We start from the raw sequence: 115,343 nt of genomic DNA, 5'->3' as shown, positions 1-115,343 counted from the left end.
TGGATCCGATCAGCCCGGAGGAGCCACATCAGCAGGTGCTGGCGCGGGCATGGCAGGCGGTACTCGGGTCGCCGCCCTCAGGCCCGGACGCGAACTTCTTCGGCGAGGGCGCCGACTCAGTCACGGCAGTGCTGCTGGCAACCGAGGTTAGCCGATCGGGCCTCCTGCTGACCGTGCACGACGTCTTGGAACAGCGGACCCTGCGCCGCATGGCACACCGTGCCCGGCTCGCGGCGGAACCGACCGCCGCGCCTATCGACGGCCCTGTTCCGTTGACGGTCCACCAAGCCGGCTTCTTCGCTACGATGCCTAGGCACCCAAATCGGTGGGTCCTCTGTTACTCGGCCAGGGCTCCCGGCGACGTCGACTCCGATCGTCTCGATATCGCGTTGACCGCCACCGTGCACGCGCACCCGGCGCTCTGGTCCACGTTCACCTCCGATGGCGGCGGAGAGTGGAACACGGCACTGAGACGGCCAGGACAACAATCTGTGTCCGTCCTCGACCTCGACACACTCCCCCTGCCCGAACAGGATGCCCAGACGCGGGAATTCTTGCGGCAACAGGAAGAGACCATCGATCTCGCCACGGGCACCATGGTGCGGCTGTGTCTGTTGCGCGGTGGCCGCACCGGACACCGCGTGGCATGGATCGCGCACCACCTGGTCACCGATGTGGTGTCGCTGCGGCTCTTGGACGACGATCTCTGGCGCGCCTACCGCGATGCCGCCTCCGGCCGTATTCCGCGCCTGATCCCGGACGGCTACGGGGAATGGCTGGCACGGCACGGCGACCGGAACACGGTGCAGACTCGGTTCCCCGCCCCCGGAGGCCGGGAGGGCACGGGCATGCCTCGCACGATCAGTACCACGTTGCCGGATGAGCTCCGGCAACACCTTGAGGACTCCTGCGGCGTGCCGAGCGGTGGTGTGGTCGAGCTCGCCGCTGTGCTGTTGGCTGGATTGGTCGAGGTCCGCCCGGACCTGGCCCCGGCGGTGTCCGTGGAGTTGCACGGACGAGATCGAGGTGAACACGACCTGACCGGGGTCGTGGGGTGGCTCACCGAGTTCCGTGTGTTGCGGGCACCGCTGCCGCTACCAACCAACCCTGCAGACCTCGTAGCTTGTTTGCGGACACAAGTAGGGCGTCGCGACGGCAACGACGGGATACTGCCGCCGGTCGCCCTGAACTACCTGGGCGCGTCACCTCGGGAAGCCAGCCTGAAGTTTCTGTGGGAACCGGCCGACGGACCGGAACCGCTGTTCCCGCTCGAGCTTGTGGTGGTCCGCGATCAGGGCGGGCTGCGGGCGCACTGGCGCTACTCGCCCGGTTGGATGCCCCGATCCGTCGTGCTGCGGCTCGCCAACGCCGTGGACCGGCATGCCACCAGAATCGCCACGGCAGTCTCCCGACAGCTCGGCGAGGCTGGTGGCACGCCCAAGACGGCCGGTCTGGCACCGGCCGACCTACAGCGGCTCTTCACTGCATTCGAGAGACCATGACGCCACATAGGATCGTCCAAGTCCACCCGACGACTCCGGTCCAGCAGGGATTCCTGCTGGGCACGCTCACTGGTGACCCCGCCGACGCTTTGTTCGTCGAGCAGGCGGTCCTCCCGTTCCGGGGTGAGCTCGATCCAGCACGGCTGCGGCGCTGCTGCGAGGACATGATCGCCGACCACGAGATCTTGCGCACCGCCTTCGCCTGGGACATGGCGACCGATCCCCACCAGGTCGTACTGGATCACGTTGACCTCGCCTTTGACACAGTGCAAGGCGACAGCGCGGACATACCGGAACTCCTGCTGTCGCATAGGCTGGAGCCGTTCGACCTCACCGCTCCACCGCTGCTGCGGCTGGCCCTGCACCACAGCGGGGACCAGGATTGGCGGCTGATCTGGACCCATCATCACGCCGTGCTGGACGGCTGGGCGCACCTGCTGCTTGCGCATGAACTCGTACAGCGCTACACCGATGGCCTCCGGCCGGAGCCGCCAGTGCCGTTCGGCCAGTACGCCCAGTGGAGCACGGAGCAGTCAACACAGCGGGAACGGGCCTACTGGACCCGTGTGCTGCGCGGCTACGACCCGCCGCCATCTGCGACGTCCAGACTCGCTCCAGCCGGCGAATCACGGTTCGGACAACACAGCCTCACCATGCCCTCCGCTCCGCTCAGTACCTTCACCCGCGCGCACGGCACCACGCTCGCAGCTGCGGTGGTTGCCTGCTGGGGTCTGGTCGCCGGACGGCGGCATGACCGGGAAGACATCGCCGTCGGAGTGACAGTTTCCGGACGCACCAGGCCTTTCCCAGGTGTGGAACACGTGATCGGTCCGATGGTGAACACCGTCCCTGTGCGCCTCGTGCCCCCGCCCGAGTCCTGGGCGTCGGACTGGATCAGCACAGTTCAGGACCTGCTGTCCCACGCCGACCGGCACAGCGCCTGTTCAAGCGCGGACGTACACGAATGGACCGACATCTCGGCCGACCAGCCGCTCTACGACAGCATCGTGTCCCTTACTAACTACCCGCACACCTTGGACGGGGCACGCCCCAGGACAGAGCTCACACTGCGGCTGCCGGACGTCCAGGCCGACGGCGGCCGCACACGATACGCCCTTGCATTGGTGGTGGAAACCTTCGACGGCCTGCGGCTGCGGCTGGTCAACGACCGGTACCGTGCCGGTGACGAGGAGGCGAAGACCGCGCTTTCCGGGCTGCGGGATCTGCTGACCGCACTGACGGCACACGCGGAACCGACCGTACGTGACCTCCGTGCTCTCTTACCCGATATGGACGCACCAGTCGTGGCGCCGTACGCCGCCACGCGGAAGGCCGCCACTCAGGGGAGCCCGGACTCCTTGCGGGGCATCGTCGTGTCCACCTTCAGCGGGGTGCTGGGCCAGCAGGCTCATGCTGACACCGACTTCTTGACCGCCGGGGGACACTCTTTGCTTGCGGTGCGCCTGGTCGCCAGGCTGCGCACGATGTTCGACATTGACCTTACGCTCGGTGACCTGCTCCAGCACCGCACACCCAGGGCTCTGTGCGCTCGCATCCGGGCTCTCCTGCTCTCCGACACGACCGCGCTGGAGGCACTGCCACCCCTGATCCCGCGCGGCGCCGAATCGGACGACCCGTTCCCGTTGACGCCGATCCAGCAGGCGTACTGGGCGGGCCGCCGCTCCGACTTCGAACTCGGCGGCGTCGACTCCCACCTTTACACCGAGGTGGAGTTGCCCGACCTCGACATCGACCGACTATCCGAGGTCTGGCGCGGACTGGTCGAGCGGCACGCGATGCTGCGCGCAGTCCTCACACCGGACGGACAACAGCGCGTACTCCGGCGCGTTCCGCAATACCGGATCACGACCCACGACCTGCGCATTGCACCCGATGCTCCAGCGCGACTGGAGGGAATCCGGGAGCGGCTCGCACATCCTCAGCGCGACGTGGAGACATGGCCGCTGTTCACCATCGAGGCTGCGGTGCTGCCCAGCGGAACGACACGGTTGTTCCTGAGCTTCGATCTACTCATCGGTGACGCTCTGAGCTGGCGCATCCTCTACCACGAAGCCCGCCGCCGCTACGAGGACCCGAACACTGCACTGTCCCCGTTGTACCTGACCTTCGCCGACTACGTGGCCCATCTGCGCACCGTGGCGGCCAGCAGCCGGTACCGACGCGACCGCGATTACTGGGGCGCCCGGCTGGCAGACCTTCCGGCACCGCCTGGACTGCCCGTCGTGACAACGAAGTCACCGAGCACACCCCGGTTCTCCCGCCTGCAGTGCGCTCTTCCCAGCACGGATGCGGCCGCGCTGCGGCGCGTCGCCGGCCGACATGGAACCACGCTGTCGGTACTGCTGCTGGCCGCCTTCGCGGAGACATTGGGTCGCTTTACCAACAGCCGCGCGTTCGTGATCAACGTCACGGTGTACAACCGGCTCGAGGTCCACCCGCAGGTCAACTCCATCGTCGGCGACTTCACCTCCACAGCGCTGGTAGGCGTCGAGCTGTCCCGTCCGCTGTTCGCCGACCGCCTCCGCGCTCTGCAGCGGCGGGTCTGGTCCGACATGGACCACATGCTCTACGGCGGCGTGGAGGTGCTGCGGGATCTCCGGGAGCGTACCGGCAGTCCGGTGACAGCATCGGTCGTGTTTACCAGCACCCTCGATCTCGACGTCGAGGACGCAACGGACGCACCGCCGTTCCCCGGCACCGTCGGCCACGGCATCGGACAGACACCACAGGTGCTGTTCGACTACCAGACCTACGAAGCCGCGGGGAACCTGGTCATCAACTTCGACACCGTCGATGGCTTGCTCCCAGACGGGCTCGTGCAGGCAATGTTCGACGAGCACATCGCCGTGCTACACGCACTTGCAGACGACCCCGACGCGCCACGGCGTCCTCGGCTGCTCACTCCGGCGCTTCCCCCGCCGGTGCCGGAGGCGCTGGGCGGAGCACGGCTACTACACGAACCTTTCCTGACGCGGGTACGTGAACAGCCGCAACATACCGCTGTCGTGTGTGCGGGCCAACGCATCAGCTATGCCGAGCTGCACGCGCACGCCCAACGGACAGCCGACCAGATAGCGGCGGCACACCCGGAAGGCGACTTGGTCGCGTTGGTGTTCCACCATGAGTGGCAGCAGGTTGCCGCAGCACTGGGCACCCTGATGGCAGGGTACGCCTTCGTCCCTCTGGACCCCTCATGGCCACAACAGCGCATTTCGGACCTGCTCGAGACGACCGAACCCGCACTGGTACTCGCCCAGGATGCCGCAGCTGCGCACGCCTTACCCGGCCACGTCGAGAGGCTTCTGGCCGACGACCCTGCGCCGCCGCTTCCCGCATCTGCACGCGCCCGCGAAGCCGACGATCCTGCCTATGTCATCTTCACCTCGGGGTCCACCGGAACACCCAAAGGGGTCACGATCTCACACAAGGGTGCGCTCAACACGGTCCTCGACGTCAACGAGCGGTTCGGCGTATGCCCGGATGACGCGGTCCTTGCGGTATCGCCGTTCACCTTCGATCTGGCGATCTACGACGTGTTCGGACTGCTGGCAGCGGGCGGCACGCTCGTCGTCCCCGCCCGTGAGCAGCGCACCGACCCGACGGCATGGATCGAACTGCTCCGCGGTGAGCACATTACTGTGTGGAACTCGGTACCAGTGTTGCTGGAACTCCTGCTCGACACGCTGCCGCAAGGCGAGCTCGCGTTGACACGGATGCGGCTGTGTTTGCTCAGCGGGGACTGGATCTCGGTCCAGCTACCGGAACGGCTACGTGGAGTTGCCCCAGACTGCCGAATTGTCGGCTTCGGTGGTGCCACCGAGGGGTCCATCTGGTCCATCCTGTACGAAGTCGGGCAAGTCGATCCGTCGTGGACAAGCATCCCCTATGGCACGGCTATGACCGGCCAGCAGGTGGACGTCCTCGACGATGCCCTCCAACCGTGTCCGGTGTGGACGCCTGGCCAGATCTATATCAGCGGTCACGGTACGGCGCTGGGCTACTGGAAGGCACCCGAGTTGACCGAGGCGGCATTCGTCCTCGACGGCCGCACCGGGCGTCGGCTGTACCGGACGGGCGATTGGGGACGCCTCAAGCCGGATGGCACCATGGAATTCCTCGGCCGTCGGGACAGCCAGGTCAAGATCCGCGGATATCGAGTGGATCTGTCGGAGGTGGAGACCACACTCGCAGCCGTGGACGGCGTGCAGAAGGCAGTGGTGGTCGCGATTGGTGAACGCGCGAACCAGCGGCTCGCGGGTTTCGTCGTCGGTTCCCGAGGGGCGCACGAGATCCGTATGGAACTTGCCCGCCGCCTGCCCGCTCACATGATTCCGGCCACACTGACCTGTCTGCCGTCCCTGCCTGTGAACCCGACCGGCAAGACCGACCGCATCGCACTCACTCGCATCGCCGAGACCTCCCTTTGGCCCGAGCCGTCGGCCGAAGCGGAGGGAGAATTCCTTCACCAGAAGCTGTGGCTTGCCTTGAGAGCGCTGGTACCGGGCGATCCCCGCCCAGACGACGATCTGCTGACGTTGGGAATGACCTCAGTTGACCTCATCCGCCTCGCCAACGTGGTGGAGAAGCACTGCGGGACTCGGCCCGACCTCGGGCGGTTCTACCGCAACCCCACCCTGCGTACGCTGGCCGCGTACCACATTCCTATCAGCAGACCTTCCCACGAGGCGGTCGCGAACTCGGCGTGGGCGACCACGGTGATCACCGATCCGGATGAGCGGGCCGCCTTCTGCGCCCGCCGCCCCGTGTTTCCCCTAGCGCCGAGGTGGCGCACGTTGCCGGACCGCCCGGTGAGATTGACCACCGCGCGGCTCCGCCCGCCCACCGCCCGCTCGTTCGGGGACAGGGCCGTGTCGGCGGCTGCACTGTCGGACCTGCTGGACAGCCTGCGCCGCAGCACAGCCGGCGGACGGCTGGGCTTCGCCTATCCCTCGGCCGGAGGCATCTACGGTGTGCAGGTCCACCTGCACGTTCGACCGGAGCGCGTGGATGGCATCAGGGGCGGCGTCTACTTCTACCACCCGGAAGCGCATGACCTGATCCCCCAAGTACTCGGCATCGATCTCGACACCGGGCTGCACCTAGGGTCAGTGAACCGGCCGCTGATCGAGTCTGCCGCGTTCACGGTGTTCCTCGTCGCCGACCCGGCTGACTCCGCACCGTTGTACGGAACTGATGCCGAACCACTCGCCATGCTCGATGCCGGCTATGTCGGTCACCTGCTCTACCAGACAGCGGCCGAAATGGGACTGGCGCTGTGCCCGGTGCACGGTATCGACTTCGACGCAATGCGTTGGCTGCTCGCAGGCGGGGAGCGCCTCGTGCTTCTGCACACGTTGCTCGGCGGCCCACCCCCGGCCTCCGAACCAGGCGGTGCGTCGTGAGCGCACCGCCCCGCTTGTCGCCACCTATGATCGTAGAGGCCGCACCGCTGTCCCCGGGCCAGGAGCGGATGGTCGAATCCGAGATCACCTTGCCGGACGGCTCGTGGCCGCTGCCCAGCGAAACTACCCGGCTGCGGCCGATCGACACAGGGGCGGTCCTCGTCTGCGGAGACCTCAATGTCGCCGACCTTCAGCGAGCGGTGGACGCGTTGGTCGTACGGCAGTCAGCATTGCGAACCAACATCCGACTGCTCCCGGACAGCACACCAATCCAGCTCGTCGCCCACCCCCGCTCCCATCGGGTGCTGTGTTCCACGCGCACAATCGCCCACGAGGTACCGCACCGGTTGCCGGACATCGCGCGCCGGGCCAGTGAAGGCGTCGTGGATCCCCGGCGGGATCAGTTGTTCCGTGTGCACGTTCTCCGCCTGAGCGAGCGCGAACACCTGCTGCTGCTCCAGATCCACCACATGATCAGCGACGGCTGGTCGATCAGCGTGCTCTACCGCGAATTGTCCGCGCTCTACACCGCGGCCACGACCGGCGCGGACGCAGGTCTGCCCGCACTGCCGTTCAGTTTCGCCGCAGTCTGCCGCCAGATGCGCACCGAGCGGGGGAGCCAGATGGCGCAACAGCAATTGCGGTTCTGGCATGCTTGCCTTGCGCCACCGCTGTCTCCGATTCGCTTCACTGACGGCCCCACGACCACCTACACAGGCATGTCCGTGGTCGACACGGAACCCGTCAATATCTCGAGGGCAGTGGTCCGGGCGTTGCGCACCACGGCGCAGGCTTCCAATACCCGAGGTGGCGTCGCTGGGCCATTTCTCGCCGCGCTAGCGGTCGTCCTGCACGCCCGCACCGAAGCACACGACATCCGCATCGGCATGATGATCGCGAACCGGGCCAGGCCGGACACGGAGCACCTGATCGGCTATTTCGTCAATACCGTAGTGATCAGGCTGCACATACACCCGGACCTGACGGCAGCGGAACTCGTATCGGCGGCGAACGCGGCAGTCACCGAGGCGATCGAGCACCAGACGCTACCCATCCAGGACCTGCGCCGGGAACTACCCGATCCGAATGCTCCATACCAGGTCACGGTCGCGCTAAACACCATGCGCACCAGTTCTCTGGAACTCAGCGGTCTCGATTGCCAAGACGTCCAACCACATACGATGGAACGTAGACAAGCACCGACCACCGTCGAGCAGCGGTGGGTGCTGGAGGAGCGGGCTGGCGCGCTGTCCGGGACGTTGACCTACCAGGTCCCATCATTTACCCGTACCCGCATCCTCGGCTATCTGGCCGACCTCGACCGCGCGATGAGCGCGGTCACGGAGCCCACAGTCTTGGTACGGGACATGCTCTACCGGGATGTGCGGTGAGCCTCGGCCCGGAGTCACAGCGGTACGGCCTCCCACCGCGCCACCAGCGACTCGGCGAATCCCTGCACAGCAGCGGCGGTCCGCGACGGGTCCACAGAGTTGCGGCCTTCCTGCTGCCACCGATGGCGGCGCAGCGCCACGAGCACTGCGGCGTACAACGCCGCGTCACGCACGAGTGCGGGATCCGGGACCGACCCACTGCCCTGCTGGTAGCCACCCAGCAGACAACGCGCTGCCCGCACCGAGAACTCCTCCGGTCCGCAAAGACCCAGTACGGCCATGCCCAAATCCATGAACGGCGCGTCCATGGAGCAGTCCTCCCAGTCAATGAAACACAGTCGGCCGTCGTCCCGGATGATGATGTTGTCCGGGAACAAGTCGGCGTGCACGGGCACCAAAGGCGCGCGCAGGTAGGCGATGTCGCGCACCGCATCGTGGGTGGCAGTCGCCCAGCGGCGCAGTGGGCCGTCCGGGAGCGAAGCGAGCGCTGCAGCATCGGCGTCGGTCATCCGCAGAACAGGCGGGAGCGGACTGTCGAGCCCCACCCCGATGCGGTGAACGGAGCCCAGAACCATGCCTGCCTCCCTCACCAAATCCGGTGGCAACCGCGTCAGGATGCGACCTGGCACGAAATCGCAAGCGATCACAGGCCGGCCCCTGTAGGAATCGACCCAGCCCCCGGAGCGCAGCGCTCTTGGCCGCGGCACGGGCATCCCGGATCGCACCAGGTGGCGCAGGAACTCGATGTAGTGCTCAGCGGACTCGATGCTCTTTTTCCGCAGGACGGTCAGCACGACCGACCCGGACGGCGTGTCGACGCGCAAGTGTGTATTCTCCATGCCGCCCGGCAGCGGCCTGACGTGTCGTGCATCGAGCCCGAAAGCATGCGCCAGTGGGAGCGCATCGGCATCACGCCACTCCCATGGTGTGTTTCCGGCCATACCGGCTCTCCTAGACAGTGCAGTGGCGCAAGCGTGGAAGACCACAGCACCTGTGCCCGTCCAAGCGTTCCATGGTCTCACTCGTGTCAACCGAGGCTCAGTCGATCATGCGACTCGACAAGGTGTTCGTCATCGTGGCTCCGCTCGTATCCGTGGCTGCCCATGATCCTGCGGCGAAACCGTTGTACATCTACGCCACCGCCATGCCATCGCTGCACAACGACTCTGCTGAGCCGCCTTTTTCTATTCCCGTGAAGTGAGGAAAGGACGCCCTGATGTCTGCTGACACACCAGCCGCCAAGATTCTCGCAAATGGAAGCGCCACGATCGCACTGACCGGAAATGCGGCCACGGCGCTCGCCGCGCTCCGCACGGAGGCGGCGCATTTCTTCACGCAGGACCAAGCTGTCAAATGCCGACATGGCAGCAGCGACTTCAACTTCGGTTTCCGACCATTCGGTCGCCAGTACTCGGTCACACCCGATCGACTCGACCTGAATGAATCGTTCACCTACTGGGCTGATGATCCGTCGACAGTGCCTGACAGCAGCCAGATCGCCCCACTGATGCACGCCTTGGGCGCGTACTGGACGGTCGTCGCGGGAATCACCGAGAACATCCTGCACGCCTTGGCCACGCATTACGACTACCCGCACCCACCACTAGCGTTCCACGGCTCCTCTTACATAGAGGTCAACTGGTACCGACAGGACGGCACGCGAGACCTGATGCAGGATCGGCACGAGGACGGCCATCTGCTGACGATCGCCGCCCCAGACAGTCCGGGATTGGAGATCGAGACGGCGGAAGGGATGGGGCCCGCGTCAACCTCATCCAATGAGGTGTTGGTGATGCCGGGCAGCCTGCTGACCGCGATGACAGCCGGCGACGTGCCGCCCCTGTACCACCAAGTGCGCAATCACCAACTCTCCCGGCGCACCACGGTGCTGTTCCTGGTGAACCCACCGCTGGATCAACTGGTTCGCCCCGTATGTCCGGGGTGCACGGGAGATCGACATAGCAGGTATGGCTTGCGTCAGCGGAGCCATGTTCGGGCTGCCACCCGCGCCGGTGATACGTGCGGCGCGGCAAATGTGAGGACGGGCGGGATCATGCCAACACGCGCTCAAACTCCTCGCGGTGCTCATGGGTGAAAGCGTGTTCGCGCTGGCTCCACGCGATACGGCCAGCGATCACGCTGGCACTCGCTGGCGCGCTGCCCGGGGAAGCGAGGATCTCTGCCCAGAAGCGCGCGTTGCGCGCCTGCCGCTCTAGAGCACAATCCACTACCACGCCGCGCTCGGAGACGTCGAGCCCATAGGCATCGGCGAGGATACGCACCTGCTCGGCCTGCCGGCGCACCGGCGTGGTCCGCTTAGATGCGATGCACCAGGTCCAGGCCATGTACCCGAAGTCCTCCAACGGACTTCCAGGGGCGGCTGTGTCGAAATCGATGAACGCCGTGGGCACGTCGTCGACGAACACGACGTTGTTCGGTCCGGCGTCATGGTGGCATACCACTGGGAAACGTCCAGCCAGTTCGCTTCCCCTGCTCGCCTCGTGCATCTCCCGCAGCAGTGCGCCAGCGGCAGCGACCTGTTCATCCGACCACACACCGAACCGGGCGGGCACGTCACCAGGTACGTAGCTGAAGATGTCCATGCCGTCGTCACTGCCGAGATAGCGCGGCGCGCCCTGGAACCCTCTCTTCTCGAAGAGGTCCAGCAGTGCCGCGACAAACGCGGAAGATGGGCTCGCGGGACGCAGCACGACGTTGTCCCGCAGGGTTACCCCTTCGGTCATCCGCCCCCCAGTCAGCGTGATCACGCCATCGATGGACGCATCAGGCATGAGTACCGCTTTCGCTGCTCGAGGATCACCGGCCGGGCTTTCGCGGTCTCGCGTTAGAGGCCGAACCGTCATGACGGCGCAGATGCTATCGGTTCGGTTCCCGCTGGCTCAGGAGGTGTGCCAGTGAGCGTGTCGCGCCTGGTCACACGTTCCAGAATGATCAGCTCACACGTCGTAGCAGCCACGAGCGTGGTCGACTTCCCGGGTGGAGAGCCATCCTTGACGACGTGCCATACTGACTATCACGCGAATGCGCGTAGTTCGGCCGGAGATGCGATGGATATCGCTACCACACAGCATTTTCGACCAGTAACGTGCAGGCACGGCAGGAACTTCCGCCGGATCATCGAGCTTCTCCGACGGAGGATAAGGCGGGCCGACGTGATCGATCCGGAGTGGCTTCCGCGGTTTGTCGCGGTCGATGTCGATGGAACGATAGTGTCGACTAGTGGATCCGTGTCGACCCGGGTCCGTGATGCGCTTGTGTCGGCGGCCGTGGGCGGCGCCGTGGTGGTGCTTGCCACGGGGAGGTCCGTGGCTGAACTGTCCCCGGTGACGGCTCAGCTGCGGTTGCGGGACGGTTTCGCGGTGTGCAGCAACGGCGCAGTTACTGTGGAACTACCCGGCGGACAAGAGCTGGATCGCGTCACTTTCGATCCGCGCCTGCTCGTGGCGCAGATCCTCACGCTGGCGCCTCGGGCGCGGATCGCAGTCGAGCAGGTCAGGGGCGGCTATGGAGTCACAGCCCCTTTTCCCGCAGGTGAACTGCTCGCTCGGCAACAAGTGTGCGCGTTGGAGGACATGCTTGTCGAGCCGGTTACCCGGATCGTGGTGCGTGATCCCGGGATGCCTCCGTCGGACTTCCGGCGCATGGCCGTCACCCTCGGCTTGGCCGAGGTGTGCTACTGCGTCGGTTCACGAGTATGGCTGGACCTGGTCGCACCCGGTGTGGACAAGGCTTGGGCATTGATCGGGCTTGCGGCGAGGCTGGGCATCGCACGCGAGGACTGCCTCGCTCTTGGTGACGGGCGTAACGACCTGAGCATGATCACGTGGGCAGGACGGGGTGTGGCCATGGGGCAGGCAACGAAGGACGTCCGCGAGGCCGCGGACGCGGTGACCGGACCGGTCACCGTGGACGGCGTCGCCACGGAGTTGGAGCGATGGTTCAACAGGAGAAGCACCGCCGCTGGAACGTCCGTCGACACGACCGCCATCCTGAGCCCTCCGTCCATGTCGGACTGACAGCCCGACCGCGCCGATGCCGACGAGGTCGATAGTAACGACGGCCTATAGGTGGACCACGGCGCCATTCCGGCACGGCCGTCGTTGTCGTGCTGTGGTGTTGCTGTTATGTGACGCAGGTGGGCAGTTCGTCGCCGGTGATCAGCAACTCCGGTCGGGCAGGGGCGACGCCGGCGAGCGGGGGTCTCCGCGTTCGAAGGGAGCAGTTATGTCTGCTTGCCCAGGCGGTACTTCGCGATCTCGCTGCCTGGTTCACTTGGCTCGACCCTATGGGCGACTGTGCGTCCGCCCTTGACATTCGCAGTGAGACGGACGGTTCGTCACGATCGGCTGCGAGGTCAGGCCGTCGCCTTATCTGACACGACATCGCACGGTCAGGCATCTTGTTCGATGCGTTCGAAGATGTCGATGTCCGTCGCCTTCTGCCAGTCGGGCAAGCCGTCCCAGTCCGCGACGTACGACGGCTTCGGCTCAGGGAAGTGCTTGAAGATCTGGCCGATCCAGCACAACGCCACAAAGCGGCCTTTCTGGTCTGGGGTCAGTTTGGTGGTGGCGCCGTTGGTGGCCTTGATGAAGGCGAGGACCTGGTCGTACACGGCGGTCGCGGCGTCGCGTTCCCAGTCGGGGGTCTGGTCCCACGGGGTGACATAGCCAGGCTTCGGCTCACCGGGGTAGTGCTTGGTGACTCCGGCGATCCACGCCTCGCGGAACACGCGGCCACGGTCGTTGTGCATTCGGTCGTCCTCCATCACGCGGCGCGGTTGCCGACGAGTTCGGTGATCTCGGCATCGAGTCGCTGGATTTGTTGGTCGTTGAGCAAGGAAGCAAGGTGTGGTTGAAGGACCCGTAGCTTCTGTGCGATGACCCCCGAGCGGGTCTGGCGGGCGGCAGCCAGGACGGTGTCGGCGTAGGTGACGACCTGGTCCGGGTCTCGGCGGTGCACACCGATCATCGCCAGGTCGGTCAGGACGCCTGCTTTCCGGCGGGCGGTCAAGGTGCCCTGCAGGGCGTCGACCAGAGCCGCTTCAGCGAGGTCGTGGCGGCCCAGCGTGACGTAGCAGGTACCGCGTTCTTCAGCCAAGCGGGAGCCGTCGAACCGGAGCCAGCCGCCATTGTGCACCTGGCCCCGAAGGCGCTGGACCTCAGCAGCGGTGTCGAGGGCACGTTGGCAGGAGTCAAAGTCGCCGAGGCCGGCGAAGGTCTCGGCCTGCACCACGGCGACCCAGTGTCGGGTCGACAGGCTGGGGTCGCCTCGACGTGCGAGGGTGGCGGCCACGTCGAGCATCGGCGCTGCATCCGCGAATCGGCGCTCGTACACGGCGACGAAAGCATGCCTGGTCAACGCGCAGGCCCACAGGTCGGAAGCGGCGGCCTCCTTGCTCGCTGTTGCCGCGAGTGTGTAGCAGTGAGCGGCGTCGGTGTATCGGTTGCCGTCGAAGAAGATTTCGCCCGCCAACTGGAAGAGGTCGGCGGTCAGTTCGCAGAGCCGTTGTCGGATGATCGGTGTCTGCGGTCGTCGCAAGGAGTCGCTGAGTACACCGAGTTGGGCTCGGACCAGCGGTAGCACCTGGGCCTTGGTCGGCGACAGTGCGTACACGCGCCACAGGTGGGAGTTGAGTTGGGCGAACTCCGCTGCTCCCGCCATGTCCACCGTGCCGGTGTGAGCTGTGGCGGCGAGCCGGTCGACGTTGCCGAATACTGTCTCGCCAGCAGGCAGCGCGAGCAACGCGCCGGTCATGCTGAACAAGCGCAGCAGGTCGCGACGGTTCATGTCGTCGGCCTCCGCAGGGTCGGCTGGTTTAGTGGCAACGGTAGAAGCTTGCCGGTTCGGCGTGAGCAACGCATCCAACTGGTCGAGGCTCACATCGAGGGTCTTAGCCAAACACGGTCGACGGTACGGCTGCGGGGTCAGGGTGCCGCGTTCCCAGCGTCCGACCGTGGAGAACTCCACGCCCACCGCCGCGCCGAAGCTCTCTTGGGTGTAGCCCATCTGCTCACGCCGCGCGGCGAAGGCATCTCGTCGGTCACCCATGAACACCACCTCACCCCGTCGGTCACCTGCCACGATAGCCAGCTACAGGTCAAGGCTGATCACCTGCTCGGCGAGCTGTACCCGTTCGGACTACCGCCTCTGAAAAGGCGTTTATGCAGGTCAGAGGTGGTGACGCCTCATTGCCGCCTCATCGACGCCGCGTCGGCGCTCTGGCTGTCGTTGATCATCAGGGGTTGACTGATGTCGCTGCGGTCCGGGCGAGCTTCCGCTTCGGCGCAGCCCGAGTATCCGGAAGCGTCTTTCACCGGGACGTGCCGCCGAGGGGTGTGTGGTGGTGGGGCTGCCCTCCACTTCGATGGAATTCCGCTCGCGGATGTGCTGGCGGGAGCGCTCGGTACATCGAGTCGAGCTCCGGGCTGGTCCGCCGCTGGCGGGCGAGTCATGGCCGACTCGCCGGGACTCGGAGCGTAAAACCCACGAAGGAGGATCTGTGACGGTTCAGATGGAGTGGTCGCCGACCGTAGTGGCCACGCCCGCCGCGGAGGTCGAGATGGGCTCGGAGTTCGACCTCGACATCACCCTGGTCGAGGTGGTGGACCCGGCGCATCTGATCAACATGACGGATGACGGCTGCGGGACGACGTGCGAGAAGTCGACCTGCATCAGCGCCGCCTGATTGTTACGAGCGACCGGACGCCCGCCTGGGCTTCCTGGGCGGGCGTCCGGTTTCCACCCGTCGCATTAGAAAGGTGTCCCGTGTCCACGGCCTTGCCCGACCGCGTCGGCTTCCGAGCCGCGGGTGGCCTGTTGGTCCGAGCTGTTGCAGAGGGCGAGCTGAAACTTCCGCCGTGGCCGGCGCTGACTGCGGCCGGGTCCGACGCCGTCACCGAGTGGGTGGACTGGCTGCGCGAAGTGTGGGAGGTCGAAGCCGTCCGTGATGCCATCGGCCTGGCCAGCCCTGTCCTTGCTGACCGCGTCCACAACCTGTGCTGCGCTCAGGTTGCCAGCGAGCGAGAATCCCGGCGCGCGGCGCTGTCCGTTGTGCGTTACCTGGCCAGGCTGACCGGTCGTCCGACTCCTAACGGCTTGTTCGCCGGGGTCACTGCGGCGCGGTTCGGCTCGCTTCCCTCGCAGCGCTGGGGCCGCGATCATCGAGCAGTTGCCGGGGCTGAGGCCGGGTGGCTGGCCGAGGTCATTCGTCAGTTGGAAGGTCGGGCCGAGATCCTGGAGCGCTTGGTCCTCGTCGCGAACTCCACGTTGATAGTGCGCGGTGAGCGGCTAGTGGTTCCGTACCAGCCGACCATCAACCATCGAGGCACCGGTGCGGTCGAAATCGAGCTTCGCCACACCGGCCCGGTGCGCGCGGCCGTCCGCGCGGCGCAAGCACCGATTCCTTTCGATGACGTGCGCGAGCAGATTCTGGCCGAGTTCCCGAGCGCTGCCGGGAGCACGGTGACCGGCTTGCTCGCCACGTTGGTGGCTCATCGCGTGCTCGTCACCAACCTCCACGCGCCAAGCACCGAGCCTGACGCACTGGGCCACCTGGCGCGCGAGCTGGAAATGGCCGGCGAGGCTGCCATCGAGCAGTGCACGACGCTGAACGACATCCACGACTTGTTGCGGCAACATCGGAACAGCCCGGCAGCAACGCGGCGCACGCTACGGACCGAGGCCGCCGCGTCCATGAGCCGCCTGGCTCCGTCACGGCGAAATCCCGTCACGGTCGACCTGCGGCTGGACCTGGACGTCGTGCTCCCCGAAGCAGTCGCCCGCGAAGCGGAACGTGCCGCGTTGCTGCTGGCGCGCCTGACCTCCCGTCCCGGCGGCACAGCGGCCTGGGCTGACTTTCACCGGCGCTTTTATCAGCGGTTCGGCACCGGCGCGCAGGTGCCGCTGCTCGAGGTCATCGCCGACAGTGGGATCGGCTGGCCTGACGGCTACCCCGGTACCAGTGGCGTGGTCGCACGCCCTCAACGGACGCCTCGGGACGAACGGCTGCTGGACTTGGCCCAGGCCGCCGCGTTGGACGGCCATCAGGAGGTCGTTCTCGACGAGAGGTTGATTGCCGAGCTGGAGCAGGCGCCGGTGCACTCGATGCAGCTGCCCTCCCACCTCGAACTGTGCGCCCGCATTGACTCCCCGAGCCTGCAATCCCTGAAGCAGGGCAACTTCCAGCTCACAGTCACCTCAGTCTCGCGATCGGCTGGCGTCGTCAGCGGCCGATTCCTGCACCTGTTTGACGAGCACGACCGCCGAACGCTGACCAGTCCGCTCGCCTCGCCCGAGTCTGGCGGGGTCATCCCCGCCCAGCTGTCGTTCCCGCCGCTGGACCCCGCCACCGCACACGTCACCCGCAGCGTCCAGGTTCTGCCAACCATCGTCAGCCTCGCCGAACACCGCGACACCGCCGCGTCAACGGCGGTCCTCACGGCGGCGGACTTGGCGGTCAATTGCGACAGTGACCGCCTGTATCTGACCGCACCCGCCCTCGGCGCGAGGGTCGAAGCGTGGGGCTTGCACGCACTTAACCTGCGCAAACACACTCCGCCGCTGGCCCGCCTCCTGGTCGGACTGACCCGCGCTCACTGCGCGGAGGTCACCGATTTCGACTGGGGCACAGCGGCCACGTTGCCGTTTCTTCCCCGGCTGCGCTTCGGCCGCATCGTGCTGTCCCCAGCCCGGTGGCGGTTGGCCGCATCCGACCTTCCCGACCGGACCTCCAGTTGGGCGACCTGGGACGCCGCCCTGGCCGAGTGGCGCACCCGCCGCCGCCTCCCGCAGGCTGTGTTCCTGGTCGACGGGGACTGGCGGTTGCCGCTCGATCTAGTCGAGGACGCGCACCGGGTGCTGCTGCGCGAGCACCTCGGTACCCACCCCCACGCGGTGCTGGAGGAAGGACCCGCTGAGGACGCGGCCGGGTGGCTCGATGGCCGTGCTCACGACGTCGTCGTGCCCATGGCCAGTTGTCAGCCGCAGACCACGACGCGACCACCGCGCCCGACGCCCCTGCGGATCGTCCGGCCAGGTGAGCATGGGCTGTCGCCGGGTGCTTCCCCCATGCTGTTCGCCAAGCTCTACGGCGACCCGCAACGTCACAACACCGTGCTCGCCAAGCACCTGCCCGCGCTGCTGGCGGAGTGGGGCGAGGCCCAACCGCGGTGGTGGTTTCTGCGATTCCGCGAGGGCAACGAGCACTACCTGCGCTTGCGGATCAGCCTTCCCAGCTCAGAGCCGGTGGTGTTCGGCGAGGCGGCTGGCAGGGTCAGCGCATGGGCCGACCGACTCCGCCGCCTCGGCTTGCTGCGCGACATCGCTTTCGCGACCTCCTACCCGGAGACCGGCCGTTGGGGCTCGGGTGCGGCGCTATCAGCCGTCGAGGCGTTCTTCACGGCTGACTCCCGCGCCGTGCTCGCCCAGCTCGCCTGGCTCGCGCGACCGCACGACCATGCTCTGGCCGCGGCGAACTTCGCCGCCATTGCCGTCGCCTTCATGGGAGGGACCGAGGCCGGGATGCGGTGGCTGATCGACCACGTTCCGGCCAAACCTCCTACTGTCGTACCTCGGCCGGTGTTCGCTGAGGCGCGACGCCTGGCCGACCCCTTCGAGAACTTCCGAGCCCTGCGCAGCGCACCGGGTGCAGCTTCGGTCGTCGCGACATGGGCCGAGCGCGCCCAGACCGTGGCCGCCTACCGAGCGCACCTGTCCAGGGTCGAGGCCGAGGGCGTCGACCCAGACGCCGCATTGGGGTCGTTGCTGCACACCCACTTCCTGCGGGCCTACAGCATCGAGCCGGACGACAAGGCAGTGTGCCTCTACCTGGTCCGGACCGCGGCCCTGACCTTCGTCGCCCGCACGGGAGGACCGCGATGAACGCCGACCTCGCCTCGGACACCGCGGTCGAGTACGCGACGGGGATCGCCGATCGCCTCGCACGGCCGGACGCCGCCCACCTGCCCATCGACGAGCCGTGGTGGCACCAATCCCTCGCCCACGGCGCTCCCGGCGTGGCACTGCTGCACATCGAGCTGGCAGCCGCCGGGATACGGCCGTTCGACCGCGCCCACGACTGGCTGACCGCCGTCACCAGCAAGCCGGTCACCACCGGAGCGAGCACCGGCTTGTTCTACGGCGCGCCGGCGGTCGCGCGCGCCCTCGCGGGCGCCGCCGCAGTCCGTCCCGGCACGTACCAGTCCGCCCTCACGCCCTTGACCCGGCAGATCGCTGCCGACGCCCACAACCGCGTCGATAAGGCTCACGAGCGCATGGACGCCGTCGGGATGTTGCCGCAGATGGCCGAGTTCGACACGATTCGGGGCCTCGCTGGTCTCGGTGCCCACCTGCTGCACCACGACCCCGACGGCACCGCCCTGCCGGCCATTCTGGGCACCCTCGTGCGGCTCACCCAACCGGTGATGGTCGAAGGAGAGGCCCTGCCGGGGTGGTGGACCCTCACCGGTCCCACCGGTCACACGGACGACGAATTTCCCGGCGGCCACGGCAACTTCGGCGTCGCACACGGCATCAGCGGCCCGCTGGCACTGCTGGCCCAGGCCCTGCGCCGGGGCATAGCCGTGGACGGGCAACGCCAGGCCGTCGCGACGATCTGCGCCTGGCTGGATTCCTGGCGCATGAACACCCCGAGCGGACACCGGTGGCCCTACATGGTCACCCGAGACGAGGTGCGGTCGAAGCCCATGCACGTGCGGCACAGCGGCACCAGCCGCCGCCCGAGCTGGTGCTACGGAACAGCAGGCATCGCCCGCACCCTGCACCTCGCCGCCCTGGCCCTCGACGACGCCGATCGCCGCCAGAACGCAGAAGAAGCCCTGATCAGTGCGGTGACCGACCCGGAACAGGATGCGTTGATCAGCGACGGTTCGCTGTGCCACGGCTACGCCGGACTCGCCCGAATCACCGCTCGCACCGCCATCGACACACCGGGGCTGGCCGCTTCCCGACTCCGCGCGCTGGCCACCGAGATGCTGCACCGCGCCTGCGCACAGACCGTTCCCGAAGGCCCCGGCTTCCTGGAAGGCGCCGCCGGGGTCGGCCTAGCCGCTCTCGCCACAGAGACCGAGCCCGCGACAGGCTGGGACACCGGCCTGCTCATCACCTGACCCGTCCGACCGAGAGGAGATCCCGCGCTGATGCCGCCGGACAGCCGCTGGCACCATTACTTGGTCGAGTTCGCCGACCCGACCATGGCCGAGCACACCGCCGCGACCCTGCTTGCACCCGCCCTCGAACAGGCCCAGCAGGACGGCGAACTCGACACGTGGTGGCACCTGCGCAAGACGCCCGCCTGGCGGCTGCGTTGCCAACCGGTCAACCCCGACACGAAAGCGGTCGACACGCTGCTGTCCGAGCTGGAGGCCGATGGGCATCTCGCGCGCTGGACTCGCGGTATCTACGAACCTGAGACCCTCGCCTTCGGTGGACCCGCCGCGGTGGACATCGCGCACACGCTGTTTCACCATGACAGCCGCCACTGCCTCGCCCGTATCACGAAACCCGTTGCCTTGGGCCAGCGAGAGACCACTGTCCTGCTGTTCAGCGCGATGCTGCGCGCGGCCGGGCTGGACTGGTTCGAGCAGGGCGACGTTTGGGGCAAGGTAGCCGCGCTCCGACCCACCGCCGACGCCAACTCGACCGACTCTCCGCACACCGAGCGGTTGGGCCAAGCTGTGCGTCGGCTTATGACCACCAACACGCACAAGGTCGCCGACGTGGCACCCGACGCGATCCCCGAGACCTGGTGGACAGCGTTCGACACCGCTGGCCGCCAACTCGCCGAACTCGCCCGTGACGGTCACCTCGAGCGGGGCCTGCGCGCGGTTCTGGCACACCATTTCATCTTCCACGCCAACCGCGCCGGTCTCTCCGGAGCCGACCAGGCCACCCTCGCCGCGCTGGCCGTCAACACCGTTTTCCACAGCACGCCTACCCGGCAGGCACCAGCCGGGACCACCTCCAACACCGTTAGGGTTCCCGCAATGACAACCACCGTCAGTGACGCTTCCACCGGCTCCGCCGACGAGCTGCGTGCCAAGCTCGCCGACCGCCTCGTCAAGGACGGCACCGTCCGCACCGACGCTGTGGACGCCGCGTTCCGGCAGGTGCCCCGTCACCTATTCCTGCCCGACGTACCGCTGGTCGAGGCGTACGCCGACGAGCCCGTCTACACCAAGCACGAGGGCGACGGCACCCGCATCAGCGCCGCGTCCCAGCCCAAGATCGTCGCCATGATGCTCGAACAGCTCGCCATCGAGCCCGGCGAACGGCTGCTCGAACTCGGCGCTGCCACCGGCTACAACGCCGCCCTGATGGCCACTCTCACCGGCGCAGACGGGCACGTCACCACGATCGACATCGACGAGGACCTCGTCGCGGGAGCCCGCGAACACCTGGCCGCGGCCAGCATCGACAACGTCCAAGCGGTCGTCGCCGACGGCGCACTCGGCCACGCGGAAACCGCGCCTTTCGACCGCGTCATCGCCACCGTCGGCGCCCACGAAGTCCCGGCTGCCTGGCTCGACCAGCTCGCGCCCGGCGGACGTCTGGTAGCTCCGGTGCGCCTGCGTGGGTGCGCCTCCCGCAGCATCGTCTTCGAACGCGACCAGGACGGCTGGCGCAGCCTGGGCAGCGAGATGGCGATCTTCATGCCCCTGCGTGGCCTCGGCGACGACGCCCGGAGGGTCCTTGACCTCACCGGCACCGGGGAGGTGACGCTGCAAACCCACAAGGACAACAACCACGCCACCGACCCGGACACCATGGCCGGGGTCTTCGACACCCCCGCCTGCGAAGTGTGGACCGGCGTGCACTTCGTCCCGATGGAGTCCTTCGAGTGGCTAGACTTGTGGCTGGCCTGCCACCTGCCCAACCCGCTCATGCGCATGGAGGTCGCTCCCACCGCGAAGGAAAGCGGCCTCGTGCGGCCGATGTTCCCCTCAGTGGCGATGGCCACCACCGCCGCCGACGGCAGCCTCGCCTACCTCACCATCCGCGCCGCCGAACCCGATCCGAACGGCGGCCGACGCTACGAGGTCGGCGTCATCGGCCACGGCCCCACCGCGCAAGAACTCGCCGAGCAGGTCTCAGCCGAGATCTCGACCTGGGACAAGGGCTTCCGCTCCAGCACCGTCCGCTTCGCCATTCCCAACATCGCGCCCCAGCCAGACACCAACCCCGGCTTCGTGGTCCTGGACCGACCCACCAAGCCCATGACCGTCACCTGGGAGTGACGCTCGTGGACCCCGCTGGCCAGTTCGCCCGCCGCTTCCCGCTCGTCGCCCGCGCCCGCCCGGCCTGTCTCCCGCTGGTCCGGCGGGTTGCCGGGTTGTGCGACCGAGCACGCCAAGTCGAGTGCACCGGCGACCTCACCGAAGCCGCCGCCGTGCACAACAACGCGGCGCTCATCGCCTCCGATTGCGGCCGGCCCGACCTGGCCCGGCAGTGGTGCCACCAGCAGGCGAACATCTACCTGCGCGCCCGCCCCTTGGGTGCGCAGGTAGCCCGTCTCGCGCTCGAACCGATCATCAACCTCGCCCGCCTCTACATCCGCGAGGGCCGAGGCGAGCGCGCCTTCGCACTGATGGACACCCTGTTCACCTCAGTCTCCGCCCGAGCTGACGCCGTCGTCGACGGCATCGAGATCCCGGCCGACCTCACGGACTCCGCCGAGACGCACCAGCACATCCGCCGCTGGCTGTGGGCAGTCCTGCTGGCCACCGGTGGCCGCGCTCTGGCCGCAGCCGGTCGCTGGGCGGAGGCACGCGCCCGGCTCGACGAATACAGGGGCGTCGGGAACCGGATGCTTGACGGTCGCCAGATCGCAGTCATAGCCCACGCCGTATCCGGAGACACCGACAACGCCCTCGCCCTCCTGGCCGACACAACACCAGGAGACCTCTGGGAGAACGCCGTGACCGCCTGCCTCACCATCCAGTGCCGCGGTGCCTCGGGCGTCGCCGATCTGGCCACGCTCCTGAACCGGTACCACGGACTCGACGCCTCGGCGCCCGGCTTGGCCGTCTTCCACACACGGCTCGGGTTGTCCTTCGTTGACGCCATCGGCACCGTTGACGATCCACCCGTGCGCCAGATCGCCGTTGATCTGATCGACTACGCTGCCGCGACACGGGACGGATATGTCGCTCGCGATGTACTCGCCCACAATGGTTGCCGCGAGCTGCTCACCGACTCTCAGGCACGCGAGCTGTCCGGCTCGGTCGAAGCGTGCGCGCTCGGCAGTGGCGCGCTCCCTGCCACGCTGTTGGCAAACCTCACGACAGCACTAGCCTGCGCCGAAGAGGTCATGGCACGCAGCGTGAAGACGATGTCCTACAACGTCAACGCTCCAGCGAACCCGTAGCACGGGACCTATGAAGGTCAGCGACGTATTGGCCCGCGATGGGAGACTCGACCACCCTCACCCACGAAGAGTCACTTCAGGAGCCGACGATGGATAGCGAGATTCAGTTGATCAGCGACGGCGACGGCCTGGTGGCCACCGGCGATCCGACGGCTGTCAAAGAATTCCTCGTCTCGATGGGCCTATGGTCGTCATCGAAGGACCTCGGACAGCGACTTAAGCCCGTCCTCGGTGTAGGGGCCGTGGTAGCGCAGGAAGGTTCCGAGATTGCTGCCAACTCAAGCCGCTGGCTGAAGATGACCAAGGAATCAGCGCACCTGGTCAACAAGTCCGGGCTGAGGAAATCCTCGAAGACGGGGCTTCTCACAGGTGTGGTGCGGGGGAGTAAGGGCGGCCAGATCGGGACATTCGTCGAATTCGTGAAGGGGCCCAGTTCGCTTCTGAACCCGGTGATGCTTTCTGGTGTCGCGGGGGTCATGGCGCAGGCTGCGATGCAGCAGTCCATGGCCGAGGTCACCGCCTATCTCGCCAGGATCGACGAGAAGGTCGACGACGTGCTGGGCAAGGTTGATGACACTGTGCGGAAGGATCTGCCCGGAGCACGCGCCGTGATCGGGCGTGCCATGACCATGCGGGAGCACATGGGCCGGGTCACCGACGACTCGTGGTCGACCGTGCAGGGCGTACCGGAGATGATCGCGGGCGTCCAGGGGTATGCGTTGCTTCAACTGGAAGTGATCGCAAAGAAAATGGAGGGCAAGACCAAGATCGGCGGCCTTGCCAAGGCTGCTAAGGAGTCAAAGCGCGGGGTTGAGGGGTGGCTCGCGGTCTTGGCTGAATGCTTCCAACTGCAGGACGCTTTCGACGTGCTCGAACTCGGCCGGGCGCTGGACAAGTCTCCGGAGGAACGGGACGCGTGTCGGTTGGGCCTGAAAGCTGATCGCCAGAACCGGCTGGAAGTAATCTCGCGGAGCACTGAGTCTCTCTTGGCCCGTATGGGTGTGGCCGTCGGCACGGCCAACGCGAAGGTGCTGCTGCACCCGGCTCCGTCCCGGGCTGTGGTGGATTCAAGCAACCAAGTCGCGACCGGCGTCCTTGACTTCCGCAGGCTGTTCGGGATCGAATCCGGCCACCAGCCCTGGAAGCCGAGACGATGGAAAGACGCGGCCGTGGAGGCGTTGGACAAGGCAAGGCCCGCAGCGGCCGGCATCGCCGTCGTGAGCGTCGCGATCACCCTTAAGGTCTTACAAGATCGGGGGGAGGAAAGCTGAGTGGGCGCCGGCCCACGGATCAGTCAGGAGAGCAGACGGATCGTGGTCGAGCCATACGCCCGACACAGCCACGTGAGTGCCTTCGCCGGTACCGGCTCGGCCCGGTCCGGTCCGGTCCGGTCCGGTCCGGTCCGGCAGGCTCGCGCTCGCGCCGAGCACCAGGTTCTCGAAGTCGATCAGGAGCGCGACCTGCTCACCTCGGGAGCCGACCTCGCGGCCCCACGGATTCCGGCGGGCTTCGGTCGCACGCACCATCCGCACCGCCTCGCTCTCGGCGGGCTCGGCGGTCGTCACGATGGCCGCTCGGCGCCGAGCATGGTCCGCGAGATCAGTCTTGGTGCCGCGCTGAGCGGAAGTTCGGCGGTGTCGTCCACGGCCGCCATCCTGCAGGGTCTTGCTCTGCCGGATCGTTGATCATCCGCTGGATGAACAGGTTGTCCCCGATGGTGTGAGGCATCCGAACGACGAGCCAGACCGTTCTGATCTCATGGGGGCATGGTCAGCGCGGTTGTGTTCGACGTAGGTGAGACTCTGCTGGACGATTCACGCGAATGGCGTGCGTGGGCTGACTGGGTGGGAGTGTCGCCGCATACGTTCTCGACCGTGCTCGGCGCTGTCACGGCGGCGGGCCGGGACAACGCCGAGACGTTCGAGTACTTCCGCCCCGGCTTTGACCTGGCTCGTGAGCGGCAGTTGCGGGAGGAGGCCGGGTGCGGGGAGCAGATCGACGACAGCGATCTGTACCCGGACGTGCGGCCCAGCCTGGCGGCCCTCCGCGCTGGAGGCTTGTGGGTGGGCGTCGCCGGCAACCAGACTCCGCGGGCTGCCCAGCTGTTGCGGGCATTGGCCCTGCCCGTCGACTACGTCGGCACGTCCGGCGAGTGGGGCGTGGCGAAGCCGGATCCCAGCTTCTTCGAGCGGGTGGTCGACGTCGCGCCCGGTCGGGCTGACCAGATCGTGTATGTCGGTGATCACCGTGACAACGACGTTGTGCCCGCGAAGGCGGCCGGTCTTCGTGTCGCGTTGATCCGGCGTGGCCCGTGGGGATATCTCTGGGCCGACGACCCGGTGGCCAGGGAGAACGCTGATTGGGTGATCGACTCGCTCGCCGAGCTCCCCGCCCTACTTCTTGATCGGTAGCCCGGCAGTCGTCAACGCGCGCGAGCCCAGGTAGCCAGCTCCAACAGGCGGTCGTCGGGTGACCCGTGGGTGCGCAGCAGCGCCGACAGCGTCTGCCGAACCTGAGGGTGTTCGCGGACGTGTTGCGGGGCGACCCGGCGGGCGGCTTCCAGACCGAGGTAGGCGTCCTGGTGGTGGCCGAGGCGAAGCTGGGCGCGGGCGAGGTCGATGTAGTAGTGCGAGCGCCGTTCGGCGGGGAGATGGTGGGGTGGATGCCAGGCCGCCGCCCGCTCCACCGCCGCCGGGCTGTCGCCCAGTTCGACGGCGACGGCGAGTTCGTGGATGCGGACCGACGCCGGTCCGAAGGCCGTGCCGAAGTAGACGCCTTCAGGCACCTGGCGGGCGGCTCGGTGAGCCTCGCCGAGGTGCTCCCAGGCGGTATCGGGCTTGCTGGCACGGCCGGCGACGACGGCGGCTCGCATGTGCAAGGCGCCGTAGGCCGCGGCGGAGGACGCCGACGCGCCGAGGTCAGCCGAGAGAACGTCCGCGGCTGCCATCAGTAGCCGCAAGGCCGACGTCAGGTCGCCTGTGGCGAAGAAGGTCTCGGTGCGCACGTAGGCGACGGCGGCCACCAGCAGCGGGTCCTCGGCCGTCAAGGCGGATACACGCATCAGGTCGATGATGCGGGCGGACAGGTCGAGGTAGCCGAACTTGTAAGCCACGCCGTCGGCCGCTCGGAATGCGAGGGTCAGCAGCGTGGCGGCGTCGCGCGCACCGTGACGGGCATCGGCGTGTGCCCGCGCAAGCTCGGAGATCAGGTTGGGCAGACGCCACGCCATCTCGACATAGCGTGCCTGCAGGCGGTGCTCGATCATTCCTGCGACCTCGGCCGCGAGTTCGGTGAAGGACCGGGCCGGTCCGTCCTCGGGCAGATCGATGCTGTCGAGCGCCCGCCGCAGCCGTGGGATCGCGGCGTGCACCGCGTCATCACCAGAGGACGCGTCGACCAATCTTGGCCGGCCGCGCTCACGGTCAGTGAGAGGCAGGAAGGAAGGACCGGGTGTAAGGAATGGCTCGTGGTTGGGGCTCTCTAGCGTGACCGATGTGTTCGAGTGCCGTTTCGTTCGCCGAAGTAGGTCGTCGAGATGATCTAGGCTGATATCCAGTGCTGTGGCAAGGTCGGGACGTTGCCACGGTTGGGGAGACTGCACACCGCGTTCCCAGCGTCCGACGGTTGTTCGGTCGACACCCAGCTTGTCGGCGAAGGTCTCCTGCGTGTGGCCAGCGGCGTGGCGGCAGTCGGCCAACGGGCTGGACGATTGGGTTGCCATCTCCTCACCCCCTGGTGTGCGGCTGTCACGCTACCCGCCGCGGTTAGCGCAGCTCACGAGGGTCAACGCCGCATCAGCGCCTCATCGCCGCCCCACGTGCGCTCTGGTGGCCGACGGTAGCGGGCGATCTACTGGCGTTCGACAACACCGACACGGCAGCGGAACTGGGGAGCCACAATTCCTGTCCGTTCATTCGGCAACTGTTCTCCCGGAAATGACTCACTCCTTGGCAATGTCGCGCAACAAGAACGTCGTGGTGAAAGCGGGATCGCCATGAGCACCACCCGGACGCACCGCAAAGCTCAATCCCGCAGGGCGGCCCCTGCGCGCCTCTCTGTCGATGTGGCCGGAGCACATCGGTGACCGATCCTGGGCACCGCAACGACATCGGCGGGGAGGTGAATGGGTCCGTTCTCCAAGCGCGCACCGTGATCGCGCACACGATCGTCATGGGGCAATCGGCTGGGGCGCCGGTGCCGACGCCGCGCCAGTTCCCGCCCCCGCATCCGGTCTGGACGAACCGCGCTCGCGAGCTGGCCGCACTCGATGAACTCGCCGCTCGCGCGGCCCCGACAAGGGCGCTTCTGACCGGGTTGGCAGGCATCGGCAAGACCGAACTGGCGGTCCGCTGGCTCATCGGTCAGCGTGCTGGCCACCCGGACGGCGAGCTGTACGCGGATCTGAGCGCCTGGCGCGATCAACCGCCCACCCGTCCCCACCAGGTGCTCGCAGGGTGGCTTCGAGCCCTTGGCCTCCCGCCTGGCGACCTGCCTGACGACATGGCCGAACTGACAGCGCTCTACCGCAGCGTCACCGCCAAGAAGTCGCTACTGGTCCTGGTAGACAACGTCTTCTCGACCGAGCAGGTCCGCCTTCTGATCCCGGCATCGCCGAGCAGCACCATCCTCGTCACCAGCCGCCGCCAGCGGCGCGGGCTTCTCCTCGCTGGGTTTCACCCGGTGGATCTGACCTTCTTCACCCCAGACGCGGGCGGCACCATGCTGGCCACCCTGCTCGGCCAGCCGCCGCCCGGCGACCTGTGCGTGCTTCGAGCCTTGGCCTCGCGGTGCCACGGCCACCCCTTCGCCTTGGCCATCGCCGGCGCACATCTGGCCGCGAACCCGCACTGCAGCCCGGCTGACCTGATCACACGTCTCAACACCGACCACGGCGCCACCCTGGCCTTGCACGTGGACGAGGCATCCTTGGGAGGAATCCTCGACATGAGCTACGACGACCTCGACGCCGACACCGCGCGGCTGTACCGGCTGCTGGCCGCGCACCCCGGCGCCGAGTTCACCGCCGACCCGCTCGCCACAGCCCTCGACCTGCCGGTCGCCGAGGTCGAACACGGGCTGGCCATGCTGGCGGATGCCCACCTCGTCACCGCGGTGGCCGTCGCCCGCTACCGACAGCACGACTTGCCGCGCGAGCACGCCCAGGCGCTAGCCGAGCAACATGACGACGCGAGCCAGCGTCGGGCCGCACTGCGCAGCATGATCGAGTGGTACCTACGACGCACCGCCGCCGCCGACATGGCGATCAACCCTCGCTCGCGGCGGTTCAGCCCGGTGTACGAACAGCTGGACACCGAGCCGTTCTCCAGCATCGAACATGCTCTGAACTGGTTCACCCTCGAACGGGCGAACGTGCTTGCCTCCCAATACCTTGCCGCACAGCAGGGCTGGGACGGGCTGGTGTTCCAGCTCGCTGAGGTCGTCTGGAACCCGTTGCGCCCCAGCTACTTCGCCGAAGACCTGGTCCAGACGCAACAACTTGGCATCGTCTCCGCCCAGCACTGCAAGCACATCCTCGAAGCGGTCTTCCTCGCCAGGCTGGGGTTCGGCGAGACCAACCGCTCCCACCACGACGCGGCGATCACGGCCTGCACCACGGCGATCGAGCGAGCGACCGCATTCGGCGACGGCTGGATCCAGTCGGCGGCCCTATCCACCCGAGCGCGCGCTGACAGCTGCCGGGCAACCGCGTACCGCGCTGGAGGATCTCGGCAGCGCCCTGCACCTCGACGAGCAACGGGGTGACCGCCGCAGCATTGCCCTGCGGCATCGGCGAATCGGCCAGGCATACGCCCACCCTGAGATCGCCGATTTCCCCCAAGCCACGTGGCACCTGCGCGAAGCCGCCGATCTGATGGAAGCCTTGGGTGACCAGTCCGGCCATGCCCGAGTGATCACCTACCTTGCCGAGGTCCACGTCGCGGCTCGGCAGCCGGACGCTGCGCTGTTCACCCTCCGCCGAATCGACGACACCTTGGCGTCCTGTGGTTCGTCGCGCTACCGAGGTCACGCCTACACCGTCATGGGTCGGGCGCACGCCCAACTCGGCAACAACGCGGATGCGGATCGTTGCTACGGCAACGCGCTGGCACTCTTTGCCGACGCAGGGCCGGGCGCGGCAGCCGATCGTGAGGCTGTGCTGAAGCTCCGTGACGAACTTGGCGACACGGCTACACACGGCTCGCATGTGGACACCACTAGTGCGGAACACGAGAACACGGAAGGAAATACGAGCGAATGATCATCCAGATTCTGGCAATCCTGTATGTCGGCGTCGCTGTTGGCGTTGGCGCGGTTGTCTGGAGCCGCACTCGCGGCACCTGGGCCGCCGGAAAACTCAGCTCGCATGTCGCCCGATGCGTGGTCCTCACGATCCTCGCCGGGGCGTCGTGGCCGGCGGCCGTGCTCTTCGCCGCGGCCTATGAACTCCCGGCGGCCCGCGAGGTCATTGACCACCTCGTCTTCGGCCCCTCCATGAACGGCAATACCTGACTTGGGAAGCGGTCGGTCATGCCACTAGTGAAGAAGGTCGAGAAGGGGAAGCGGGTTACCGGTTCCGCGCGGACTCGTATGGGCGCGGACCTGAAGAAAAAGTACGAGAAGGGTGCCAGCATCCGCACCTTGGCCAGGCTGACTGGGCGCTCGTACGGCTTCGTACACCGGATCCTGTCCGAGTCCGGAGTCCAGCTGCGCGCACGCGGCGGCGGTCCCCACCGTCGGCGCAGCCAAACCACACGGACCGCGCACTCAAGTCGGCAGATCGGAGCCGGTTAGATGCCGAGAGGAACGCTGCGCGGCTACCGCTGGGGCCACACGACGGTGGAACCCGATCGCTACACCGGACCTGTCCCGCGAGTGACCGCCCGGTTCACGTGCACGCGTGGGCACGAGTTCGCGGTGCACTTCGCAGTGGAGGCAGAGCTACCCGCAAGCTGGAGCTGTCGACAGCACGGCGTCGAGGGCTGCGCCCGAATCGACGCCACTGCTTCGGCGGCAGCCAAGAGCAACGGCAAACCCCCTCGCACCCACCTGACGATGCTGTACGAGCGACGCAGCGTGGCCGAGCTGGAGGTTCTGCTCGCCGAAACGCTCGCGGCAATCCGCCGACAAGGAGGCGCCCAGCCGGGCTGTGTGCAGTTTGGGGACAAGACGTATTCGTTCCGCTACGACGGCTGACCGTCGTCAATCAGCCGGGTTACATTTCGGTCCTGACCGGGTGAACACGTGCGGCGCGCCAACGCTGATGGCGTCCAGCTTCGCTGGTCAGGACGGTCGACGCCCCATTCGCGCCTCATCGACGCCGCACGCACGCTCTGGATAACGATGATCACCCGTCGTTGACTGGACCGGACTGCGGCGGAAGGCGTCCTCCTTCCCTCTCGGTCTTCCGCCGCAGCCCACAACCAGTCCTCGTCGATGCGTACGCACGTGCGGGAACGCACTTGAGGTGAAAGGATCTGGCGCTCACGATGCTCGGCACGGAGACAACCGATCACGCCACCGCTCGCCCAGCGGCCCTCGTGACGGACGATCCCGCGCCGACAGCCCACCAGATCACCATCGAGCACACCTTCGAAACCGCGCATCGCCTGCCGCACCTGGGCGGCAAGTGCACCAGCCTGCATGGACATTCCTGGCGGGTCGCGGTGTCGGTGATCGCCCCGACCCTCAGTAACGATGTCACCGTCGTGGAGTTCGGTGCCCTCAAAGCCGGAGTCCGGGAGTGGATCGACACCTACCTCGATCACGGCACCATGCTCGGCGTGCACGACCCGCTCGCCGTGCACCTCTACAAAGCGAAGTGCAAGGTCTTTCGCTTCGGCGCCGATGATCATCAGACGGTCGACGATGCGGAGCTTCTGGCTGCCGATCTGGCGTGGCCCACCGTCGAAGCTGTCGCGGTTTTGCTACGACGTGTGAGTCAGGGCGTTCTCGCCGCGCTGCCCTGCGCTCCCGATGCCCGCGTCGGCCGGGTGTTCGTGCGCGAAACCCACCTCAACACCGCGACCTACGGGCCGGTCGACGCAACGTGAAGCTACCCGTGGTGTCCGATGTGGACCGAGACCTTGTGGTCAACGAGATCTTCGGTCCGACCTTCCAAGGAGAGGGACCGAGCACCGGCCGCTACGCCCACTTCATCCGGCTGTTCGGCTGCCACCTGTCGTGCGCGTGGTGCGATAGCCCGCAAACCCACGACCCGACCCGCTACAACCTTGACGCCGAACAGCAGATCCTCTCGATCGAGGACATCCTGTCCTGGCTCGCCGCTGACCCGGCCGACCTGCTGGTGATCACGGGCGGCGAGCCGCTGCTCCAGCCGCACGTCGTGGGGCGGCGGCTGTCCGAGATCCGCGAGCGTGCGCTGGCCACCGACATCGAGATCGAGACGTCCGGCACCATCGCGCCCACGGACACGATCACCACGGCCGTGTCACGGTTCAACGTCTCGCCGAAGCTCGCGCATTCGGGGCTGCGCCGCCGTCAACGCATCCGCCCCGCAGTGCTGCGCGACCTCGCCAACAGCGGGAAGGCTATCTGGAAGTTTGTCGTCCAAGAGCCCGACGACCTGGACGAGATCCAGGAATTAGTTGGCACCTACGGCCTTCACCCAGTCTGGGTCATGCCGGAAGGCACGGACAGCTCCACCGTCCTGGCGCGGATGCGGATGCTGGCCGATCCGGTGCTAGCACGCCGCTGGAACCTGTCGACCCGGCTCCACACGCTGCTGTGGGAGAACGACCGTGGCCGCTGACATCACCACAAACGAGTTCGCCGGTCGGAATTTCGCGCCCGGCGTCGCTCGCACTTCAGAACATCTCCCAACGACAGGCGGTCCACGATGAGCGAACCCGACACCCCGGCCGTCGGCCCCCGCGTCCGGGTCTACGCACTCGTCGGGCAGAACGACCGCCTGCTCCTCGTCGAGTACCCAGGCCACGACGGGCTGCCCGGCGGCGCGGTTCGTGCCGGTGAACCCGTCGAGCAGGCGCTCCGCAGAACCCTGCTCGATCAGCTCGGCGTGACCATCGCCGAGCTGGACTTCTGCGCCGTTGTCGAACACGGCACCAACGAGCCCAGCGAAACACCCGCCTCCGAGATGGTCGTCCTGTTCGACGTGACGCTCACCGACGCCAACCGCCTCATCGACTCGGCGCAACCGCATCGGTGGGCCAACGAACACGAACTCTCCGCTCTGCGCCCCCAAGCGGTCCGGGACGGGCTGGTCGCAGGCACGCTGTCGGCCGAACACCCGTGGCGGGCGTGGACGCCATGAGCAGCCTCGGCCCTGCGTTCCTGACCAACCTCGCAGCGCACGTAGTCGCGGTGGGTGCCTCATGACCCCAGAACAAGCTGCCGCCCTGACCGAGTATCCCGAGCTGCAGCGGCTCATCGACCTTCGCGGCGCGGGCTGGATGTTTCTGCCCACCGTCGTTGACGGCGAACTCGTTGAGGTGCATGGCGTGCGGACCTGGCCGGAAGGGTGGGCGGACGCCTTGCGTGTCCGCTACACCACCGACGCCGCCGGCCTCCGCAACGACTACACCGGCGGCGTGACCTGGCAACGAGAGGGCACCCTCACCGAGGTCATTGATGGCCTCCTCGCCCTGCCTGCTCCCAGCGACCGCCTCGCGCCCCGGCTCGTCATCGCACGCCGTCCACTGCCATGGACCGCATGAGCCACAACTTCGCCGCGCGCACCGACCAGTTGGCGCTCTGGCCCAAAGCCCGTGTCACGCAGAATCCGAGGAACGCCGCTCAATGCCCTCCCCAAATCTTGATCACGCTCTCACGGCCGCGCAGCGCGCGATCGATCTCGCCGTCCAACACGCTCTGAGCCACCAGCCGACGCACATCACCACCAAAGGCGACCGCGATGTCGTGACCAACATCGACGTGGCCGTCGAAGACCTCATCAGGGACCGGCTGAGCAACTGGGATCCCGCTGTCGGCTTCGTGGGCGAGGAAACCGGATCCTCCGGCGACGAGAACACCTACTGGGTCCTCGACCCGATCGACGGCACCATCAACTTCTCCCACGGCAGCCCGCTGTGCGCCATCGCCCTCGGCCTCGTCCACGACGACCAACCGCTGCTCGGCGTCACGGCTGTCCCGTTCCTCGGACACCGCTACTGGGCCGTCACGGGCGAAGGCGCCTACCGAGACGGCGACCCCATCACCGTCTCCACGACCGCCAGCCTCGACAACGCGCTCATCGGAATGTGCGACTACGGAAGCGGACCCGACGCCAGCACCCGCGACCGGCTCTGCAGCGACCTCGACCAGCGTCTGACCGGCCAAGCCCAAGGAGTCCGTCGCCTGGGCACCACCGCGCTCGAACTGGTCTGGGTCGCCGACGGCACCCTCGACGCCAGCATCCTGTTCGGCAACCGCGCCTGGGACACCGCCTCCGGAGCGATCATCGCGCGCGAAGCTGGCGCCCTCGTCCTCGACGCCGACGGCAGCCCACACTCCACCCGTTCACGCTGCACACTGGCGACCACGCCCGCGCTCGCAGAGGCGCTCGTGCCGATGATGGAGGTCGCCCGCAACACGACCTACTGGCCGCAGCCGGCGGGCACCCCGTGAACATAGCTCGAGCGCTACTGCCCGAGCACACTGAACCGGAGCACGCGACGTTGGACCGTGACACCATCCCGCACGACCTGCTGACCGAGCTGCGCGTCCTGCACCGAGAGCGACCGGAGGCCCTGGACACGGACCTGCCGGAGTACGGATTGATCCCGATCACCGGCGGCCGGAACAACCGCATCTACCGCTGGAGCGGCCCGCGCGGCCCGGTGTGCCTCAAGCTCTACCGCACCGACAAGCGCGACCGCGCCCGCTGCGAATGGACAGCCCTGCGGCACCTCGCCGACCACGGCGTTACCGCCACCTCCACGGCGTTGTGGCACGACCCGCATCCCGAACTGCCCGCCGTCGGCTTGAGGTTCGTACCCGGACGGCCCATGACCGCGCTGGACAGGCCGAGCACCGCCCTCCCCGCGATGGTCACCGCCCTCGACCAGATCCGCCAGGTTCCCCTCGGACCGTTCGCCAGCCTGGGCCGGCTGGACTCGGCGAGCGACTTCATCCGGCGCATCACCATGTGGCCCGAGCAACTCCGCCAGTATCCCGACGAACCACTCAGCCGCGACATGGCCGCGATGATTGGGACCTGGCACGACCGCGGCGACGCCGCCGTGCTCGCCGAACCGGCCCCACGTGTGCTCTCCCACGGCGACGGCAACCTCGACAACTGGCACTGGCACGACTTCATCAGCACCATCTACGTCCTGGACTGGGAATTCGCAGGACACTCCGACGCCGCCTACGACGCGGCGGAACTCATCGAGCATCCCAGCGCACGTGCGATCGACGACGACCTGTGGCTCGCGCTCCTTCCCGAGCTCGGGGTCAACGACGGCCAGGCGCGCCGGCGTTTCGCCGCCGCCCGCCGCACCGCCGCCCTGCGCTGGTTGGCCGTCCGCTGAAAACGACGCGACACCAACGCGTCCGCCTTCGAGCAGCAGCTACACCGCACCCGAAGCCTGATTACAGACGACCACGGATAACCGCCATTCCAGCCCACGCAGAGGTGCCCCGATGACGAAGAAAACTCGAGTCGTCTTGAGCGCTCTCCTTGCCGAGCCGGACAAAGAACTATACGGCCTGGAGATCTACGAACGAACCGGGCTAATGCCCGGAACGACCTACCCGATCCTCCTTCGATTGCAGACCGCAGGGTTGGTGTGCTCCCGCTGGGAAGACGCCGACCCCCGTCGACCACGTCGCCGCTACTACCAGCTCACCGACCAAGGGTTCGTTGCTGCACCAGCGAAACTGGCCGAGGTGACCGGCCTGATTGGACTCCTACGCCGCTGGCTCAGGTGGATGCCACAGCCGCAGCGCAGGTCGCCATCTCGGTCACGTCCGCGAGGAACTAGACGTCGGGATGGCGGTCGCGTGGATTGCGGGTGGCTGCGCATTCGGTTCACTACTCGTTGCGCTGCTGACGTTCCTGGCAGTCGCACAAGCACGAGCATGGCGCGCCAACCGGCAAGTCTACTTTCGACCACCGACCCTTTCGCCCGCACAAGTCCAATGGGCGAACGAAAAACGGCTCAGCGACGATCCCGAAGCGACTCTGATCATCCCCGCCGATCATCCGGACTACATCAGACCCGTTGACTGGCAAGCGTTACGTGCACCACGCAGGACCTGACCGTTTCGCATCGGGCCAGGCCGTCTCGTTCATTGAGACTCGGACATGTCCATCGTCGCCGCCAACCCGCGCGTAGGCCCACCTACAGCTGGGAAAATCCGCAGGTCACTGCGCTCGCCGCCGCATCTGCGCCTCATGCCCGCCGCATCAGCGCTCTGGAAGCTCACACGCATGAACGATTCACTGCGTTGACAGCACCGTTTGATCTGACACGACGAACAGTAAGGGCGACGACGCCCGGAGAGCGTTGCCGCAACCATGATTGCTCCCAACTACGACACACGTCTTCACCCGCTTAGATGGGTGAGGCGTCGGCGATGACCGCGTGGCCGCCGATGCCACGCATGGCGCGCGTGTTCGCCGCTACGCCGACACCGGAGAACCGCTCATCCGCGACCCTTCGGACAAGTATGTCGGGCTGCATCGGTTCGTTCCTGGCGATGACAACCCAACCATGCCAACAGAATTCTTGTTCCCGCCGAAGGATGACTTACACGACGCGGTCACCGCGTACCTGCCGCGTGTCGGGAGGCTCGACGACGAGCCACCGGCCGATACCAGTGACGCCGATTTCGCGAACGAGAGAGCCGCAGCGACGCGGGCGATACGGCAGAGCACCGAGCCGAATCTCGGCTTCCTCCAGCGAGTTTTGGATGGTTTGCGACGGCTGTGAGTCCGCGGCCGGCCGTCCTCACCGGGTCGTTCAGCGATCTCAAGACAAGGTCATTCGCCAGAAGGCGTGCCGGACGGCGAACAGGGGGACAGCTATCGGCGGAAGCCACGATGACGGTCGCGCGGCGGGGCATTGCCGAACTCCTCGAACCAACGCTCGGCCTCGTCCCGTTCGAGCGGGATGCGGTAGCTGAGCAGCCCTTCGTAGTCCTTGTCCTGGAACAGAACGTCTTGCAGGGTGTCCCAGTTGTAGTCAGATCGCGAGGCAGGTAGCTCGGTCTTCAAATCCGCGACGAGTTCGTCTTCGTCGCGGTAGAGCCGCTCGGCATCTTGGATCGCCAGGTCGAGCGCGATCTCCTCGGCGGTGCAAGTCGGTGTGGGGTGCCGGCCGACCTGAAGGTCCGAGCTCAGATCGTCGAAGGCGCGAGCGTAGCGGCGCAGGAACCACTCGTCCTGGTCGGCAACGCAGGCGAGCACCGCGCCGAGCGGGCCGGGCGCTCCGTCGCGGCACATTCCGGTGCGGTAGACGTAGTCGTACGCCTCGTCGGCGAGCACGGCCAGCGCGTGGCCGAGCATCGCGGCCGTGCGGGGCGTCAGCGTCGCCGGGAGACAGATTTCACACCCGCCGTCGGCGCACTCCGGACAGTCGATGCAATCGTTGCGGCACGTCCCGCAGAACTCGCACTGGCCGGGGCAGTTGGTCGTCGGGAACAGCAAAAAGCCGCCGTCTCCGACCGTCGGGAGTTGCCGGGCCACCCGCGAGGCCGCTGGATCATCGGCGGTGGCTGCGGCCAGGACAGGCAACAACACGGAGATCGCCTTCCGCACCGCAACGGGCGCGCCGTCCAGCACCGCATCCATGCGCCTCTCCGCGGTGGCCTGGTGCAGCAGGACGCCGTTGAGCGCGGCGGCCAGCATGGTGGCCGACGGGGCATCGGGAAGGCTGACCAGCGCCTCGGCCTCGGGACCATCACCACGATCGATCATGGCCAGCACGCTGTGCGTGGTGGACGCGTGCTGGGGCACGAACGCCAGGTACAACGTGCTGCTGGCGGACATCGAACTCCTCCGTGCGGTCTCAGAGGGAGACCGTATGACCAGGCGTTTTGTCGCGGGCGCATTCGCGGCGCGCGTGTCACGGTAACGAGTGACGTGCGCGCTGGTCAGCGGGGTGGCTCATCGGAGCGAACCACCCGGCCGTGGATGATCCACCGGGGCAGTGGTGTAGGGCGCGCGCCTCGCCCTCGCAGGGGGCCAACGACTACGAGGAGGTGCCTGATCCATGGCCGGCGAGAACGCAGCCAGGCTCGCGGTGCTGATCGACCCGGACAGCGCGCGGCCGTCGATCACCGAAGGGTTGCTGGCCGAGGTCGCCAAGTACGGCATCGCGCATGTCAAACGCGCGTACGGCGACTGGGCCAGCATGAGTCTCAAGGGCTGAAAGGACCAATTGCTGGCCCAGTCGATCCAGCCCATCCAGCAGTTCGCCTACACGACCGGGAAGAACGCCACTGACGCGGCGATGGTCATCGACGCGGGGCACCCGCGCATCGGCGTGGCCCGTGCGCGGCTGGCCGACCGCCCTACCGTCCTTAGCGACGAGCCGACCGCCCACCTCGACACGGCGACGGCGACCTGCCTGGCCACCGATCTCCGTGCCGTCACCGTCGGCCGGACCGCGCTGATCGTCACCCACCGTCCCACGGAGTTCCCCGACCTCCCTACACACGCTCAGCGTTGGAGGACCTAGCGTGCCGTGATGAGCCCCGCCCACCGGCTCGGTGGATACCCGAGGTCGAACATCCGCTGCTGGGTCCAACGGACCGCCTCAGCGATCGACATGCCCGTTGTCCACTGCTCGACGATGGTTTCGAGGCCGCTCGCGGTAGCCATATCGGGAAGCTCCCAAAGGCCGCTGACGACGGTCCGCGCGCCGAGGCTGCGCAGGATTCCGACCAGGCCGAGAGGGAACGGTTCGGACGATCGCCGCCCGGACAGACAAGCCAGGGCAATCACGTCCTTCGGCACCCTGCCCCAGCGAGCGATGTCGGCGAGCGTGACAGCACTGTCGGGGAAACGAAGGCTGTATCGTGGCCCGGTGCCCTCGCCATGGGCGGCTATCACCAGCAGATCGCTGTCGCGGACCGCTTCCCGCGCCATCCTCGCGGTCTCCTCTTGCAACAGGGTGATGCGGCCCGCACTGGCGAAACTTTCCAGGACGTGCTGTTCGGTTGTCGCGCCGGCAAGGTTCGGGTCGCGGAGGTGGCCGACAACGGGTGCGTCGGCTAGCGGGTGATCGTCGTCGTGGGGACCGATGGCTGTGCGCAACGACGTGGTGAGTATCGGGCACCAGCAGGTGATCAGCGGGACGTCGCCGATGGGCAGTGCCGCGAACGGCACGTGCCAGAGCTGATCATGTAGGAGGATGAACAGTTGGCGTGGCTCGCCGTTGGGTACTTCCCGTAGCTCCACGGGGAGCAAAAGGTCGGCAAGTTCGGCGAGTGCCCGCGGCGACTCCATGGTGAGCCGGTCGATCTCGTCCGGGTCGTTGAGCCGGTGCCAGGGCGGTTCCCCCAGGGTCGTCAGCAGTGCGTCCGGCACGCGGATCTCGTCGGACCGTGCCGAGCCGTCCGGTCGTACTAGTAGGCGGAAACCGCTGCGTGCGTCAGGTGCCAGGCGGTAAGCCAGGACGTGGTGGCCCGAGGCCACGGAGAGTAGCTGATCAGGGTCCGGGTATGGCACCGCGTCCAGCCAGCCGATTCGATCTGCCAACTGGCTGGTTGTTGCCCAGGCGGTCGGTTGGTGGTTTGTCGCCACCAACCGGGCGGTGTAGTCGTGGTTCAATGCCTCCATCATGGCGAGCAGTCGGCCTGCCGCGTCGGGCAGTGTGGCGTCCTTGCTTGCGTGATGCCCGATGGTTAGCCCGTACGTCAGGGCGTTCACGCTGCCCAGGAACTGCTCGCGGGCATCCGGCCGACGCAGTTTCTCGGCGCCGAGAACCAAACGCCGGATGCCGCTGTCGGCCAGGTCCATCGCCCTGCGGCGGTCGCCGGTGTTCCACACCGCCATAGCCTCTACGAGATCGTGCGCGCCGACCGTGATGTCGTCCGGGTCGGGATGCAGGGTCCGCGCGCCTGCGGCGAGCCGCGCGCCCTCTTCGTGCATGCCCTGCGCGTTGGCCAGCCGCAGCAGCGGCACCAGGAGCCGGTACATCCGCGCGGCACGCAACTTGTCTTCGGCGTTGTGAGTAGAGGTGAAACTGCACTCGTCGATCGCCGTGAGTACGGCGGCGAGAGTGCCCGCTAGGTCGTCGGCCTCGCTGACGACGAGCGCACGCGCCGCGATGAGCGGGTCCTGCACATCCTCTTGCAGGACTTCGTGGAAAGCGCCGAACCCGTTACCCAACTCGCCAAGGCGGGAGCTCGTGGGAGCGATCGCGGCTGAGATCTGCCCGTCCTTGCCCGCCAGGAGGTCGATCAGCTGTAGCGTCCGCCAACGCTGTGCGTGGTCGGTGCTGGTCGAGGCTAGAAAGGAAAACGCCTCGGGCAGCGTCCAGTTGGCGTCGCCGAGGAACCTACTCAGGTGCCTAGTCAAGAGGTCGCGAGCTGCGGTGATCTCCTGCTCTCGGCGGTAGTTCTCTCGGGCGGCGAGCATAGCCGTGTCGGCGGCGTACCCGCACACGAGATGGTCCAGAGTCTCCTGGAGTTCGGCAAGCGGCTCCAGGCCGGGCGTCTGGGGATCGATGTCGGCAAGCTCGGCGATCGCGTCGCGCATCGAGGCCATGATCCGCAACGCGCGCAGCGGTTTGCCATCGCGGTCCAGCTCGGTGGCCACGGCGCGCTTCTCATAAGCGATCTGGCAGAGCGCACCGGCCAGCCGCACCAAGGTTGCGGCGAGCTCGTCGCGGTTCGGTCGGCCCTCCTGTCCGATGGCCTCCCGCAACGTGGCCACAGCCCCGTGCAGGCCGTCGATGGTGGCCTGCCGCCCGGACATGATCTCCTCGAGCGGGACCGGCTCGTCGGGGTCGAAGGTTTCGTGCGCGAACCGCAGAGCGGCTCGGACCTCTTGCCGGTCCGGGACTTCGTCGTCGCCGGTGATCAACTTTCGCAACACCGGGCGATCGGCGGCACAGACACGATGCTCGAGCCGGAGCCAGACCAGCTGTGCTTCCAGCAACAGTTGCGGCGTGGTACCGAGCCGGTGTGACTCCGCAGCGAGAACTCTCCGGCATGAGCGCACAGCGGGGATGATGTTCAACCCGGCCTTGCGCGCGAGCCATACCGCTTCGACGGCGGCGTGGTGACACCACAGTGCCACGTCATTCCACGTCATCGCGTCGAGGTCGCCACCGTCCACTGTCGCCGTCGGCTGCTCGAGCCACGTCCACGCCAGGTCACGAACCTCCGCGGTCAACCAGTATGCGTCCCCGAACTCGCCACGGTCGTCGGCCCGGTCGGCCCGGTCCCACTGCGACCGCAGCAGCTCCAGCTCCGGCGTGACGAACGTCCGCAGACGCTTGTGGATGGTCTCGTCGGCCGAGCTGCCCGATGCCCCCTCGGCCAGTGCCTGTACCACCGCCGCGAAGGTCTCCATCGTGGTGTGCGGTGCCTCACGGGCGTTGTGGCCCAGCTCGACCAGGCGTCCCGCGGCGTGCGTGACCGCATCGGGCTCGACGGTGGCGTCTTCGGTGAGTAGCCGCCTGATCAGCTCCGGCCGTCCTGACGCGACGCAGTTGGCGCAGTAGTCGAGTGTCCCCAGGTAGGCGACGATGTACGCGTTGGGTTCGAGTCCGAGATCCAAGGCCGCATCTGCCAGGACTCGGCGGGCTGCTGCCGCGATCCCGATGATCAGGTTGGCGTCGGTCGTCGTGAGATCCAGCGCCTTCTCCAGGCTCGCCACCGCCAACGTGGTGGCCGACTGCCGCGCGCTGTCCCGCTTCGCCGGCCGGACCACCCCGCCCCATCGGTGTCGACCAGGCGGCAGGGCGAGCAGATGTCCGAAGAACTCGGCGAAGTACGCGCGCACCGCGATCTGGTGGTCGGCGCTCCGCTTCTCCTCGTCATCCCGCGAAGCCAGCGCGGCTGCCCCATCCTGCACCCAGCCGGCGAAGTACCGGGCGGCAGGCAGAAGCCGGTCCGTGCTGGTGGCCGCAGGATCGCCGGTGATGATCCATGCCTCGTCGATGACGCCAGGCATGGCGTCCACTAGGGCGTCGAGTGACAGGGGCATGCCCCAGACGAGGTCGCGGCCGTCCTCGGTCTCGTGGGTCGACGCAGGCGCGACGGATGCGAGCCGGCGTGTGCGGCCGAGCGCGGCCAGCACGTCGACAGGCAGTACTTCGCCCAACATGCTGCCGTGGGTGTGCAGGATCGCGTGCAGTCGTACGGAGAACCTGTTGATCCGCTCGCAGACGTTCAGGGCCTCGACCACCGCCCTCAGCGCCATCTCGGCACCACGTCGCCGCTTGTCCGATCCGGTCGGCAGAGTCCGGGCCACCACCGCGACGATGTGCGCGGCGTCGAGGAGAACCGCGACCAGCCCCCAGTCGTCGCTATGCCCTCTGAACACGGCCTCGGCGTCGCTGAGGATCTGCGGGACCAACCCGGTGAAGCCGAGAACGTCCGACAGGTGGTAGGCCAGTGCCCGGTCGGCGTGGGCCACCTCGATCGCCGAGAACGACCCGGTGGCCTCGCGCGCCGCCGCCACGTAGGCCTCGTCGCGGTCCTGCCCACCGCGTTCGACGAACAGCCGCCGCGCCTGCCGGTGGTGCACCAGGGCCCTGCTGACCCAGTTGTCGTTGGCGGCGGCCAGTGCAAGACGCCACAGCAGCGGCAGCGGGTTCTCGTCCGACGCGTCGCTTTCGACACGCCGTATTCGCTCGGTCAGCTCGATCCGCAGCTGTTCCCAACGGTTGGCCGGTGTCTGGTCGGGCGGCTCGGCCGCGGTCGCGGACATGGCGCCTTACTCGTGTCGGCCGAGGCGCAGCGATGTCGGGGGCTCGGGGTGGGGCCAGGTGACGGCACCACGCATCCAGGCGCCGCGCTTGGTCAGCTCGACGCTGACGTCAGTCCCGGTGCTGCCCGACAGACCGGCACTTATCCTGCCCATCGTGTGAGCCTCGATCGCGGCTCGCCTGCGGACCAGGATCTCCACCTCGTTCCCATCAAGGACCACGGTGACCACACGTGCTGTGCCGACCTCCGCGGCAACCGCCGCGGGCATGATGACCTCGCTACTCAGCCGTGTGGCACCAGTTGCCCGCACGCCGGAAAACACGGGCAATTGGAAGGAAGCCAGCCATCGCACGCGCGGTGTCCACGCAGGAGGCTCTGGCACGCCGTCGCTCAGCGCGGGACTGGTGCGGAACAGCGCCACGAGCAGCTGACGACCGAACCCGCGAATCGTCCTGTGTATACCTTCGGCCCGAAACGCCGGGCTTGTGCGCAGCAGGGCCGCTCGCAGTTGCTTGTGGAACAGCTCAGCCATCGATGTCTCCCGCCCGGAGTGGAGCGTCCACCGGCTCGTCGGCGCCACCGGGTGGGTTCATCGTCGGCGCGGGTCTACCGCCGACCTGCGCGGGCCCGCCGCCCTGCCCAAGCTGGTCGATGAGCAAAGGTGCGGCGATCCCGGTCGCGAGCGCCCCCAGGCCGCCGCCGATCTGCCCGCCGGAGGCCATTGCGGCGGCCAGCACACCACCAATGCCCATTCGAATGAAGGCGGCAAGCAGCAGGGCCGGCGGATGCGGCTCATGGTCAGGGTCGACACGCCATGGCAGACCCCCCGCACGACGCACGGCCCGATAGAGCTCGAGCATCTCGACGACCAGCCCGCCACCCATACCCCACACGCACGCCGCCCATACGTTCATCACTCGTCTCCCAGACCGCGTCCATCCGTCGGCGATCTTGCTCCAACGCGTCGCCCCACACCAGGTCGTGTCGCTACAGAGTCGTCACGACGGCATCTCCCGTTAACAACGACGGCAGGCCTGCCGATTGTTCACTTGATCGTGTCTGTTTCGTCAGCAACTCCTGGATTCGAGAAGTCACTGGCCTAATGTGAGCGATCGTGGTGGACTTTCGGATTCAGCAGGTCAATCGTGTACCGCCTACCGCACGGAGTCTGCTGCGGACGCGCCGCTGGCGGATGCGCTGAATGTTCCTTGAGCGCCTCAACCTGACCAACTTCCAGTGCTTTCGGCCCGGAAGCGACCATGATCCGCTTCGACCAGCAGCTCACCGCGATGCTCGGCGCGAACGCTGCGGGGAAGACCGGCTGCCAGGCTGTGCTGCGGCTATACAGCATCATCGGCGACCAGCGGCGAATCTGTCCCGAGGATTTCATGTCCCAGACGACGAGGGCGAGGTCTCGCGCTGGTCACTCTGGACCGCAGGGACCCACGCTGTGCTTCCAGTACCTGGGTGCGCACCTGCTCGACGACCGGCTCATTACTCCCTCGTCGGCCTACGACGACACACCGATCTGGTACCACACGGCGGCCGTTTCAGCTCGGCCGCCTACCTCAGGCCGGGGTGTGCGCGGCACGGACGCAGGCTCGCCGTACGCCGCGTTAGCCCGCGCGGAGGGTCCTGGCCGGGCTACCGCCCGATTACCTTCACACCGCGTTACGAGGGCGTTCGTTCGGTCTGATCGGCACGTACGGTTCGGAGGGCGGCCACGGGAAACGGACTCGGAGCAACCCGGGCACTGCGCTCGTGGTCGACCCTACAACCTCACATACGCCCACGGTCCCACCGCGCCGCCGGAAGCCGTACCCAAGCCGAAAGCCGCCACGCCCGCCGCACAGCTCAAAGCAGACACCGCGCTGGTGAATCAGCTGCGCAACGCCGTCGAGGCAGCCTCTGACGATGACGGCTGGGCTCCGCTCGCATCCGTGGGCAACATCATCACCAAGCAACGCCCGGATTTCGACTCCCGCAACTACGGCAATGCCAAGCTCAGCGACCTGATCACCGCGACCACGCTCTTCGAGCTGGATCCCCGCAGCCCCGGCGACGGCAAGTCAGCAGTCATCTACGCCCGCGACAAGCGACGCCGGCCGGACGAGTAGACCACGCTCCCTCTGGCTATGCCCATACTTTCCACTCGTCACTGAACGATTGCCAGGGATGCCGTCCGGAGTCGTGGCGGTCTATCAGCTGCGCGACGCCTTCAGCCCACATCGGGAGGTCCGCCATCTCGAGCAGCAGCCGCCGCTGCATCTCAGCCCAGCGCAGCTCGATGGTTCGAGTGCCGCGGTGCGCGCGGAGCACTACCTCGTCCGGCTGGACGGTTTCCCGATCGCGAGGGAGTACCCACTCCGCGACGAGATCGACATCGTTCAGCGCGGCCAGCAGCGGCTCGCTGGACATCGTGACGACGTACATGGCGTAGTCGGTAATCAGCCGAGTGCACAACGCGGGTGACAGCGGATAGATCGACCACGGCGGCATCGTTGGCGAACGCGCTACGAGGTCATCGCTGCGCGCGTAAACCAGGTGCCCGACATCGAGGATGCGAGCCCGTTTCACGGCCTGAAGGTGTTCGGCGGCCGTCCGGTCGATGAGTTCCCGTTCCGACCACAGGTCGTAACCGCGCACGATGTCAGTCGCCACCAGCGCCCGGCCGCCAGGAACCCTCATCCCCTGGACGCCACGCTCGTGGGCGAGGTCGAAGGCCGTGCCCAGCAGGTTGAGGTGCGTCTTGTACGGGATGTCGAGCGGCACCAACCGGCCGGGCAGATCGCCGGGCAACGGCCCACCGGAGCGGATCGCTTCCTCGGCCATCCGCTGGCGGCGCGCTTGCCGCGACACGGTGCGGTTGGGATCGGATTTGATCTCGTGCAGGTACGCCTCGTAGTCGTTGCCGATCTCCTTGAACGAGGTGGCGTCGCCGATGGTCAGGCACGAGGTGAGGTCGTGCAGCAGGACGAACCGACCCTCGTCGCGCCACCACTTGGTCACGAACGCGCGTTCGTGACCAAGCCCTTCTTGCCGGCCATCGGGCCAGGATGCTGATTCCGGGAGAGCGCGATGATGACGCGCCGGTCGTAGCTGAACACCCGCCAGGCCAGACCATCAGCGACCGACCGCAGCTGACGGTCCACCCGTTCACAGACATCCGCTTCCAGATCCCAGGTCTCGGGGCTGGTCGCCGGGCCGGTCGATCTCAACTCGGGGGCATCGGCCGGCACGGCCTTGCCCTGCCGGAGCAGCGTCGCAACGCGCCGACACCCTGCCCGATGTTCCTGGACCTCCAGCACTCGCGCGAGCAGGTCCTGCTGGAAGTCGTAGAAGTCCTCGGCACTCCGACATTGCCGCAACGCGGTGATCAGCCGCACCAGGGTGCCGACCCCGTCCTGGTGAATCGGGTGGCGGAAGATCTGGTCCGTTCGCTCGAGCGGCATGTCGTTGAGCAGCGGCATCAACGCAGCCTCCCACGACATCGCCGACCGCCAGATCAATCAGCCGGGCCAGCCGCTCGCCAGGTCGACCGGGACGCCCCTGAACAGGGAGAATGGGTGCGCCACACGCGCTGTCATCCCCGGTCGGCGATCCCGCGGCTCGGTAATGCCGCACCGGTCGGCAGCGATGGAGTTGACGGGCGGGCCAGCCTTCCCCCTCGATGCTGGCCCGCCCGTGGTCTGGCTCGTCTGCCTACCCTGACCAGCGAGTTTGAGGCGATAAGTCGATCTTCGTCAGGGGGCGAGGTGAACGGGACCTCGTCGAGTTCCGCCACGGAGCAACAACTAAGGCGAGCAAGGCGTAGCGCCGCTGGAGGTAGCGCGACGCTCCCGCGACGAGTGGATGACCACACCGTCGGCGTGAGCTGCGCATGGTGAGGGCCGAGGCTCTCCGGACAGTCGAGCTACGCCGAACAGGCGCTGGGCCAGGAGCAGCACGGTCAATCCGCCCCTTCGAGGCGCTCGGCGCCCGAGATCGCCAACAAACTCGCGGGACAGGCCGGGGTTGCGGCGACCGAAACCGCCCGATTCATCCGCCCGGCCGCCCTTTGGGGAGCTGTCCCATGGATCTCCCATTTGGCGTCGAATTCCATCACGGAAAAACGTCAGGCGGCAAGGCTGCGCAGTGACGTAAGTATGTCGGAGGGCGCCTCTATTATGGACCGTATGGCGCAATGCACAGCACCGTCCCGAGGCCACCGCACCGCGAGCGGGGCTGCGAACTGCCCAGCGTGCAGCAGCCGGGGAAGGTCGTCCTACCGCTCGGCCTACTCCTACACGTCGCCCCGGCCGTCCTACGGCGGTGGCGGCGGCGGGTCGAGCTACAGCAGCTCGTCGGGCGGTAGCGGAGGCTCCCGTCGGACCAGGACCGGCAGGTCGGTGTCGTACACGCCGACGGAGTGGCGCACCGTCGAGCCTTTCACCGAGAAGGCCAGTGAGCAGGCTCAGGCGCACCCGGAACGCCGCGACCTCTTCTTGTGCCACGCTTGGCCCGACCGAGAAGGCAGCGCGAAGGAGCTGCACGCCCACCTGAAGTCGAATGGTGCGTCGGTGTGGTTCAGCGAGGAGGACCTGCCCCTCGGCTCGCTCATGATCCGCGAGATCGACAAGGGACTACGGAACTCCCGCGTTGGCATCGTGCTGGTCACGCCTGCACTGCTCAAGAGCATCAACGACGAGGGCGTAGCGGAGAAGGAACTCGCCGTGTTGCTCTCCACTCGGCGCGTCATTCCCGTCTTACACGGGGTGGGCTTCAACGACCTCAACGACGTCAGTCCGATGTTGGCCTCGCACGCTGGGCTGAGCACCACGGAGTCGTCGCTCGACGTTGTCGCAGCCAAAGTCGCTGCCGCTGCCGCCGCGCTCGCGGACTGAGGTCAGCCGAGCCTGCACGAGCAGGCGAGCCTGTTGCCGCGAGAAGCGCTGATCCTCGCCGACCTGTAGACGGTGGATAGGGCGGTGCTGCGGTTGGAGAAGGAGGCGCGGGTCCGCAAGGAGGCGCGTGCGGTGCTGAACACCGCGCTGCGGGCGCGGGCGATCCTGGACGGTGGGCAGACGCTGTTCAGTGTCCATCGGACAATCACTCGCGGGTGTGGTCCGAGGTCGGTCGTTCGACGACCTGGTGGAACTCGGCCGGCAAGCCGACGGCGACGTCGTCCGTTCGCAAACCGCGTGCTCCGGGATCCTCCGTAGCGACGCGCCGTTGGCTGGGCAGCTCCAGCCGACGCCCGCCATGGCCGCGAAGCTGCTCGTCGTTCTCACCGACGACCGCGTAACCCCTTCTGACCAGGGCGTTTCACACTCCGGCCCCGAGAACGGTTTGAGACAGAAGTGCCGCTCGGCAAGCTCGCGCCCCGGTGCTGCGAGAAGACGCGCCATCGAAGTGGCGACCTCGTCCACGGCGGCTGGCGAAGGCATCCTGTACCTCGCTGAACAGGGCTTTCATGGCAGGAAGTCGCGCTCTGCCGAGCCGCGGGAGACGGTAAGGCGATGTCGGCGGCACGGCAAGGCGACTACCAGGTCATTCACAGGGCTCTGGCGTACACGCAGTGTCGTGAGCTGGCACAACAGCTAGGATGTCCATCGCTTTGTGGACAAGCGAGGCGCGTCGACCAGGGATTATGGACAGCGGACGTCCCGTGTGGATGCGCCCTGAACAGCAGTTCCGGACAGTTTTGACCTCCGAGAAAGCGGCTGCACTGCATCTGGCGTCTGCCCCGGCCTCTCAACGAGCCGACGATGCCCGATTTATCCGGAATTCTTGGTCAAGCCTGTTTGTGCTGGTCAGGGCCTATCGTCGGCGCGGCCGATGTCGACGGCTCGGCCTCTGACCTGGATTGATGCGCTCCGGCGATGCGTTCCCGAGGCGTCGCGATGGCCACGTCCTTGACCAGCGGAAACAGCCGCGATCGGTGCCAGAACGAGTGTTTCCGCAGGTAAACAGGGGTTTTGGCAACTCTGGTCCCGATGGGCGCGATCCGCTCAAAATCAGTGACGCAACTCACATTCGAGAGGTGGCCTCGCCGGACAGCGTGCGTTGCCGATCTTCCGCCGCGGTCCTCCATGATGGAAAGGCCCCGGCGAGAGCGGTGGCAGGCCACCACCAGCGTTGCTCTCGCCCGGCACGTCGACAGCCCTCAATCGCTGACACCCAACTGGAGTGACCGCCCGATGTCCGCATTCTCGTTTTCGGTGCCGATGCCGCCTCGCACAACGTGTGGCGCCGCACCCCGCGCTCAGATCATCACCCTCGGCGTCCTGGCCGTCTTCGTCGTCGTGATGGTGGTACTGGGCCAACCGCTCACCGTCGCTGCCGGTGTCGCGGGATGGCTGGTCACGGTGACGGCCCCGACCCCGGCCACGAGGCGGAACAAGCGACGGAACGAGGTCTGATGTGACGACGATGAGCATCCTTCCCACACAGGACAAGCCGACCAACGGACGCGGCGAGGAGTGGCGCCTCGACGCGGAGCTGCTGCGATCGACCTTGGCGCGGCTATGCGAGCGGCCCGTCTCCGGTGCGATCTGGCCGCCGACGCTCCTGGCCTTCGAAACGGGCCTGCCGATCACCGAGGTGGAACTCGCCCTCGATCCTGGCCGCCAACGCGACCGCACCTCAAAGCCGGAACTCGCCACCTGGTCGGTCTACGAGCAACTGCTGTACCGGCTGCAGGCTGGTGACCACGACCGCGAGGTCTGCCAGGCAGCACATGAACGGCTCGCTCGGCAGCTGTGGCAGCGCGTCTCTCCGCCGCGCGACATCGCCGCCATCGTCAGGGAGGCGGACTTCATGGCCGCCATGGCGGCGCTGACCGCCAAGTCAGGTATGAGCCTGCGGGCGATCGCAGAAGCGATGCGGGATCTCGACAGCGAGCACGCCTGGACCAAATCCGGGCTGCAGCCGTACGTCGCCGGGAAGACCCTGCCGCCACTGGACAAGAAGAAACACCTGCGCACCTTGCTGTCGGTGTTGTGTGAGCGAGCCGGGCGGCCCGCCGAAGACGTCGAGCACTACCTCTGGGCGTGGGACTCGTTCCGACCTCGTCCGCAGTTCGCCCGCCCGCAGCTCGTGACCCTGCCGGCTGCTTCGCGGCACCAGGAGCAGAACCCGCCTCCCATTTCGGCTCGACGAGTACCCCGCACGATCCAGCTGACCATGTCGGTCGCGACGGTCGGAGTCATTGCTCTGATCGTGCTCGTCGTCATCGTCGGGGTGGCGCTCTTGATCTAGGGGCGGAGCGGTGACCAGGCACAATAGCGTGCGGAGGAAGGGCCGTGCAGTCCCTGCCCGGCACCAATGACGGCACACCCGGTCACCGCAGCCGGTGAACCCCTACCGGCGATTCGGAGGCGGAGACGCTTCGCTGAACCCGCCCCAAGTCTTGATCTTGAGCTCACAGCTCCAGGAAGGCGAAAATGCCCAGCCGCGAACCATTGGACGCCGACACGCTGCTCAATGGCGACGAGGCCGAAGTGCTCCTCGCCCTTCTCTCCGACATTTCTCAGGGCTACGGTGGCGACCCCGGAGTTCGCGACGCGGCGAGCGCAGCGTGGTCGCTGCTGGGCAACCGCTCGGCAGCAACCCGGCCTGGTGCAGGGCGAGATACGGATCGTGTGACATGACCCGCAAGACCATGTCCCCGGTAGTCGAGGACGATAATCAACTCACCCTGACACGCAGGGCTGGGCTCGATCGCGTGCGCTGAGGATGTCGACCAGCGAGAACCAGTCGATGCATGTCCGTCGACGAGTCGCGGTTGGCGCCTCGGGTGGCGTCGAGTCAGGTATCCCGGCAGAAAGTTCGAGTAACGATGCCCCGCCTGGTGCCGATGTGTACTCTGATGCGGGAGTGCTCCAGCGGGAGATACCTGTTGCACGTACCAGGGTGGGGTCTCCATGTCACCCGAGCACGGGAGAGGTATCTGGGTTGCAGCCAGGCAGTTTCATCATGCAACTGGGCAGATGGGACATCGGTCGTGTAAGTGCGGTCCAGACGAGTCGGGTCCGCATCGAATACTTCGAGTCGATTGCGGAACCAATCGTCGAAGCTGTCGATGCCCTCGTGCAGGACTGTCAACTCGTCACGCTCCCCGTGGGGGCGCGAGTTTTCTGGTGCGACCCCGACACGCACGACTGGACTGCGGGAAGAGTCACCGCCCGGCAGGGTGAATCGTATTTCGTCCGGTTCCCGAACAGCGGCGAAGACCGGCGAGTGAGCGGCTCGGATCTGAGGGTGCGCTGGAACCGCCCTGTTCGGGATCCGCTGCACGTGCTCACGGCTGGCGGGAGTGAGCCCTGGTTCTTTCGACAGGCTCGTATGCCGATGTTGAACGCGCTGGTCCGGCAGCGCGCCGCTTGTGCGAACGTTCCCGCGTTCTTGTCCTCTGCGGTCGAACTTTTCCCTCACCAGGTCCAAGCGAGTCTCACGGTCCTGTCGGACCCGGTTCAGCGTTACCTTTTGGCCGACGAAGTCGGACTGGGAAAGACTATTGAGGCCGGGTTCGTTATCCGTCAGACTCTCATCGACGACCCTTTGGCCAAGATCACGATCGTGGCGCCCGACGTGCTGCGCAGGCAGTGGATCCGCGAGTTGACGGGCAAATTCTTCACCGACGATTTCCCGCGAGCCGAAATCAGGGTCCTCGCCCACGAGAACCCGGCCGGCTGGACCAAGCACAAGAACAGCGACCTGCTCGTCGTGGACGAAGCGCACGCGCTGGTCCAAGGAGGCGACCCGAACTCGTCGCCATACCGCGAGCTGGCGCCGTTGGCCCACACTGCGGAACGACTTCTGCTCCTCTCAGCCACTCCCATCACGTCGAACCTCGTCACCCACCTCGGCCTGCTTCACCTCCTGGACCCCAACGTCTACCGATGGGAGGACCAGGCGGCGTTTGAGGTGCGCTACGTCCTGCGTGCCGAACTGGCGGATGTCGTCTACGCCATCGATGCCGACTGGCCACCTCTGCTCCCGATGAACATTGATCGGGTACGTGCGGTCCTTCCCGAGGACCAGCGGGTGGAGGAGTTGGGCGCTGCGGTGCTCGCCCTGCTTACGCCCGACGGCGACCTCGCCGATGTGGCCGACGAGGACGAATTGAGGTTGCGCGTCGACGAGTTGCGAGGACACATCAGCGAGACCTACCGGTTGCACCGCCGGACGATCCGCCATCGGCGTTCCCAAGTCTTAGCGGACCGGGCCGACTCCGACTTTGTGCCGTACGAGGTGCGAGGGCGGGAGTTCCCGAGGCGTTTGACGATCGAGTGCTCGGCCGACGAACGAATCCAGGAGATCCTCGAAGAATGGCGGACCGGCACACGCGGCACTCTGCTGGACATGGGGACCGAGGACAAGGAATCCGGCTACGCACAGGTCTACGGCATCCTCGTGTCGCGTTTGGGCGTCGGCGGGCGTGACCTCCTCGAGATTCTGCGCTTGCGGATCGAGCACGTCGAACCGTCGACCGACCTGGACCCGATGGATCGCGGACTCCTGACCGCCCCTGCGGTCCTGGCCCACGAGCACGATATCCTGCGCGCGGTCGAGGAGGTTGTGGCCGAGAGCGGCGCCGCCTCATTCGAGCCGGTGACCAAGGCCCTGCTGTCGGTGCTTCCACAGCACCGCAAGGTGATCGCGTTCTGCGGTTATGGCGCCCTCGCTGACGAGTTGGCCGCCCACCTGCGGGTGCGGTTCCCGAAGGCTCCACTGTTCCGGCACACGAGATCGATGGCGGCGGAGGACGCGGAGAAGTCAGTCACCGACTGGCGGGATGCGGCGAGCGGCGGCTTGCTGGTGTGCGACGACTCCGCTGAAGACGGTCTCAACCTCCAGGTCGCAGACGCGGCGATCCACCTGAGGCTGCCGCGGTCGCCCAACCGGCTTGAACAACGACTCGGGCGGGTGGACAGGTTCGTGGGGAGCGGCAGGAACACGCCACACGGCCCTGCCGTGCACTATGTTGTGCTGCCTTCGGATAGCGAATTGGCCGCAACGACCTCGTGGCTGGAATTGCTGTGCAGTGGCTACCGCATCTTCGACGCCTCGGTGTCGACGCTTCAGGACGCGATCTCCCAAGGGCTGGACTCCGTGTGGCGTCGAGCCCTCGACATCGGGCCGGACGGGCTGGTCGACTGCGCCGAAGAGGTCGAGCGGGCGTTGAAGGAAGCGTCGATCGAAATCGACAAGATGGACATGCTTGAGTCGATCCATCACAGCGTCACCTACTCAGACGACGTGGCAAACGCCATGAGCGAGTTAGAGACCGACTGGGACAAGATCCGAGAGGCGGTTCTCGGCTATACGTCGGACAAGAACGGTGGCATCAGCATCCGCAGACTGGAGCGATCCGTCGACGGCAGGCGTGTGGAGGTGTTCGACGTAGCCGGGTCGAAGCCCAGGATCGACCCGAGCATCCTGCGCGTCGCCCGATCCCGCTTCGGCGAGGACTCGGGAAAGGGCGTGTTCAACCGGTCTGTTGCCGTTCAGCCTCCCGGCAGGCGGATCTTCCGCATCGGCAACCCGGTCGTCGACCTCTTGGCGCATGTGATCGACAACGACGACCGGGGGCAGGCAACCTGCGTGGTCGGCATCGACCCACGGCATCAGGAAGAGGAACCGGGAATCTTTTTCGGGTTTGACTTCTTGGTCGAGGCGGACCTGCGGGCCGCGATCGCTTGCATACCCGATGCGCCCAGCGCGGTTCTTGCGCTGCGTCGACGCGCTGATCGGCTGTTCGCCCCTTTCACGATGCGGGTGTGGGTCGAGGCCGAGGAGGACTGCGCAGTGGCAGCCCCGGAGGTCACGAGGTGGCTTGAGCGACCGCTCGACCCTCGGCGTGATCACGACATCACCGGACGGAAGCTTGACGAGTTGATCGGCCGATTCGGCGGGTGGGCAGGCTTCCGTAAGACCGGCGTCGAGGCGGAGCATCTGGCACGTGTTCACCTGGCCGAGACAACGAAGCTCGCCGAACTGTCCACGGCGGCATTGGGGCGAGCGAAGGCAGGCTTGCGGGTGATGCAGGCGCAGGCCAAGGCTCGGGCCCTGGCGGGGCGACTGGTGAACGACGAGGAGACGATGGTTTTGGACAACGCCCTGACATCCGCTCTCGCGGATGGGATCAGTAACCCCAGCGCACGCGTGGTCGCGGCGATGTGCGTGGTCCGGACGGGGATCCCGGGGCAGGCTCGTGGGTTCTGATTCGTGGACGGGCGCTCAGCGGTTGTTCAACCAGTGGCCCACCATCCCGTCCGCAGACGGTGTGAGCGGACTCGAGCGGAGACTGGCCGACGCCGTACGTGAGTTGGGCACGCAACGCGCGTCCAAAGTGGACGTCGCGGTGCTTACCAGACAGGTCCTGTTGGAGTCGGCGGCCCGAGGTAACAACGCGGGTATGGTCGTCCCGCTCGATCCAGCGCTCCCAGGTGTGTCCGATTGGTTGAACGCCGAGTGCACCACGGTCGAGACACCCAGCGGATTGCGCGTGTGGGCGAACCCGTGGACTCCAGAGGCGGCAGGGTCGTCCTCGGCGTCGGCCGCAGCCGAAGAAGACCTGCTCAACGTCCACCTCGGCAGCGAGGCCCGCCAGCGGTTCACTCCAGCGGCTTTGCCGGCCGACCCGTTTATGACCAGTGCCTTCGGCCATCGGACCTACAAGTCCACCGGGCAACGGCAACTGGCTCGTGCGGTGGCGCTTGCCGAGCCGGGCAGCACGCTCGTCCTCAGCCTGCCCACGGGGCAGGGCAAGACCGCCGTCGCCTTGGCCGCAGGGTTGGTGTCCCCTGGGCAGTCGGGGTTGACGGTGGTCGTCGTACCAACTGTCGTGCTCGCGCTGGACATGGAGCGGCGGACCAGGGAGGTGATGCGGTACCACGACATCGGCGCGCCGGACGACCGTTTCGCGTACGTGGGCGGGCTTGATAAGAGCGGCAAGCGACGGATCCGGGAAGCGATCAAGTCTGGTCGGCAGCGTGTGCTGTTCACCTCGCCGGAGGCCCTGGTCACCGGTCTCGCGAAGGCGTTGAGGGACGCCGCAGTTGCTGGGCACTTCCGCCACTTCGTGATCGACGAGGCCCACTTGGTGGAGCAGTGGGGTATCCGGTTCCGCCAGTCGTTCCAGACGATGGCCAGGCACCGTGATCAGTGGATCGCCTCGGCCCCGGAGGGCAGGGCTCCGGTGACGGTCGCGATGAGCGCGACCTTCACACGTGACCAGATCTCCAGCCTAAAGTTCATGTTCGGCGATCCCGAGCGCACGCGGGTCGTCTCTGCGGCGCAGTTGCGACACGAACCGAGCTACTACGTGGCACACCACGCGACTGCGGCGGACCGCGTTTGCGCGGTTCTGCGCGCAGTACACCTCCTGCCCAGGCCGATGGTGCTTTACGTGAGCACTCGCCACGATGCGGGGTGGTGGCGGGAACGGCTACACCAGGCAGGTCTGCGCCGAGTCGCTGCGGTCACGGGCGAGTCCACGGACATCGAGCGAAAGAACGCGATGGCGGGGTGGAGCGGTCGGGACGCGGATGGAGAGGTTCCGACCGCCTACGACGTCGTGGTCGGGACTTCGGCCTTCGGTCTCGGAGTGGACGTGGGAGACGTCCGGACGATCGTGCACGCTTGTGTGCCGGAGTCCGTGGACCGCTTCTACCAGGAGGTGGGGCGTGGTGGCCGCGACGGGTTCCCGTCCCTGTCGGTCTTGTCGAGCATCGACGAAGACTTCGAAGTTGCCGTGAGCCTCGCCGACGAGCGCCTCATCAGCGCCGCCCTGGCGTTCGAGCGATGGCACGCGATGTTCGTCAAGGCCGAGCGACTGGACAGGGAGGTGTACCGCGTCGACCTCGACCGCTACCGGACGGACCTGTCTAGGACCTCGAAGTCGAACCGGGGGTGGAACCTGCACATCCTCGGTCTGATGCACCGTGCCCGACTGATCGACCTGTCGTTGTCGGTGCCACCCAAGGTCGCCGGAGCCGATGTCTGGGACGCCGAACTCGGCACTCCCGACCAGCCCACGGAGCGGTTTGTCCAAGTCACCCTGCTGGACGGCGCGGCGAATCGGGAGGTCGAGTTCTTAGAGCGGATCAGACGCGTTCGCGGGGAGATCAAGCGCGCCCGCCGCCTGGCGGTCGACAGCATGCGGGACCTGCTCAGCGGACGGCACTGTGTGGGACGGGTGCTGGCCGGCTACTACAGCACCGATGACGTCGCGATCGGTGTGACCTGTCGGGGGTGCCCCCGGTGCCGTCGGGAGGAGAAACGGCCAGAGGAAGCCTTCTACCGACTGGCGGCCGAACCATCCCCTTTCCTCCCGGCGCCGACTCGCCAAATCGACTTCGACCCGCTCGTCCGCTTCCGGGGCCGGATGAACTGCCTCAGCATCACCTGGGACGGTTATGCGGACTTCCGGCGTTCGATGCCCAGTCTGCTCAATGCGCTGGTACGACGAGGGATGCCCGTCGTGGGCGGGCCCGGTGCGACTCCCGAGTTAATGGCAGCGCTGCAGCAGGACGTGGGCCAGGTCCCCTTGATCCACGACCAGGACGACGACCTTTTGAGGTCCTATGCGGGACCAATGGTGTGGGTCGGCACGCCCGACACTTGTTGTCTGCCAACGGATTTGGCGGAGAGGATCCGGTCTGCGGACGTCGTCTACGTACTCCATCCGGCCGCTACTGCGCACCCGGAGAAGGTGTCGGAAGCGTTTGCCACCATCCATCGACCGACCATGTCCGTGCGCGCAGCGTTGGAGTTCCTCTGATGGCCTTTCTGAACGTCGACCGTGCACTGCCCCCTCAACTCTGGGCACTGGTCCGGCTGTTGAGTGCGCGGCAGCCCTTGACCGACAGTCAGGCGAAGGCGCTCATGAGCCCGGACTCGTTGAGTGTGGGGATGAAGTCAGACCCCCCGTTCCAGATCACGGTTCGCACTTTGCTGGAATTGGACTTGGTAGCCCGGAACGCGAGCGGAAAACTGTCGTTGCGGTACCCGATGCCAAGCCTGGCGAGCTTCCAACATGGTCTCCGCGAGGCCCTCTTCTCGCCGGCGCGAAACACCGACCTGGAGTCCGACCCCATCACCGGCAACAGGGACATCACCATTGTCCTCTCCTACTTCCTGTCCTTCGACCCGCTGAACTCCCCGGTCACCGAGGCGCAGGTGGACGAGAAGAGCATGGAGAACTTCTCGGTGGAGGCGAAGAACCCGAAACCTAGCAACGTTCGTTGGCCCAGGTTCGCCCACTGGGTGCCGATGCTTGGCCTCGGCGCTGCACCACTGATGCCACCAGCCGACTCAAACGTGCTCACCCCAGACTGCACAAAGGCAGTCCGACAAGTGCTGGCCTCGTTCCAATTGGCAGGGAAGACGATTCCCGCTGTGGACCTGGTGCGGAAGATCCGGGAGGCCATCCCTGTGCTGCCGGGGGCCGCCTACTCTATCCGACTGGGTATCCCCTCTCCCGGCGAGCAGGTTGTCGACCCCGCTCTCTCCTTCGCGCTCCTTCGTGGCAACTATGAAGGATGGTTGCGGCTTGAGCGGTTCGCGGACAGCGCGAGTTCAATGATCATCGCTGATCGAGACCAACCCAACCGCCGGGTGTCGGACATCGTTGTCTCGGAGGGGATCCATGGCTGAGCAGTTCATCCTGCACACCTGCTGGCACGCCGAGGAGGCGGGCCAGACGATCAATACAGAGGCAGTCAGCCCCTCCCGCGCCATCTTCCTGGCTACGCATGCTCCGTTCAGGCTCCGACGCAGCCGATTGACGGGGGGAACGCGCGAAGACGCGAAGAACCTGGAGCGCGCGGCGGACCTCGTGGATGAGGAGGCGGTGTTGTCCGACTTCCTGACGCGGAAGTCGGACACCGGTGCTCTGCTGATGCCCATCGTGGGCGAGTCTGGGACGGGCAAGTCCCACCTCGTCCGGTGGGTTCGTGAGCGGGTCGCAGACACGCCCAGGCGTAAGGTCATCTACCTGGAGAAGGGGAAGACCAGCCTTAAGGCCGTCATCGCGGAACTCCTCGCCGACCTCGAATCAGACAACGCGGCCGAACTCCGCCGCACCATCGACCAACTGTCGTCGAGCGTCGAGCCGGAAGCCCTGGCGCGACGCCTGATCAACAGCATTGAGGAAGAGTTGTCGAACACCACTCAGGACGGTGTGTCCGGGCCGGCACGCGTCCTGCGTGGTCCCCGCGGGGTTGCGGTAATGCTGCAAGACCCGCATGTCCGTGAGCACATGCTGGAATCGACGCGGTTCATCCCGCAACTGGCGCACCAACTCCTCCACGACCGTCGCGACGGCGAGCAGCAACGCCCTGAGCGGTTCACCACCGAGGACCTTCCGCTGGAGTTCGGCGACATCCGCAAGGTCGCGCAGATGACGGCAGGTCTCCTGAAGATGCTCGGCACCAACCCGACGATGAAGATCGCGGCTGTCGACCTTCTGAACGAGTGTCTGGAGGCTGCGGTTAAGCGGGCCTTCAACATGGGGTCGGGCAGCATGATGTCAGCGATGGAGGAGGTGCGCCGGGAGTATGTCCGGCAAGGCCGCGAGATCATCCTCCTGGTAGAGGACTTCGCGCTCATCCAAGGCATGCAACGGGAACTGCTGGACGTCATGATCGAACCCGCGCGGCGGGAGGGCGTCGAGGTGCTGGCCCGTATCCGGACCATGCTCGCGGTGACGACCGGCTACTTCCAATCGCTGCCGGAGACAGTGCTGACCCGTTTGCACGCCACGGTGGGGTACGTCTACGACCTCGACGCTCCGTTGAACGCCGCCGGGCGAGGGGAGGACTACATGGCCTCCTTCGTAGCCCGGTATCTCAACGCCGCCAGAATCGGGGGCGAAGCGCTCGACGCGGTGTCGGACGGAGCCGAGGTACCCAACCACTGCGCGTCCTGCCACTTCCAGACCGAGTGCCACGCAGCATTCGGTGCGTCCAACGAGGGCTACGGCCTCTACCCCTTCAACCGATCCGCCCTGAGCAGAGCCGTGCACTCCACCGCCCCCGCGGAGGCGCCGCACCAGTTCGTGCCCCGCGCGGTTCTGGGTTCTGTGGTGCACAAGGTCCTCGTCGAGGACGCCAAACCTATTCGGGACGGGGCCTTCCCGCACCAGGGCTTCATCGAGAGGTTCCGTCGGGCGAAGATCGACGACCCGCTCGACAGCGCCACGCTAGACATGGTGGAGTCCGCATATCCGACCGAAGTCGACCGGTATCGTGCGTTCCTGGAGTTCTGGGGCAACGCCGAGTCGCCGTTCGAAGGGGAAGCGGCGGTGCGACTCGCGTTCGGGTTGGCGCCGCCGAAGACTTCAGGTGGCCCTCGCCCTCGGACTCCGCACAGGCCGAAGCCCCCGGTGGAGCGGGATAAGGCTCCCGAGGCAGTCGGTTCTCCGCTGTCGCAGTCCCTCCGGAGTTGGCTCCGAGAGATCGAGGACTGGGCGACGAAGGACACAGATGCGATGCCCAACGTTGCCCGCGAACTCAGGGGAATCGCCGCCGACGCGGTCACCCAGCGGTACGGCTGGGCCGATCCGTTGATGAACAGCATGACCAAGGATGCGCTCAAGTCGATCTGGAGCAGCACCTCTGGGGTAGTGCACATCCGCGGGGCGCGAGGCGGGCTGAAGGTCGACCCCGAGTCGGTTCCGATTCAGTTCGCGAAGACCGGGCAGAACGCACAGTTCTTCAAGTCGGTGCTGCTGCTGAGCCAGGGACACCCGCCCATGGCGATGGACAGCGTGTACCGGTTGGCTGAGTTGGCCGAGTTGAAGACCGCAGACTTCACCGCAGCCGTCCTGGCGAATCAAGAGATCACCGACCCGGAGTTGGTACTCGGCCTGAGGGTGTCGTTGATCGGTGCCGCCTTGGCTGGCCGGGCGTGGCCGGGTATGCCTGAGGCGGAAATGGTCGACGCGGTCCTGCACGACGGCAAAGGTTGGGCGCGTGAGGACTTCAGTACCCGGGTACCGCTGTGGAGCGCGACACTGACGGAGCACCTAACCAAGCGCGAGGAACTCGTCAACCGGATCAGGAACGCCGTTGGCATCTCGCAGGGTGAGCGCGGCAAGGTGCGCCTGATCGACGCCGCGCACCTGCTCCCACTGCTCCAACAGGCGGCTCAGGACTGGACGTGGCAGGTCGGTGACCGTTCGGTGCCGGCCTGGGTCACTACCGCGGCCAAGGGGTTCACCTTGCTGCCCAGCATGGTCAACGAGCAGTTGGACGCACTGCGGGACCTGCTGGCCGCGCTGCGGCGCAGAGTCGCCCGAGGGACATTGGCCAAGGTCGTGCCGGCCGTCCTGGACGCCATGGAGGACGCCAAGCAGCACGGATTGCGCCTGACCTCTGCTCAGATCGAGAACTTGAGAACGCTCGCGACCGATGCCCAGGACGCGGACTGGCGCGTCATCACCGAACTCGAGGACGACCTCGCTCGGTTCGCGGACACCACTGGTGGAGATAGTGACCGGACCAGGTCGGAGATAACCGTCGCAGTCAAAGGGCGTGGTCCGGCGTTGCCCGCCATTCGCGCCTTCCTGGAAGTGAGCAACGCTTGGTTGGACGAGGCGTTGGAGTCAGCCAAGAGCCGAACTGGTGGGCACGAGGCGGAAACCTCGGACAACCTCAGTTCGCTGGTTCGTGAGTGGGCCGAGATAGTGTGCAGCGAGGAGCCGACCGATGGTTGAGACGACCGTCTTCGAGAAGGTCGAGCAGTTGCGGAGCGAGGCGCGTCGTCTGGAGACCGCCGAGCAGGGCGCCGACGAGGCACGGCGGATCGGTAACCGGGTGACGAAGCTGAAAGTCTCGCTCGGGGAGTTGCGCACCCAGGTCGAACTCGCCCGCAAGGTCAACGAGACCATCGGGTCCACTAGGATAGACCTGTCCACTGTGGACGACGGTTATCGAGACTTCGAGGCCAAGGTGCGAAGTGTGACCAACCCCGGCGACGCGGTATTCGACCGGGCCAACCGGCGTATCGCCGTGGTGTGCAAGCGACTGGATGAGGAGACCCGTTCGGCGTGGTCCACCTGGGCCTCGGCCCGCATCTCGGAGCTGCCTCTGACTCGCATCCCCATGCTTCCGCTAGGAGACCAGCGTGAGGCTCGTCGGAAACAAGGCGAGTTGGAGCGGTGGTCCCGCGCGAACGAGATATCCAGATCCACCATCAGCCTTTTCCTGACTTCGATCGGTGGGTTGGGGGACATGCTCGTGGGCGTCCCCGACGCGCCCCTCGAGGTTGCGGACTTGATGGTGAGGCTGTCCGGTGATCGGCCGCCCACGTTGGCGGAGATCACCGACGAGGAGATCTCGTTGCTGCGGTCACTGCACCTCGACGACCAGATTGCGCTGAAGAGGATCAGTACGTGAGTGAACTAGAGCCAAGGTTCGTCAACGACCTCCTCTCAGCCTTGGAAGACCAAGAACTACCCCTCTTGTCCTGGGGGGTGACCACCGGGGTGCTTTCCTGGGACGAGGTCACCACGACGATCGAGCGCGTACTCGCCGAACACCAGGACGCGCCTCGCGGCGTGACCATCGAAGCACTTGTCGACTACCTGGTCAGCAAGGCGTTGCTGGTCCCCGTGTCGAGCACGGCACCGAGCTACGACACTGCGGAAACGCATGCGTACCGAACGCGGATGGCTGAGGCGCTGCGGTTGACCGTGAACCTGCGGCAACTCTTTGCGCCACGTTGGGGTGTTACGCAGCAGACGGGTTGGTGGCTGAGCGGGCCGCGACTGGTGGCCGACTACCGGCTGCACGTCCAACCGCGCCGCTATCCGAAGCGCGACATCACGCTGGACCTGGCGTGCGCCGAGTTGGCGACGCTGTCGGGGTGGGGCGCTTCCCAGGAGCGGGTCATGAGGACCCTCGTGGGAAGGAACGACCTGGCCGCGTTCCAGGTCGATGCGACGCAGCGCATCTTCTCAGCGATAGGTGCAGACCGGAGTCGAGGGATCATCGTGGGAGCGGGCACCGGTAGCGGGAAAACCATGGCCTTCTACCTTCCGGCTTTCGCTTCGATGGTGGGAGTCGCCCGGAGGGGCGTCCACACGTTGGCGATCTACCCGCGCGTGGAGTTGCTGCGCGACCAACTGGTTGAGACAGTCCGCACCGCGAAACGGCTTCACGACGCGGCGGCCACCTCACAGCGCATCCGGATCGGTGTCCTATATGGGGACACGCCCAAACACAACAAGGAGTCTCGGTCCTTCGAGAATCCACGATCCGCTTGGAAGCGGCGCAACAGCGGGTTCGTGTGCCCGTATTTCAGTTGCCCGGCGTGCGACACCGGCGAGTTGATCTGGCCGGAGACCGACCGTATCGGCGGTGTCGAGCGGTTGAAATGCGGAAACTGCCCGTACGTGATCGATCCGCCGAGCCTGGCGCTGACCAGGGAGAGTATCAGGGCGAAACCTCCGGAAATCCTGTTCAGCACCACGGAGATGCTGAACAGGGGCGCGACGAACAACCTCTCGGGCCTGTTGGGTTGGCAGGGCGGAGCGCCACCCTCCGTCGTCCTGCTGGACGAGGTACACACCTACGTCGGGATGCACGGTGCACAGGTCGCACTCCTCTTGCGACGTTGGCGTAACGCAACGAGGAAACCCGTCACATTCGTCGGCCTGTCCGCGACACTGCGAGACAGCGAGCGGTTCTTCGCCGCGCTGACCGGTCTTCCATCGAGCGCTGTCGACCGAGTCGAGCCGAGGCAAGACGATATGCTCGACGAGGGCCGTGAGTACTGCATCGCGCTCCGCGGCGACCCCGTGTCCCAGGCAAGCCTGCTGTCGACCTCGATCCAGACCGCGATGCTGTTCGGCAGGATCCTGGACAAGAAGCAACACATGTTCGGCACGACCGGGTTCGCCTTCACCGACGATTTGGACGTGACCAACCGCTTCTACGACGCCTTCCGTGACGCGGAGGCCGGGCAAAACCGGGCGATGCGGAGTGGAGGCCAGCCGGTTCTGGCTGCCTTGCGAGCATCGTCGGGAAACTTTGAAGCAGATCGCGAGCGCGATGGCCAGGTGTGGCGCGTGGCAGAGAAGATCGGGCACACGCTTTCCTCCGACTTGAGGCAGGAGTACCTGCGGATCGGCAGGACCTCGTCACAGGATGCGGGGATGGACCGAGACGCGGACTTCACGGTCGCCTCTCCGTCGCTGGAAGTGGGGGTCAACGATTCGAGGGTCGGGCTCGTGCTACAACACAAGGCGCCGCGCAACCCTGCAGCCTTCATCCAGCGGCGAGGACGGGCGGGTCGCCTTCGGGACACTCGACCGATCACAGTGGTGACGCTCTCGGAGTACGGACGCGACCGCCTGGCGTATCAGGCTTACGAATCGCTGTTCACACCAGTCCTGACGGCCCCCACCCTGCCGGTGGGCAACAGGTTCATCCAGAAGATCCAAGCGACGCAGGCCATGCTCGACTGGCTGGGTGCTCGAATGCGGGAGCGAAACTGCTACCTCGATCCTCGCATTGTGCTGGCACGCCCGTGGGGTGGGCAGCAGCCGGACGATTCTGCCTGCGAGACCGCTGCCCAGATCCTGCGTGAGGTATCGGAAAACTCGGCGATCCAGGACCGCCTCGCGAAGCACATCCAGCGTGCGTTGCAGATCGACTCGGATGATGTCCAAGCGATCTTGTGGGACCCGCCGAGGTCGTTGCTGCTGTCCGTGGTCCCGACAGCACTGAGGCGGTTGAGCACGCGGTGGGTCTCGGCCCGAGAAGACCCCGGCGCCGGACAGGGAAAACTGCTACCGGAGTTCCTGACCACGTCGCTGTTCGCACCGCTGAACCTCCCCGAGGTCGAGTTGGAGTTGCCGTTCGGCAATCAGGACGGCTCGGAGGCGCTCGGTGTCGCACAGGCACTTCGCGAGGCCGTACCGGGCAGGGTGAGTAAACGGTACGCGTACCGCCGCGACGACGATCGAACCTGGATCGCACCTCCCACCGGTTCCGACGAACTCGACCTGCGGACGATCGTCAGGGCAGGGGCGACTGTGGAAGGTGCGTGGGAGGGACCTGACGGCCTGCAGTACCAGGTGGTCCGTCCGACCAGGATCCGCTTGACGGAGCCGGACCCCGACGTCCACACGAGGTCTCAAGGCGTTCCTCGGTGGGTCAGCCAGGTGGTGGTCTACGACAGCACACCACCCAACGCGGCTGATGTCCCGGACCCGTCACTGTGGAGCACCCGGCTGGTCGAGGTCGGGTTCTGCTCCCACCGGAGCGGAAATCCGGTCGAGGTCCGGCGAATGACGATCGGGGCGGATAGCGTCATCGGACGCGTTAACCAACGCGTCGATCAGCGGCGGACGATCACCTACCGCCTCGACGGCGAACCGGCGGCCCTGGGCTTCCACCTGGATGTGGACGGGATCAAGTTCGTCCTCAAACGCCCAGAACTCGACAACCCTAGGTTCAGGGCCTACCTCACATCACCTCAATGGCGATCGTTGGCCTTCCTCGACGCGGTACGCACCGATCCTGCTCTCGGCGACGCGGCGAATAAGTTCCAGCGCGAGTGGCTGGCCCAGATCTACCTCACAGCCTTCGCCCTCGCGGGGGCGAACGGGAGTCCGGGCTCGGAGGTACACGCGAAGCTCGCTGGCGGGGCTTGGCGTGATCATCTCCAGGAAATCCTCACCGTCATGTACCGGAGCACTGAGGCACCGGGTTCCGGCGTGCCGACGACCGAACGACTCGTCCATGACCTCTCGGCACTGGCCGCGCGGGGCGATGTCATCGACTCCCTCAACCGCGCAGGCCGGCTCTTGGTGGATCCGGACGTCGTGGACCGGACAGCACCGTTGGCGGCGCGGGTGTACACGCACACGGTCGCCGCAGCGATCCTCGCGGCCTCAATCCGTGTCTGCCCACACGCGCAGGACAAGGACCTCACGGTCGATGTCTTCGAAGGACGGCAGGAAGACCACGACGTGGTGTGGCTGACCGAGACGTCGATCGGCGGCGTCGGTGTGGTCGAGTACCTGATCCAGAACTACGCGCAGGACCCCAGGGCGTTCTGGACGCTCGTCGACTCCATCCTGGCGCCGGGAGAACACGAGCACGTGGATGCCGCGATGCTCGGTCTGTTGAAGGAGTTGACGACGAATCCTTCCGGGGCGGCAGCGACCGCGATGGCGGAGTTGCGGCGCGCCCGGTCCACACACGCTGCCGGGGCCGGGCTTCAGGAGTTGCGTGAGGCGTGGACGGCCTTGAGTGGGTCACCTCGGCACGCTGCGGTCGCCGCTCTGTCGACCCGCCTGCTGCGCCCAGGTTCGGACACGACCTCGGACCGCACGGCGTTGCGCCTGGTGGAAGATTGGATCAAGTTGGAGCAGCGACTCGGGGTGGAAGTCGACGCGCGGGTGGTCGCCTACGTGGCCAGTCGCGGATCCTTCGCCACCGACGAACGCGAACTGACTGCCGACCAGGCCTTCAGCATGTTGTGGCCACGCGGCCACCAGGCTCGGAACCAGCACTTGCAGTACTACCAGGGGTACGGCCAGGTAGCTGCCGTCGACCGTGCACTGGTCACCGCTGCACACGCGGAGCAGGTGTTCGAGATCGACCTTGAGGACTCGGATTGGATCGCGCGGTACCAAGGGGCACTCGCCGAGCAAGGGCAACTCGACCTGGTGAGTCGCAGTCGCGGAAACCAGGCAGTGGCCGCTGCATTGGCGCTGCTCCCGGTTCTGCCCGCCGACCGGGGCGCGCTTCGCGTCTACGGCCAGGTCCGGAACATCATCAGGCATTCCGACCGCACCACCGTGCGCGTGGAGATCAGGGAAGCGGTGCAATGACCACAGCCGCGCGTACGATCCGCATCAGCGAGCAGACGCGCATCAGGGTTGCGCCTGTCCTGCGTGCTGTGCTGTTGTCCGAGATGCTCGCCCCCAGCCCGCTGATTTGGTTGGTTTCGCCATGGATCACCGATGTCGACGTGATCGACAACTCCGCAGGCGAGTTCGATGCTGTCTTCGGAGACGACTCGGTGACCGTGTGCCGGTTGTCCGACGCACTGGCCAGGATCAACGCGGCAGGAGCCCGCATCCACGTCGTGACCCGCCCCGATGCCCACAACGAACCCTTCCTGTACCGGTTGAAGGCCGTGGCACCTCGTGGGCGACTAAAGGTCATACAGGCACCCGAGGTCCACGAGAAGACTCTCTGCGGGCAGGAGTGGCTGCTCACGGGATCCATGAACTTCACGATCCGCGGTATGACGGTGAACGACGAGGCGGTCACCTACAGCCAGGGCGGGCCTGAGCCCGGTCAGGCACGTATCGACCTGGAACGGCGTTGGGAAAGTACGACGTGACCGAGATCGAGGCTGCTGCACCACGAACGCCGGAATCCACCCGGCTGCTGCTGGAAGCATTCTTCGCTGCACCTGTCAACGATGCATGGCCGGACATGGCGGATGACTACGAATGGGCGGACCGTACCAGGCCGTTCGTCGACATCGCTTTGGATCGGCCGGACATCCCGCTGGTGTTGCCCTCGTTGAAGAAGTCGGTGGACCGCTTCGTCATCTACGTGGTATTGGACAAGCGCGAGGATGTCGTCCCCACCGCAGAACTCATCAAGGCGTTCGCAGGGCCCAGCCACCTCGTCGACGCGTTGATGGAACGCCCCGTTCGGCTTGACCCAAGGGCGGAAGTCGAGCGGATTCTGCTCGAGTCCGCGGGTTTCGTAGCCGTGTTCCGCCTCGATGCGGGGGCGGTGCCGAAGCGACGTGGGAGGTTGACCGACGCGATGCGTCTGATGCAGCAGGTGCTTGCGAGGCGGCCGACTCGGTCGTGGCATGTCGTGAAACCCACGGGCAGGCTCTTGGCGGAGTTCGACGCGGCGCTGGCCGCTGGCGGTGAGGCGAGTTCAGCGGCGATCCTCGACCAACTGCGGGACACCGGCGGCTTGGATGCGAGCAACCTGGCCTACTTGACGATCAAACGGCTCAACCGGCTCGGCAAGGACACCGAGATCCAGGCGCTGCCTCGCCTGGCCGACGTCATCCGGCAGGAGCCTCCCGCACCGGTGCGGGAGGCCCTCCTGGAATCCCTGTACTTCAGCGCGGTCGAGGACCACCTCGCGGCCGGTGACCTGGACGCCGCGATCCAGGTCTTGCGTGACACTGGAACTCACCTGGAAGAATTGTTGAACGGGCCGCTTAGGATCCGTTCGACCAGCGCGTTGACCATCGCGGTGATCGCGGGAATCATCCGCGATGATCACAATCTGCTCAAGCACGCAAAGGACGTGTTGCGAAGCCTGGAGCTGTTCGAGGAGCTTCCCGAGGCGGTGCGCACAGAACTACTGAGCAGGCTCGGCGACGACTCTCTTGACGCGGTGATCGCTCCTGAAGCACAACCCGTGATTTCGTCCTGGGGCGTGTTGGTGGCAGCGATGTCTGACAACTCCCCGGCCGTGCGCAACGTGCTCAGGGAGTCTGGTTGGCAGGATTGGCCGTCGCCCGCACAGGACGACGAAGAGATTGCCGGCCTGTTGGACGGACTAGGGGACGAAGCCGCTGAGCAGGCTTGGAGCATAGTGGGTGCCTTCCTGGAAGCCATCGGGTACGACGATCCGGCAGGCCGCAGTGCGGAGGCGTTCATCCTCAACGCCCTCACCCACAGCCGATTCAAGCCCGGCGACCTGTTGGTGATTCAGGCGCTGCTCGGTGTCACACTGCGCGGTGCACCGAACGCCGACCATTACGGGCGCTTGCTCCGGGAACTCGGCTCGGAGTCCGACCGCTGGGTTGCGCCGGAGCGGGCGTCAGCCGTACTGGACGTCGTCGACTCACTGTTGTTATCGGCATGCCCGGATGAAGCCGCGCGGCAACAACTGGGCTACCGACTGCTGACGCCACTCTCCCGGCATGCGGAGCGACTGGACTCGGCGGACCTTGCATTCGCCCGTGTGCTCGATGGGGAACTCGGGCTGGGGTTGCCTTGGAAGACCGAACAAGGCGACGAACTGGCGGAGTCGGAGGCGTGGCAGTCCGAGAACGTAGGTGTCCTCCTCTACTCCCTCGACGAGAAGGTCCTAAGGCGGGTGACCGAGCAACTCCGCTCCATCGCACCGAATGTCCGTGTCACGATCTCGTCTGACCACGCTGGCAACCCTCGTCTGCGCCAGTGGGTGCAGAGCGCTGATCTGGTCGTGCTGATCACTCGATGCGCGAAGCACGCTGCGACCGGATTCATCGCCGCCCACATCAGCGGCGAGAAGATCGCCTACGTGGACGGAAGCGGGTCCGCCTCTCTGCTCCGCACAACGGTGGCAGAACTGAGGAGGCGGTACGGATAGTCGGAGGCGTCACCACCACTGGGCTCTCACCAGACGGTGGAAGATCCACGACGGGTGGCCGCAACGCCAGGCCGGGGCAAGTGTCAGCCCCTGGTGGGTCGGCTTCGACAGCGAAGACGGTGAACCGGCCGACCCACCAGGGGCCGCAGACCGCGGCTCGAAAGGGCCTGCGGGAGCAGCGGCTCTACGCGAGGCGTAGTTGACGGGCACCACGCCGTTTGCCGGAAGCGCGAGCCCGGTACTCATCCAGCAGATGGTTGGTGAGCAACTGGATATCCTTGGGGGTGTTCTGTAGATCATTCCATTTGCGCTGGGTGCCATCGGCCATCTCCCACACGCCTGCGGTCCAGTGGCACACCTCGTCCAGTCGGGAGAGTTCGGCCACGAAACCTTCCAGGTCGAGTTCACCTTGTTCGACGAGGACGTCTGCGATTGCATCCATGACGAAACTCGTGCTGATCATTCCGACGCCGTGCGTAAGCCGTGATTTACGTGGCGGTAGAGCCCAAGCGTCCGCGAACACCGTGCTCACTGCAGTCCAGAAGGTCTTGACGAGTACGAGCATGTTCTCGGTCTGGCCGCCACCAGTGTTGGCGTCGCGGTAGCGGTGCAGTGCGCCGTCGGTCAGGCTGTTCTCCAGCATCCGCAGCACCGAGTTGTCCTTGATGACCCCCTCGGGCAGCGTCGGCGTTTGAATCCGATGGCGCATCGGTGAATCCGCGTCGTGGTTAAGACGCTCCAGCAGCATTGCCGGGTAGCGGCGCACTTGCAGCTGCGGAGGGAGCTGCCCTGTCGCGGTTGGCAACAGTTCGTGGATCAAGCCCTTGGGCAGCGGCTTGGTGTTGTTGACAAGAATGAACTGTGAGCGCTGCTGGGACTGATCGTCTGTGATGAATGCCGTCACGCACACCGGGAAATGCTGCACCTGGGCGTCACGAATTGCCGACGAGCGCTGTTGGCCGTCCACGATCCAGCCAGGCTTGTCGGCGTCCTCCCATGAGTCGTCGACGGGGATCACCAACGTGCCGGGCCGGGAGTATGCCTTGGGCGAGCGCCGTTCGGCGGACTCGAACGTGACCCGTTTGTCGAAGGCGACGACGAGAGCGTTGGGCAGCATCGCGTCTGGAGACTCGATGTACCGACGGATGGCATTGATGTGAGCCAGTGCCGCCGGGCGCTGGTAACCCTGCAACTGGGCATCGTCATCGCGGCGGAGCCTGGAGACGGTGGCCACGCGCGGGAGTTGCTTGCCGTCGATGGCGAACGTGTACAGAATGCGATTGGGGCCCTGCCGGACCTCCAGCGCGGGGATCCGGATCTCGGCGGTGGCGCCGTTGGATTTGCGCTGCCGGCTGGTCGTGCGGGTCACGCTGTGCTCCCTGTTAGTTCGCGGTCGAGTTGGTGTGCGAGGACGGACAGATTATGGAAGCCGCGGCCCTTGTTGCGCTCGGAGCCTCGGAAGATCACGACTTCGATGCCGATTCGGTCGCAGATCCCGCAGATGCACCGCTCCCAGGGCCGTGCTTCCAGGGTCTGACGGTAGGCATCGCTGCGGTCTTTGCCAGGGTCGTGCAGATCCTCGTATGCGCGTAGTCCCGCGATGACGGCGTCTACCGTAGCTTCTCGCCCGGCGTAGGCGCGTAGCAGACGCATGCAGTCCCGTTCACAGACGATCGCCGCATCCTGCGAGATACGTCCCGCCCGGATAGCCCTTCGTAGTTTCGGGTTACCGTCTACTTGAGGAACCCGGATAGCCATATAGGTTCGTTCAAGCGTGTGATAGTTGTTCCGCTCATCCTTGTACGCCTGCTGAAACGCTGACGTACTATCGAAGCTCGTAACCCCGTGCGCGGCGAACCCGGCGGCATTCTCACATCGGCTGATGCCCAACAGGTGCAGTTGCGTCGCGCTGTCCCGCACGTCAGCGATGGCCGCCAGACAGGTCATGATGTCCTGCGTCTTCAACGGCACCATCCCGCCCAAGGCGATACGGCTGTAGCCCATCTTCTGCAAGCTGGCCACCGAGTGGGCGTAGGAGCCAGGACTCCATCCCTGGGCCACGCCGATTGGCTCGAAGGACGCTTCTCGCTGGGCTTTCGCCAGGAACTCGGCGGCGAGTTCCAGAGTGATCTCCTGACGTCGACGCCAATCCTCCAGACCGTCGGCGTCGGCGCCGTCGTCGGTGGCAGGGTTGTATCCGAAGATCACGTGGTCGACCGAGATCCCTTGGTCGAAACCGCACCCCTCGTAGAAGTCGATGACCTCGTCCGGGCTGTACGGCGGGACGTCCTCTTTGATGTAGTTGAACGCGCCGCAATCGCCCATGATGTCCAGTGCCTGGCCAGCGTGATCGAGCCGGAAGAACTTGCGGGCGCCCTGCCGGTAGAGCCGGTGGCGTTGGGCGACGGTGTACTTCCCTGTGCCGCTGGCGGTGCCGTCCACAATGGCCTTCGACACCAGCAGCCCGTGAAACGCGGGCTCGCTTAGCGCTTCGTGGGCGTACAGGTCGTCGCGCTGGCGGATGCGGAAGATTCCTTTCTCCTCGGCGACGAAGTCGAACTCACGGTCGATCTGATCCTGGGAGTCCGGAAAAAAGAACTTCATGGCCGCGGCGTCCTGCTCTGCGCGTAGGTTCGGATGAGAAAACTGGACAGCTGCTGGGTGTGGCGCGACAGATTCTGGATGTCGTTCCACTTCATGCCGAGTTCAGGCCAGACGCCTGACGTCCAGTGGCAGTGCGGGGCGACGCGTGCCAGTTCCGCCCGCACCGCAGCGGGTGCGGCAGCGGCACTGGGATCGATGGTGGTGAGAATGCGGTCCATCAAGCGCCCCATCGCCTGGATACCAGCACCGTGCATGAGGCGGCTCTTGGCCGCTGGCTTCCCCCAAGCATCGGGGAAGGTGTCGCGCACCGCCGACCAGTAGACGATCAGCGCCGTCCAGAGTCCGTCAGTGTCGATCTCACCACTGGTCAGATTCCTATACACGAAGAGGCATCCCGTGGACAGGCTCTCCTCCAGCATCTTGATGATGCTGGTGTCGGTGACCACCGCACTACGAGAGGCATTGGTGTCCGAGGAGGCGCGGCGGATCTGCCCGTGAAACGGGGATTCCTTGTCCTGGTTGAGCAGGTTGCACAGCTCCGACGGGAGTTTCTTGATCGACAGTCGGGGAGGCAGCCGGGTGTCGACCTCAGGCAGGAGTTCGGTGACCAGGCCACGGGGCAGCGGCTTGGTGTTGTTGATGCGGAAGAACTGGTCGCGTTGAAGGCTCACGGAGTCTGCGATGAACGCGGTGATGGGAACCGGGAAGTCCTTGTTGGTGGTCTGTGTCAGAGCGAGAGCACGCTGCTGGCCGTCGACGATCCACGCAGGCTTGGGCCGATCGCCTGTTGGCAACGGGATCTCGATATCGCCGCCGCGAGCAAGTCCGTCAGTGGTGTTGGGTCCTCGACTAGACGTGAATCGTGCGGCCGAGGACAGGGCGAGGATGATCGGGTTCGGGAACAGCGCGTTCGGTCCGTTGAGGTAGTCCACGATTTCGTTGACGTGGCTGCGTACCTCCGGGCGCTGATAGCCGATGAGCTTGCCGGCCTCGTCTCGGCTCACCCTGGAGATGTCTGCGATTTGCAGGATCTCGCTGGCCTTAAGCGTGAACATGTACAGCGTGAGGTCTGGGACCTGGTCGATTCGCAGCGCCCGTCGCTTGAGGACGACAGATGTCGGCGGCATTACCGGCTCCTCACGGTGGCTGCGAACAGTTGGGCGAACCGCCTCTGCTCGCAGGCCAGTCCGGAGCTGCGCAGTTGCCGGAGCATCGCGGTATGGGTGCTGTGTTCGGTGACACGCTCCAGAATGAAGGCGCGGATCTGCTCGTCAGTCATTGGCGTTCGCTGGAACACCGGGCGTTGCCCGGCTTGCAGGCGCAGCTGTGAGAGACCATCCGCGAACGCCTGCCTGTTCGGTGGTGTGTTCGGCGCCGTCTGTAGCAATCGGGCCGCTAGGCGCACGTTGAGCGCGCCCAGGGTGCCTCCGACAACGGTCTGCAGGTGACCGTCCGCGGGCAGCACAAACTCCCGCAACTCCCGTGGCGCAGAGCCGCCAACGGAGATGATCGTCAGCTGCTCGGACTGCCCTAGGTGTTCCGCCAGGGCGGCGAGATCACGGGCACATGCGCGCAGGTACATCGCCGACAACACGACAAGCAGGTGTGCGCCGGGTGCTTGAGCCGCGAGGCTCGCCAACGAGCGCGGAGAGCCAGCGACTGGGCCCTGCCAATTGCTCTGGTGGTCCCACCACCGCTGGACGCTCTCGGCCGTGCCCCCAACTGAGTCGGGGTGGCCGAACGTGAAGGTGGCCGCGTAGGGGCGCAGCGGTGCCGTGATAGGCACGAGGCCGTACCCAGCGGAACACACCCACGTGGCGGCCGTGCGGCCGCCTGCGGCGGCATGTTGGCCAAGAGTGCGCGCGACTTGCCAGTGCTCACCACCGTAAAGCTGGTCAGCCGACACTTCCTCTGCCTGGCTTGTGCTGAGTTGGCGGATCCAGGTATCGAATCTGGCGCCTAGTTGCTTGTGTCGGATGCCTTGCAGGCGCAGGTTCTGGGGCACGGGATGACGCTTGCGGTTAGCGCAGGTAACAACAACGTGCAGTTCATGCTCCATTGCCGTTGCCTGGCTCACCGCTTCTCCCATCCAGCGTGGCCGAGGGTGCTCGCTCGAGGCCACGTGATTGACGCGAACGCGGCGTGGTCGTGGATGCTCTCATCGTTGGACGCGTGAACATGGAACGCCGCGACACGCGGGTCGTCGCGCAACTGAGTGGCCACATTGCGGGCCATGTCCTCGACAAACACCGGGTTGTCGTACGCCTGCATGGTGACGTGCCGCTCATCGGGCCGCTTCAGCAGTGGGTAAACCGGTGCCGATGCCGAGTTCTCGGCGATGTCGACGAGGTCCTCGATCCACAAAGGACTGACGTCGTCAGCCTGTTGGACACGGATCGTGATATGACCGCGCTGGTTGTGCGCGCCGTAGTCACTGATGGCTTTGCTGCAGGGGCATACACTCGTCACAGGTACCTGGACCTCAAGAGCCAGCAGCGTCGACGTACCGTCCGCAGCGGCCGACCACACAGCGTCATACCCCATCAGCGATCGAGCTTGGCTGACTGGGGCAAACCGCTCCCGGAAGTAGGTCGCGCGGATCTGCAGGCGCGCCTGCTCGGCGCCGAGACGCTGACAAACGGCGTCGAGGACCATCGGCATGGTAGCGATGCTGATGTCAGTGGCGTGCTCGTGCAAGATCTCCACGAACCGGCTCATGTGAGTGCCCTTGACCTCCGCTGGCACGGCCACCGACATCGTGACCTGCCCGACGGACTCTTGCTTGGCTCCATCGCGATCCGCGAGCGTGACGGGATAGCGCAAGCCGGCTACCCCCGCCTCGTCGAGCGCGATACCACGGGTGTCCGGTCGCCCCTGCACGTCTTCCAGGGTCACTGGTCCTCCCCGCGGTAGATACAGCCGGAGGTACACGTCTCACGTACCTGCACGGCCGACAGCGGCAACTGCCCCGCCAGGCGATCCCAGATCCACCGCGCCAGCACCTCGCTGGTCGGGTTCTCCAAGCCCGGTACCTCGTTGAGGTACCGGTGGTCGAGTTGCTCGTGCAGCGGCTGGAACGCCGCACGCAGGTCACCAAAGTCCATCACCCAGCCGGTGTCCGGCCCCACCTCGCCCTGTACGTGCACCTCGACACGATAGGAGTGCCCGTGCAGTCGAGCGCACTTGTGGCCCTCAGAGACATGCGGCAGCCGGTGCGCGGCCTCGAAGGTGAACTCGCGGAAGATTTCCATCATTGGATCCCGAGGTACTTGTGGGTTTGCAGGCTCAGGCTCCACTGCGGGTTCGCCAGGCAGTACTCAACGGCCAGTTTCGTGTTGAGAGCGCGATCCGGGCCATCCATCGGTTGCAGCAGCAATTGTCGAAAGTTCAGATGCTCGAACAGTTCCGGCTCCCCACCTTCTTGCGGGAACACCAGTTTAAGTTCATCGCCTGCGGTGAGGACCAGGTCGGCGCCGGCCTTCGGGCTGACGCAGATCCAGTCCAACCCTGCGGGAGCCGACTGTGTGCCGTTGGTCTCCACAGCGATCTCGAACCCCGCCGCATGGAGTGCGTCGACAAGAGGCTCGTCCAACTGCAGTAGCGGTTCGCCGCCGGTGCACACCACAAACGGCTGTGCACGCTCATGCGCGTTCCCCTGCCACATCGCGGACACGTGGGTCGCGAGGTCGGTTGGCGTGGCGAAGGTGCCACCGCCGGGGCCGTCGGTGCCAACGAAGTCGGTGTCGCAGAACTTGCAGATGGCCCGAGCCCGCCCGGACTCACGACCGTTCCACAGGTTGCACGCTGCGAATCGGCAGAACACCGCTGGCCGGCCAGCGTGGGTGCCCTCGCCTTGGAGGGTGTAGAAGGTCTCTTTGACCTGGTAGGCCATCAGGCGACCACAGACGGCGCGGATAGGGCGGGGTCGGTGAGGCCCAACTCGGCAAACCCCCGTCCCCTGAGGAGGCAAGAGTCGCACGTACCGCACGCCTGGCCCTGCGGGCTCGGGTCGTAGCAGCTGTGCGTCAGGGAGTAGTCGACACCCAACTCCAGGCCACGGGCGATGGTCTGCGCCTTGCTCAGTTCGATCAACGGGGTGTGGATGCGCAGGTTCTGACGGCCTTCCACGCCAGCCTTGGTGGCGAGATTGGCCATCCGTTCGTACGCCTCAATGTACTCCGGGCGGCAGTCCGGGTAGCCGCTGTAGTCCACCGCGCTGACACCGATGAACACATCGCTGGCATCCAGGGTTTCCGCCCAGGCGAGGGCGAACGACAGGAAGACAGTGTTCCTGGCTGGCACGTAGGTGATGGGGATCTCGCTGGTCTCCAGGTCATCCGCGCTGTCGTGATGAGGAACATCAATGTCGGCGGTCAGCGCCGAGCCACCGAACACCCGCAGGTCGATCTCCGCGACCACGTGCCCGGCCGCTCCGAGCGCGGTAGCGACCTTCTTCGCGGCGTCGAGCTCCACATCGTGACGCTGGCCGTATCGGAAACTCAGTGCATACGGCTCGTATCCCTCAGCTCGGGCCATCGCCAGAACCGTCGCGGAGTCCAACCCGCCGCTGAGGAGGACTACCGCCTTGCGGCCGTTGCTCTCCATGCCACCTCCAAAGTCTATCTGTCAGCTGGCGAGTCGGCCAGCCTGACGGAAACTTCAAGATCATTTTTGCTAGATCAACCGCAGTTTAGCTGTACGGTCGGGCGTCAAAACTACACCAGTGTCATTCCATCAGATCCGACCAACACGCAACAAGCCGGGGTGATCTTGGGGTACGCGTCTGTCGGCCGCGTCGAGCCGCATCGGATCCGTCCGAGTTCTGGGACCGCGACGACTCTGACCGACCTCGACGTACTCATACTCCATATCCTGCGGCGGCGTGGTCTGTTTCTGCGGCGCAAGTGGCAGAGCCAGTGGGCGTTCTCTGGAAGTCGACACGCGCCAGCCGTCGTTGGTCGTCACGGCTCTCACGACATACCGGGTGCAACCTCAAGGACCTATGCTGACTGTCGGCACGCTCACCGCTGGCCGAGTGTACGGAATCGACGTGCGTGGACGGATGACGACCGATGCTCACGATCGTGGTCGTCCGTGGGTGTCACGGGTGGGGACGCCGCGTTCGCGGAGTTTGGTCAGCACGGTGGTGTGGTCGACGCCCAGGTGCTCGCCGACTCGCGCGAGAGACCAACCGAGGTTGTAGAGGTGGATAGCGTCGTCGACCTGCTCGGGGGAGAGCCCACGGCGGCGCATCGGCACGTCGTGACGTTTGAGGATGTTGCTGACCGTCCGTCGCTCGATGCCGAACCGGTCGCCCAGTTCGTACACCGTCGCTCCGGCCTGATAGCCGGCGACGAGCTTCTGGACCTGGTCGGCGTCGAGTTGGCGTGCTCGCCGTGCTTTAGGGCGGTCTACGGGTGGCGGAGTCGGTTCGGTGGGGTCTGGCAGCTTCCGGAGCAGGGTCTCCAGGGCTTCTACCTTGGGTTTTGTGTTGTAGTAAGCTCCCCCAAGGTCCACAGCAGCTCAAAGGCCCTTTCCGGGAATTCGGGAAGGGCCTTTTTGCTACCCGTACAGCAGCGAAGTACAGCAGCAGATCATTGCAAGCTGTCGTCGAGCTTCTTGAGCGCCGCTCGTGATCTCCAACGTGACGCGTTCTGAAGGGGCAGGTCGAAATCTGCCAACCTCGACCGTGTCGGCCGTGCTGGTGCCAGGATGGTCGAGGTGGGTCAACACATCGGCACTCCTCGACATGGTCGAGGGCCGCTCAAAGCAGGTGTTCAAGGCCTGGCTCGCTGCTCGCCCAGAGGCGAGCATGTGAGCGATCGAGGAGCACGAGCGGGACGGCGACCAGGGCCAGGACGGCGCCGATCCACGGGATGACGGTCAGTGAAGCGCCCAGGTTCAGCGCCCCGGCGGCGAAGGCCGGAGTCAGGCTGATGCCCAGCTGGAAGGCCGACACCGTGGTGGCACCGGCGAGGGTCGGGGCGGAACCGGCGATGGCGAACACCCGCCCGTAGAGCGCCGGGTTGACCACGAAAGCCGCGATACCCAGCAGGAAGACCAGCGGCACGACAACCCAGGCCGAAGTGGCGAAGAGAGCGAGCAGTGCCGAGAACACCGCGATGCCGAGGACGCCGACGAGCAGCGCGTGGTGCGGGCGCCGGTCGGAGATCCGGCCGCCGACGGCCAGACCGGCGAAGGCGCCGATTCCGAACAGCGCGAGGACGGCGGGGATCCAGACGGCGGGAAGGACGTCCGCCAACATCGCCGACAAGTAGTTGAACGACACCATGTACGCGGCGGTGCTCAGGATCGTGATCGCGTAGACGCCCCACAGGCGCCAAGAACGCATCGCGCGCAGTTCGCCGGAGAGGCTCGGGACCGACGACGAAGTGGCGGGCAGGCCGACGGCGCAGGCGACCATGCCCACGACCGTGAGCACCACGACGCCCCAGAAGCCGCCGGTCCAGTCCGTGAGGTTACTGAGCAGGGTGCCCACCGGTCCCCCGGCCACCATGGCGACGCTGAGTCCGGCGACGACGACGCCCGAGGCCCGGGCGTTACGGTCGGGGGTCACCAGGCTGATCGCGGTCACGGCGGCGACGGCGAAAAAGCCGGCGTAGGCGAGGCCGGCTATGAACCTGGTGACCAACAGGAACCAGTAGTCGTCGGCGAGCAGGCCCGCCGCGATCGCGGCGGCGAACACCAGTTGCGTGGTCATCAGCGCGGTGCGCCGTGGCCACTTCAGGCTGAGCACGGCGAACGGCGGTCCGCCGAGGACGACGCCGAGCGCGAACGCGGTGATGAGCGCGCCCGCGGACGACAGGGAGACGCCGAGGTCCGTGGCGGCCGAGGGCAGGACCCCGGCCATCAGGAACTCGGCGCTTCCCATCGCGAACAGGCTGAAAGCGAGGAGGTAGACGCCGGCGGGGAGCCGTGGGGTTTCGGTCATGGCGCCAGCATCCGAAGCTTCTGGCGGTTTCGGCAAAGAACTTTGCCGGAATCGGGACGGACTGCTGTGCTGGCGGAATGGAGAGCCAACCCGCCGTCGCCGCGGCGATCGAGCTGATCGCACCCCGGCTGCGCCACGCCCGCGAGAAGAAGGGGGTGACGCTGGTGGAGCTCAGCCGCGCCACCGGCATCTCCACCAGCACCCTGTCCCGGCTCGAATCCAGGCAGCGCAAGCCGAGCCTCGAGCTGCTCTTGCCGGTCATCGCCGCGCTGGGCCTGCGCGTCGATGAGATCGTGTCCTCACCGAGAGTGCTCGAACCGCCCGCGGACGGCCGGATCCTCATCCCGCTCACCCGGCACGAGGACGGGCCCCACGCCTACAAGATGACGATCCCGGCCGGCGACGACGAACCCCGGACGCGGACGCATACCGGCCGCGAGTGGCTCTACGTGCTGCGCGGCAGGCTCCGGCTGGTGCTCGGCGACCAGGACGTCGTGCTCGGTCCCGGCGAGGCGGCCGAGTTCGACTGCCGGACGCCGCACTGGTTCGGCGCCACCGGCCGCGGGCGGGTCGAGGTGCTCAGCCTCTTCGGCAGGCAGGGCGAGCGGATCCGCGTCCGCGTCCGCACCCGGTGACGTCAGTGTCTTCCGGTGAACCCGCGACCGCGATCGACGTCAGCAGGACGCTACCTGGTCATCCACCTCACGATGGCGGAGTGTCACCTTTCGAGTAAGCCCCTCAGCTCCGCCCTTCAGCTTTCAGACGCGCTGTTGGATACGGATCAGGTTCCCGGACGGGTCGCGGACGGCGCCGTCGCGCAGGCCGTACGGCTGGTCGGTCGGCTCCTGGATGATCTCGGCGCCCGCCTCGGCGAGGTGCTTGAAGAGGCCGTCGAGATCGTCCGAGGAGAACAGGATGCCCGCGTAGGTGCCCTTGGCCATCATCTCGCCGATGACACGGCGCTCGTCGTCGGTGATGCCGGGGTCGACGGCAGGCGGGTGCAGCACGATCGACACGGGCTGCCCCGGCGGGCCGACGGTGAGCCAGCGCATCCCGTCGTAGCCGACGTCGTTGCGCACCTCGAAGCCCAGGAGATCGCGGTAGAACGCCAGTGCGGCTTCGGGGTCGGTCTGCGGGAGGAAGCTCCCGTGAATGCTGATGTCCATGCCGGTCACGCTAGGTGAGGCCGCGGTCCGGCGCTTCTCGATTCCTGATCGCCTCGGGTCACTCGATCGAAGTCATGATCGTCATGGTCAGGGACTCGAGGGTGCCCTGGACGCCCTCGGACGACGTCCGCACGGCCTCCAGGAACCGTTCGAGCTGTTCGGGGCTGAAGCCGGACAGCGGGGCAAGGGTGGGGTCGATGGTCACAGCGCACCTCGGTCGTCGACGGATTTGATCTGCGGTTTGGCCGCCGGGTCGAGGAAGTCCCGCATCGCCGCGAGGAGCGCCAAGGCGTCCTCACGTTTCGTGTCGGGGGCCCCGCCGGCGAAGAAGGCGGCGATCCTGTCGTACTCGTCCTCCGGGAGTTCCCGGCGCAGCAGCATGAGCACGGTGCGGTTGACGCGCTGCGGGAAGTACAGCTCCTTGGCGATCTCGAGGTACCGCTCCCCCGTCTCGGGGGCGAACGCGCCCTCTTCGATGCCGGCGGCGATGGCGAACCGCATGTTGACCATCGGTTCCGACAACGCCGAGAGGTTCTCCTCGTCGTAGGTGACGGCGACCTCGTCGTCGGCGTCGATCCGGCCGGAGAAGTACTCCTCGTAGATCTTGCCGACGCCGACCATGCCGAACGGCGAGCATTCCGCCGCCCGCAGGGCGCCCATGCTCGACGAACCGAACATCGTGACACCGCGATCCATCGCCTCGAGCACCTCCTTCGGTGAGATACAGAGGCTCTGCAGGAAGCGCCCGTCCACGATGCCGATGGCCTCCGGCGGTTCCGGCCGGGCCAGCAGTTCGGCGAGGTCGCCTCGTTTGACCGGCGGCAGGAACTCGACGTCGAGTTCGGCCGAAGCCGACTCGAGATCGATGCTCGGGCCGATGAAAACCACTGCGCGCATGACGATCTCCTAAGCGGGCTTGGAAAGTTCGGCTTCCCGGATGCGGGCGGACAGTTCCAGCAGCGTGTCGTTCCAGACCGCCGCGCCGCGCGGGCCGATCTTGCAGTGGTCGACGGCCCACGATTCGAGCCGCGGCACGATCACCCGCACGACGCTGACCGGGATCCCCGGCGGCGAGAGGTCGACGGTGAGCGCGCGGTCGATACCCACGGCGCGGAGGCGGTCGAGGATCAGCTTGATGTCGGTCATCACGTCGTCGGTCGTCCACGACGGGATCTCGTCGAACGCGACCTGTTTGCGCATCGGCTGCCAGGCCCACGCGCCCTTGTCGATGGTCGCCGACCGCTGGACGTGGTTCTGGTACTTGGACACGTTCTCGGTCGGGAGCCGGATGTCCTCGCGCATCGCCTGGATGTCGACGGCGCGCCCCTGCGCGCATTCGGTGATGGCACGGATGAGCGCGACGTTCGCGTCGGGATGCGTGCCGAAACCGCCGTGCCCCTGTGACGTCGTCGGGCCGAGGTCCTCCGAGGTGGCGGCCAGGAAGCTCGGGATCTCCAGATCCGAGGTGATGTGCACGATCCGCATCTTCAAACCGGCGTCGTGGAACTTGTCCACGAGGGACTTCGCGAGCGGCGGCAGTGTTTCCAGGTCGACGTGCGGATGCAGCTCACGCAGGTACGACGTGATGTGCTCGGGCTGCGGCTCGACGAAGATGCCCTTTTCCAGCACCTGCGCGAGCTGGCTGCTCACGAGTTCGGCGTTGGTCATCGAATCGCGTTCGATGAGTTCGGTGAGCGCGTGGCAGATCGACTCTTCGAGACTGTTGCCGGACGCGAGGCCGTTGGTGGAAAGCACCTTGTAGCAGGGAGGTTCGTGGAACTTCAGCCCGTAGACGGCGGATGCCTGCGGGATGAGGATCGACTCCTCGTTCATCAGGTCGTACGCCTCGACCCACGAGATCGGGAGAGCGTCACGGTAGTGCGCGGAAAGCTCCGCGTTGTTCTCGCGCGGGTCCAGCACCGTACGGCCTTCGGCGACCAGTTCCTCGTAGGACGCGATGACCTGCGGCCGCACCGGCAGGGCGGCGGAGAACCGCTCGATCGCCTCCATCGCCGCGGACGTCCTGGCGTCGGTGTTGGTCAGGCCCTTGCCGTTGTAGACCGAGATGATGTCGTTGGAGCGTGGCGCGATGGCGTTGTAGACCGGGATGCCGACCCGGTCGAGCCAGGTGATCTCCGCGACCCGGGTCACCCCGGCGCGCCGCAGATGCGGCTCGATCCGCGCGTAGGTCTGTTCGGCGGTGAACTCGCGGTGCACCCCACCGCCCCCGACCTTCGGAACGCTCTTCCTGAGTTTCATCGCACTCCCTCGTATCCGGCGTTCGCTGGGACCGCTTCGGCGAGCAGTCGTTCCCATGACTCGGTTTCGCGCTCCGGATCGACCGAAGCGCGGCAGGCGGCGCACTGCCACCGCAATTGCGTGTAAAGCCCGTCGCGGTCGTGCTCGACCGCGTCGAGCACGGCGGCGAGCGCGTCGGTGTCGCCGACGGGGAAGTAACCGGCGTAGTCCTCACCGAGCAGCCCGACCGAACCGGGGATGCGGGTGGAGACGATCGGCACCCCGGCGGCGAGTGCTTCGGTGACGACGTTCGCCCCGCCCTCGTGCAGCGACGTGAGTACCAGCAGACGACTGCGGGCGAGCACGGCGAGTGCTTCCGGCCGCGGCAACGGGCCGAGCCACGAATAGCGCGGGTTCTCCATGGACTCGGCACGCAGCCGCCCGCCGATGTCGTCCTCGCGCACGCCGCCGACGTGGGTCACGGTGATCCGCGACGACGACGGCAGTTTCCGCACCGCCTCGCTCAGCCGTAGCGGATCCTTGACCGGCCTGGCGTGCGCCAAGAACGCGATCTCGAAGCGGTCCTCCGACGGTGCCTCGCCCGAAATCGGCGGCATCGACTGGGTGATCACCTTGGTGCGGCCGCGTAAGGCGAGCGGCACCTGCAGAAGTCCTTGTGGCTGCAGGACGACGATCCGCACGGCGCGTTCGAGCAGCTTCAGGTCGACGCCTCCGGTGACCAGATCCGGGTAGAGGTCCGTGCCGGTCAACGCGATGACGATCGGCGCGTCCGGGTGTTCGGCGGCGAAGGCGCGGATCGCGGCCTCGCTTTTGCGTGCGTGCAACGCGACGAGCAGGTCGTACTGCCCACCTTCGTAGTCCTGGACGACCCGGACGTCGTGCCCGAGGTCCCGCAGCAGATGTGCCCAGCGGCGCGCCGTGACACCGTTGCCGTAATCGCTGGCTTCGGGGACGGGGCCCGCGACGAGGATCCTCATCGGACACAGTCCGTGTCGTAGGCGAGCCATTTGCCGAAGGCGCGGACGGCTTCGTCGGGCGGGATGGTGGCCGTCCAGCCGAGTTCCGCCGCGGCCAGGCCCAGTTTCATCACGGGTGTCCCGGACGCCGACGTGACGTGCTCGGCCGGGACGGCGCGGACCGCTGCGCAGATGACTTTCGCCAGTTCGTTCCCGGTGAGCGTCGCCGTCGCGATGTCGTACACCGGCGCGACGGGTCCCCCGGTCAGCACCGCGTCGATCGCGCTCGCCATGTCACGGACATCGGTGAACTGGTGGACGCGGTCGGGATCGACCGGAAGGGCCTGCCGGGTCCAGGCCAGCTGGATCCAGTGCGCCACCAGGGTTTCCGTCGACGCGTGCGGGCCGATCGGCGTCGCGAACCGCAGGACGTGCTCGCGAGGTCCGGTGTCGACGATCGCGCAGAAGACGTCGCCGGGATCCGCCATATCACCGAGGTGAACGAGCCTCGTCTCGTCGGAAGCCCTCGCGCTGTCGACGATTTCGTGGCCGAGCTCGGCCAGCAACCCGCACAGGTGCTCGGTGAGTGTGCCGCCCGAGCCGGTGATCGCGACCTGGATCCCGGTCCCCCCGCGCGGACGGCGAGGACGGGCCGCTCGGTGGCGTCCCGCGGCGAACCCCCACACGGCGACGTCGTGGTGCGAAGGCGTGATCGCCTCGATTTCGGACGCGAGGAGCTGATCGCACAAGCCACCCGGGCCGATGGTCGCGAGCGCCTGATCAAGGGCGGCACCGCTGTGTTCCACAGTGGACAGACCCATGGTGAAAGCGGTCAGCCAGGTCTGCCAGGCGGCTTCGGACAGGTCCACCCCGCGCTCGAATTCGGTTCTGCACTCCTGCGGCGAAATCCCCGATCGCCGCAGGAACCGTTCTGTTCCGAGGTACTCCCAGTACCTGTCGCCGCGCACGGCGCATTCGGAGGTCAGGTGTTTGTGAAAAGGGATCACTTCGTGCTCGGCGACCACGTCACCGGCCGCCGAAGGGGCGGTGCCCGAAAAGCACGCGGAACGCCTCAGGCCGTGAGCATCGTTTCCGGCGACGCTGGGCAGGCCGGAATGCTCGACGGTGTTCGGCACCGCGATGCGGATGGGCACTTCCAGCGCTTTGAGATAACGGAACATCAGTACGTCGCAGGGCCAGCCGTCCCGGTTTCGGACCGCGTAACCCGCATAGCCGCGGGCGACTTCCGCGGGAAGCATCAGCGCGAGACAGGGCGCGTATTCGTTGACCGCCGTCGCCCAGTCCGCCCCCGCCGCCGCCGCCATCCGCACGGCCGCGCCGTTGCGGGAATTCCAGTTGGCGTAGAAAGCGATCGCGTCATCCGGCAACCGCTCGGCCGCTTTCCGCGCGTGCTCGAAGAAGCCGTCGGCGAGCTGGACATCGTCCTGCAGGACGAGAAAGTGCGTCGCGTCGTCGGGAACACTGCTCCAGGCCAGTTTCGTGGTGCGCGCGGCCATCGGTGGACCATCCGGTTCGGGGTCCAACACGACCCGCGTCGCGCCGGCGGGATCGAGCCGCGCGAGCGCTTCCGCTTCTTCCCTGCGCCGGGGATGTGCCATGACGGCACCCCTCACCCGTATCTCGGTCATCGACAACCCCCACCGTCTTTTTCACGCACCGGAAAAGTGTGGCAGTGCTCATACGACATCCTCTTCTCCCATGCTGCGAATGGGACGCCTCCGATGAAGTTCTCCTCGATTGCCACTCTTTTCCCCAGGTGCCGATGATGAGTATTCCACGGGTAATCTCGGTACGAGGCCACAGAACCGACAGAATGGGCGGGCGATGACGGACATCCTCTTCGTATGCGTGCACAACGCGAGCCGATCGCAGATGGCCGCCGCACTGCTGAAGCACCACGGATTCGGCCGAGTGACCGTGCGTTCCGCGGGCTGCGATCCGGCGGAACGGATCAATCCGCTGGTGGCGGGCGCGCTGGCGGAATGGGACGTCGACATAACGGGCGAGGTGCCGAGTCAGGTCACTTACGAGGACGTGGCGGCGGCCGACGTCGTGATCACCATGGGCTGCACGACCTATCCGGTCGCCGAGGGGACACGGTACGTCGAATGGGTCGTCCCCAACCCGGAACACGAAGGGGTCACCGGGATCCGGCCGTTGCGGGACGACATGGACCGCCGGGTCCGCGAACTCTTGGCGTCCCTTGTGGACACTCCGGCGCCCGTGTGACGGAACGCGAAAGGCCCCTTTCCGCCCGGACGGGAAGGGGCCTTTCACTGGCGTCGATCAGGCGCGAACACTCTGTACGATCAGCCGCTTGGCGCGCTTGTCGTAAGGCGCGCCGTCGAAACCACCGTAGGCCTCGATGTCGGTGAAGCCGGCGTCCTCGAACAGGCGGCGCAGTTCGGCGGCGCTGTAGATGTAGGACTGGATGTGCGCCGAGCGGGCGGTGTCGCCGTCGACCAGCGTCCAGTCGGTACGCAGCTTCGTCCAGTCGTCGAGGACACTGTGCCGCATGTACGCGATTCCGTCGGGCTGCGGGAAAGCGTGCGTGCGGCCGATGTTCTTCGCGACGATCTCCTTGCCGTACACCTCCAGCAGCAGTTTGCCGCCCGGCGCCAGGCTGGTGTGCGCGTTACGCAGCACCTGAAGGTTCTTCTCGGCGTCGTCGAAGTAGCCGAACGACGTGTACATGTTCAACACGACGTCGAAACCGCCGGGACGGACGAATTCGAGCATGTCGCCCTGGACCAGCTCGGCCGAGACACCCGCGTCGGCGGCGGCCTGCTTGGCGCGGTCCAGGACGGGGGCGTTGAGATCGACCCCGGTCACCTGGTAACCCTTGCGGGCGAGCGGAACGACGAACCGGCCCGGCCCGCAGCACAGGTCGAGCACCCGCGAGCCCGACGGGAAGGCCAGCAACGGCGATTCCCGCACGAGTTCGTCCGCCTCCACCGTCAGCCGCTGCGGCCACATCAGCTCGGAGAAGCCCGACCACAGGCCATCGTCGGAGTACCAGCTCATTTTCGTCCTCCCTAAAGCGCCAGCAGGCAATGCTGAAGATTCTCGGCCGTCCCGCACCCAAGACATCTCCTCGACTGCGCGCGGGAAAGGAGACAGCACGACAAGAGAGGGTTCCGCGCCCTTGATCGACGACCATGAACTCTTCACATCGCGGTCGTGGCCTGATCACTGTTCGTGGTGATCCGCCGTCGACACAATAAAAGGTAAACAGAACCAGAAGGGTTCAATCATGGCAAAGGTCCGCGACGGGGATCCCGCGATCGAAGCGTCCGGGTTGACGAAGATCTACGGTGAGAAACGAGCGCTCGACGGTCTCGACCTCACCGTTCCCGCGGGAACGGTGTACGGCGTCCTCGGCCCCAACGGGGCGGGGAAGACTACGGCGGTCAAGGTGCTGGCGACGTTGCTGCGTCCCGACGGAGGACAGGCCAAGGTCTTCGGTCACGACGTGGTGCGCGAGTCGGACGCCGTCCGAGCGCGGGTGAGCCTGACAGGCCAGTACGCCTCGGTGGACGACGACCTGACCGGCACGGAGAACCTGATCCTGCTGTGCCGTCTGCTCGGCCACGGCAAGGCCGCCTCGAAGGCGCGCACCGAGCAGCTTCTCGACGCCTTCGGGCTGACCGAGGCCGCCGGTCGTCAGGTGAAGAACTATTCCGGCGGTATGCGGCGGCGGCTCGACATCGCGGCCAGCATCGTGAACACCCCGGATCTGCTCTTCCTTGACGAGCCGACCACCGGTCTCGACCCGCGTAGCCGCAACCAGGTCTGGGACATCGTGCGCGCGGTCGTCAAACGCGGCACCACGGTGCTGCTGACCACCCAGTACCTCGACGAGGCCGACCAGCTCGCGAGCCGCATCGCGGTCGTCGACAACGGCAAGGTCATCGCCGAGGGCACGCCGGGCCAGCTGAAGGCGTCGATCGGCGTCGGCGCGATCCACCTGCGACTGCGGAACGCCAACCAGCGGGCCGACGCGCAGGGTGTGCTCGCGCGGTTCCTGGAGCAGCCCACGCTGTCGGAGCACGACGAGGTCCTCGTCAGCGCCCGTATCCCCGGTGTGGACGGTGACGCCGGCATGGCCGAGTGGGCTTCCAAGGCCCTGCACGAGCTTTCGCTGCGCGACATCGTCGTCGACGAGTTCTCCCTCGGGCAGCCGAGCCTCGACGAAGTGTTCCTGGCGCTGACCGACCGGCCCACGACGCCGGACAACGCCGCCAAGGAAGGGGCGAACCGATGACTTCCACCATCAAGCCGACCGAAACGACCGAGGCCCCCGAAGAGACGCGGGCCACCGACCCCACCGCGCTCGACGCGGTACTGGCGTCGGTCGAACGACCCAAGCGCCCGAGCGCGCTGTCCGCCTCGCTCACCTTCGGGTGGCGGGCCGCGCTGAAGATCAAGCATCTGCCCGAGCAGCTGTTCGACGTCACGGGCTTCCCGATCATCATGACCGTGATGTTCACGTACCTCTTCGGTGGCGCCATCGGCGGTTCGACCGAAGCGTACCTGGACTACCTGCTCCCCGGCATCCTCGCGATCACCGTCGTGATGATCACGATGTACACCGGTGTCGCGGTGAACAGCGATATCGCCAAGGGTGTCTTCGACCGTTTCCGGACGCTGCCGATCTGGCGACCCGCCACGATCGTCGGCTACCTGCTCGGTGACTTCCTGCGCTACCTCATCGGCTGCGTCGTCATCATCGGCGTCGGCCTGATCATGGGTTACAACCTGGGAAGCGTCGCCGGCACGGTCGGCGCCGTGGCGCTGCTGCTGGTGTTCTCGTTCTCGCTCTCCTGGATCTGGACGTTCCTCGGGCTTTCCATGCGGTCGGAGAAGACCGTGATGAGCGTGAGCATGGTGGCGCTGTTCCCGCTGACGTTCCTGTCCAACGTGTTCGTGCAGCCGTCCACCATGCCCGGCTGGCTCGAAGCCGCGGTCAGCTGGAACCCGATCACCCATCTGGTCACCGCGATGCGGGGCCTGATGAGCGGCAGCCCGAACGTCGGCGAGATCATCTGGGTGCTCGTCGCCAGCGCGCTGTTGATCGCCGGGTTCGGTTCCGCCACCATGTGGGCCTACAAGCGTAAGTAAAAAGGAGAAATACGATGAAGTACATGGTCCTGCTCTACTCGCACCCCGAGCCTTGGGGACATCCGGTGGAGGAATTCACCCCGGAGTTCGCTGGTCTTTCCGCGGACGAGCGCAAGAAGCACTTCGAGGATTTCGAGGCCTTGCTCGGCCGTTTGCACGAAAACGGTGAGCTGGTCGGCGGAGAAGCGCTCGGTGACCCCGCCAAAGCGAGCCTTTACGAGTACGAATCCGGCTCGGCGAAGAAGAGCGAAGGCCCGTACTCGGCGACGAAGGACCACCTCGCCGGCTTCTTCCTGATCGAGGCCAAGGACCAGGCGCGTGCCGACGAGATCGCCGCGGAGTTCGCCGCGCCCGGTCAGAACGTCGAGCTGCGGCCGATCTGGACCGGCGGCGAATAGGCCGACACGAAAGGGCCGGACCGAGTCACTCGGTCCGGCCCTTTCGCTTGTGCCAACTAGGAAATCCGCTTGGTCAGGTGCACGGTGACCTTGTCGCCGATCTCTTTCTGGATGACCTTCCGGAACGGCTTGCGCAGCGGCATCATGTGGACGCCGCCGCCGATCGGCAGCATGCTCGCCTCGTAGTCGTGGCCGTCCACGGTGCCGCTGACCTTCACGGCCTTGCCGGTGCCGAAGAACTCGGCGGAGTCCGGCATGTTCACACACGGCCAGCCACTGTTGCTGTCGGGAATCACTTCGGCCGTGAAGGTCACATCGATCGCCTGCGGTGTGTTGTCAGCCATAATCTCGAATCTTCCTCGTCGTAGTTCAGGAGCCGTCGTAGTTCAGATGCCCGGGTGGAGAATCAACTCCGCAGCCTTTTCGGCGATGGCGATGACCGGGGCGTTGGTATTGCCCCGCACGATCGTCGGCATGACGGAAGCGTCCACGACACGAAGTGATTCTATTCCAAGAACCCGCAATCGCGCATCCACGACGCGGCCCATTCCACAGGTACCCACCGGATGGTGGCCGGTGAGCACGTTACGTCGGGTGAAATCCTCCAGATCCGCTTCCGTGTCGGAGGCGGGCGCCGCTATGGCGTCGAGCGTGTACGGCTTGAGCGCCACCTGCCGGGAGAGTTGCAGGCTGGTCCGCACGCCTTCGATCGCCATCGCCAGGTCGGCCGGATCGGCGAGGTAGTTCTGCACGATCTTCGGTTTGGCGGTGGGTTCGGGGCTGAACAGGGTCACGTTCCCGCGGGTGCGCGGTTTCGCCACGGAGGCGCCGAACGAAAGCGCGTGGCGGGACGGCGGCGAGAGGAAGCCGTCGGAGACCATCAAGGGCATACAGATGAGCTGGAGATCCGGGGCGTCACCGGAGACCGTCACGAAGCCGCCGGTCTCCGGGCCACCCGAAGTGAGGAAACCCGCCGCCTCGCGTTCGTACCGCTCGGCGTGCTCGGGCTCGCCGGCGGCGAGCAGGCTCACCGGCTGGTCGTGGCCGAAACTCAGCCAGACATGCGGATGGTCCTGGAGATGCTGCCCGACGTCGGGCAGGTCTACGGCGACGTCGAGACCGAACGCGCGGAGGTGATCGGCCGGGCCGATCCCCGAGTGCATCAGGATCTTCGGCGAGTTGTAGGTACCGGCACTGATGATGACCTCGCGCTCGGCGCGGATCTCGATGATCTCGTCGAGCCGGTTGCCGACGATCCCGACCGCCCGGCCGTTTTCGACGAGCACGCGGTGCACTTCGAGGTCGGTCTCGACGGTGAGATTCGGACGGCCCAGTACCGGACGCAGGAACTCCGACGAGGTACTCGCCCGGCGGCCATCCCGCTGTGTCACCTGAAACGCGCCGAACCCGTCCTGGGTGACGCCGTTGAAGTCGGAGTTGTGGTGGTAGCCCGCCTCGATCGCGGCCTCGATGAACGCGGCGGAACTGGGGTTCCCCATCCGCCCGTCGCTGACCCGCAGGGGTCCGCCGACACCGTGGAATTCGTCCTCGCCGCGTTCGTTGTCCTCCGAACGCCGGAAGAACGGGAGTATCCCGACGAAATCCCAGCCAGGCTGTGCCCACTCGTCGAAGTCGGCGCGGTTACCCCGGACATAGGCGCCGCCGTTCACCGAACTTCCGCCGCCGACGACTCGGGCCTGCGGCAGGTAGACCCGCCGCCCCCCGAGGTGCGGCTCCTGATGGGTGTCGAAATCCCAGTCGTACCGGGTCTTGAAGAACTTCCCACCGGCGACGGGGACCTGGAAGTTCGGATGATCGTCGGACGACCCGGCTTCGATCAGCACGACGGAGACGGACGGATCCGCGCTCAACCGGTTAGCGAGGACGCAACCGGACGCACCGGCCCCAACCACGACGAAATCGACCATAACGGGAATTTAACAAGATCGACGGAGGCCGGATTCTTTTCGGTTGCGGGAAGAACTCCTGAATCCTGCGGCAATCGTTGAGAAGACCACCGAGGCCGTCTCCCCTAGCGTGGGTGGTGTCTGATGCCGGATTCCGCGGAGGGAACGCCGAAATGACCATCGCTAGCCAGGCGCAGGGGCACGCGGAGTACGCGGCCACGCTTCAGGCTCTGGACCGGAAGCACCTCATCCATCCACACCAGAACCCGACGCGGACCGAACGCAACATCTTCGTCCGGGGCAAGGGATCCGTGGTGTGGGACGCCGCGGACGTCCCGTTCATCGACGGGATGGCGGGTGGCAACTGGGTGGTCGCCGTCGGCCACGGGCGCGCCGAACTCGCGGAAGCCGCGGCGGCACAGGCGGAAAAGCTGGAGTATTTTTCGCTGTGGCGCGAATATTCGAACGAGCCCGCGATCCGGCTCGGCGCCCGCCTCGCCGAACTCGCCCCGGCGGGGATGAACAAGATCCACTTCACCAGCGGTGGTTCGGACGGGACCGAGGCGGCACTCAAGATCGCGCGCCGGTACCACTTCGAACGTGGTGACACCGAGCGGACCTGGATCATCGGACGGCAGTTCGGTTACCACGGAACGACTCTCGCCGGCGGTTCCGTCAGCGGCATGGACGACATGCACTTCGGCGCCGGGCCGACGATGCCGCACGCCACCTTGGTGAGCCCGCCCATGCTGTCGCACCCGGAGATGTTCGGTGGACAGGACCCCACGGACTTTCTGGTGCAAGAACTGGAAACCGAGATCCTCCGGATCGGACCGGAGAAGATCGCCGCGATGATCGGCGAACCGGTGATGGGTGGTGGCGGTGTCATCGTGGCCCCGGAGGACTACTGGCCGCGGATCCGCACCCTGCTGACGAAGTACGGCATCCTGCTGATCGCCGACGAGGTCATCACCGGCTTCGGCCGCACGGGCGACTGGTTCGCTTCGGCGCATTACAGCCCGGACATCATCGTCACCGCCAAGGGGATCTCCAGCGGGTACGCGCCACTCGGCGCCGTCCTCATGCGCGACGACATCGGCGAGGTCATGGTCGGCAACCCCGAGAAGTTCTTCTTCCACGGGCTGACCTACTCGGGGCATCCGGTCGCGTGCGCGCTGGCGCTGGTGAACCTCGACATCATCGAACGGGAGAACATCCTCGGCCAGGCCAAGAAGATCGAGAGCTGGTTCACCGAGGGCCTCGACGGCATCCGTGACCTCCCGAACGTCCACGACGTCCGTGTGCACGGCGCCATGGTCGGCATCGAACTGACCGCCGACCCGAACACCGGCGAGCCGATGCCGTTCGACCGCATGGTCGCGATCATCGACGACCTGCGCGGCAAGCACCGCGTCCTGGCCCGCGACTACGGTCCCACCCTCGTCGTCGGCCCGCCGCTCGTGCTCGAAGAAGAACAGGCGGCGGAGATCTCCGCCGCCATCACCGACGTACTGAGGACCCGGTCATGACTCCGTTCAAAGTGGACATTCCGCAGGAAGCCATCGACGACCTGCGCAGACGGCTCGACGACACCCGTTGGCCCGCCGAGACCCCCGACGTCGGCTGGACCCGCGGCGTGCCGCAGTCCTACCTGAAGGAGCTCGTCGAGTACTGGCGCACCGAGTACGACTGGCGTGCCACCGAAGCGAAGATCAACCAGTTCCCGCAGTCGATCACGAACATCGACGGCGCGAACATCCACTACCTGCACGTCCGTTCGCCGGAACCGGACGCGACGCCGATGGTGATGACGACCGGCTGGCCGAGTTCGATCATCGAGTACCTGGACCTCATCGGGCCGCTGACCGACCCGCGGTCCCACGGCGGCGACCCGAAGGACGCCTACCACCTCGTCATCCCGACGTTGCCGGGCTTCGGTTTCTCCACTCCGCTGACCCAGCACGGCTGGACCGTCCCCAAGATGTCGGAGATCTGGGGCAAGCTGATGGCCGAGATCGGCTATGACCGCTACATCGTCCAGGGCGCGGACTGGGGTTCGTTCATCTCGATCATCCTGGCCGCGATGAAGCCGGAGAACGTGCTCGCCGCGCACGTCAACTTCCTGGTGACCCCGCCGGCCGACGCGAGCGATCTCGAAGGCCTGGACGAAGAGGAACTCGAACTGCTAGACCCGTACATGTTCCCCGCGCCGGGGTACATGGTCGAGCACGCGACCCGGCCGCAGACGCTGAGCTACAGTCTCGCCGATTCGCCGGTCGGGCAACTCGCTTGGTACATCGAGAAGTTCCACGGCTGGTCGGGTGCCGTCGATTCGCCGGAGGAGGTCTTCAATCGCGATGACCTGCTCGCCAACGTGACGCTGTACTGGCTCACGGGTTCGGCGGGCAACGCGGCGCACTTCTATTGCGACAACGCCCAGTTCACCCGGACTTCGGCGACACCGCACCCCGAACTGGCCGTCGCGCACCCGCGGTTCGAGGAATACAAGACGTTCGTGGCTCCCCTGCCGCCGATCTCGACGCCGATCGGTGTGGCGGCGTACAAGTACGACATCATGGAGCCGATCCGCACCTACGCGGACCGGGCCTTCTCCGACATCGTGCAGTGGCGGCGGCTCGACCGGGGCGGTCACTTCCCCGGACTGGAGGCACCCGACCTCTTCCTCGACGACCTCCGGAAGTTCAAGCAGGCCTTGCGAGCGAGGAGTTCGGACCGTGACTGACCAAGCCAACATCGAGAACCTCGACTACGGCAACCGCGACCTCCCGATCGAGACGGTGAAGTCCGCGGACGGGACCACCATCGCCTACGAGAAGTCGGGCACCGGGCCGCCGGTGATCATCGTCGGCGGGGGCCTGAACGAGAAGGCGATGCACGCCGAACTCGCCGAGGGCCTGTCCGAGAACTTCACGGTGTACAACTACGACCGCCGTGCCCGCGGCGACAGCGACGACAAGCGCGTCGGACCGTACACGGTGGACATCGAGATCGAAGACCTGGCCGCGGTGATCGAGGCCGCGGGCGGCACCGCCCACGTCTTCGCGAACTGCACCGGCTCGATGATCGCCGTCCCGGCGGCCGCGCGCGGGGTCCCCATGATCAAGCTGGCCATGTACGAACCCCCGTACAGCGGCCCGAAGGTCCCGCCCGGTTATACCGAACAACTCATGGAGTTGCTCGAACAGGACAGGACCAAGGAGGCCGTGTCGCTGTTCCTGAAATGGGACGCGCTCTTCACCGAGGACGAGATCGACTTCTTCTCGACGCATCCGATCTGGCCGGCGTTCGAGGCGATGGCGCATTCGATGCCGTACGACTCGATCCTGTCCGACGACGCGGACCGCGTCCCGGCCGAAGAACTGAGCGTGATCACCGTGCCCAGCCTGGTGCTCGGCGGGAACAAGAGTCCACAGTGGATGAAGGACATGTGCCAGGCCGTCGCCGACGGGATCCCGCGGGGTGAGTACGTCACCATGGACACCGCAGGACACCTGATGGACGACACGCTGGGCGCTGAACTGCTGACGAAGTTCTTCCGCTGAGGCAAGCGCAAGGCCGCGGGTGAGTGGTGGGCCGAGTTGATCGTGAGTGGTGATTCAGGTTAGAACACGAAACACCACTCACGCCCCCGCTGGACCATCGCGGCCGAGGCCACCCATGCCTCATTGGGGACACTGAGCGTCTCCGATGAGGCATGGGTGGCGGTGACCGGTCCGCTACTGGACCGCGTCCCTCAACGGGTGGATTTCGGGACGTTGGATGACCCGAAATCCACACAGTCCCGCACGGCGGTCCCCGTGATCACCAGGCCCGGAAGGGGGTGTGCGGAAAGAGACACTCACTATTTCCACACACCCCTCTGCCTTACCCCTCAAGACCTCGGGCGGTCTCGCAGGAACTCAGTCGCGCGGCGTGTTCTGGTAGGCGGCCAGCTTCCACTCGCCGTCCCGCAGGACAGCGGTCCACGAGGCGCGCACCTTGGCGTTCTCGGCGACCTCGGTGTCGCCTGCCTGGATCACACCGCCTTCGGTGTACAGCACGACGACGCCGGGCGCGATCTCCCGGGCGTCGAACGGGGTGCCGGTGACCTGGGAGCCCTGGTAAGCCGTGGCGAACGCGCCGGCCATGAACTTCGCGATGTTGTCGCGGCCTTTGACGTGGACGCCGGGCAGGATCATCGTGCCGTCCTCGACGAACACGTCGGCGAACGCCTCCGCGTCGTGGCGGGCCCAGGCGGCGACGATCTGGCCAGGCAGGGCGGCCACTCCGGTGGCGGTGTCGGCGGTTGCGGTCATCGGTCTGTCTCCTGTCGTTCGTTTCCGTTGTGATCACTGGAGAAGCCATAGGAGCCGATGAGCGTGGCCCCACTGGGTACCGGTCCTTCCGGGGCCCGCTCGCGAATGCCCCGTTGGAACTCGTGGAAGGCGGTCGAAGCGGCTAGAGGGTTCCCATCGCCCTCGACGACACCGACGTGGACGAAACTCACCCCGTCGTCGAGCCTGAATGACGCGTAGCTCAGCCCGTCGGGCTGTTCCCGCGCCAATTCCGCGAAGACGGCTTCCACCAATTCCTTGTTCTCACCGGCGGTTTCCGGGGTCGTCTGGTAACGGACGACGAACGCCGAACCCATTCCGTTCTCCTTCCTCGTGGCACGGAGGTCCACATCGGAAACTACGCGTTCGCCGGGCGCCGGAGTACCGCCTCGGACCAAGCTCGCAACCGCGGAGAAGCGCCTCGCAAAGCGGGAGAAGAGGACACCTGGGGAGCGGCATAGCGTTTTTCGTGTCCGCCCACTCACCTGATCACCGAAAGGCATACGCCAATGGGAACGAAAATCGGCGATCACGCCGTCGTGCTCGGGGGCAGCATCGCCGGGATGCTCGCCGCCCGCGTGCTTTCCGACGCCTACCGCCAGGTGACCGTCATCGAACGCGACGACCTCACCGAGGCCGGGACGGACCCGCGCCCGGCGATCTCGTGGGCGATCCACATCCACGCCCTGCTCGAACGCGGACGGATCATCATCGAAGACCTCTTCCCCGGGTTCGTCGACGACATGATCGCGGCGGGCGTCCCGGTCGGCGACTACGGCTCGACCTGCCACTACTACTTCAACGGCGAGATGTTCGCCGTCACCGACACCGGGATGGCCTGTGTGGCCGCGAACCGCCCGGTGATCGAGCACTTCCTCCGCTCCCGCACACTGCCCCGCCCCGGCGTCGTCCTGCGTGAGCGCACGGACATCGTCGGCCTGGTCGCGAACGACGGCAACGAACGCATCACCGGTGTCCGCGTGCAGAGCCGTGACGGCGGTGGCGAGGAGGTCATCAGCGCGGACCTGATCGTCGACGCCTCCGGCCGCGGCTCGCGGTCCCCGCGCTGGCTCGAGGAACTCGGCTACGAGAAGGCGCCGGAGGAGAAGGTCCAGATGGACCTGACCTACACGACGATGGACTTCGTCGGCCCGCTGCCGGTCGACCCGCTCGGTGAGGACATCGCGCTGGTTCCGACCGCGACCCCGGACTTCCCGCGCGGCGGCATCTTCGCGCGCCTCGCCGACCGGTACGCCCTCACCCTCACCGGCATCGCGGGCGACCGGGCTCCGACCGACCGCGACGGTTTCCTGGCCTACGCCAAGACGTTGCCGGTCAAGGAGGTCTACAACGCCATCGAGAACGCGGAGCAGCGCGCGCCCGCCGGATCGTTCCGGTTCCCGGCCAGCGTCCGCCGCCACTACGAGAAGCTGAGCCGCTTCCCCGCCGGATACCTGATCCTCGGCGACGCCGCCTGCATCTTCAACCCCGTCTACGCCCAGGGCATGACGGTCGCCGCGATGGGCGCGAACGTACTGCGCAAGCATCTGGAAAAGGGCGTCGAGCCGGACTTCCGCGGCTACTTCCGCGACCTGGCCAAGGCGACCGACTCGCCGTGGATGATGTCCGCTTCCGCCGACCTCGGCTACGAGTCGGTGCGCGGCAAGCGCACCCTCGCCACCAAGATCGGCAACGCCTACATGTCGAAGGTGATGGCGGCCGCCGCGAACGACCCGGTGGTGGCACGCGGGTTCATGCGCACCATCTCGCTGATCGACCCGCCGCAGGCGCTGATGAAGCCGTCGATGATGCGCCGGGTCCTGTTCTCCGGCGGTGACAAGAAGAACGCCACCGTCACCACCCTTCCGACGCCCCGGACCGACACCGGCGACGCCGAGCGTTCCGCGGCTTGATCCGCTTTTCGCCCAAGAACAAGGAGTTCCGGTGAGTCATCTCCAAGCGGCGGGCGACGCCGTCAGATTCCGCTGGGCCGCGCTGGTCCTGTTGTGCGCGGCCAACTTCGCGGTCCTGCTGGATTCGCAGAGCGTCATCCTGGCGTTGCCTTCGCTGGCGCCCGACCTCGGGATGGCACCCACCGACGCGCAATGGGTGCTGAGCGCGAAGCTCATCACCTTCGGCGGGCTGCTCATCCTCGGCGGCCGGGCGGCCGACCACTTCGGCAGGCGCCGGGTGTTCGTGCTCGGCACGGCGTTGTTCCTCGTCGGCTCGGTGCTCTGCGGGCTGGCGTGGAACCCGGCGGTGATCATCGCCGCGCGGGCGCTCAGCGGGATCGCGGCGGCGCTGATGGTGCCGACGGCGTTGTCGATCCTCATGAACACCTTCCCCGAGGGCAAGAGCCGTAACACCGCGCTCGCCGGCTGGTCCGGTATCGGCGGGATCGGCGCGACGGCGGGTCTGCTCGTCGGCGGGCTGCTCACCCAGACCCTGGGCTGGCAGTGGGTGTTCTACGTCAACGTGCCGATCGCGGTACTCGTCATGCTGCTCGCTCCGGTGTTGCTGCGGGAGAGCCGCGATTCCGGCAACCGCCGCAGCCAGGACGTCGCGGGGGCCGTGATCAGTACACTCGCACTCGTCGCGATCATCCTCGCCGTCGTCCAGGCACCGGTCTGGGGCTGGACGAGCGCGCCGACGCTCATCCTGTTCGCGGTCGCCGCCGCGCTGCTCGCGCTGTTCGTGGCCGTGGAAAAGCGTTCGGCGTCGCCGCTGGTGCCGCTGGCGCTGCTCCGGCGTCCGGCGCTCGCGGGCGGCAACCTCGTCACGGTGGCGATGGGCATGGCGGCGTTCGGCCTTTCGGTCACCATCTCGATGTACGGCCAGGTCGTCCTCGGCTACAGCCCGCTGGAGTTCGGCGTGCTGCAGTCCGTCATGCCGACGTTGGCGTTCTTCGGTGCTTACGTCGGACAGGCCGTGGTCACGCGGATGGGTGTCCGGCCGGTCGTCGCGGCCTGTCTCGTATTGCTCGGCGCCGGTTGCCTGCTGCTGTCGCAAGTACCGGTCAGCGGCAGCTACGGGGCCGACATCCTCTGGGGCCTGGTCGTCTTCGGCCCGGGTCTCGGCGCGGGTATGGCCGCCGCTTCGGTGGCCGCGCTGTCCAAGGTGCCGCAGGCCGACAGCGGTGCGGCGTCGGGGATCAACGTCGCTTCGTTCCAGATCGGCGGCGCGCTCGGGGTCGCCGTGGTCACCTCGGTGTCGACGTCGTTCACCGCCGCGCCGGGTGGGCCCGCCGAGTTCACCGCCGGACTGCGAGCCGCGTTCATCGCTTGCGTGGTCTTCGCCGTCATCGGCCTGGGGGTGACCGTGACCCTGCTGAAGGGGAACAAGAAGCGTCACCTGCACAGCATCGACGGCCAGGACCGCGGTGACCCGGACGACCTCCCGCTCGCGGGCTGACGAGTACGTGAAGGCCCCCTTCCTGGACCTAGACGAAAGGTTCCGGCGAAGTCGAGATGTTGGCCGAACGGGTCGTGCGTGGCGATTCGGGTTCTGACCGGTCTGTGTTTGCCTGCCCGCGGAAACGGTGTCGTCCTCGACGTGGCGATGACGTCGAGTGGGGAGGATCGGGGACGTTGAATGTCCCCGATCCTCCGTTGATCAAGGTCCGGGACCCTGCGCCGTCGGGCTGACCACTCGTGGGTAAGCAAAATACCGGGCCGCCCTGACCCGACTTACCACTCACGACCACCCCGACCGAAGCGTCGCTCAGACATCAAGCATGGCCACCCCCGGGTGTCGCGAAAGCCACTTTCGCGACATCACATGTCCCGAAAGTGGCTTTCGCGACACCCGGCCTACCGACAGTAGCTAACCAAGACACCCATGGCTCTGACACGATCCGCCACCCACGACCACCCCGACCCACCCCATTCCGGGCACTTGACAAGACCAGGCCCGAATCGCCAAGAGCGGCGCTGAATGACAGCCCCCGCGACTTCGCCAGTACCTCGCGCTCAAAGCAAGGAAGGGGCCTTCATGTACTGCTAGTGTCGCGTGATCCTGCTTGCTTGACGTTGGGTTTCGTTCCTCGGACGGCGATCTCGCGTGATCAGACGGCGGTTACGCGTGATTGGACGGCGATCTCCGGAGATCGCCGTCTGATCACGGGTAAGACCTGCAGGACCACGCGACACTAGAGACCTCGGTGCAGGGCCTCGATGTACTCGCGGTGGCCGGGCAGACCGGCGGAGTAGATCTCGCGTTCCTTGTCGATCTTCTCGAGCATCTCCCACGCGGCGGCGTCGTTCATCAGGTCGACCGACGGCGGGGCCTTCTTGAAGCCGAAATCCATTCCGGACAGGATCGCCCAGAGGCTGCGGGTCTCGAACAGCCGCAACTGGCTGCCGTCCGGGATGATGACGCTCTCCGCGTACTCGGTGAGTTTCTCCTCCAGGCTCGCCGGGATCGGCGCTTCCCGCACGGCGTTCCAGAACTCGGTGTCGTCGCGGTCGGTGAGCGTGTAGTGCATGACGATGAAGTCGCGCAGGTCCTCGAACGCGCCGACCATGAGTTCGTTGTAGCGGGCCTTGCGGCGCTCGTCGAAGTCCGAGTCCGGGAAGTGCAGCACCAGCAACGCGAGCTGGTACTCGATGAGCGCGATCGTGGTGGATTCCAGCGGTTCGACGAAGCAGCTCGACAGTCCGACGGCGACGCAGTTGTTCACCCACGAGCGGCGGTTGTGCCCGACCCGCATCTTGATGTGGTTGCCCGCGGTGTCGTAGTCCCGGCCGCCCAGGTGCTGACGCAGTCGCTGTTCGGCCTTCTCCGGCGTGGTGAACGCGCTGGAGTAGACGAAGCCGGTGCCGTCGCGGTCGGCGAGGGGGATCTCCCAGATCCAGCCGTCCGGCTTCGCGGTCGCGGAGGTGTACGGCCGCAGGCCACCCTCCTGGTGCTTCGCGGGAAGCGCGACGGCGGAGTCGCACAGCAGGACGTCGTTGGCGCTGACGAACGGCTCGTTCAGCGTCTTGTTGATCAGCAGGCCCCGGAATCCCGTGCAGTCCAAGAAAAGATCGGCTTCGATCTCGCCGGCGGTGTCGGTGACGACCTTCTCGATCGTGCCGCGCGGGTCGACGGTCACCGATGTCACGTCCGCCGAAACGAACTTCACGCCACGGCCGGTCGCCAGCTCGCGAAGGTACTTGGCGATCAGCGCGGCGTCGAAGTGGTAGGCGTAGCGGTAGCCGGGGTCCGGGGCGTCGGTGCCGGGCAACGGTTTCGGGGCCTTGTCGAGCTCGCAGAGGCGCTGCAGCGCCATTCCCGCGTCACCGAAGGTCTCACGCACCCGCGTGTCGCCGGCCAAGCGCTGCTTCAGCCAGAAGTGCGCGAGCGAGACACCGCGGCCGAACCGCTTGTGGAACGGCTTCTCGTAGTTCTGCACCGCGGGTTCGGGAACGTCGAAGAACGGGTGGTAGTAGGTGTGGCTGTCGCGGCCCTCGTGCGGTTTGCGCCAGTCGTTGAACCGGACGGCGGACTTGAAGACCGCGTTGGTCTTCGGCATCCAGTCCTCTTCCTTCATGCCAAGGAAGGAGAAGGTGGTCCGCAGGGTCGGAACGGTGGCCTCACCCACCCCGATCCGCGGGATCCGCGGTGATTCGATCAGGGTGATGTCGACCTTCCTGCCGAAGGCGCGATTCAGGTAGGCGGCGGACATCCAGCCTGCCGTCCCGCCGCCGACTATCACGATCTTTTCGATTGGACGTGCCACGACAAGTGCTCCTTTGCGGTCCAGAAACCCCCACCAAGCTGCGCAAACGAGCGTAGGTTCCGATCACACGATCGGGCAGGGCCCACCTCACCTGTCACCGATGAGTTACGACGTCGGTGACCATGAAGTTCGCCTCAAGCGGACATAAGGGCACGGATCGCCGCGAGGCGATCCGTGCCCTTATGTTATTCCGTCGTGCGGTCGCTCTTACTGGAAGGAAATGGCGACTCCGGCCGGGCCATTACCCGCGCCGTCGGCGAGGCCGATCACACAGGTGACCACCGCACAATCGACGGTGCCGTACGAAGTGCCGTCGAAAAGAATTCCTTCGAAGCTCTTCTTCACGGTCAGCGGAGTGGAAAGGGTGCCGTCGCCCGCGGCGGTCACGTCCACCCGTGCCGCGGCGTTGCAGGCGAGCTCTCCGGAGGGCACCTCGGCACACTCGCCGACGGTGTAGGCCGTGCCCGCCGTCAGCCCCGACGCGCCCACCTGGACCACGGCGTTGTCGGCCAACCCGGACGACGGCGTCACCGTCGCCGACGGTGCGTCGGCCGACGCGGGCACCTGGAAGGCGACCAGCATGCCGAGAGCGGCGGCGGTACCGGCGACGGTCTTCGCGAAAACGCTTTTGCGCATGACTGTTTTCTCCTTTATCGGGTTTGACCGGAAATGATTTGCGATGGGTGTTTTCGAGGTATTCCCCAGCGCTTCCGGTGATAAAGTTACGGATCTTCGTCGTTGCTTGTCAACGAATTCTGTTCGCAGTTTGGAAGAAGCCGGAAACACTTAAGGACCTATACCCTTTGCGCACTATGTCGGGTTCGCCTCCCGTCGGGCGCCCCGGTGGCGAAGCATGCGGGCAAGCAGGGAGATGGCATGGAGGTGCGCGCGACCTAGCGTGGGAAGCGGGTTTCGACAGGCGGGAGATTCGTGATGGCGAACCAGGAAACCGCGGCCAGTCTCGGCAACATCGGGTTCGGGGCGCGCGGTCTCGTGCTCGAACACGTGACATCGGCGGACGGCACCCGGATCGCCTTCGAGAAATCCGGGGAAGGCCCGCCGGTGATCATCCTCGGCGGCGGGCTCAACGAGAAGGCCATGTTCGCCGACCTCGCCGAACTGCTGTCGGAGGATTTCACCGTCTACAACTACGACCGCCGCGGCCGCGGGAACAGCGAGGACAACGGCGGCCTGTCGGGATACACGATCGACCGGGAGGTCGAAGACCTGACGGCGGTACTCGCGGTGGCGGGCTCCGAAGCGGCGATCTTCGCCAACTGCACCGGTGGCCTGATCGCCATGCGGGCGGCGGCGAAAGGCGTCTCGATGGGCAAGATGGCGCTGTACGAACCCACTTACGGCGGCCATCAGCCTCCCGAGTCCTATATGGACGATCTGGAGCGGATGGTCGCCGCCGATCACCGCTCCGACGCCGTCGCGTTGTTCCTCAAGGAGAACGTCCGGTTCAGCTCGGAGACCATCGAAGGATTCAAGTCCCTTCCCATCTGGCCGTCGTTCGAGGCCATGGCCCCGACGACGCTCTACGACTCCATCCTCGACGCGAACCACGAGTCCGTCCCGTTCGACCAACTGCCGGGGATCAGGGTGCCGACCCTGGTCATCGGCGGCCGGGAAAGCCCTTCCTGGCTGATAGACAACTGCCACGCCCTCGCCGACGGGCTCCCCAACGGCCAGTACGTGTGCATGAACGAGGGGCATCTGTTCAACCAGAAGGCGGGTGCCCCGCTGCTCACGGTGTTCTTCCGCTCCTGACTCCACCTTTTTCGATCGTTGAGGAGAAGATTCGATGGAAAGCCGCTGCCCTTACACCCTGGACATCGCGGGTACGGACATTCACGCGGAGAGCGAGGCTCTCCGCGCACAAGGGCCGATCACCCAGGTCGAACTGCCCGGCGGGGTGATCGGGTGGTCCGTGACCGGATACCAGGCGGCGCGCCAGGTGCTGTCCGACAACCGGTTCGCCAAGGACCCGCAGAAGTGGACCAAGTACACCGAGGGCGAGATCCCCTCGAACTGGCCGCTGATCGGCTGGCTCCTGATGGACAACATGACCACGAACGACGGTGAAGACCACCAGCGCCTGCGCAAGCTGGTTTCCCGTGGTTTCACGCCGAAGCAGGTCGAGCTGACCCGCCCGCTGATCCAGAAGATCGTCGACGACCTGCTGGACGGTCTCTCCAGCGCGGGTCCGGACGAGGTCATCGACCTCAAGGGCCGCTTCGCCACCCCGCTGCCCGCGCGCGTCATCTGCGACATGTTCGGGGTGCCGGAGTCGGCCCGCGCGTCCGCCCTGCGCGGCGCCGGCGTCAACGTCACCACGACCACCTCCGGTGACGAGGCCGAGGCCAACGTCGAGCTGTGGCACCAGGAGCTGACCGACCTCGCCGAGTTCAAACGCGAGAACCCCGGCGACGACCTGACCAGCCTCCTGCTCGCCGCGCGCGAAGAGGACGGCAGCAGGCTCACCGACGAGGAGATGGTCGGCACCCTGCACCTCATGCTCGGCGCGGGTTCCGAAACCCTCATGAACGCGCTCAGCGCCGCCGTCGTCGCGCTGCTGAGCCAGCCCGAGCAGAAGGAACTCCTGGACAGCGGCCAGGTTTCCTGGGACGACGTCATCGAAGAGGCCCTGCGGGTCAACGCCCCGGTCGCGCAGCTCCCGCTGCGATACGCGACCGAGGACGTCGAGGTCGCCGGGGTCACCATCCGCAAGGGCGACCCGGTGCTGATGGGCTTCACCGCCATCGGCCGCGACCCGGAGAACCACGGCGAGACCGCGGGCGAGTTCGACGCCACCCGCGCCGACAAAACCCACCTGTCGTTCGGGCACGGCGCGCACTTCTGCCTCGGCGCACCGCTGGCGCGGCTGGAACTGCGGCTCGCGCTTCCGGCGCTGTTCGCCCGCTACCCGGACCTGAAGCTCGCGGTCGGCGTCGACGAGCTCGAGGGCCAGGGGACGTTCATCATGAACGGCCACAAGGAGGTCCCGGTGCGCCTGGGCGAACCCTCGCTGGTGCGGTCATGACCGGCGGACCCGTCCACGACGCGCCACTGGCGGTGGTCACCGGCGCGTCTTCGGGCATCGGTGCCGAGTTCACGCGAGTGCTGCGGGACCGCGGTTACCGCGTGCTCGCCGTGGCCCGCCGCGCCGACCGGCTCGACGAGCTGGCCAAGGGCTCCGGTGGCTTCATCGTCCCCTTCGTCCGTGACGTCACCTCCGAGGGCGCGGCCGAGGCGATCCTCGGGCGCGCTGAGCAACTCGGCGGCGCGGACCTCGTCGTCTGCAACGCCGGCCGGGGCTCGCGTGGCCGCTTTCACGAGAGCGAGCCGTCCGACGCCCTCGGCATGATCCGGCTCAACGTGACGGCGAACGTCGACCTCGTCTCGCAGGCCGTTCCCAAGATGGTCGCGCGCGGGTCGGGCGGAATCATCGTCGTCGCGTCGAACCTGGGCTTCTTCGCCACCCCGAACATGGCCGTGTACGGCGCCACGAAGGCCTTTTTGCTGTCCTTCACGGAGTCGTTGTCGGCGGAGCTGGCGGGGACCGGTGTGCGGGCCATGGCGCTGTGCCCCGGGGCGACCTCCACCGAGTTCGGCGACGTCGCCGGGCTGGGCGACACGGTCGAGAAGACGCCTGGCTTCACCACCGCCGAAGAGGTCGTCCGCGGCGGTTTGAAGGCGTGGGACGCCGGGCGCACGATCACCGTGCCCGGGACCGTCGCACGCCTGCTCACGGCGTTCCTGGCGTACTCGCCACGGACCGTTTCACGCCGGATCATGGGCAAGATCTTCACCGCCGGATAACCGCTATCGGGTGAATGTCGGCGAATTGCCGGGCGCGAGCGATGAGTTCGCGCCCGGCACGGGGTCCAACCTGTGACGCCGCCACCCGACGGGCGGAAGATCGAGGAAGGACGACCGAGATGACCAGCACGAACGAGATCACCATTTCCGGCGGCCGGCTGCACTACGAGGTCCGCGGCGACGGACCGCTGCTGCTGGCCATGGGCTCGCCGATGGCCGCGGACGCCTTCGCACCGCTGGCCGACGCGCTGGCGAGCCGGTTCACCGTCGTGACCCATGACCCCCGGGGCATCTCACAGAGCCCACTGGACGACCCGAACGAGGACTCGAGCCCGGAGAAGCGCGCCGAGGACGTCGTCGCGATCCTGGACCACCTGGGCGCCGAAACGGCCGACGTGTTCGGTTCCAGCGGCGGCGCGATGACCACGCTCGCGCTGGCCGCCCGCCACCCCGGCCGGATCCGGACGCTCGTCGCGCACGAGCCGCCCGCGCTGACCCTGCTTCCCGACGCGGCCGAGCAGCACGCCGAGGTCGACGAGATCGTGAAGGCGTTCGAAACCGACGGTCTCGAAGCGGCATGGACGAAGTTCCTCGGCACTTCGGGCTTCGAGGAGGACGAGGCGGGCCCGCCGCCGAGCGACTCCCCCGAGCAGGACCTGGAGGACGGTCGCCGGTTCTTCGTCCACGAACTCCGTACGACCACGCGTTACGAGCCCCGGCTCGACGCGCTGCGCGACGGGCCGTTCCGGGTCGTGGTCGGCCTCGGCGCGGACTCCGGCGGGCTGCTCACCCGGCGGACGTGCGCCGCGCTCGCCGACGAACTCGGTGTCGGAGTGGTGGAGTTCCCCGGCGACCACGGCGGGTTCATTTGGGACCCGGAAGGCTTCGCCAAGCAGCTGGGCGACATCCTGCTGTGACTCCGGGGGGCCGCCCTCAGTACTCGATGAGGGCGGCCTTCTCGGCGGCGGACAAAAGCTCCCTCGAGATCCGGTCCGCCTCGTCGGCGGTGAGGATCAGCGGCGGCGCGAGCACGACGTTCTTGCCGGTACGCCGGACCAGCACTCCGTTGTCCCGCATCAGTTTCCGTACCTGCGCGGCCCGGCGGGACCGGTCCATCTCGACCGCGATCATCAGGCCGCGGCCACGGATGTCGGTCACACAGGCGAGTTCCCGCAACGGTTCCAGCGCGGTCAGCAGCTGCTCACCCCGGGCCCGGGTGTTCGCGAGGAGCTGTTCGGACTCGATGTGGGCGATCACCGCGAGCCCGGCGGCGCACGCGGTGGCGTGCCCGGAATGCGTGTGCCCGTGCACGAAACCGGCCATCTTCTTGTTGCTGTCGAAGACTTCGAAGACGTGCTGGGTGGTGGTGACGGCGCCGAGTGAGATGTACCCCGCCGCCAATCCCTTGCTGGTGGCCAGGATGTCCGGCTGGACGCCGGCGTGCTGGTGGCCGAACATCAGCCCGGTCCGGCCGAAGCCGGTCGTCACCTCGTCGAGGACCAGCAGGATCCCGTGTTCGTCGCACAGTTCCCGCACGCCGCGCAGGTAGTCCTCCGGCATGACGTAGGCGCCACGCGATTGGACCGGCTCGACGAGAACGGCCGCCGTGCGCTTTCCATGCTCGGCGAGGAAGCCTTTCATCGCGCCGATGCCTTCCTCCGGGCCGGGGACGGTGACGAACCCGTTCGGCGTGAATTCGTCGGAGATCGGCGACGGTGCCCCGGCGGTCGCGGCACCGGCCATCGTGGCGCCGTGATAGCCGTTGTGCAGCGAGACGACGAGTCCGCGCTCGGGCGAACCGAGTACGGCCTGGTAGAAACGCGCGATCCGGATCGCCGCCTCCATCGCCTCGGAACCGCTGTTGCAGAAGAAGGTCCGGGTCAGCGCCGGGCCGGCGAGTTCGCCGATCCGTTGCGCCAGGCGGATCGCCGGGATGTTGGCGCCCTCGCCCATGTCGTAGGTCATCAGGTTCGCGACCTGCGTGGCGATCGCGTCCACGACCGGCCGGCAGGCGTAGCCCAGCGTGGCGTTGAATCCGGACGACTTCGCGTCGAGGTAGGTGCGGCCGTCGGCGTCGGTGACCTCGCAGCCCTTACCGGACACCGCGACCAGCGTGTCCGGGCTGACCCGGCTCGGTGACCACGGGTGCCACAGGTACTCGGCGTCGACGGCGAGCAGATCCGCCTGCCCCTCGGTTTCGCTCATTCCGCGCAGCCTTTCACTAGTGGGCTTCTTCTAGCGGGCGAGCCGGGCCCGGACCGGGAGGGAGTGCCAGGCTCGCAGGGTGTTGTTGAGGCGGCGCTTCCCAGGGGCCGCCGGTTCCAGCGTCTCCACGCGCTCCGCGAGCGCGGTGATGAGGCATTCGGCTTCGAGCCGCGCCAGGTTCTGTCCCACGCACTGGTGCAGGCCGAACCCGAAGCCCACGTGCCCGGAGGGGTCGCGGGAGAGGTCGAACTTCTCCGGGTCGGTCCACCGCCGGGGGTCGCGGTTGGCCGCACCCAGGAACATCAGCACCTTGGCGCCGTCGGGCACCACGTGGTCGCCGACTCCGACATCGCCCACCGCGGTACGGAAGAACGTCTGCACCGGGGACGCCCACCGCACGGCCTCGTCGAACGCGATACGCGCCAGCGTCGGCTCCACGCGAAGCCGGGCCCACTGCTCGGGATGCGTGACCAGCGCGTGCATGACCGCGGCGAGCGCGTGCACGGTGGTGTTGAACCCGGCGGCGAACAACGACCGCACGACCCCCGGGGCCTGCTCGTGGGTGATCTCGCCGCGGTCGGCGGCCGCCCAGATCTGCCCGCCGAGACCGTCTTCGGTCAGCTTGTCACGCTGGCAGTGCTCCATGACCCACGTCGTCAGGAACTTCGCGTGCGGCGCGCCGGCCGCCACGAGTTCGTTGCGCGGGCCGAACGCGTTGAGGAGGAAGTCGCTGAACGGCAACAGGTTCTCGCGGCCTTCTTCGGGCAGTCCGAGCGCGTCGCCGACCGCGCGTGGCGGGAACTTCTCCGCGATCGCCGTCACGGCGTCGAATTCGATCGTGCTGCCCGGCGTTCCGTCGAGGACTTCGCCGACCATCTTGTGCGCCTTGGCCATCCATTCGGCGCGGAGCCTGCGCTGCACGCGCGGGCCGAGCAGGTTCGCGAGGACCCGTCTCGGCGCGTCGTGATGGGGCGGGTCCGCCTCGACGACGATGCTCAGCTGACGCCACGGTTTCCGGGTCCGGAAGTTCGACAGGCCGACCCCGGCGCCGGATTGGAACCCCTGCCAGTTACGCAAAGCCGCGTACACCGCGTCGTACCGGGCGACGGCGTAGATGTCGTGCGCGCTCAAATAGGACAGCGGCCCGGCGTCGAGCAGCGCGTGCTCGAGCGGGTACGGATCCGTCAGCACCTCGGTGCCGAACGGGTCGATGTCGATGACGGGCAACGACGTCATGATCACGGCCTCCGGGGCTTACAGATCCAGTACGAGCCGGTCGGTGCACGAACGTGAGACGCAGGGGAACATGCAGTCGCCTGCCGCGCGGTCCTCGGCGGTGAGCAACGCGTCGCGGTGGTCGACGACGCCGTCGAGGACCGTGGTCTCGCAGGTGCCGCAGACACCCTCCATACAGGACGAAAGCAGGTCGACGCCGACCGTGCGCATCGCGTCGATGACCGTCATGTCCTGGGTGACGGTCACGGTCGCCCCGCGCCGCGCCAGCACGATGTCGAACGGCTCGTCGCGCACCGGGGCACCCTGCTCCGGCGCCGAGAAACGTTCGGTCCACAAGGTGGGCGCCGGCCACGGGGCGCAGGCGTTCTCGACGGCGTCGAGCAACCCGGCCGGGCCGCAGCAGTAGACGCGGAGGCCGTCACGGACGTCGCCGAGCCAGGATTGGAGATCCGGGCGGCCCTGTTCGTCCTCGGGGACGATGTGGACTTTCTCGTCATACACCTCGAGTTCGTCCCGGAACGCCATGGAGTTTCGCGATCGGCCACCGTAGACGAGGTTCCAGTCCGCGTTGGTGAGCTCCGCCTGGTGGATCATGGGAAGCAGCGGCGTGATCCCGATCCCGCCCGCGATGAAGAGGTAGTTCTTCGAGGGCACCAACGGGAAGTTGTTGCGAGGGCGGCTCACTCCGACGGTGTCGCCTGCGCGGAGTTCGTCGTGTACGTAGGCGGAACCGCCGCGGCTGTCGGTCTCACGGAGGACTCCGACGCGGTATTCGTGGGCGTTCCACCGGTCTCCGCACAGGGAATACTGGCGGGTCAGCCCGCCGGGCAGCACCAGATCGATGTGGGACCCAGGCGTCCAGTCGGGCAGACGCGCGCCGTCCGCGGCCTTGAGGACCAGCGAGACGACGCCTTCGGCGACGACGTCCTTGGCCGCGACGCGCAACGTCGTCTGCACCTGCGCCGCTCCGGCGTCCTGCATCTTGACCCGCCCTCCGCTCGGTTCGTGCTCTCCACGGTTCCACGGCGGACGGATGTGTACGTCTCCCTGAATGCTGGCTCTCTCGCGAGGGGCTGAGCAATCGGGAATATTGTTTCCGGGGGTGCGCGGGGCAGACCATCGGGTGTCTACGTCGATCCCTGGAGGACGCATGTCGCATATCACGGTGGATCCCACCAAGCCCGGAATCATCGGCCTGTTCGCTTTCCGCCCTGAGACCGCGAAACCGCTCGGCGAACTGGTCGAGACCCTGCTGCGCGGCCCGAGCTCGCTCACCACCGGCGAGCGCGAGCTCATCGGTGCCGTCGTTTCCAAGGAGAACGATTGCCACTTCTGCGCCGAAGCGCACGGCGCGTTCTCCGCCGCCCAGATCGAAGGCGGCGCCGAGACCGTCGCGGCCGCCAAGAAGGACATCACCACCGCGCCCATCTCCGACAAGCTGCGCGCCCTGCTGAAGGTCGCGCTGGCCGCCCGCGAGAGCGGCCACTCGGTCACCGGTGCCCTGGTCGAGAACGCCAAGGCCGCCGGCGCCTCCGAGGCCGACATCCACGACACCGTCCTGATCGCTTCGCTGTTCTCGCTGTTCAACCGATACGTGGACGGGCTCGCCACCGACGCCCCCGACCAGGCCGAGTGGTACGCCGGTGCCGCGCAGGCACTGGTGGCGGGCGGCTACGCCGCGATCTCGGGTGCGGCGCAGACTGAGGCCCAGGCCGCCTGAGGTACATGATGGCCCCCTTCCTCGCGCTAGGCGCAGGGAAGGGGGCCATCATGTACTTAGGTCCCAGATCCGTGAAGGCCTCCTTGAGGGACCCAGAGTCCCTCAAGGAGGCCTTCACGGACTTGCGGGCAGCGCTCAAGCGGCCCGAGGAACCACCGGCTCCGGCGAAGAATCCGAAGAGTCCGGAGTAGACGAAGTCCTCGAAGCAACCGAAGCAGGAGCAGTGGCCGCGGCGAAGACGCCGATGATCACGAGCGGCACCAACAGCAACGTCAGCGCCGTACTGATCCCGAACGTCTGCGCGAGCCACCCGAAGATCGCCGGGCCGGCGAGTACACCGGCGTTGTGCAGGGTGCTGTACCGCGCGATCGCCAGGCTGGTGTTGGATTTCGTGCCGTGCCCGACGGCGCTGGAAATGATCGGGATCGCCACCGCGAGCCCGACGCCCGCCATCGCGAGTCCCGCCAGGCCGAACCAGACGCTCCGCACCAGGACGGCGAGCAGTACGCCGGCCGCGGTCATCGCCATGCTCCAGCGCACCAGCGCCACCGCGCCGAATCGCCGGTGCAGCCGGTCACCGATCAGCCGGGTCCCGGTCTGCGCCACGATGAACGCGAAGTAGCCCAGCGACGCGATGTTCGCCGCCGCCCCGCGTTGCTCGCTCAGGAACACGCCGCCCCAGCTGGAAACCGCGCCTTCGCACAGCGCGACCGCCGCGCCGAGACCACCGAGGACGATCACCGCACGGGTCCAGCCGGAGAAGAAGCCGACCTTCGGCGCCTTTTCCGCCGCGGGCGAAGAAGCGCGGGATTCCGTCAGCAGCCAACGACCGCTGAACAGCGCGATCGCGATGAGGACCACCGAAACGACCCAGAAATGGGCGCTCAGCGCCCATTCGGCGCGCACCGCCAGCACCGTGCCGCCCGAGCCGAGCAGCGCGCCGATCCCCCACACCGCGTGGAGGCTGCTGAGTACCGGCCGCCGCGCCCGCCGTTCCACCTCGACGCCCTGCGCGTTCATGGACACGTCGAGAAGACCCGCGATGATACCCCAGATCAGCATGCCGAGACCGGCGGTGATCGCACCGGGCATCGCCGCCATCAGTGGCAGGAACCAAGGCAACACAAGGGAAGTGACGCGGATGACCGCCCGGCTGTCGAGATGGTTCGACAGATGACCCGCAAGCTGCATCGCCAGCAGCACGCCGACGGTCTGGGCCAGCAGCACCATGCCGAGTTCGGCGAAGTTCAACCCGAGTTCGATCCGCAGCTGCGGCACTCGCGCGAACCACGAGCCGAGCATGATCCCGACCATCAGGAAGATCCCCGAGATCGCGATCCGCTGCCGCCGCACGTCCTTCACCGGATGGATCTCCAGCCCGCTACTCATCGCCGCTCGCCACACCGGACGTGTCCCCGAAGCCGGACTCGCCGGTCCAACTGCCCACCTCGACGTGCGCGTTGAACGGCTTCCCCTCGGCGTCGCGCATCGGCGGCCGCCGGTGCGCGAGGTGCAGGAAGACGTCGTCGTACTGCGTGACGTCACCCGCCGCGGAAATGCGGTAGAGCATGTCCTCGTCCTCGCCGCCCCAGCCCTTGTAGCGCTCGTCGAAGCCGCCGATGCGCTGGAAGATCTCCGGCCGCGTCCACAGGCACGCGCCAGGGACGTCGCGCAGCAACAATCCGCGAGCTCCGGCCAACGGCGCTTCCGGCGTGTTCTCGCCGCAACGTCGTTCGATCAGCCAGTCGCTCGAAGGGCCGTCCAGCGACAGCATTTCGGTATGCGGCAGATGTGCGTCGGCACGCTGGTCGGCGAACCGCGCGTGGTTGCGCTCCAGGAATTCCCGGTCCACGAGGATATCCGCGTCGAGCAGGCACAAGGTCCGTGCCGCGCCGAGGGTCTCGCGCACACCCACGTTCAGCGTCCAGGACTTGTTGAACAGCCCTTCGCCCTCGATGTGCACGTAGTGGTCGACCAGCGGCTCGACGACGTGCTTCCATCTCGGCTTCTCGTCGAACTCGACGACGGTGACGCGGTATCGGTCCGACGGGAACGTCTGGTCGCGCAGCGCGAGCAGGCACGCGGTCAGGTTCCGGATCCGGCCCGCGCCGTCCCGATCGGACAGTGGAACGACGACGAGGATCTCGTCGCCGGTACCGGAGGGCCGCGAGCGTACGCCGCGAGCGAGTTCCGTCAGCCTGTCGAGCCCGGCGGGCTCGGACTCCGGTTCGTAGAGCCTGCCACGGAAATAGTTGATGTAGACGTTGTCGTCCGCGGCGTCGGCCTCCTGCCCCAGCTTCCCGGCCAGACCGGGGTTTTCGTCGAGCAGCGCGACGACGCGCTCTTCGAGCCGCCGTTCGGCGAACGTGTCGGTCGGCTGCGCGACCAGCCGGCGGTACGCCAGGTCGTGACCGATCTCGGCTTCGAGCGGGTCGACCACGGCACGGTAGAAGCGTTCGCTGTGCATCCAGTAGTCGGCGGCGACGTCCGGCACGGCGGGATCATGGGCCAGGACGACGTACCGGACGATCCGCCCCGCGAGATCCGCGCTCCCCGGCTCGGCCTTCCAATAAGCCGACGCCGAAGCGAAAGTCTTGCCGCCCGTGCGGGTCGGCCGGATCTGCATCGGATTGGTCGCCCGTAACACGCACATCGGGCTGCAGTCACAGGGGTGCGGTTGCACTGCTCCTCCGTTCCTCGTTTACTCGGATACCGAGCGTGACAGTCTGTCTCGGGGTGGAACGTCTTCTTGATTGCCGACGGTCTCGGTATTTTCCCGCCGGATGAGAACCCGCATCACCGGTCCCGTGATCGCCGTCGTGACGACCGCGACCAGCACGAGGATGGTGAACCCCAATTGATTGACGAGCCCGTGTTTCAGCCCGATCGTGGCGACGACGAGTTCGGTGACGCCGCGGCAGTTCATCAGCGTGCCGAGCTGGATCGCCTGTCTCCCAGGTAGTCCCGCCAGCCTGGCCGCGCCGCCGGCACCGAGCAACTTGGTCAGCTGCGCGACCACCAGCACCCCGGCGAACAACAGCCAATGCGAGACGTCGGCGCCGAGGAGACCGATCGACGTGCTCAACCCGACCAGCGCGAAGAACAACGGCAACAGGACGACGACGGTGAAGCCGCGCAGTTGCTCGCTGATCCGTTCCACGACGGGACAGTCGCGAGGAACGGCGGTGCCGAACAGGAACGCGCCGAGCAAAGCGTGCAGGCCGAGCATCTGGGTCAGCACGGCGAACCCGATCGCGCCCACGAGCAACACCACGGTCATCACCTTGTCGGATTCGATCCGCGTGACCAGCTTGGCCAGCACCCGGCGCACGACCAGCTGGGTGACGACGACCAGCGTCACGGCCAGTATCGCCGTGGTGAGGACGCTTCCGCCGCCGTGGACGCCGGTGCCCACCAGGATCAGCGTCAGGGTCAGCCAGGCGATGCCGTCGCCGATCGCCGCGCTGGTCAGGGAAAGCGCGCCGAGGCCGGTCCGCTCGATCTTGAGATCGACCAGGATCCGTGCCAGTACGGGCATGGCGGTGATGGCCAGCGCGAGCGCGAAGAACAGGACGAAACCCGCTTTCGGCGCTCCGGCTCCGGCGAGCACGGACGACGACGCGAACGCGACGCCGATCCCGGCGACGAACGGCAACCCCATTCCGCCCACCACCACCGCGCCGACCAGTGACTTCCGTTCGATCCGGTCGGTCCGCAGTTCGCAACCGAGCAGGAACATGAACACGACGAGCCCCAGCTGCGCCGCTCTGTCCAAATGGGACAGAACCTCGGACGAGAACAGCCAGGCGCCGCCCGCGGGCCAGATCAGGCCCAGTACCGAAGGCCCCAGCAGGAGCCCGCCGACGATCTCGCCGAGCACCGCCGGCTGTCCGACCCTTCTCAGTACCTCCCCGCAGAAATGGCTGACCAGCAGGATCGCGCCGACGGCGAGCAGGAACCGCGTGATCGGTTCGATGGCCATGAGTCCACCCTTCCTCGGGTGCACGGACGCCGAAGGGCGCGGGCGGCCATCGAGGCCCACCCACGCCCTTCGACTCCGACGATCAGGCCGCGTCGGCCTGGGTTTCGTCGCCCGCCGCCAGTTCGGCGAGGCTGGTGTAGATGTGGTCGGACACCGCGGCCACGGTGGGCTTGGCCCACAGGATGGTCGGCGGGAGGTCCATCCCGTAGCGCCGCTGCAACCGCACCCGCAGCGCCACCGTCATCACCGAGTCGACCCCGAGTTCGACCAGCGGCCGCTTCAGCTCGATGTCACCGGCCTCCAGGTTCAGCTCCGCCGCCACCTGCTCGCGGACGTCGCCGGTGACCTTCTCGCGAGCGTCGGATTCGGACAGGTTCGCGAAGTCGACGGTGAACCCGTTGCCGGCGTTGGCCTCGGCGCTTTCGTCGACCACCGTGAGCTCGCGGAACATCGGCAGTTTCCGCTGGTGCGGCGGGGTCGGGAGGACCCGCAGCACCGCCTGGTAGTCCGAGGAGAACCGGTCACCGAACGCCCAGGCCCGGAACGCCTCCGAAGCGGAAACGGCCTCCAGGCCACGGGAGTTCGCCTCGAGCATGGTCGTCGCGATGTCCTGCGACAGACCGACACCGCGCCACGCCGTCCAGCCGAGGCTGATGGTGTCGCCCGCGCCGCCCGCGTTGCGGTGCGTGGCCAGCGCGTCGAGGAACGAGTTGGCCGCCGCGTAGCTCGCCTGCCCGGAGAGTCGGGCGAACTGGCCGCACGAGGAGAACAGGACGAAGAAGTCGAGCGAGCCCGCCGGGAAAAGCCGGTGCAGCACCAGCGCCCCGCCCACCTTCGGCGCGAACACGTCGCGCAGCGCGTCCTGGTCGACCTTGTCCACCAGCGCGTCGTTGACGACACCGGCCGCGTGGATGACGCCCGTCACCGGCGGGAGACCCAGCGCGCCCGGCGCGAGCGCCGACGCGACCGCGTCCTCGTCGGTGATGTCCAGCGCCAGCACGCCGACCGTGACACCCAGCGCTTCGAGGCCGAGGACGCTGTCGATCTGGTGCCGCACGTCCGGGTCGGTCACCGAAGGCCAGTCCGCACGCGGCGGCAGGCCACGACGGCCGGCCAGCAGCAGGCGGCGGGCGCCGCGATCGACCAGCCAGCGGGCGACCTCGAGACCCAGCCCGCCGAGACCACCGGTGATCAGCACCGTGCCCGAAGGCGAGCAGTGCAGCGGGGAACCGTCGGCGCTGCGGGTGATCGGGCTCAACCGGGCCACTTCGGCGCCCTCGCCGGTCAGCGAGATGACGTCCTCGTCCCCGGCCGGGCCGTGGAAGACGTCGATCAGCCGCGCACCGAGGTCCGACGCCGTGCAGTGCTCGACGTCGATCGTGCCGCCCCACAGTTCCGGGTGCTCACCGGCGATGATGCGGCCGACGCCCCACAGCGGGCCGTGCGCGACCGAACGCTCGTCGGTGCCCTGGCGGACGCCGCTGGTCACCGCCCAGATCCGCTGGGTCGCGACCTTGCCCTTCGTCGTCGCCTGCAGTTCCGCGATCCGCTGTGAAGTGCGGATGAGCGACCAGGTCGCGCGCTCGGTCGCGTCCTCCAGCCGCTCGCCTTCCGCCGCCCGCGAAGGCGCGACGACGACCGCGCCCGGGTTCGCGAACAGTTCGGCGGTGAGGTCGAGCGGTTCGCCGTCGATGGCCACCTCGACCGCGGTGGCGGTGACCCCCGCCGCGGTGAACTGCTCCACCAGGGTGCCGGTGGTGGCGGGCGGGCCGATCACGACGATCTGGTCGAGGTCCGAACGGATCGTGGCCTCGGGCAGTTCGTGCCAGCTGACCTCGTGCACCAGGTCACGCGGCAGGACCGCGGTGCCCAGGTGCTCGACCGCCGCGAACTTCAGGCCGATGACCTCGCTGACGATGTCGCCGTCCTCGTTGGCGACGAGCACGTCGACGGTGTCTTCCGGCGACTTCGGCGAGCGCATGGCGTGCACGATGATCCGCGCGGGCGGCTCACCCTTCCAGGCCACCTTCTCGATGCCGCGCGACATCCACAGCACGGTGGCGTGGCCGGGCGAGACCACCATCGCGCTGATCGTCAGCGCGGCGTCGATCACGTGCGCCCAGCTCGTCGCCAGCTTCGCGGGCGGCGCGACGCAGTCCATCAGCGCGAGCTGCTCGACGTCGTCGTAGTACAGCTCGCTCATGTCCCACGGGAACGCGTAGCCCTCGACACCCATGCGGCCGAACATCTCGTCGGCCTTCGTGAGCGACCCGCTGGGCAGGCGGTCGCGGATCGTGGCGAACTCGATCCGCCCCTCCGGCACCTTCGCGCTCGTGTCGATGGAGGCAGTGGTGTGCGTGATCCACTCGTCGCTGTCGGCGCTGGTCTCGTCCGCGACACGGGTGGCGAGCGCGAGCGACCGGCCTTCCTTGACGATCTGGACGATACGGGCGGGCTGCACGGCGAGCGGGGTGCGCAGCACGATGTCGGTCAGCGCCGGCGCGACCTCTTCCTCCGCCGCGAGGGCGAAGGTGTTGATGATCGACGCCGCCGGGGTGACCTCGACCCCGACCAGGCCGTGGCTCTGCGGATACGGACGGCTGTCCATGTCGAGCCGGGTCTGCCAGACCTGCCGCGACGGCGCGCCGGACACGGTCATCCGACCCCCCAGCAGGCTGTGGCTCTCCGGGTCGTGCCCGCTGCCGAGGCCGGTGTCCGCGCCGGTCTCCGGGAAGATCCAGTACGGCCGGTGCTGCCACGCGGCCGCCGGGATGCCCAGCAGGTCACCCTCGGGGAAGTCCCGCGTCCAGTCGATCTCGACCCCCTGGACGTGCAGCTTGGCCAGGTTGTGCAGCAGCGTGCCGACCTCGTCGGTGTTGCGGCGCAAGGTGGCGCAGCCCGCCAGGTCTTCGATGCCGAGGCTCTCGGCGGTCTCGATGATCGAGTGCGAGACGACCGGATGCGACGAGATCTCGACGAAGACGCGGTGTCCGTCCTCGAACGCGGCCTCGACGGCTTCGGCGAAGCGGACCGGGTTGCGCAGGTTGCCCGCCCAGTAGTTCGCCCCGCGGGCGACGCCGGAACGCGGGTCGGTCAGCGCGGTGCTGTAGAGGCTGACCGACGGCGGCCGCGGGTTGAGCTGCCGTGCCGCGGCCTCGACCTCTTCGAGCACCGCGTCCACATGCGTGCTGTGGAAGGCGATGTCGGTGTCGACGACCCGCATGTCGATGCCCTCTTCACGCCACCGCGTGACGAGTTCCGCGATCGCGCCCTTGTCACCGGAGACGACGGTCGACGTCGGGCTCGCGGAGATCGCCGCGACGAGGTCGGCGCGGTCACCGAGCTTGGCCTGGACCTCGGCGAACGCAAGGCTCGCCAGCACCATGCCGCCGTCGCCCTCCAGCCGTTGCAACGCGGCCGCGCGGCGGCAAGCGAACCGGGCGGCTTCGAGCAGGTCGAGCGAACCCGCGGCCACCGCGGCGGCGATCTCGCCGACGGAGTGCCCGATGATCGCGCCCGGCTTGACGCCGCGGCTGCCCCACACCTCGGCAAGGCCGACCTGCATGGCGAAGGTCAGCGCCTGGACGTGCGCCGCGGTCCACGGACCGCCGTCGAGGATCGCCTCACGCGGCGTCCAGCCCAGTTCCTCACGGTAGACACCGGCCAGCGAGTCGATCGTGGCGGCGAACCCGGCGTGCTCGGCGAGCAGTTGACGGCCCATGCCGGACCACTGCGAACCGTGCCCGGAGAAGACCCACACCGCGCCGTCGCTCTGCTGCCCCGCGCGGGCCAGCAGGATGCCGGACGCGGGCTCGTCGACCGCGAGCGCGCGGAGCCGCTCGGTCAGCTGCTCGGTGGAGGCGGCGATGACCGTGCCACGCTGGGGAAGGTGCGAACGCCGCCGCGAAAGTGTGTACCCGATCGAAGAAAGGGTCGCCTGGGGGTTGGCATCGATCCAGTCCGCGACGGAACCGGCGAGCGCGCGCAGACCGGCCTCGGACATCGCGG

Annotated in this window: 97 protein-coding genes and 2 pseudogenes (2 of these 99 cut by a window edge); 57 read left to right on the top strand and 42 right to left on the bottom strand. The window is 66.8% G+C overall.

Annotated features, from left to right (window positions below):
- The 3 genes from ACM6LU_RS22535 to ACM6LU_RS22525 all read left to right on the top strand — a co-directional run.
- Window positions 1–1,502, top strand: partial view of an amino acid adenylation domain-containing protein gene (locus ACM6LU_RS22535; protein WP_414939717.1) — the final stretch only. 2,620 nt of this gene lie to the left of the window's left edge; 1,502 of the gene's 4,122 nt are visible here — the last part of the coding sequence; its start codon lies beyond the left edge, outside the window; it ends in the stop codon at window positions 1,500–1,502.
- Window positions 1,499–6,925: an amino acid adenylation domain-containing protein gene (locus ACM6LU_RS22530; RefSeq protein WP_414939901.1), complete on the top strand. Its 5,427-nt coding sequence runs from the start codon at window positions 1,499–1,501 to the stop codon at window positions 6,923–6,925. The genes ACM6LU_RS22535 and ACM6LU_RS22530 overlap by 4 nt, the downstream gene beginning before the upstream one ends.
- A 68-nt stretch (window positions 6,926–6,993) precedes the next feature.
- Window positions 6,994–8,316 carry a condensation domain-containing protein gene (locus ACM6LU_RS22525; protein WP_414939716.1) on the top strand — a complete coding sequence of 441 codons (1,323 nt, stop codon included), beginning with the start codon at window positions 6,994–6,996 and terminating at the stop codon, window positions 8,314–8,316.
- Between the two features lie 14 nt (window positions 8,317–8,330).
- Here ACM6LU_RS22525 and ACM6LU_RS22520 read toward each other — a convergent pair whose 3' ends face one another.
- Window positions 8,331–9,257, bottom strand: coding sequence for a phosphotransferase (locus tag ACM6LU_RS22520; RefSeq protein WP_414939715.1), 927 nt, complete (start codon window positions 9,255–9,257; stop codon window positions 8,331–8,333).
- An 83-nt stretch (window positions 9,258–9,340) separates the two neighbouring features.
- Between ACM6LU_RS22520 and ACM6LU_RS22515 the strand changes: the two genes are divergently transcribed.
- Window positions 9,341–9,517 carry a hypothetical protein gene (locus ACM6LU_RS22515; protein ID WP_414939714.1) on the top strand — a complete coding sequence of 59 codons (177 nt, stop codon included), beginning with the start codon at window positions 9,341–9,343 and terminating at the stop codon, window positions 9,515–9,517.
- Between the two features lie 15 nt (window positions 9,518–9,532).
- On the top strand, window positions 9,533–10,411 hold the full coding sequence (locus ACM6LU_RS22510; RefSeq protein WP_414939713.1) for a hypothetical protein: 879 nt from the start codon (window positions 9,533–9,535) through the stop codon (window positions 10,409–10,411).
- On the opposite strand, the gene ACM6LU_RS22505 is transcribed toward ACM6LU_RS22510, so the two are convergent.
- Window positions 10,368–11,108 (bottom strand): phosphotransferase family protein, encoded by a 741-nt coding sequence (locus ACM6LU_RS22505; RefSeq protein ID WP_414939712.1) that lies wholly within the window; start codon window positions 11,106–11,108, stop codon window positions 10,368–10,370. The genes ACM6LU_RS22510 and ACM6LU_RS22505 overlap by 44 nt on opposite strands.
- Window positions 11,109–11,489: 381 nt before the next feature.
- Here ACM6LU_RS22505 and ACM6LU_RS22500 point away from each other — a divergent pair, with 381 nt between their 5' ends.
- Window positions 11,490–12,353, top strand: coding sequence for an HAD family hydrolase (locus ACM6LU_RS22500; protein ID WP_414939711.1), 864 nt, complete (start codon window positions 11,490–11,492; stop codon window positions 12,351–12,353).
- Between the two features lie 374 nt (window positions 12,354–12,727).
- Here the strand turns inward: ACM6LU_RS22500 and ACM6LU_RS22495 are convergent, their stop codons facing one another.
- Window positions 12,728–13,087: a hypothetical protein gene (locus tag ACM6LU_RS22495; protein WP_414939710.1), complete on the bottom strand. Its 360-nt coding sequence runs from the start codon at window positions 13,085–13,087 to the stop codon at window positions 12,728–12,730.
- A 14-nt stretch (window positions 13,088–13,101) separates the two neighbouring features.
- A complete protein-coding gene (locus tag ACM6LU_RS22490; protein WP_414939709.1) occupies window positions 13,102–14,385 on the bottom strand; it encodes a helix-turn-helix domain-containing protein in 1,284 nt (427 codons plus the stop codon).
- Window positions 14,386–14,836: 451 nt separating this feature from the next.
- On the opposite strand from ACM6LU_RS22490, the gene ACM6LU_RS22485 reads away from it, so the two are divergent.
- From ACM6LU_RS22485 to ACM6LU_RS22450, 8 genes are all read left to right on the top strand, one after another.
- Window positions 14,837–15,022, top strand: coding sequence for an FxLD family lanthipeptide (locus ACM6LU_RS22485; RefSeq protein WP_414939708.1), 186 nt, complete (start codon window positions 14,837–14,839; stop codon window positions 15,020–15,022).
- 80 nt (window positions 15,023–15,102) lie between these two features.
- Window positions 15,103–18,216 carry a lantibiotic dehydratase gene (locus ACM6LU_RS22480; protein ID WP_414939707.1) on the top strand — a complete coding sequence of 1,038 codons (3,114 nt, stop codon included), beginning with the start codon at window positions 15,103–15,105 and terminating at the stop codon, window positions 18,214–18,216.
- Complete coding sequence (locus ACM6LU_RS22475) at window positions 18,213–19,463, top strand: lanthionine synthetase C family protein (protein WP_414939706.1); 1,251 nt, start codon at window positions 18,213–18,215, stop codon at window positions 19,461–19,463. Before ACM6LU_RS22480 ends, ACM6LU_RS22475 begins: the two co-directional genes overlap by 4 nt.
- A gap of 30 nt (window positions 19,464–19,493) precedes the next feature.
- Complete coding sequence (gene fxlM / locus ACM6LU_RS22470; protein WP_414939705.1) at window positions 19,494–21,590, top strand: methyltransferase, FxLD system; 2,097 nt, start codon at window positions 19,494–19,496, stop codon at window positions 21,588–21,590.
- Between the two features lie 5 nt (window positions 21,591–21,595).
- A complete protein-coding gene (locus tag ACM6LU_RS22465; RefSeq protein ID WP_414939704.1) occupies window positions 21,596–22,720 on the top strand; it encodes a hypothetical protein in 1,125 nt (374 codons plus the stop codon).
- 89 nt (window positions 22,721–22,809) lie between these two features.
- Complete coding sequence (locus ACM6LU_RS22460) at window positions 22,810–23,991, top strand: hypothetical protein (RefSeq protein WP_414939703.1); 1,182 nt, start codon at window positions 22,810–22,812, stop codon at window positions 23,989–23,991.
- Window positions 23,992–24,405: a hypothetical protein gene (locus ACM6LU_RS22455; RefSeq protein WP_414939702.1), complete on the top strand. Its 414-nt coding sequence runs from the start codon at window positions 23,992–23,994 to the stop codon at window positions 24,403–24,405.
- Window positions 24,406–24,486: 81 nt separating this feature from the next.
- Window positions 24,487–25,131, top strand: coding sequence for an HAD family hydrolase (locus ACM6LU_RS22450; protein WP_414939701.1), 645 nt, complete (start codon window positions 24,487–24,489; stop codon window positions 25,129–25,131).
- 11 nt (window positions 25,132–25,142) lie between these two features.
- Here the strand turns inward: ACM6LU_RS22450 and ACM6LU_RS22445 are convergent, their stop codons facing one another.
- Both ACM6LU_RS22445 and ACM6LU_RS22440 read right to left on the bottom strand, forming a co-directional pair.
- Window positions 25,143–26,090 (bottom strand): hypothetical protein, encoded by a 948-nt coding sequence (locus tag ACM6LU_RS22445; protein WP_414939900.1) that lies wholly within the window; start codon window positions 26,088–26,090, stop codon window positions 25,143–25,145.
- A gap of 165 nt (window positions 26,091–26,255) precedes the next feature.
- Window positions 26,256–26,441: pseudogene (locus tag ACM6LU_RS22440) on the bottom strand (helix-turn-helix transcriptional regulator); the annotation flags it as partial.
- Between the two features lie 359 nt (window positions 26,442–26,800).
- Between ACM6LU_RS22440 and ACM6LU_RS22435 the strand changes: the two are divergent.
- From ACM6LU_RS22435 to ACM6LU_RS22375, 13 genes are all read left to right on the top strand, one after another.
- Window positions 26,801–28,483, top strand: coding sequence for a hypothetical protein (locus ACM6LU_RS22435; RefSeq protein ID WP_414939700.1), 1,683 nt, complete (start codon window positions 26,801–26,803; stop codon window positions 28,481–28,483).
- A gap of 109 nt (window positions 28,484–28,592) precedes the next feature.
- Window positions 28,593–28,979 carry a hypothetical protein gene (locus tag ACM6LU_RS22430; protein WP_414939699.1) on the top strand — a complete coding sequence of 129 codons (387 nt, stop codon included), beginning with the start codon at window positions 28,593–28,595 and terminating at the stop codon, window positions 28,977–28,979.
- A complete protein-coding gene (locus ACM6LU_RS22425) occupies window positions 28,976–29,230 on the top strand; it encodes a hypothetical protein (protein WP_414939698.1) in 255 nt (84 codons plus the stop codon). Before ACM6LU_RS22430 ends, ACM6LU_RS22425 begins: the two co-directional genes overlap by 4 nt.
- A 27-nt stretch (window positions 29,231–29,257) precedes the next feature.
- Window positions 29,258–29,512 (top strand): helix-turn-helix domain-containing protein, encoded by a 255-nt coding sequence (locus tag ACM6LU_RS22420; protein ID WP_414939697.1) that lies wholly within the window; start codon window positions 29,258–29,260, stop codon window positions 29,510–29,512.
- The gene (locus tag ACM6LU_RS22415) at window positions 29,513–29,914 is read left to right on the top strand and encodes an RNA polymerase-binding protein RbpA (RefSeq protein WP_414939696.1); all 402 of its coding nucleotides are present in this window, start codon (window positions 29,513–29,515) and stop codon (window positions 29,912–29,914) included.
- 293 nt (window positions 29,915–30,207) lie between these two features.
- Entirely contained in the window at window positions 30,208–30,771 is a 564-nt protein-coding gene (locus ACM6LU_RS22410; protein WP_414939695.1) for a 6-pyruvoyl trahydropterin synthase family protein, read from the top strand.
- 11 nt (window positions 30,772–30,782) lie between these two features.
- On the top strand, window positions 30,783–31,490 hold the full coding sequence (locus ACM6LU_RS22405; protein WP_414939694.1) for a 7-carboxy-7-deazaguanine synthase QueE: 708 nt from the start codon (window positions 30,783–30,785) through the stop codon (window positions 31,488–31,490).
- Between the two features lie 87 nt (window positions 31,491–31,577).
- Window positions 31,578–32,012 carry an NUDIX domain-containing protein gene (locus ACM6LU_RS22400; protein ID WP_414939693.1) on the top strand — a complete coding sequence of 145 codons (435 nt, stop codon included), beginning with the start codon at window positions 31,578–31,580 and terminating at the stop codon, window positions 32,010–32,012.
- A gap of 61 nt (window positions 32,013–32,073) precedes the next feature.
- Window positions 32,074–32,415 (top strand): hypothetical protein, encoded by a 342-nt coding sequence (locus ACM6LU_RS22395; protein ID WP_414939692.1) that lies wholly within the window; start codon window positions 32,074–32,076, stop codon window positions 32,413–32,415.
- 82 nt (window positions 32,416–32,497) lie between these two features.
- Window positions 32,498–33,325 carry an inositol monophosphatase family protein gene (locus tag ACM6LU_RS22390; RefSeq protein WP_414939691.1) on the top strand — a complete coding sequence of 276 codons (828 nt, stop codon included), beginning with the start codon at window positions 32,498–32,500 and terminating at the stop codon, window positions 33,323–33,325.
- Window positions 33,322–34,230 (top strand): aminoglycoside phosphotransferase family protein, encoded by a 909-nt coding sequence (locus tag ACM6LU_RS22385; RefSeq protein ID WP_414939690.1) that lies wholly within the window; start codon window positions 33,322–33,324, stop codon window positions 34,228–34,230. The genes ACM6LU_RS22390 and ACM6LU_RS22385 overlap by 4 nt, the downstream gene beginning before the upstream one ends.
- Window positions 34,231–34,342: 112 nt before the next feature.
- A complete protein-coding gene (locus ACM6LU_RS22380) occupies window positions 34,343–34,927 on the top strand; it encodes a helix-turn-helix transcriptional regulator (RefSeq protein WP_414939689.1) in 585 nt (194 codons plus the stop codon).
- A gap of 359 nt (window positions 34,928–35,286) precedes the next feature.
- Complete coding sequence (locus ACM6LU_RS22375) at window positions 35,287–35,634, top strand: hypothetical protein (protein WP_414939688.1); 348 nt, start codon at window positions 35,287–35,289, stop codon at window positions 35,632–35,634.
- A gap of 92 nt (window positions 35,635–35,726) precedes the next feature.
- On the opposite strand, the gene ACM6LU_RS22370 is transcribed toward ACM6LU_RS22375, so the two are convergent.
- Entirely contained in the window at window positions 35,727–36,692 is a 966-nt protein-coding gene (locus ACM6LU_RS22370; RefSeq protein WP_414939687.1) for a hypothetical protein, read from the bottom strand.
- 223 nt (window positions 36,693–36,915) lie between these two features.
- Here ACM6LU_RS22370 and ACM6LU_RS22365 point away from each other — a divergent pair, with 223 nt between their 5' ends.
- Both ACM6LU_RS22365 and ACM6LU_RS22360 read left to right on the top strand, forming a co-directional pair.
- A complete protein-coding gene (locus ACM6LU_RS22365; RefSeq protein ID WP_414939686.1) occupies window positions 36,916–37,074 on the top strand; it encodes a hypothetical protein in 159 nt (52 codons plus the stop codon).
- Window positions 37,075–37,083: 9 nt separating this feature from the next.
- Window positions 37,084–37,383: a hypothetical protein gene (locus tag ACM6LU_RS22360; RefSeq protein ID WP_414939685.1), complete on the top strand. Its 300-nt coding sequence runs from the start codon at window positions 37,084–37,086 to the stop codon at window positions 37,381–37,383.
- Here ACM6LU_RS22360 and ACM6LU_RS22355 read toward each other — a convergent pair.
- The 3 genes from ACM6LU_RS22355 to ACM6LU_RS22345 are packed head-to-tail and all read right to left on the bottom strand — an operon-like array spanning window position 37,380 to window position 42,501.
- Window positions 37,380–41,588, bottom strand: coding sequence for a CHAT domain-containing protein (locus ACM6LU_RS22355; protein WP_414939684.1), 4,209 nt, complete (start codon window positions 41,586–41,588; stop codon window positions 37,380–37,382). The genes ACM6LU_RS22360 and ACM6LU_RS22355 overlap by 4 nt on opposite strands.
- A gap of 6 nt (window positions 41,589–41,594) precedes the next feature.
- Window positions 41,595–42,119, bottom strand: a complete 525-nt coding sequence (locus ACM6LU_RS22350) for a hypothetical protein (protein ID WP_414939683.1) — start codon at window positions 42,117–42,119, stop codon at window positions 41,595–41,597.
- Window positions 42,112–42,501, bottom strand: coding sequence for a hypothetical protein (locus ACM6LU_RS22345; protein ID WP_414939682.1), 390 nt, complete (start codon window positions 42,499–42,501; stop codon window positions 42,112–42,114). The genes ACM6LU_RS22350 and ACM6LU_RS22345 overlap by 8 nt, the downstream gene beginning before the upstream one ends.
- A gap of 345 nt (window positions 42,502–42,846) precedes the next feature.
- Between ACM6LU_RS22345 and ACM6LU_RS22340 the strand changes: the two genes are divergently transcribed.
- Entirely contained in the window at window positions 42,847–43,704 is an 858-nt protein-coding gene (locus tag ACM6LU_RS22340; protein WP_414939681.1) for an OST-HTH/LOTUS domain-containing protein, read from the top strand.
- A gap of 16 nt (window positions 43,705–43,720) precedes the next feature.
- On the opposite strand, the gene ACM6LU_RS22335 is transcribed toward ACM6LU_RS22340, so the two are convergent.
- Both ACM6LU_RS22335 and ACM6LU_RS22330 read right to left on the bottom strand, forming a co-directional pair.
- A complete protein-coding gene (locus ACM6LU_RS22335) occupies window positions 43,721–44,596 on the bottom strand; it encodes a hypothetical protein (RefSeq protein ID WP_414939680.1) in 876 nt (291 codons plus the stop codon).
- Entirely contained in the window at window positions 44,593–45,057 is a 465-nt protein-coding gene (locus tag ACM6LU_RS22330) for a hypothetical protein (protein ID WP_414939679.1), read from the bottom strand. The genes ACM6LU_RS22335 and ACM6LU_RS22330 overlap by 4 nt, the downstream gene beginning before the upstream one ends.
- 705 nt (window positions 45,058–45,762) lie before the next feature.
- On the opposite strand from ACM6LU_RS22330, the gene ACM6LU_RS22325 reads away from it, so the two are divergent.
- The 12 genes from ACM6LU_RS22325 to dpdD all read left to right on the top strand — a co-directional run bounded on the left by ACM6LU_RS22325 (window position 45,763) and on the right by dpdD (window position 66,930).
- On the top strand, window positions 45,763–46,470 hold the full coding sequence (locus ACM6LU_RS22325; protein WP_414939678.1) for a toll/interleukin-1 receptor domain-containing protein: 708 nt from the start codon (window positions 45,763–45,765) through the stop codon (window positions 46,468–46,470).
- Window positions 46,471–47,766: 1,296 nt separating this feature from the next.
- Window positions 47,767–47,988 (top strand): hypothetical protein, encoded by a 222-nt coding sequence (locus tag ACM6LU_RS22320; protein WP_414939677.1) that lies wholly within the window; start codon window positions 47,767–47,769, stop codon window positions 47,986–47,988.
- A gap of 10 nt (window positions 47,989–47,998) precedes the next feature.
- On the top strand, window positions 47,999–48,826 hold the full coding sequence (locus ACM6LU_RS22315; protein WP_414939676.1) for a hypothetical protein: 828 nt from the start codon (window positions 47,999–48,001) through the stop codon (window positions 48,824–48,826).
- Window positions 48,827–49,011: 185 nt separating this feature from the next.
- Complete coding sequence (locus ACM6LU_RS22310) at window positions 49,012–49,218, top strand: hypothetical protein (protein ID WP_414939675.1); 207 nt, start codon at window positions 49,012–49,014, stop codon at window positions 49,216–49,218.
- A 325-nt stretch (window positions 49,219–49,543) separates the two neighbouring features.
- Window positions 49,544–52,795, top strand: coding sequence for a protein DpdE (gene dpdE / locus ACM6LU_RS22305; protein ID WP_414939674.1), 3,252 nt, complete (start codon window positions 49,544–49,546; stop codon window positions 52,793–52,795).
- The gene (gene dpdF / locus ACM6LU_RS22300; RefSeq protein WP_414939673.1) at window positions 52,710–55,355 is read left to right on the top strand and encodes a protein DpdF; all 2,646 of its coding nucleotides are present in this window, start codon (window positions 52,710–52,712) and stop codon (window positions 55,353–55,355) included. Before dpdE ends, dpdF begins: the two co-directional genes overlap by 86 nt.
- Complete coding sequence (gene dpdG / locus ACM6LU_RS22295; RefSeq protein WP_414939672.1) at window positions 55,355–56,230, top strand: protein DpdG; 876 nt, start codon at window positions 55,355–55,357, stop codon at window positions 56,228–56,230. The genes dpdF and dpdG overlap by 1 nt, the downstream gene beginning before the upstream one ends.
- Entirely contained in the window at window positions 56,223–59,291 is a 3,069-nt protein-coding gene (gene dpdH / locus ACM6LU_RS22290) for a protein DpdH (protein ID WP_414939671.1), read from the top strand. The genes dpdG and dpdH overlap by 8 nt, the downstream gene beginning before the upstream one ends.
- Window positions 59,284–59,973, top strand: a complete 690-nt coding sequence (locus tag ACM6LU_RS22285; RefSeq protein ID WP_414939670.1) for a hypothetical protein — start codon at window positions 59,284–59,286, stop codon at window positions 59,971–59,973. The genes dpdH and ACM6LU_RS22285 overlap by 8 nt, the downstream gene beginning before the upstream one ends.
- Window positions 59,970–64,421 carry a protein DpdJ gene (dpdJ, locus tag ACM6LU_RS22280; protein WP_414939669.1) on the top strand — a complete coding sequence of 1,484 codons (4,452 nt, stop codon included), beginning with the start codon at window positions 59,970–59,972 and terminating at the stop codon, window positions 64,419–64,421. Before ACM6LU_RS22285 ends, dpdJ begins: the two co-directional genes overlap by 4 nt.
- Window positions 64,418–64,939 (top strand): phospholipase D-like domain-containing protein DpdK, encoded by a 522-nt coding sequence (gene dpdK, locus ACM6LU_RS22275; RefSeq protein WP_414939668.1) that lies wholly within the window; start codon window positions 64,418–64,420, stop codon window positions 64,937–64,939. Before dpdJ ends, dpdK begins: the two co-directional genes overlap by 4 nt.
- Complete coding sequence (dpdD, locus tag ACM6LU_RS22270) at window positions 64,936–66,930, top strand: protein DpdD (RefSeq protein ID WP_414939667.1); 1,995 nt, start codon at window positions 64,936–64,938, stop codon at window positions 66,928–66,930. Before dpdK ends, dpdD begins: the two co-directional genes overlap by 4 nt.
- 184 nt (window positions 66,931–67,114) lie before the next feature.
- On the opposite strand, the gene dbpB (ACM6LU_RS22265) is transcribed toward dpdD, so the two are convergent.
- From dbpB (ACM6LU_RS22265) to ACM6LU_RS22220, 10 genes and pseudogenes are all read right to left on the bottom strand, one after another.
- Window positions 67,115–68,299 carry a DGQHR domain-containing protein DpdB gene (dbpB, locus tag ACM6LU_RS22265; RefSeq protein ID WP_414939666.1) on the bottom strand — a complete coding sequence of 395 codons (1,185 nt, stop codon included), beginning with the start codon at window positions 68,297–68,299 and terminating at the stop codon, window positions 67,115–67,117.
- Window positions 68,296–69,534, bottom strand: coding sequence for a tRNA-guanine transglycosylase DpdA (gene dpdA / locus ACM6LU_RS22260; RefSeq protein ID WP_414939665.1), 1,239 nt, complete (start codon window positions 69,532–69,534; stop codon window positions 68,296–68,298). The genes dbpB (ACM6LU_RS22265) and dpdA overlap by 4 nt, the downstream gene beginning before the upstream one ends.
- Window positions 69,531–70,661, bottom strand: a complete 1,131-nt coding sequence (gene dbpB / locus ACM6LU_RS22255; RefSeq protein WP_414939664.1) for a DGQHR domain-containing protein DpdB — start codon at window positions 70,659–70,661, stop codon at window positions 69,531–69,533. Before dbpB (ACM6LU_RS22255) ends, dpdA begins: the two co-directional genes overlap by 4 nt.
- The gene (locus tag ACM6LU_RS22250) at window positions 70,661–71,611 is read right to left on the bottom strand and encodes a hypothetical protein (RefSeq protein ID WP_414939663.1); all 951 of its coding nucleotides are present in this window, start codon (window positions 71,609–71,611) and stop codon (window positions 70,661–70,663) included. Before ACM6LU_RS22250 ends, dbpB (ACM6LU_RS22255) begins: the two co-directional genes overlap by 1 nt.
- Window positions 71,608–72,429 (bottom strand): GTP cyclohydrolase FolE2, encoded by an 822-nt coding sequence (folE2, locus tag ACM6LU_RS22245; protein ID WP_414939662.1) that lies wholly within the window; start codon window positions 72,427–72,429, stop codon window positions 71,608–71,610. Before folE2 ends, ACM6LU_RS22250 begins: the two co-directional genes overlap by 4 nt.
- A complete protein-coding gene (queD, locus tag ACM6LU_RS22240) occupies window positions 72,426–72,785 on the bottom strand; it encodes a 6-carboxytetrahydropterin synthase QueD (RefSeq protein ID WP_414939661.1) in 360 nt (119 codons plus the stop codon). Before queD ends, folE2 begins: the two co-directional genes overlap by 4 nt.
- Window positions 72,785–73,426 (bottom strand): 7-carboxy-7-deazaguanine synthase, encoded by a 642-nt coding sequence (queE, locus tag ACM6LU_RS22235; RefSeq protein ID WP_414939660.1) that lies wholly within the window; start codon window positions 73,424–73,426, stop codon window positions 72,785–72,787. The genes queD and queE overlap by 1 nt, the downstream gene beginning before the upstream one ends.
- Window positions 73,426–74,139 (bottom strand): 7-cyano-7-deazaguanine synthase QueC, encoded by a 714-nt coding sequence (gene queC / locus ACM6LU_RS22230; protein WP_414939659.1) that lies wholly within the window; start codon window positions 74,137–74,139, stop codon window positions 73,426–73,428. Before queC ends, queE begins: the two co-directional genes overlap by 1 nt.
- Window positions 74,140–74,610: 471 nt before the next feature.
- Window positions 74,611–75,051, bottom strand: a complete 441-nt coding sequence (locus tag ACM6LU_RS22225) for a hypothetical protein (RefSeq protein ID WP_414939658.1) — start codon at window positions 75,049–75,051, stop codon at window positions 74,611–74,613.
- 301 nt (window positions 75,052–75,352) lie between these two features.
- Window positions 75,353–76,486, bottom strand: a pseudogene (locus ACM6LU_RS22220) (MFS transporter); the annotation flags it as partial.
- A 77-nt stretch (window positions 76,487–76,563) separates the two neighbouring features.
- Between ACM6LU_RS22220 and ACM6LU_RS22215 the strand changes: the two are divergent.
- Complete coding sequence (locus tag ACM6LU_RS22215) at window positions 76,564–77,121, top strand: helix-turn-helix domain-containing protein (protein ID WP_414939656.1); 558 nt, start codon at window positions 76,564–76,566, stop codon at window positions 77,119–77,121.
- A gap of 123 nt (window positions 77,122–77,244) precedes the next feature.
- Here ACM6LU_RS22215 and ACM6LU_RS22210 read toward each other — a convergent pair whose 3' ends face one another.
- Genes ACM6LU_RS22210 through ACM6LU_RS22185 form a run of 6 tightly spaced genes read right to left on the bottom strand, consistent with a single transcriptional unit; the run spans window position 77,245 to window position 82,486 of the window.
- Window positions 77,245–77,652: a VOC family protein gene (locus ACM6LU_RS22210; protein ID WP_414939655.1), complete on the bottom strand. Its 408-nt coding sequence runs from the start codon at window positions 77,650–77,652 to the stop codon at window positions 77,245–77,247.
- Window positions 77,653–77,710: 58 nt separating this feature from the next.
- Window positions 77,711–77,857 carry a hypothetical protein gene (locus ACM6LU_RS22205; RefSeq protein ID WP_414939654.1) on the bottom strand — a complete coding sequence of 49 codons (147 nt, stop codon included), beginning with the start codon at window positions 77,855–77,857 and terminating at the stop codon, window positions 77,711–77,713.
- Window positions 77,854–78,549, bottom strand: a complete 696-nt coding sequence (locus ACM6LU_RS22200; RefSeq protein WP_414939653.1) for a TfuA-like protein — start codon at window positions 78,547–78,549, stop codon at window positions 77,854–77,856. Before ACM6LU_RS22200 ends, ACM6LU_RS22205 begins: the two co-directional genes overlap by 4 nt.
- Before the next feature lie 9 nt (window positions 78,550–78,558).
- Window positions 78,559–79,911, bottom strand: a complete 1,353-nt coding sequence (locus ACM6LU_RS22195) for a YcaO-like family protein (protein WP_414939652.1) — start codon at window positions 79,909–79,911, stop codon at window positions 78,559–78,561.
- Entirely contained in the window at window positions 79,908–80,888 is a 981-nt protein-coding gene (gene senB / locus ACM6LU_RS22190; protein ID WP_414939651.1) for a selenoneine biosynthesis selenosugar synthase SenB, read from the bottom strand. Before senB ends, ACM6LU_RS22195 begins: the two co-directional genes overlap by 4 nt.
- Window positions 80,885–82,486 (bottom strand): hypothetical protein, encoded by a 1,602-nt coding sequence (locus tag ACM6LU_RS22185; RefSeq protein ID WP_414939650.1) that lies wholly within the window; start codon window positions 82,484–82,486, stop codon window positions 80,885–80,887. Before ACM6LU_RS22185 ends, senB begins: the two co-directional genes overlap by 4 nt.
- A 226-nt stretch (window positions 82,487–82,712) precedes the next feature.
- Here ACM6LU_RS22185 and ACM6LU_RS22180 point away from each other — a divergent pair, with 226 nt between their 5' ends.
- Complete coding sequence (locus ACM6LU_RS22180) at window positions 82,713–83,117, top strand: low molecular weight phosphatase family protein (RefSeq protein WP_414939648.1); 405 nt, start codon at window positions 82,713–82,715, stop codon at window positions 83,115–83,117.
- A 57-nt stretch (window positions 83,118–83,174) separates the two neighbouring features.
- On the opposite strand, the gene ACM6LU_RS22175 is transcribed toward ACM6LU_RS22180, so the two are convergent.
- Window positions 83,175–83,912, bottom strand: coding sequence for a methyltransferase domain-containing protein (locus ACM6LU_RS22175; RefSeq protein WP_414939647.1), 738 nt, complete (start codon window positions 83,910–83,912; stop codon window positions 83,175–83,177).
- 229 nt (window positions 83,913–84,141) lie between these two features.
- Here ACM6LU_RS22175 and ACM6LU_RS22170 point away from each other — a divergent pair, with 229 nt between their 5' ends.
- From ACM6LU_RS22170 to ACM6LU_RS22160, 3 genes are read left to right on the top strand one after another with little or no spacing between them, the layout of a single operon-like run.
- Window positions 84,142–85,152 (top strand): ATP-binding cassette domain-containing protein, encoded by a 1,011-nt coding sequence (locus ACM6LU_RS22170; RefSeq protein ID WP_414939646.1) that lies wholly within the window; start codon window positions 84,142–84,144, stop codon window positions 85,150–85,152.
- Window positions 85,149–86,009, top strand: a complete 861-nt coding sequence (locus ACM6LU_RS22165; RefSeq protein WP_414939645.1) for an ABC transporter permease — start codon at window positions 85,149–85,151, stop codon at window positions 86,007–86,009. Before ACM6LU_RS22170 ends, ACM6LU_RS22165 begins: the two co-directional genes overlap by 4 nt.
- Window positions 86,010–86,023: 14 nt before the next feature.
- Entirely contained in the window at window positions 86,024–86,407 is a 384-nt protein-coding gene (locus tag ACM6LU_RS22160) for a YciI family protein (protein ID WP_414939644.1), read from the top strand.
- Window positions 86,408–86,463: 56 nt separating this feature from the next.
- On the opposite strand, the gene ACM6LU_RS22155 is transcribed toward ACM6LU_RS22160, so the two are convergent.
- Together ACM6LU_RS22155 and ACM6LU_RS22150 are read right to left on the bottom strand one after the other, a co-directional pair.
- Window positions 86,464–86,751: a DUF1905 domain-containing protein gene (locus ACM6LU_RS22155; RefSeq protein WP_076159141.1), complete on the bottom strand. Its 288-nt coding sequence runs from the start codon at window positions 86,749–86,751 to the stop codon at window positions 86,464–86,466.
- A gap of 42 nt (window positions 86,752–86,793) precedes the next feature.
- Complete coding sequence (locus ACM6LU_RS22150; protein ID WP_414939643.1) at window positions 86,794–88,335, bottom strand: GMC family oxidoreductase; 1,542 nt, start codon at window positions 88,333–88,335, stop codon at window positions 86,794–86,796.
- Between the two features lie 152 nt (window positions 88,336–88,487).
- Here ACM6LU_RS22150 and ACM6LU_RS22145 point away from each other — a divergent pair, with 152 nt between their 5' ends.
- Genes ACM6LU_RS22145 through ACM6LU_RS22135 form a run of 3 tightly spaced genes read left to right on the top strand, consistent with a single transcriptional unit; the run spans window position 88,488 to window position 91,877 of the window.
- A complete protein-coding gene (locus tag ACM6LU_RS22145; protein ID WP_414939642.1) occupies window positions 88,488–89,843 on the top strand; it encodes an aspartate aminotransferase family protein in 1,356 nt (451 codons plus the stop codon).
- Window positions 89,840–91,057: an epoxide hydrolase family protein gene (locus ACM6LU_RS22140; RefSeq protein ID WP_414939641.1), complete on the top strand. Its 1,218-nt coding sequence runs from the start codon at window positions 89,840–89,842 to the stop codon at window positions 91,055–91,057. Before ACM6LU_RS22145 ends, ACM6LU_RS22140 begins: the two co-directional genes overlap by 4 nt.
- Window positions 91,050–91,877 (top strand): alpha/beta fold hydrolase, encoded by an 828-nt coding sequence (locus ACM6LU_RS22135; RefSeq protein WP_414939640.1) that lies wholly within the window; start codon window positions 91,050–91,052, stop codon window positions 91,875–91,877. Before ACM6LU_RS22140 ends, ACM6LU_RS22135 begins: the two co-directional genes overlap by 8 nt.
- Window positions 91,878–92,234: 357 nt before the next feature.
- Here the strand turns inward: ACM6LU_RS22135 and ACM6LU_RS22130 are convergent, their stop codons facing one another.
- Both ACM6LU_RS22130 and ACM6LU_RS22125 read right to left on the bottom strand, forming a co-directional pair.
- On the bottom strand, window positions 92,235–92,630 hold the full coding sequence (locus ACM6LU_RS22130; RefSeq protein ID WP_414939639.1) for an SgcJ/EcaC family oxidoreductase: 396 nt from the start codon (window positions 92,628–92,630) through the stop codon (window positions 92,235–92,237).
- On the bottom strand, window positions 92,627–92,965 hold the full coding sequence (locus ACM6LU_RS22125; protein ID WP_414939638.1) for a hypothetical protein: 339 nt from the start codon (window positions 92,963–92,965) through the stop codon (window positions 92,627–92,629). The genes ACM6LU_RS22130 and ACM6LU_RS22125 overlap by 4 nt, the downstream gene beginning before the upstream one ends.
- 192 nt (window positions 92,966–93,157) lie before the next feature.
- Here ACM6LU_RS22125 and ACM6LU_RS22120 point away from each other — a divergent pair, with 192 nt between their 5' ends.
- Both ACM6LU_RS22120 and ACM6LU_RS22115 read left to right on the top strand, forming a co-directional pair.
- On the top strand, window positions 93,158–94,561 hold the full coding sequence (locus tag ACM6LU_RS22120) for an FAD-dependent oxidoreductase (protein WP_414939637.1): 1,404 nt from the start codon (window positions 93,158–93,160) through the stop codon (window positions 94,559–94,561).
- Between the two features lie 31 nt (window positions 94,562–94,592).
- Window positions 94,593–96,059 (top strand): MFS transporter, encoded by a 1,467-nt coding sequence (locus ACM6LU_RS22115; RefSeq protein ID WP_414939636.1) that lies wholly within the window; start codon window positions 94,593–94,595, stop codon window positions 96,057–96,059.
- A 736-nt stretch (window positions 96,060–96,795) separates the two neighbouring features.
- On the opposite strand, the gene ACM6LU_RS22110 is transcribed toward ACM6LU_RS22115, so the two are convergent.
- Complete coding sequence (locus tag ACM6LU_RS22110) at window positions 96,796–98,367, bottom strand: tryptophan halogenase family protein (RefSeq protein ID WP_414939635.1); 1,572 nt, start codon at window positions 98,365–98,367, stop codon at window positions 96,796–96,798.
- A 207-nt stretch (window positions 98,368–98,574) separates the two neighbouring features.
- On the bottom strand, window positions 98,575–99,003 hold the full coding sequence (locus ACM6LU_RS22105) for an enediyne antibiotic chromoprotein (protein WP_414939634.1): 429 nt from the start codon (window positions 99,001–99,003) through the stop codon (window positions 98,575–98,577).
- Between the two features lie 297 nt (window positions 99,004–99,300).
- Between ACM6LU_RS22105 and ACM6LU_RS22100 the strand changes: the two genes are divergently transcribed.
- The 4 genes from ACM6LU_RS22100 (at window position 99,301) to ACM6LU_RS22085 (ending at window position 103,109) form a co-directional block, all read left to right on the top strand.
- Entirely contained in the window at window positions 99,301–100,140 is an 840-nt protein-coding gene (locus ACM6LU_RS22100) for an alpha/beta fold hydrolase (protein WP_414939633.1), read from the top strand.
- 34 nt (window positions 100,141–100,174) lie between these two features.
- A complete protein-coding gene (locus ACM6LU_RS22095) occupies window positions 100,175–101,413 on the top strand; it encodes a cytochrome P450 family protein (protein WP_414939632.1) in 1,239 nt (412 codons plus the stop codon).
- Window positions 101,410–102,192, top strand: coding sequence for an SDR family NAD(P)-dependent oxidoreductase (locus ACM6LU_RS22090; RefSeq protein ID WP_414939631.1), 783 nt, complete (start codon window positions 101,410–101,412; stop codon window positions 102,190–102,192). Before ACM6LU_RS22095 ends, ACM6LU_RS22090 begins: the two co-directional genes overlap by 4 nt.
- 119 nt (window positions 102,193–102,311) lie before the next feature.
- Window positions 102,312–103,109, top strand: a complete 798-nt coding sequence (locus ACM6LU_RS22085) for an alpha/beta hydrolase (protein WP_414939630.1) — start codon at window positions 102,312–102,314, stop codon at window positions 103,107–103,109.
- Window positions 103,110–103,125: 16 nt separating this feature from the next.
- On the opposite strand, the gene ACM6LU_RS22080 is transcribed toward ACM6LU_RS22085, so the two are convergent.
- Genes ACM6LU_RS22080 through ACM6LU_RS22070 form a run of 3 tightly spaced genes read right to left on the bottom strand, consistent with a single transcriptional unit; the run spans window position 103,126 to window position 106,614 of the window.
- Window positions 103,126–104,397: an aspartate aminotransferase family protein gene (locus tag ACM6LU_RS22080; RefSeq protein ID WP_414939629.1), complete on the bottom strand. Its 1,272-nt coding sequence runs from the start codon at window positions 104,395–104,397 to the stop codon at window positions 103,126–103,128.
- A gap of 30 nt (window positions 104,398–104,427) precedes the next feature.
- The gene (locus ACM6LU_RS22075) at window positions 104,428–105,633 is read right to left on the bottom strand and encodes a cytochrome P450 (RefSeq protein ID WP_414939628.1); all 1,206 of its coding nucleotides are present in this window, start codon (window positions 105,631–105,633) and stop codon (window positions 104,428–104,430) included.
- Between the two features lie 18 nt (window positions 105,634–105,651).
- Entirely contained in the window at window positions 105,652–106,614 is a 963-nt protein-coding gene (locus ACM6LU_RS22070; protein WP_414939627.1) for a PDR/VanB family oxidoreductase, read from the bottom strand.
- Between the two features lie 169 nt (window positions 106,615–106,783).
- Between ACM6LU_RS22070 and ACM6LU_RS22065 the strand changes: the two genes are divergently transcribed.
- A complete protein-coding gene (locus ACM6LU_RS22065) occupies window positions 106,784–107,353 on the top strand; it encodes a carboxymuconolactone decarboxylase family protein (RefSeq protein ID WP_414939626.1) in 570 nt (189 codons plus the stop codon).
- 135 nt (window positions 107,354–107,488) lie between these two features.
- On the opposite strand, the gene ACM6LU_RS22060 is transcribed toward ACM6LU_RS22065, so the two are convergent.
- The 4 genes from ACM6LU_RS22060 to ACM6LU_RS22045 form a co-directional block, all read right to left on the bottom strand.
- A complete protein-coding gene (locus ACM6LU_RS22060) occupies window positions 107,489–108,742 on the bottom strand; it encodes an MFS transporter (RefSeq protein WP_414939625.1) in 1,254 nt (417 codons plus the stop codon).
- Window positions 108,735–109,979, bottom strand: a complete 1,245-nt coding sequence (locus tag ACM6LU_RS22055; RefSeq protein WP_414939624.1) for a glycosyltransferase — start codon at window positions 109,977–109,979, stop codon at window positions 108,735–108,737. Before ACM6LU_RS22055 ends, ACM6LU_RS22060 begins: the two co-directional genes overlap by 8 nt.
- Window positions 109,980–110,054: 75 nt before the next feature.
- Window positions 110,055–111,335, bottom strand: coding sequence for a cation:proton antiporter (locus tag ACM6LU_RS22050; RefSeq protein WP_414939623.1), 1,281 nt, complete (start codon window positions 111,333–111,335; stop codon window positions 110,055–110,057).
- Between the two features lie 82 nt (window positions 111,336–111,417).
- A protein-coding gene (locus tag ACM6LU_RS22045) for a beta-ketoacyl synthase N-terminal-like domain-containing protein (RefSeq protein WP_414939621.1) crosses the window boundary here: on the bottom strand, window positions 111,418–115,343 show its 3' portion. 1,366 nt of this gene lie beyond the right edge of the window; 3,926 of the gene's 5,292 nt are visible here — the last part of the coding sequence; the start codon falls outside the window, past its right edge; the stop codon is at window positions 111,418–111,420.

Origin of the sequence: Amycolatopsis sp. cmx-11-51, from assembly GCF_047608665.1 — a bacterium.
GTDB lineage: Bacteria > Actinomycetota > Actinomycetes > Mycobacteriales > Pseudonocardiaceae > Amycolatopsis.
Note: the sequence above shows the minus strand (reverse complement) of the source record. Positions and strands in the feature narration are given on the sequence as shown.

Excerpts from the sequence above, each read along its gene's own strand:
- ACM6LU_RS22530 (WP_414939901.1), top strand. The coding sequence starts at position 1,499 with ATGACGCCACATAGGATCGTCCAAGTCCACCCGACGACTCCGGTCCAG.
- ACM6LU_RS22525 (WP_414939716.1), top strand. The coding sequence starts at position 6,994 with ATGGTCGAATCCGAGATCACCTTGCCGGACGGCTCGTGGCCGCTGCCC.
- ACM6LU_RS22520 (WP_414939715.1), bottom strand. The coding sequence starts at position 9,257 with ATGGCCGGAAACACACCATGGGAGTGGCGTGATGCCGATGCGCTCCCA.
- ACM6LU_RS22510 (WP_414939713.1), top strand. The coding sequence starts at position 9,533 with ATGTCTGCTGACACACCAGCCGCCAAGATTCTCGCAAATGGAAGCGCC.
- ACM6LU_RS22505 (WP_414939712.1), bottom strand. The coding sequence starts at position 11,108 with ATGCCTGATGCGTCCATCGATGGCGTGATCACGCTGACTGGGGGGCGG.
- ACM6LU_RS22495 (WP_414939710.1), bottom strand. The coding sequence starts at position 13,087 with ATGCACAACGACCGTGGCCGCGTGTTCCGCGAGGCGTGGATCGCCGGA.
- ACM6LU_RS22490 (WP_414939709.1), bottom strand. The coding sequence starts at position 14,385 with ATGGGTGACCGACGAGATGCCTTCGCCGCGCGGCGTGAGCAGATGGGC.
- ACM6LU_RS22475 (WP_414939706.1), top strand. The coding sequence starts at position 18,213 with ATGAACGCCGACCTCGCCTCGGACACCGCGGTCGAGTACGCGACGGGG.
- fxlM (WP_414939705.1), top strand. The coding sequence starts at position 19,494 with ATGCCGCCGGACAGCCGCTGGCACCATTACTTGGTCGAGTTCGCCGAC.
- ACM6LU_RS22460 (WP_414939703.1), top strand. The coding sequence starts at position 22,810 with ATGGATAGCGAGATTCAGTTGATCAGCGACGGCGACGGCCTGGTGGCC.
- ACM6LU_RS22450 (WP_414939701.1), top strand. The coding sequence starts at position 24,487 with ATGGTCAGCGCGGTTGTGTTCGACGTAGGTGAGACTCTGCTGGACGAT.
- ACM6LU_RS22430 (WP_414939699.1), top strand. The coding sequence starts at position 28,593 with ATGGAAGCCTTGGGTGACCAGTCCGGCCATGCCCGAGTGATCACCTAC.
- ACM6LU_RS22425 (WP_414939698.1), top strand. The coding sequence starts at position 28,976 with ATGATCATCCAGATTCTGGCAATCCTGTATGTCGGCGTCGCTGTTGGC.
- ACM6LU_RS22415 (WP_414939696.1), top strand. The coding sequence starts at position 29,513 with ATGCCGAGAGGAACGCTGCGCGGCTACCGCTGGGGCCACACGACGGTG.
- ACM6LU_RS22410 (WP_414939695.1), top strand. The coding sequence starts at position 30,208 with ATGCTCGGCACGGAGACAACCGATCACGCCACCGCTCGCCCAGCGGCC.
- ACM6LU_RS22400 (WP_414939693.1), top strand. The coding sequence starts at position 31,578 with ATGAGCGAACCCGACACCCCGGCCGTCGGCCCCCGCGTCCGGGTCTAC.
- ACM6LU_RS22395 (WP_414939692.1), top strand. The coding sequence starts at position 32,074 with ATGACCCCAGAACAAGCTGCCGCCCTGACCGAGTATCCCGAGCTGCAG.
- ACM6LU_RS22390 (WP_414939691.1), top strand. The coding sequence starts at position 32,498 with ATGCCCTCCCCAAATCTTGATCACGCTCTCACGGCCGCGCAGCGCGCG.
- ACM6LU_RS22380 (WP_414939689.1), top strand. The coding sequence starts at position 34,343 with ATGACGAAGAAAACTCGAGTCGTCTTGAGCGCTCTCCTTGCCGAGCCG.
- ACM6LU_RS22370 (WP_414939687.1), bottom strand. The coding sequence starts at position 36,692 with ATGTCCGCCAGCAGCACGTTGTACCTGGCGTTCGTGCCCCAGCACGCG.
- ACM6LU_RS22365 (WP_414939686.1), top strand. The coding sequence starts at position 36,916 with ATGGCCGGCGAGAACGCAGCCAGGCTCGCGGTGCTGATCGACCCGGAC.
- ACM6LU_RS22355 (WP_414939684.1), bottom strand. The coding sequence starts at position 41,588 with ATGTCCGCGACCGCGGCCGAGCCGCCCGACCAGACACCGGCCAACCGT.
- ACM6LU_RS22350 (WP_414939683.1), bottom strand. The coding sequence starts at position 42,119 with ATGGCTGAGCTGTTCCACAAGCAACTGCGAGCGGCCCTGCTGCGCACA.
- ACM6LU_RS22345 (WP_414939682.1), bottom strand. The coding sequence starts at position 42,501 with ATGAACGTATGGGCGGCGTGCGTGTGGGGTATGGGTGGCGGGCTGGTC.
- ACM6LU_RS22340 (WP_414939681.1), top strand. The coding sequence starts at position 42,847 with ATGATCCGCTTCGACCAGCAGCTCACCGCGATGCTCGGCGCGAACGCT.
- ACM6LU_RS22330 (WP_414939679.1), bottom strand. The coding sequence starts at position 45,057 with ATGCCGCTGCTCAACGACATGCCGCTCGAGCGAACGGACCAGATCTTC.
- ACM6LU_RS22325 (WP_414939678.1), top strand. The coding sequence starts at position 45,763 with ATGGCGCAATGCACAGCACCGTCCCGAGGCCACCGCACCGCGAGCGGG.
- ACM6LU_RS22320 (WP_414939677.1), top strand. The coding sequence starts at position 47,767 with ATGTCCGCATTCTCGTTTTCGGTGCCGATGCCGCCTCGCACAACGTGT.
- ACM6LU_RS22315 (WP_414939676.1), top strand. The coding sequence starts at position 47,999 with ATGAGCATCCTTCCCACACAGGACAAGCCGACCAACGGACGCGGCGAG.
- ACM6LU_RS22310 (WP_414939675.1), top strand. The coding sequence starts at position 49,012 with ATGCCCAGCCGCGAACCATTGGACGCCGACACGCTGCTCAATGGCGAC.
- dpdE (WP_414939674.1), top strand. The coding sequence starts at position 49,544 with ATGCAACTGGGCAGATGGGACATCGGTCGTGTAAGTGCGGTCCAGACG.
- dpdF (WP_414939673.1), top strand. The coding sequence starts at position 52,710 with ATGGGATCAGTAACCCCAGCGCACGCGTGGTCGCGGCGATGTGCGTGG.
- dpdG (WP_414939672.1), top strand. The coding sequence starts at position 55,355 with ATGGCCTTTCTGAACGTCGACCGTGCACTGCCCCCTCAACTCTGGGCA.
- dpdH (WP_414939671.1), top strand. The coding sequence starts at position 56,223 with ATGGCTGAGCAGTTCATCCTGCACACCTGCTGGCACGCCGAGGAGGCG.
- ACM6LU_RS22285 (WP_414939670.1), top strand. The coding sequence starts at position 59,284 with ATGGTTGAGACGACCGTCTTCGAGAAGGTCGAGCAGTTGCGGAGCGAG.
- dpdK (WP_414939668.1), top strand. The coding sequence starts at position 64,418 with ATGACCACAGCCGCGCGTACGATCCGCATCAGCGAGCAGACGCGCATC.
- dpdA (WP_414939665.1), bottom strand. The coding sequence starts at position 69,534 with ATGAAGTTCTTTTTTCCGGACTCCCAGGATCAGATCGACCGTGAGTTC.
- dbpB (WP_414939664.1), bottom strand. The coding sequence starts at position 70,661 with ATGCCGCCGACATCTGTCGTCCTCAAGCGACGGGCGCTGCGAATCGAC.
- queD (WP_414939661.1), bottom strand. The coding sequence starts at position 72,785 with ATGGAAATCTTCCGCGAGTTCACCTTCGAGGCCGCGCACCGGCTGCCG.
- queE (WP_414939660.1), bottom strand. The coding sequence starts at position 73,426 with ATGGCCTACCAGGTCAAAGAGACCTTCTACACCCTCCAAGGCGAGGGC.
- queC (WP_414939659.1), bottom strand. The coding sequence starts at position 74,139 with ATGGAGAGCAACGGCCGCAAGGCGGTAGTCCTCCTCAGCGGCGGGTTG.
- ACM6LU_RS22215 (WP_414939656.1), top strand. The coding sequence starts at position 76,564 with ATGGAGAGCCAACCCGCCGTCGCCGCGGCGATCGAGCTGATCGCACCC.
- ACM6LU_RS22210 (WP_414939655.1), bottom strand. The coding sequence starts at position 77,652 with ATGGACATCAGCATTCACGGGAGCTTCCTCCCGCAGACCGACCCCGAA.
- ACM6LU_RS22200 (WP_414939653.1), bottom strand. The coding sequence starts at position 78,549 with ATGCGCGCAGTGGTTTTCATCGGCCCGAGCATCGATCTCGAGTCGGCT.
- ACM6LU_RS22195 (WP_414939652.1), bottom strand. The coding sequence starts at position 79,911 with ATGAAACTCAGGAAGAGCGTTCCGAAGGTCGGGGGCGGTGGGGTGCAC.
- senB (WP_414939651.1), bottom strand. The coding sequence starts at position 80,888 with ATGAGGATCCTCGTCGCGGGCCCCGTCCCCGAAGCCAGCGATTACGGC.
- ACM6LU_RS22185 (WP_414939650.1), bottom strand. The coding sequence starts at position 82,486 with ATGGCACATCCCCGGCGCAGGGAAGAAGCGGAAGCGCTCGCGCGGCTC.
- ACM6LU_RS22180 (WP_414939648.1), top strand. The coding sequence starts at position 82,713 with ATGACGGACATCCTCTTCGTATGCGTGCACAACGCGAGCCGATCGCAG.
- ACM6LU_RS22175 (WP_414939647.1), bottom strand. The coding sequence starts at position 83,912 with ATGAGCTGGTACTCCGACGATGGCCTGTGGTCGGGCTTCTCCGAGCTG.
- ACM6LU_RS22170 (WP_414939646.1), top strand. The coding sequence starts at position 84,142 with ATGGCAAAGGTCCGCGACGGGGATCCCGCGATCGAAGCGTCCGGGTTG.
- ACM6LU_RS22165 (WP_414939645.1), top strand. The coding sequence starts at position 85,149 with ATGACTTCCACCATCAAGCCGACCGAAACGACCGAGGCCCCCGAAGAG.
- ACM6LU_RS22160 (WP_414939644.1), top strand. The coding sequence starts at position 86,024 with ATGAAGTACATGGTCCTGCTCTACTCGCACCCCGAGCCTTGGGGACAT.
- ACM6LU_RS22155 (WP_076159141.1), bottom strand. The coding sequence starts at position 86,751 with ATGGCTGACAACACACCGCAGGCGATCGATGTGACCTTCACGGCCGAA.
- ACM6LU_RS22150 (WP_414939643.1), bottom strand. The coding sequence starts at position 88,335 with ATGGTCGATTTCGTCGTGGTTGGGGCCGGTGCGTCCGGTTGCGTCCTC.
- ACM6LU_RS22145 (WP_414939642.1), top strand. The coding sequence starts at position 88,488 with ATGACCATCGCTAGCCAGGCGCAGGGGCACGCGGAGTACGCGGCCACG.
- ACM6LU_RS22140 (WP_414939641.1), top strand. The coding sequence starts at position 89,840 with ATGACTCCGTTCAAAGTGGACATTCCGCAGGAAGCCATCGACGACCTG.
- ACM6LU_RS22130 (WP_414939639.1), bottom strand. The coding sequence starts at position 92,630 with ATGACCGCAACCGCCGACACCGCCACCGGAGTGGCCGCCCTGCCTGGC.
- ACM6LU_RS22125 (WP_414939638.1), bottom strand. The coding sequence starts at position 92,965 with ATGGGTTCGGCGTTCGTCGTCCGTTACCAGACGACCCCGGAAACCGCC.
- ACM6LU_RS22120 (WP_414939637.1), top strand. The coding sequence starts at position 93,158 with ATGGGAACGAAAATCGGCGATCACGCCGTCGTGCTCGGGGGCAGCATC.
- ACM6LU_RS22105 (WP_414939634.1), bottom strand. The coding sequence starts at position 99,003 with ATGCGCAAAAGCGTTTTCGCGAAGACCGTCGCCGGTACCGCCGCCGCT.
- ACM6LU_RS22100 (WP_414939633.1), top strand. The coding sequence starts at position 99,301 with ATGGCGAACCAGGAAACCGCGGCCAGTCTCGGCAACATCGGGTTCGGG.
- ACM6LU_RS22095 (WP_414939632.1), top strand. The coding sequence starts at position 100,175 with ATGGAAAGCCGCTGCCCTTACACCCTGGACATCGCGGGTACGGACATT.
- ACM6LU_RS22090 (WP_414939631.1), top strand. The coding sequence starts at position 101,410 with ATGACCGGCGGACCCGTCCACGACGCGCCACTGGCGGTGGTCACCGGC.
- ACM6LU_RS22085 (WP_414939630.1), top strand. The coding sequence starts at position 102,312 with ATGACCAGCACGAACGAGATCACCATTTCCGGCGGCCGGCTGCACTAC.
- ACM6LU_RS22080 (WP_414939629.1), bottom strand. The coding sequence starts at position 104,397 with ATGAGCGAAACCGAGGGGCAGGCGGATCTGCTCGCCGTCGACGCCGAG.
- ACM6LU_RS22075 (WP_414939628.1), bottom strand. The coding sequence starts at position 105,633 with ATGACGTCGTTGCCCGTCATCGACATCGACCCGTTCGGCACCGAGGTG.
- ACM6LU_RS22070 (WP_414939627.1), bottom strand. The coding sequence starts at position 106,614 with ATGCAGGACGCCGGAGCGGCGCAGGTGCAGACGACGTTGCGCGTCGCG.
- ACM6LU_RS22065 (WP_414939626.1), top strand. The coding sequence starts at position 106,784 with ATGTCGCATATCACGGTGGATCCCACCAAGCCCGGAATCATCGGCCTG.
- ACM6LU_RS22060 (WP_414939625.1), bottom strand. The coding sequence starts at position 108,742 with ATGAGTAGCGGGCTGGAGATCCATCCGGTGAAGGACGTGCGGCGGCAG.
- ACM6LU_RS22055 (WP_414939624.1), bottom strand. The coding sequence starts at position 109,979 with ATGCAGATCCGGCCGACCCGCACGGGCGGCAAGACTTTCGCTTCGGCG.
- ACM6LU_RS22050 (WP_414939623.1), bottom strand. The coding sequence starts at position 111,335 with ATGGCCATCGAACCGATCACGCGGTTCCTGCTCGCCGTCGGCGCGATC.